This is a genomic window from Paenibacillus sp. AGC31, from assembly GCF_057334655.1.
Window position 1 is genome coordinate 57,672 of record NZ_JBHFJH010000026.1, and the last position, 98,705, is coordinate 156,376.

79 protein-coding genes, 2 rRNA genes and 1 riboswitch (1 of these 82 only partly in view) are annotated in these 98,705 nt (G+C 45.0%); of the genes, 21 read left to right on the forward strand and 60 right to left on the reverse strand.

Annotated elements, in window-relative coordinates; genetic code table 11:
- From ACE04G_RS11420 to ACE04G_RS11430, 3 genes are all read right to left on the reverse strand, one after another.
- On the reverse strand, nt 1-664 hold the 5' portion of the coding sequence (locus tag ACE04G_RS11420; protein ID WP_449003595.1) for a GNAT family N-acetyltransferase. Its footprint begins 185 nt before the window's first position; the window shows 664 of its 849 coding nt (coding positions 1-664); it begins with the start codon at nt 662-664; its stop codon lies beyond the left edge, outside the window.
- Nucleotides 665-840: 176 nt separating this feature from the next.
- A complete protein-coding gene (gene gnpA / locus ACE04G_RS11425; RefSeq protein ID WP_449003596.1) occupies nt 841-3,021 on the reverse strand; it encodes a 1,3-beta-galactosyl-N-acetylhexosamine phosphorylase in 2,181 nt (726 codons plus the stop codon).
- Nucleotides 3,022-3,034: 13 nt separating this feature from the next.
- On the reverse strand, nt 3,035-4,054 hold the full coding sequence (locus ACE04G_RS11430; RefSeq protein ID WP_237178093.1) for a glycoside hydrolase family 88/105 protein: 1,020 nt from the start codon (nt 4,052-4,054) through the stop codon (nt 3,035-3,037).
- Nucleotides 4,055-4,225: 171 nt separating this feature from the next.
- Here ACE04G_RS11430 and ACE04G_RS11435 point away from each other — a divergent pair, with 171 nt between their 5' ends.
- The 3 genes from ACE04G_RS11435 (at nt 4,226) to ACE04G_RS11445 (ending at nt 9,540) form a co-directional block, all read left to right on the forward strand.
- Nucleotides 4,226-5,173 (forward strand): helix-turn-helix domain-containing protein, encoded by a 948-nt coding sequence (locus ACE04G_RS11435; protein WP_449003597.1) that lies wholly within the window; start codon nt 4,226-4,228, stop codon nt 5,171-5,173.
- A gap of 120 nt (nt 5,174-5,293) precedes the next feature.
- Entirely contained in the window at nt 5,294-8,425 is a 3,132-nt protein-coding gene (locus ACE04G_RS11440) for an ATP-binding protein (RefSeq protein WP_449003598.1), read from the forward strand.
- The gene (locus tag ACE04G_RS11445) at nt 8,422-9,540 is read left to right on the forward strand and encodes a response regulator (RefSeq protein WP_449003599.1); all 1,119 of its coding nucleotides are present in this window, start codon (nt 8,422-8,424) and stop codon (nt 9,538-9,540) included. The genes ACE04G_RS11440 and ACE04G_RS11445 overlap by 4 nt, the downstream gene beginning before the upstream one ends.
- A gap of 171 nt (nt 9,541-9,711) precedes the next feature.
- On the opposite strand, the gene ACE04G_RS11450 is transcribed toward ACE04G_RS11445, so the two are convergent.
- Together ACE04G_RS11450 and ACE04G_RS11455 are read right to left on the reverse strand one after the other, a co-directional pair.
- On the reverse strand, nt 9,712-10,893 hold the full coding sequence (locus tag ACE04G_RS11450; RefSeq protein ID WP_036668338.1) for a DUF4317 domain-containing protein: 1,182 nt from the start codon (nt 10,891-10,893) through the stop codon (nt 9,712-9,714).
- Nucleotides 10,894-11,115: 222 nt separating this feature from the next.
- Nucleotides 11,116-11,823 carry a DNA alkylation repair protein gene (locus ACE04G_RS11455; RefSeq protein ID WP_449003600.1) on the reverse strand — a complete coding sequence of 236 codons (708 nt, stop codon included), beginning with the start codon at nt 11,821-11,823 and terminating at the stop codon, nt 11,116-11,118.
- Between the two features lie 516 nt (nt 11,824-12,339).
- Between ACE04G_RS11455 and ACE04G_RS11460 the strand changes: the two genes are divergently transcribed.
- Both ACE04G_RS11460 and ACE04G_RS11465 read left to right on the forward strand, forming a co-directional pair.
- Nucleotides 12,340-13,503 carry a glycoside hydrolase family 27 protein gene (locus ACE04G_RS11460; RefSeq protein WP_449003601.1) on the forward strand — a complete coding sequence of 388 codons (1,164 nt, stop codon included), beginning with the start codon at nt 12,340-12,342 and terminating at the stop codon, nt 13,501-13,503.
- Nucleotides 13,504-13,707, forward strand: coding sequence for a hypothetical protein (locus ACE04G_RS11465; RefSeq protein ID WP_074093540.1), 204 nt, complete (start codon nt 13,504-13,506; stop codon nt 13,705-13,707). It begins immediately after the preceding gene.
- Nucleotides 13,708-13,709: 2 nt separating this feature from the next.
- Here the strand turns inward: ACE04G_RS11465 and ACE04G_RS11470 are convergent, their stop codons facing one another.
- Nucleotides 13,710-14,519: an AraC family transcriptional regulator gene (locus ACE04G_RS11470; protein ID WP_449003602.1), complete on the reverse strand. Its 810-nt coding sequence runs from the start codon at nt 14,517-14,519 to the stop codon at nt 13,710-13,712.
- Nucleotides 14,520-14,600: 81 nt separating this feature from the next.
- On the opposite strand from ACE04G_RS11470, the gene ACE04G_RS11475 reads away from it, so the two are divergent.
- Nucleotides 14,601-16,136 carry a carboxylesterase/lipase family protein gene (locus ACE04G_RS11475; RefSeq protein ID WP_449003603.1) on the forward strand — a complete coding sequence of 512 codons (1,536 nt, stop codon included), beginning with the start codon at nt 14,601-14,603 and terminating at the stop codon, nt 16,134-16,136.
- Between the two features lie 196 nt (nt 16,137-16,332).
- Here the strand turns inward: ACE04G_RS11475 and ACE04G_RS11480 are convergent, their stop codons facing one another.
- Nucleotides 16,333-17,676 (reverse strand): sensor histidine kinase, encoded by a 1,344-nt coding sequence (locus tag ACE04G_RS11480; protein ID WP_449003604.1) that lies wholly within the window; start codon nt 17,674-17,676, stop codon nt 16,333-16,335.
- Nucleotides 17,669-18,361, reverse strand: coding sequence for a response regulator transcription factor (locus tag ACE04G_RS11485; RefSeq protein WP_076253798.1), 693 nt, complete (start codon nt 18,359-18,361; stop codon nt 17,669-17,671). Before ACE04G_RS11485 ends, ACE04G_RS11480 begins: the two co-directional genes overlap by 8 nt.
- Nucleotides 18,362-18,520: 159 nt before the next feature.
- On the opposite strand from ACE04G_RS11485, the gene ACE04G_RS11490 reads away from it, so the two are divergent.
- Together ACE04G_RS11490 and ACE04G_RS11495 are read left to right on the forward strand one after the other, a co-directional pair.
- Nucleotides 18,521-19,282: a TVP38/TMEM64 family protein gene (locus ACE04G_RS11490; protein WP_449003605.1), complete on the forward strand. Its 762-nt coding sequence runs from the start codon at nt 18,521-18,523 to the stop codon at nt 19,280-19,282.
- A 44-nt stretch (nt 19,283-19,326) separates the two neighbouring features.
- Nucleotides 19,327-19,905 (forward strand): GNAT family N-acetyltransferase, encoded by a 579-nt coding sequence (locus ACE04G_RS11495; protein WP_221818744.1) that lies wholly within the window; start codon nt 19,327-19,329, stop codon nt 19,903-19,905.
- Nucleotides 19,906-20,103: 198 nt separating this feature from the next.
- Here the strand turns inward: ACE04G_RS11495 and ACE04G_RS11500 are convergent, their stop codons facing one another.
- Both ACE04G_RS11500 and ACE04G_RS11505 read right to left on the reverse strand, forming a co-directional pair.
- Complete coding sequence (locus tag ACE04G_RS11500; protein ID WP_076253801.1) at nt 20,104-21,270, reverse strand: cobalamin-independent methionine synthase II family protein; 1,167 nt, start codon at nt 21,268-21,270, stop codon at nt 20,104-20,106.
- A gap of 170 nt (nt 21,271-21,440) precedes the next feature.
- Complete coding sequence (locus ACE04G_RS11505; RefSeq protein ID WP_221818743.1) at nt 21,441-22,010, reverse strand: SF0329 family protein; 570 nt, start codon at nt 22,008-22,010, stop codon at nt 21,441-21,443.
- Between the two features lie 252 nt (nt 22,011-22,262).
- Here ACE04G_RS11505 and ACE04G_RS11510 point away from each other — a divergent pair, with 252 nt between their 5' ends.
- Complete coding sequence (locus ACE04G_RS11510; protein WP_339306839.1) at nt 22,263-23,318, forward strand: ankyrin repeat domain-containing protein; 1,056 nt, start codon at nt 22,263-22,265, stop codon at nt 23,316-23,318.
- 98 nt (nt 23,319-23,416) lie between these two features.
- On the opposite strand, the gene ACE04G_RS11515 is transcribed toward ACE04G_RS11510, so the two are convergent.
- Nucleotides 23,417-24,391: a tRNA dihydrouridine synthase gene (locus ACE04G_RS11515; protein WP_339306837.1), complete on the reverse strand. Its 975-nt coding sequence runs from the start codon at nt 24,389-24,391 to the stop codon at nt 23,417-23,419.
- Nucleotides 24,392-24,769: 378 nt separating this feature from the next.
- Here ACE04G_RS11515 and ACE04G_RS11520 point away from each other — a divergent pair, with 378 nt between their 5' ends.
- The 3 genes from ACE04G_RS11520 (at nt 24,770) to ACE04G_RS11530 (ending at nt 28,178) form a co-directional block, all read left to right on the forward strand.
- Nucleotides 24,770-24,976, forward strand: coding sequence for a DUF2536 family protein (locus ACE04G_RS11520; protein ID WP_076329555.1), 207 nt, complete (start codon nt 24,770-24,772; stop codon nt 24,974-24,976).
- A gap of 270 nt (nt 24,977-25,246) precedes the next feature.
- Entirely contained in the window at nt 25,247-26,125 is an 879-nt protein-coding gene (locus ACE04G_RS11525; protein WP_339306835.1) for a GNAT family N-acetyltransferase, read from the forward strand.
- A gap of 286 nt (nt 26,126-26,411) precedes the next feature.
- The gene (locus ACE04G_RS11530) at nt 26,412-28,178 is read left to right on the forward strand and encodes a leucine-rich repeat domain-containing protein (protein WP_486094453.1); all 1,767 of its coding nucleotides are present in this window, start codon (nt 26,412-26,414) and stop codon (nt 28,176-28,178) included.
- 416 nt (nt 28,179-28,594) lie between these two features.
- On the opposite strand, the gene ACE04G_RS11535 is transcribed toward ACE04G_RS11530, so the two are convergent.
- From ACE04G_RS11535 to ACE04G_RS11570, 8 genes are all read right to left on the reverse strand, one after another.
- The gene (locus tag ACE04G_RS11535; RefSeq protein WP_221818737.1) at nt 28,595-29,233 is read right to left on the reverse strand and encodes a DUF6037 family protein; all 639 of its coding nucleotides are present in this window, start codon (nt 29,231-29,233) and stop codon (nt 28,595-28,597) included.
- Between the two features lie 188 nt (nt 29,234-29,421).
- A complete protein-coding gene (locus ACE04G_RS11540) occupies nt 29,422-31,269 on the reverse strand; it encodes an AIPR family protein (protein ID WP_449003608.1) in 1,848 nt (615 codons plus the stop codon).
- Between the two features lie 15 nt (nt 31,270-31,284).
- Nucleotides 31,285-32,295 carry a PD-(D/E)XK motif protein gene (locus ACE04G_RS11545; protein ID WP_221818799.1) on the reverse strand — a complete coding sequence of 337 codons (1,011 nt, stop codon included), beginning with the start codon at nt 32,293-32,295 and terminating at the stop codon, nt 31,285-31,287.
- Nucleotides 32,288-34,987: a Z1 domain-containing protein gene (locus ACE04G_RS11550; protein ID WP_221818735.1), complete on the reverse strand. Its 2,700-nt coding sequence runs from the start codon at nt 34,985-34,987 to the stop codon at nt 32,288-32,290. Before ACE04G_RS11550 ends, ACE04G_RS11545 begins: the two co-directional genes overlap by 8 nt.
- The gene (locus ACE04G_RS11555) at nt 34,971-36,455 is read right to left on the reverse strand and encodes an ATP-binding protein (RefSeq protein WP_221818734.1); all 1,485 of its coding nucleotides are present in this window, start codon (nt 36,453-36,455) and stop codon (nt 34,971-34,973) included. Before ACE04G_RS11555 ends, ACE04G_RS11550 begins: the two co-directional genes overlap by 17 nt.
- Before the next feature lie 307 nt (nt 36,456-36,762).
- Complete coding sequence (locus ACE04G_RS11560) at nt 36,763-38,478, reverse strand: DNA cytosine methyltransferase (RefSeq protein WP_221818733.1); 1,716 nt, start codon at nt 38,476-38,478, stop codon at nt 36,763-36,765.
- 455 nt (nt 38,479-38,933) lie between these two features.
- A complete protein-coding gene (gene rlmD / locus ACE04G_RS11565) occupies nt 38,934-40,544 on the reverse strand; it encodes a 23S rRNA (uracil(1939)-C(5))-methyltransferase RlmD (RefSeq protein ID WP_221818732.1) in 1,611 nt (536 codons plus the stop codon).
- 623 nt (nt 40,545-41,167) lie between these two features.
- On the reverse strand, nt 41,168-42,049 hold the full coding sequence (locus ACE04G_RS11570) for a diacylglycerol kinase (protein WP_017690659.1): 882 nt from the start codon (nt 42,047-42,049) through the stop codon (nt 41,168-41,170).
- Nucleotides 42,050-42,573: 524 nt separating this feature from the next.
- On the opposite strand from ACE04G_RS11570, the gene ACE04G_RS11575 reads away from it, so the two are divergent.
- A complete protein-coding gene (locus tag ACE04G_RS11575) occupies nt 42,574-43,290 on the forward strand; it encodes an NPP1 family protein (protein ID WP_221818731.1) in 717 nt (238 codons plus the stop codon).
- Between the two features lie 187 nt (nt 43,291-43,477).
- Here ACE04G_RS11575 and ACE04G_RS11580 read toward each other — a convergent pair whose 3' ends face one another.
- Nucleotides 43,478-43,894, reverse strand: coding sequence for a DUF4395 domain-containing protein (locus ACE04G_RS11580; RefSeq protein WP_221818730.1), 417 nt, complete (start codon nt 43,892-43,894; stop codon nt 43,478-43,480).
- Nucleotides 43,895-43,965: 71 nt separating this feature from the next.
- Nucleotides 43,966-44,892: a ketopantoate reductase family protein gene (locus tag ACE04G_RS11585; protein WP_449003609.1), complete on the reverse strand. Its 927-nt coding sequence runs from the start codon at nt 44,890-44,892 to the stop codon at nt 43,966-43,968.
- Between the two features lie 168 nt (nt 44,893-45,060).
- Between ACE04G_RS11585 and ACE04G_RS11590 the strand changes: the two genes are divergently transcribed.
- Entirely contained in the window at nt 45,061-45,630 is a 570-nt protein-coding gene (locus ACE04G_RS11590; RefSeq protein ID WP_449003610.1) for a TetR/AcrR family transcriptional regulator, read from the forward strand.
- Between the two features lie 145 nt (nt 45,631-45,775).
- Here the strand turns inward: ACE04G_RS11590 and ACE04G_RS11595 are convergent, their stop codons facing one another.
- Both ACE04G_RS11595 and ACE04G_RS11600 read right to left on the reverse strand, forming a co-directional pair.
- Nucleotides 45,776-46,561, reverse strand: coding sequence for a sirohydrochlorin chelatase (locus ACE04G_RS11595; protein ID WP_449003611.1), 786 nt, complete (start codon nt 46,559-46,561; stop codon nt 45,776-45,778).
- Between the two features lies 1 nt (nt 46,562).
- The gene (locus tag ACE04G_RS11600) at nt 46,563-46,853 is read right to left on the reverse strand and encodes a YerC/YecD family TrpR-related protein (RefSeq protein WP_017690665.1); all 291 of its coding nucleotides are present in this window, start codon (nt 46,851-46,853) and stop codon (nt 46,563-46,565) included.
- 454 nt (nt 46,854-47,307) lie between these two features.
- On the opposite strand from ACE04G_RS11600, the gene ACE04G_RS11605 reads away from it, so the two are divergent.
- Nucleotides 47,308-47,943 (forward strand): hypothetical protein, encoded by a 636-nt coding sequence (locus ACE04G_RS11605; RefSeq protein WP_486094455.1) that lies wholly within the window; start codon nt 47,308-47,310, stop codon nt 47,941-47,943.
- 133 nt (nt 47,944-48,076) lie between these two features.
- On the forward strand, nt 48,077-49,165 hold the full coding sequence (locus ACE04G_RS11610) for a DNA alkylation repair protein (protein WP_449003613.1): 1,089 nt from the start codon (nt 48,077-48,079) through the stop codon (nt 49,163-49,165).
- 393 nt (nt 49,166-49,558) lie between these two features.
- Here ACE04G_RS11610 and ACE04G_RS11615 read toward each other — a convergent pair whose 3' ends face one another.
- The 5 genes from ACE04G_RS11615 to ACE04G_RS11635 form a co-directional block, all read right to left on the reverse strand.
- The gene (locus ACE04G_RS11615) at nt 49,559-50,020 is read right to left on the reverse strand and encodes a DIP1984 family protein (RefSeq protein WP_339181898.1); all 462 of its coding nucleotides are present in this window, start codon (nt 50,018-50,020) and stop codon (nt 49,559-49,561) included.
- A gap of 128 nt (nt 50,021-50,148) precedes the next feature.
- Nucleotides 50,149-51,108, reverse strand: a complete 960-nt coding sequence (gene corA / locus ACE04G_RS11620) for a magnesium/cobalt transporter CorA (protein ID WP_036668386.1) — start codon at nt 51,106-51,108, stop codon at nt 50,149-50,151.
- Between the two features lie 349 nt (nt 51,109-51,457).
- On the reverse strand, nt 51,458-52,447 hold the full coding sequence (locus ACE04G_RS11625) for an inorganic phosphate transporter (protein WP_036668387.1): 990 nt from the start codon (nt 52,445-52,447) through the stop codon (nt 51,458-51,460).
- Between the two features lie 14 nt (nt 52,448-52,461).
- Nucleotides 52,462-53,079: a DUF47 domain-containing protein gene (locus tag ACE04G_RS11630; protein ID WP_221818723.1), complete on the reverse strand. Its 618-nt coding sequence runs from the start codon at nt 53,077-53,079 to the stop codon at nt 52,462-52,464.
- 317 nt (nt 53,080-53,396) lie between these two features.
- Nucleotides 53,397-54,473 carry a DUF3048 domain-containing protein gene (locus ACE04G_RS11635; protein ID WP_221818722.1) on the reverse strand — a complete coding sequence of 359 codons (1,077 nt, stop codon included), beginning with the start codon at nt 54,471-54,473 and terminating at the stop codon, nt 53,397-53,399.
- 340 nt (nt 54,474-54,813) lie between these two features.
- Between ACE04G_RS11635 and ACE04G_RS11640 the strand changes: the two genes are divergently transcribed.
- A complete protein-coding gene (locus tag ACE04G_RS11640; protein ID WP_036606056.1) occupies nt 54,814-55,356 on the forward strand; it encodes a DoxX family protein in 543 nt (180 codons plus the stop codon).
- A gap of 155 nt (nt 55,357-55,511) precedes the next feature.
- Nucleotides 55,512-55,724, forward strand: coding sequence for a hypothetical protein (locus ACE04G_RS11645; RefSeq protein ID WP_017690673.1), 213 nt, complete (start codon nt 55,512-55,514; stop codon nt 55,722-55,724).
- Nucleotides 55,725-55,893: 169 nt separating this feature from the next.
- Here ACE04G_RS11645 and ACE04G_RS11650 read toward each other — a convergent pair whose 3' ends face one another.
- The 3 genes from ACE04G_RS11650 to ACE04G_RS11660 form a co-directional block, all read right to left on the reverse strand.
- On the reverse strand, nt 55,894-56,679 hold the full coding sequence (locus ACE04G_RS11650; protein ID WP_017690674.1) for a DODA-type extradiol aromatic ring-opening family dioxygenase: 786 nt from the start codon (nt 56,677-56,679) through the stop codon (nt 55,894-55,896).
- A 102-nt stretch (nt 56,680-56,781) separates the two neighbouring features.
- Nucleotides 56,782-57,612: an alpha/beta hydrolase gene (locus ACE04G_RS11655; RefSeq protein ID WP_036606057.1), complete on the reverse strand. Its 831-nt coding sequence runs from the start codon at nt 57,610-57,612 to the stop codon at nt 56,782-56,784.
- A 252-nt stretch (nt 57,613-57,864) separates the two neighbouring features.
- A complete protein-coding gene (locus ACE04G_RS11660) occupies nt 57,865-58,098 on the reverse strand; it encodes a hypothetical protein (protein WP_047840502.1) in 234 nt (77 codons plus the stop codon).
- Nucleotides 58,099-58,510: 412 nt separating this feature from the next.
- On the opposite strand from ACE04G_RS11660, the gene ACE04G_RS11665 reads away from it, so the two are divergent.
- On the forward strand, nt 58,511-59,323 hold the full coding sequence (locus tag ACE04G_RS11665; protein WP_221818721.1) for a DUF1129 family protein: 813 nt from the start codon (nt 58,511-58,513) through the stop codon (nt 59,321-59,323).
- Nucleotides 59,324-59,350: 27 nt separating this feature from the next.
- Here the strand turns inward: ACE04G_RS11665 and ACE04G_RS11670 are convergent, their stop codons facing one another.
- Both ACE04G_RS11670 and ACE04G_RS11675 read right to left on the reverse strand, forming a co-directional pair.
- Nucleotides 59,351-60,256, reverse strand: coding sequence for an AraC family transcriptional regulator (locus ACE04G_RS11670; RefSeq protein WP_221818720.1), 906 nt, complete (start codon nt 60,254-60,256; stop codon nt 59,351-59,353).
- A 285-nt stretch (nt 60,257-60,541) separates the two neighbouring features.
- Nucleotides 60,542-63,700, reverse strand: a complete 3,159-nt coding sequence (locus ACE04G_RS11675; protein ID WP_339306807.1) for a stalk domain-containing protein — start codon at nt 63,698-63,700, stop codon at nt 60,542-60,544.
- A gap of 316 nt (nt 63,701-64,016) precedes the next feature.
- On the opposite strand from ACE04G_RS11675, the gene ACE04G_RS11680 reads away from it, so the two are divergent.
- Nucleotides 64,017-64,985 carry a hypothetical protein gene (locus ACE04G_RS11680; RefSeq protein ID WP_339306805.1) on the forward strand — a complete coding sequence of 323 codons (969 nt, stop codon included), beginning with the start codon at nt 64,017-64,019 and terminating at the stop codon, nt 64,983-64,985.
- Between the two features lie 151 nt (nt 64,986-65,136).
- On the opposite strand, the gene ACE04G_RS11685 is transcribed toward ACE04G_RS11680, so the two are convergent.
- The 23 genes from ACE04G_RS11685 to ACE04G_RS11795 all read right to left on the reverse strand — a co-directional run bounded on the left by ACE04G_RS11685 (nt 65,137) and on the right by ACE04G_RS11795 (nt 92,455).
- Entirely contained in the window at nt 65,137-65,724 is a 588-nt protein-coding gene (locus ACE04G_RS11685; RefSeq protein WP_339306803.1) for a GNAT family N-acetyltransferase, read from the reverse strand.
- Between the two features lie 14 nt (nt 65,725-65,738).
- On the reverse strand, nt 65,739-67,031 hold the full coding sequence (gene ilvA / locus ACE04G_RS11690) for a threonine ammonia-lyase IlvA (RefSeq protein WP_017690682.1): 1,293 nt from the start codon (nt 67,029-67,031) through the stop codon (nt 65,739-65,741).
- A 255-nt stretch (nt 67,032-67,286) separates the two neighbouring features.
- Nucleotides 67,287-68,177 (reverse strand): alpha/beta fold hydrolase, encoded by an 891-nt coding sequence (locus ACE04G_RS11695; protein WP_221818715.1) that lies wholly within the window; start codon nt 68,175-68,177, stop codon nt 67,287-67,289.
- A gap of 380 nt (nt 68,178-68,557) precedes the next feature.
- On the reverse strand, nt 68,558-69,163 hold the full coding sequence (locus ACE04G_RS11700) for an alpha/beta hydrolase (RefSeq protein WP_221818798.1): 606 nt from the start codon (nt 69,161-69,163) through the stop codon (nt 68,558-68,560).
- 14 nt (nt 69,164-69,177) lie between these two features.
- The gene (locus ACE04G_RS11705) at nt 69,178-70,128 is read right to left on the reverse strand and encodes a ring-cleaving dioxygenase (RefSeq protein WP_445252489.1); all 951 of its coding nucleotides are present in this window, start codon (nt 70,126-70,128) and stop codon (nt 69,178-69,180) included.
- 249 nt (nt 70,129-70,377) lie between these two features.
- A complete protein-coding gene (locus ACE04G_RS11710) occupies nt 70,378-71,460 on the reverse strand; it encodes a hemolysin family protein (protein WP_221818713.1) in 1,083 nt (360 codons plus the stop codon).
- A gap of 233 nt (nt 71,461-71,693) precedes the next feature.
- A complete protein-coding gene (locus tag ACE04G_RS11715) occupies nt 71,694-73,031 on the reverse strand; it encodes a hemolysin family protein (protein ID WP_339306800.1) in 1,338 nt (445 codons plus the stop codon).
- Between the two features lie 654 nt (nt 73,032-73,685).
- Nucleotides 73,686-74,951: a phosphoribosylamine--glycine ligase gene (gene purD / locus ACE04G_RS11720; protein WP_339306798.1), complete on the reverse strand. Its 1,266-nt coding sequence runs from the start codon at nt 74,949-74,951 to the stop codon at nt 73,686-73,688.
- Between the two features lie 129 nt (nt 74,952-75,080).
- Complete coding sequence (gene purH / locus ACE04G_RS11725) at nt 75,081-76,628, reverse strand: bifunctional phosphoribosylaminoimidazolecarboxamide formyltransferase/IMP cyclohydrolase (RefSeq protein WP_449003614.1); 1,548 nt, start codon at nt 76,626-76,628, stop codon at nt 75,081-75,083.
- A gap of 294 nt (nt 76,629-76,922) precedes the next feature.
- Complete coding sequence (purN, locus tag ACE04G_RS11730; protein ID WP_339181864.1) at nt 76,923-77,540, reverse strand: phosphoribosylglycinamide formyltransferase; 618 nt, start codon at nt 77,538-77,540, stop codon at nt 76,923-76,925.
- The gene (purM, locus tag ACE04G_RS11735) at nt 77,540-78,580 is read right to left on the reverse strand and encodes a phosphoribosylformylglycinamidine cyclo-ligase (protein ID WP_076329579.1); all 1,041 of its coding nucleotides are present in this window, start codon (nt 78,578-78,580) and stop codon (nt 77,540-77,542) included. Before purM ends, purN begins: the two co-directional genes overlap by 1 nt.
- 443 nt (nt 78,581-79,023) lie before the next feature.
- Complete coding sequence (gene purF, locus ACE04G_RS11740; RefSeq protein WP_449003615.1) at nt 79,024-80,502, reverse strand: amidophosphoribosyltransferase; 1,479 nt, start codon at nt 80,500-80,502, stop codon at nt 79,024-79,026.
- Nucleotides 80,487-82,730 carry a phosphoribosylformylglycinamidine synthase subunit PurL gene (gene purL, locus ACE04G_RS11745; protein WP_339306793.1) on the reverse strand — a complete coding sequence of 748 codons (2,244 nt, stop codon included), beginning with the start codon at nt 82,728-82,730 and terminating at the stop codon, nt 80,487-80,489. Before purL ends, purF begins: the two co-directional genes overlap by 16 nt.
- Nucleotides 82,708-83,397, reverse strand: coding sequence for a phosphoribosylformylglycinamidine synthase subunit PurQ (gene purQ, locus ACE04G_RS11750; protein ID WP_036606071.1), 690 nt, complete (start codon nt 83,395-83,397; stop codon nt 82,708-82,710). Before purQ ends, purL begins: the two co-directional genes overlap by 23 nt.
- A gap of 4 nt (nt 83,398-83,401) precedes the next feature.
- Nucleotides 83,402-83,647 (reverse strand): phosphoribosylformylglycinamidine synthase subunit PurS, encoded by a 246-nt coding sequence (purS, locus tag ACE04G_RS11755; RefSeq protein ID WP_017690695.1) that lies wholly within the window; start codon nt 83,645-83,647, stop codon nt 83,402-83,404.
- A gap of 572 nt (nt 83,648-84,219) precedes the next feature.
- Nucleotides 84,220-85,092 carry a phosphoribosylaminoimidazolesuccinocarboxamide synthase gene (locus ACE04G_RS11760; protein ID WP_076253839.1) on the reverse strand — a complete coding sequence of 291 codons (873 nt, stop codon included), beginning with the start codon at nt 85,090-85,092 and terminating at the stop codon, nt 84,220-84,222.
- A gap of 381 nt (nt 85,093-85,473) precedes the next feature.
- Nucleotides 85,474-86,772: an adenylosuccinate lyase gene (purB, locus tag ACE04G_RS11765; RefSeq protein WP_047840491.1), complete on the reverse strand. Its 1,299-nt coding sequence runs from the start codon at nt 86,770-86,772 to the stop codon at nt 85,474-85,476.
- Nucleotides 86,769-87,971 (reverse strand): 5-(carboxyamino)imidazole ribonucleotide synthase, encoded by a 1,203-nt coding sequence (gene purK / locus ACE04G_RS11770; protein ID WP_237178153.1) that lies wholly within the window; start codon nt 87,969-87,971, stop codon nt 86,769-86,771. The genes purB and purK overlap by 4 nt, the downstream gene beginning before the upstream one ends.
- Nucleotides 87,968-88,453 (reverse strand): 5-(carboxyamino)imidazole ribonucleotide mutase, encoded by a 486-nt coding sequence (gene purE / locus ACE04G_RS11775; RefSeq protein ID WP_017690699.1) that lies wholly within the window; start codon nt 88,451-88,453, stop codon nt 87,968-87,970. The genes purK and purE overlap by 4 nt, the downstream gene beginning before the upstream one ends.
- Nucleotides 88,454-88,647: 194 nt before the next feature.
- Nucleotides 88,648-88,749, reverse strand: a riboswitch (purine riboswitch).
- A gap of 273 nt (nt 88,750-89,022) precedes the next feature.
- Nucleotides 89,023-89,457 carry a universal stress protein gene (locus tag ACE04G_RS11780; RefSeq protein WP_076215141.1) on the reverse strand — a complete coding sequence of 145 codons (435 nt, stop codon included), beginning with the start codon at nt 89,455-89,457 and terminating at the stop codon, nt 89,023-89,025.
- Between the two features lie 180 nt (nt 89,458-89,637).
- Nucleotides 89,638-89,901 (reverse strand): DUF1294 domain-containing protein, encoded by a 264-nt coding sequence (locus ACE04G_RS11785; protein WP_017690702.1) that lies wholly within the window; start codon nt 89,899-89,901, stop codon nt 89,638-89,640.
- A 125-nt stretch (nt 89,902-90,026) separates the two neighbouring features.
- On the reverse strand, nt 90,027-90,164 hold the full coding sequence (locus ACE04G_RS11790) for a hypothetical protein (protein WP_186327993.1): 138 nt from the start codon (nt 90,162-90,164) through the stop codon (nt 90,027-90,029).
- Nucleotides 90,165-90,325: 161 nt separating this feature from the next.
- The gene (locus tag ACE04G_RS11795) at nt 90,326-92,455 is read right to left on the reverse strand and encodes a DNA topoisomerase III (protein WP_221818706.1); all 2,130 of its coding nucleotides are present in this window, start codon (nt 92,453-92,455) and stop codon (nt 90,326-90,328) included.
- Nucleotides 92,456-92,826: 371 nt separating this feature from the next.
- Here ACE04G_RS11795 and ACE04G_RS11800 point away from each other — a divergent pair, with 371 nt between their 5' ends.
- Entirely contained in the window at nt 92,827-94,761 is a 1,935-nt protein-coding gene (locus tag ACE04G_RS11800) for an amidase family protein (RefSeq protein ID WP_221818705.1), read from the forward strand.
- 172 nt (nt 94,762-94,933) lie between these two features.
- Here ACE04G_RS11800 and ACE04G_RS11805 read toward each other — a convergent pair whose 3' ends face one another.
- From ACE04G_RS11805 to ACE04G_RS11820, 4 genes are all read right to left on the reverse strand, one after another.
- Nucleotides 94,934-95,941 carry a ketoacyl-ACP synthase III gene (locus ACE04G_RS11805; RefSeq protein ID WP_221818704.1) on the reverse strand — a complete coding sequence of 336 codons (1,008 nt, stop codon included), beginning with the start codon at nt 95,939-95,941 and terminating at the stop codon, nt 94,934-94,936.
- Between the two features lie 334 nt (nt 95,942-96,275).
- Complete coding sequence (locus ACE04G_RS11810; protein WP_221818703.1) at nt 96,276-97,781, reverse strand: alpha/beta hydrolase family protein; 1,506 nt, start codon at nt 97,779-97,781, stop codon at nt 96,276-96,278.
- Nucleotides 97,782-98,057: 276 nt separating this feature from the next.
- Nucleotides 98,058-98,174: ribosomal RNA gene (gene rrf, locus ACE04G_RS11815) — 5S ribosomal RNA — on the reverse strand.
- 78 nt (nt 98,175-98,252) lie between these two features.
- Nucleotides 98,253-98,705 (reverse strand): 23S ribosomal RNA (locus ACE04G_RS11820); the annotation flags it as partial.

Below are 98,705 nucleotides of genomic sequence, written 5' to 3' on the forward strand. Positions count from 1 at the left end.
TCACTGCAAGCTGGGGAATATCACCTGTTTTTTGATCTATAATGCCATAACCAACAATGCTGTGATCCTGACGTGCTACCACATAGATAAAAGCCTCCGGTAAAGCGTAGATGGAATCTATTGAATTTTGCCAGGAGGGCTCCATATCCCAAAATTCCTTGAACTGCTCCAAATTGATTCTCTCCACACATTCCACCGTGCAGGTCGTTTGCGGTATGAATTGATCTTTTTGCAACTGGAAACATGAAAATTCCCTTTGAATTTTGAAGTTTTGTTTACTGTACAGCTGAACTGCAGATTCGTTGGATTGGATGACTTCCAGCAAATATTGCTCTACATTTTTTTCTTTTAACAGCTTTTGAATATTCAAGAGCAGATCGCTTGTAATGCCTTGCCGCCTGCAATCTTTTACAACGCCTGTACCAAGGTCATATGCAGTTGTCTTTCCATTCCAGCTTCGAAGTCCATTGATAACAAATCCGACCATTCTCTCATCCTTAAAGGCTCCCATAGATAATTCGGGGTGATACCCCCTTCGTTGAAGCATCTGTTGAAACTTCCAAAAAGGCAAATCCATTTTAACCTGGTAGTCGGAGAACGCATCCACAAACGCCTCGTGAAGTGTTGCCATGCTTATTTTGTCCAACATTTTATAACTGTACATTAGGGCACTCTCTCCTTTAAAAAGTTGAAAACAATAATATATTAGGGCTCATGATCCCTATCCTTATTTAAATATTCTACTAAATAGTGTTAACACTATACAGTAAGTTTCTTTTAAACTAATAACTAAAATAGACCGCTTCCTGGTTAAGGAATACGGTCTATTGAATCATTATTCTATGGGGATACCGATTTTGTTAAACCAATTTTGGTGATCACCGTATCATACGGGTCCAATTCCACGGTCTGTTTTCCATGCTCTGTATTGATCGTTGTGGACTGAACCTGATCGCTATTATTGATCACAACCAATATGTTGCTCTCAGGATAGTAAGCGCACTCGGTATACAAGTTATCCGTGATGTACTTTGTTTCATGGAATTCATTGCCCGCAAATCGAATCAAATTCAGAAGTAGTCTTGTATTTTCCCAGCTGAATTCGAAGGAAGGCAGATAGATCCCTTTTCCTTTTCCAAAAGCATGTGTGGACAGTGAGATCTGACCATCCGTTTCACTCACAACAGCTGCTGATCCATCAGTCAGATAAATGTTATTTTTCGGAAGTATGCTGGCCCCCTCAGGCAACAACCCATGCTCATCGTGAGTATCGTACGACCATTTTCCATGAACAACTCTGGCGCCTGTATCCTCATCCACCCCAAGCACATGAGCCATTCTGAAAAAGCTGTCGTACCCGTCCATTGCCGAAGGCTGGTTAATGCCAATAAAGGTACCACCCTCATGCACCCACTGGGTCAGAATGTCTACACATTGGTGGTCTTTCCAGTGCACTCCACCACTCCAGGCAGAACCAGCGGAACCGGCATTAATGACAACATCTACATCCTTCAATGCGCCCTGACGAATATCATCAAAATCAATAAACTGCACGTCAACAGGCACCCCGGCTAATGCCTCATTCACATGAATCAGATCATGCATATGCGTTTCATGAAAATGTCCGGACAAGGTCCACGATCTTAACTTGCCCCAGCTATGCAGAACGGCTACCTTTGTTTTGATCTGATATGGTTTTCCCTCTTGATGCAGCTCTTTCATTTCCCTGAATTCATGGGCGATCTTCTCGATATAATCCACAAAGTCCGGGTAAGGCTCCACCAGATGCAAATATCCACCTAGTCCAATCCGGTCGATCGACTCCCGCAGCAGTGCACGCCGGATATTAATCCAATATTTCTTCGCATCCAGGGTAGGGTCTCCGCCCTCCTTGAAGGTAGGAAGCCCACCTAAGCCGACTGGGAACAAGTAGGGATGCAAGCGAATCTCATGGGTATTAGCCTTAACGCCTGAGCACATTCTTGCCTCGTAACCGGAGAACACACATTTGATCATGCCGTCGAATCCAAACTCCTCAAAGCGATCATTGTACGGCTCCATGCCTACCCAGCTGTCATCATAGAAGACATACGCCAGCTTGTCATGCTTGTGGACAATATCAATCAACTTTTTACCGAATTCAATGACAAAATCATTGATAAATGCCATCCAATCCAGCTTTCGCTGATCCGCAGGCATGTGAGTGACCTGATATTTACCGCCATTTACAAAGTCCTCGGCGGAGAGTGAGTACCCATATTTTTGAGCAAACAGATCCAGCGCTCTCGAACTTACGGTAAAATCGTATGAACCCCAATCCGAGAACAGATGGCGATTCCGCTCATCACTGCCCCAGATCCAGGCGAAGTTATAAAATAGGGACGTAAAACGTACAACGGTTGTTTCCGGGTGGTTTTGGCACCACTTTTCCATCCAATCCTGCAGATAGGTTTGGGTGTCCGTATAGATCGGGTCAATCTGCATCAGATGCTCTTTGTCCCAATTATTCGTTGTATGATTGTACATGGAAATCTCTTCCCAGATCCGGTAAACCATGAAACTCACCGTGTATTTATGCCAAGGAGAAACGCCGGTAATGACAACATTGCCAGATTCCCTTTCATAATTCCACTGTCCTCTAGGTACCTGTTCCCCAGTCGTTCGGTCGTACACCTGCCAATATTTAAACGCTTCTTTGGAATCATTCACCCTGAATTGTTCAGCAAAGAAGTCCTCCATCAGATAGATGGATACATAATCTTGGACAGCGACCTTGGGATTGGTAATGAGAAAACATTGCTGCAGTTTATCCAGATTACGGGATGCCCACTCATTATGATCCCGAATAATGCAAATGGTTGAATAGATGCCGTATCCGGCATTGATAATCTCATCGGACAATTTTGTACCGTCACTGTCACGGATCACATCGGCACCCCAGCGGTTGGCAAGTTCAAGCGTCAGTGCTTCATAACCGGATTCTCCCGGTAGTGTAAAGGAGCCTTTGGTTAATTTGGACAATTGGGTTCCCTCCCTATCTCAACATATCGGACAGAAAAGCGAGTGCCAGGCCCTGACCCCAGCCCTGAATCCAGTCTTTTGGTATATTGCGATAGCCATCCCGATCCTTCATCACCGCCGTACCGCCAGATACACCAAGCACCCGTCCATCTTCGCTAATGTTGTTCAGGATGCCTTCCAATGCCTTTTGCACGTATTTGGTATGCAGTGGATTGCCATTATTGATCATGGCTGCTGCAATACCAGCGGAGGCTGACACCTCTTCATACGAATCTTCGTCATCCAGAACCGTACGCCACAAGCCATTCTCGGTCTGCACCAGCTTGAGAGCCGCCAATTGATCGCGAAGTGCACATTCTACATCCATACACTGCGGATACAAATACCAGTCGTTCAATTGCGGCTTCACCTGAGACATCGTATAGGCTCCCCAAGCATTCGCTCTGCCCCAGTAAAATCCGGACATGTGGTCCTTGTTGATATTGTTATAACCGTGATACCACAGACTGCTGCTCGGATCTTGCAGGTATTTGATATGCCAGTAATACTGATTCAGTGCATCCTGAATCATGGGTTCATCTTTTAATTTGCTACCTACGCGAAGCAGGAAAAATGCCGCCATAAACAAGGTGTCCGCCCAAGCCTGTTCCGGAAAATCATTGGAAACGGATACCGTATGCTGAAGCACATTGTCTCCAAAGCGAAGTGCATGATTCTGGAGATAATCAACCTTGCTGAGGACAATATCCCAATATTTCTGATCCCCGGTTTCTTCATATAAAGTGATGAGCACATGGCCCATGGCACATGTATTTACCGTCCAACTTGGCAGACCCAGCTCGATATATTCGTCTGCCCATTTCACCAGCCTGTCCAGAATCTCTTGGTTGCCTGTCGTTTGATAGGCTCTGGATACGCCATAATAAGCCACTCCACCGGGCCAATCCCATGTCAGATCCATATCCAGTGTTTTCTTGGTAACGTTCTCGATTACGTGTAGAATCTGTTCCCTGTCATATTTCACTTGAAGCATTGTTATTCCCCTCTCAGGGCGCACACGCCCCCAAGTGCGCCCTGAGAGGTGTCCGTCCATTTTTGTAAACGCTTTACTTATTCCATTGTACGCAGTAAAATAGTCTCATTCTAAGCATATTCATAACAAAACTGCGCAATTTCAATCATTTATACATAGGAGTCCTCGAAAATGCCCAAACCGAAGAAACCGGTCATTGAATATCGTCACTACAGCCTGCCCATTGATTTCCCCGTCCTGTTACTCAGTGGAGACCGCTGGAGAATATCCGATATCAAGAGTGAGCATCTTCATTTCCATAACCACATGGAGATTGGCATCTGTTATTCCGATGGAGGAATCATGGAGATTAAAGGAGAATCTGTGCCTTTTCGGGCAGGCGATGTCACGTTCATTCCCCGCTATCTTCCGCATACCACATACAGTTCGCCTAATAACGCCAGCCTGTGGGCCTATATCTTTTTTTCACCGGAAGAACTCTTCCGTCATTCGCTCAAAACAGCACAAACTCACATTGAACCGAATCTATGGGCGATTCAGGGAACCAATTGCATTCTGAATAAGGAACAGCATCCCAAAATTCATATGCTCGCAACTTCAATCGTTGAAGAAATGAAGCAGCAGTCCCCCTACTATCGGGAGAGCGCGTACGGCTTGTTGATGTCTCTATATATCGAACTGCTTCGCATTCATGCGAACAGCGAGCGCTTGTCATCTCAGGAACAGGAACGGGAAAGAGACCTCCAAGGTGACTTGGTCATCTCACCCGTGCTGGAGTTTATCACCAAAAACTATATGATGCCTGTGACCATCGATTACCTCGCTGAACTATGTCATCTGAGTACAACGCATTTTCGCCGCAAGTTCCATGAAATTATGGGAACCACGCCGCTCGATTTTCTGAACAGTACCCGGATTGAAGAGGCATGCAAGCGATTGAAAAGCACGGAGGCCTCCATTCTGTCCATCTCCGAGCAAGTTGGCTTCCGATCCATCTCCAGCTTTAACCGCTGCTTCGCCAAACTGATGGGAGAATCACCCAAAGCCTGGCGCAAAGGGGCTCATACAGAAGCACAGTCTGCAAAAGCGTCGATATTGGAATTTACAGGGTGGGTATGAAGGAATTTGTCGAAATGTGATTGCGCCCCCCAGAGATATTCGCTACAATGCCGATAGAATACAAGAGATTTTGTCCGAAGCTACCAAAGGATTGAACAATCTCTAAAGGAGCAGCATTTCGTGTTATTAAAAATTTCAGGCGTTGTCCTGACTGTTGTACTTGCCATTACCGTACTGCTGCTGTCAACGATCAGAGAACCACAATCTGCTGCGCTTCATGCCCGTCAAGGTGTTCTGGATCTCTCGGCCTGGAACCCTGAACAAGACGAGCGGATCAAGCTGGACGGGGAGTGGGAATTTTACTGGGAGCAATTGCTTCCTGACGAATCTGCAACATCGCATCAGGCTGGTCCAACGAAAGCACCCGACACTTATGCAACCGTTCCCGGCTCCTGGAATCGACTTAAAGTGGATGGTGAACGGCTGCCTACCCACGGATTCGCCACGTATCGACTAGTGCTGCGTAATGCACCTGTTGAAGGAACGCTGGCGATCAAAAAAATGAACATTCGTTTTGCCAGTGAAATCTACATCAATGGCAACAAGCTGCTGGAAGACGGGCATGCCGTGGCAAAATCCGCAGGTTACCGACCAGGCAACTCCCCCCAGATTGGCTTTTTCCCCTATCATGGCGGTGACATTGAGATTTTGATCCGGGTGGCTAATTATGATTACACGGACTCTGGCATTCCAGGTCCACTCTTTTTCGGCGAACAAGCAGCCATGCTGAAAAAACATCAATTCAACACAGCTATCGAATTCGGCACGCTTGCTGTACTGGGTACCATTTCGATCATATTCCTCATCAGTTACCTGGGGTCTGCACTCTACCGAAACAGGGACGATTCCCTGCTGCTGATTGGTCTAATCTGTCTGCTGTATGCACTCTATAACGGCATGATCAGCGAACGTGTGTTATCCATGGCGGGCACGGAAATTTCCTTTAGCACACTCTATAAATTAAAAGATTTCTGCTCTGTGGCATGTCTGGGTCTGTTAACCTTTTACTTCTACCGATTCAAAACAGGCATCCTGTCCGGTATGCTCACGGCGGTGATCCTGATCATCTTCGGAGCATACTTATGCATGGTCGCGTTCCTGCCTATTTCCATCTATGGGCTGGCTGCACCTTACGTCGTCGTTATGTACACGTTGATGCTGCTCTGGTTGCTGTATCAATGTGCAAAACAGTTCCTAACCAGTGAGAAGGGCGAACGGCTGTCTACTTTTCTGTGGTACGCAGCCCTCTTAAGCATCATGCTGTACTGTCTGGACATTAATCTCTTCTCGATCTCGCTCAAGGAAAACATGAATATCGGGCAGGCTTCCATTGTCCTGTTCAGCATCCTGATGCTGTTTCTGGCGGTGCTTCGGTTCTTTGAGGCCTATCGTACGGTCCGCACGCTCAAAGATCAGCTGCTCTTACTCGACAAAGTGAAGGATGACTTCCTGTCCAATACTTCGCATGAGCTCAAAACACCGCTGAACGCGATTGTTAACATCAGTGAAAGCCTACTTAAAGGCGCAGAAGGTCCCCTTACCGATGAGCAAGCGCACAATCTGGCGATCGTGACGGGAAGTGGCAGACGATTAACCTATCTGGTCGATGAATTGCTGGATTATTCGAAAATGAAACATGGCGACATCCCGCTCCACCGGTCTTCGACCGACCTGTACTCGTTTGTCGAATCGGTCATGCGTATGCACTCCTTCCTGCTTGGCGCGAAAAAGGTGGAGCTTATCAACCGCATCCCGGTGCATTTCCCGCCGATCCATGCAGACGGCAATCGACTGATTCAGATTTTGCATAATCTGATCGGCAATGCAGTTAAGTTCACGGAACGTGGCACGGTAAGTATCAAAGCTGCGATTGTGCAAGGCAAAGCGGAAATACGCATTGTGGATACCGGACGTGGTATCGGTACGGACAAGCTGGAGCATATCTTCCTGCCGTTCGAGCAGGAAGCAGACACGGGGCCAGTCGTTGCTGGAGGCACCGGTCTAGGACTGAGCATTACGCGCAAGCTGGTCGAGTTACATGGGGGAAGCATTCATGCGGAATCAGCACCCGGCATGGGTGCCACGTTCATCCTGACGTTCCCGCTGGCAGAGAAAAAAGGAGAGAAACGTTCCAACGTCATGCCGCTTACCATCGCTCCTACAGGTCCTGGTCATCGGCTACTCCGGTTCGAAGAACCAACGATTGTACAAGGGAATAAAGATGAATGGATCATCGTTGTGGATGACGACTCAGCTAATTTGCAGACGATTGTTAATCTCTTGAAGCTGGAAGGATACAGTTATGCGGTCACTTCAAGCTCCCCTTCCGTACTGGAGCTGCTGGACAAGCTACCTACTGTGCATCTCGTCATTGCTGATATCATGATGCCCGACATGTCAGGTTACGAATTGCTGGAACGGATCAGGGAGCGCTTCTCCCCTTCCGAGTTGCCTGTACTCATGCTGACGGCGAGCAATAAAGCTAATCAATTGAAGCTGGCCTTGGAGAAAGGCGCCAATGATTTTGTATCCAAGCCGTTCGAATCGGAGGAACTGCTGGCACGGATCGGCGGTTTGACTCGGATGAAAACATCCGTCCAAGCTGCGCGAGATGCGGAAATATCCTTTTTGCGGTCACAGATGAACCCACACTTTCTGTATAACGCCCTGAATGCCATTGCCGAATTGTGCGTGGATGCGCCGAATCGGGCAGAACAATTGATTTTGCAATTATCGAGTTACTTAAGACGCAGTGTGCACTTTAAACATCTGGACTCAAAAACCAGCTTGATGAACGAACTGGAGATGATCGAGGCATACGTAGCGATTGAGCAAGCCCGCTTTGGCTCAAGGTTGGAGGTCATTATCGACGTGGATGCGGACGTGAACCGGAACATGGACATTCCACCGCTCACGTTACAGCCCCTGATCGAAAATGCGATTCGGCATGGGCTGATGTCCAGCATTCGCGGTGGCCGGGTCATGTTATCTATCCGCAATCTGAATGATACGGAAACACGTTTCACCATCGAGGACAACGGAATCGGCATAACCAAGCAACGGATGGACGAAATTCGGCAATCCACAGACGGCAGTAAAGGTGTTGGCCTATGGAATATTTCCAGCCGGTTGAACCTGCTGTATGGCAGACACCTTCAGATGGAAAGTCTGGACGGCGAGGGAACGCGGATTACATTTGATCTTCCAAATCAACGTCTAAGCACAGATGGGAATGGGGGTTATGAATCATGATGAAAGTCATCATCGTGGATGATGAGGATTTGTCGCTGAAGCGACTGAATCGTATTTTGACAGAAAGCGGAGAAGTTGAGGTATCTCGTGCATTTCATGACCCGGAGGAAGCCTGTGAATATGCGGCAGAGAATAGCATCGATGCGGCATTTCTGGACATTACGATGCCTCGCATCTCGGGTATGCAACTCATTGGTGAATTGCGTAAACATCACCCTTCGCTTCCCATTGTGCTAGTGACCGGTTATGAGGAATATGCAGTGCAGGCTTTCGACAAAGAAGTGATCGATTACGTCATCAAGCCGGTCACGGCTGAGCGACTGAACCGCAGCATCAAGCGATTGCAGGAAAAGCTTCACAAGTCCGTGACAACACCTGAATTAGCGGTACCTGTACCCAAACTGAACGTTCGTCTGTTCGGTGAATTCACTGTGTTTGGCGGTGCCGGATCAGACAGTCCCATCAAGCTTAGAACGCCCAAGACGGAAGAGTTACTTGCATTCTTGCTGTATACCAAATCGACTACCCGCGATGCCTTGGCCGATACGTTGTGGAAGGACCTCAGTCCGCAGAAAGCCTGGACCAACATCAATTCCACACTGTACTATGTGCGACGTGCCATCGGTGATAACAGTGACGTGCCGATCATTCTCAAGGACAGAAACGGTATCCGTATCGACCGGGAAGCGATTAACTGTGATCTGTACGAGTTCGAGGCTTTGTTCCGGCAGATGCGTCAGGCATCGGCACATCGCCCCGAGCTCTTCGAGCGGATGGACACGTTGTATACGGGTGAACTTCTGAAAGGAAGGCATTATGAGTGGGCTTTCGCGTGGTCCAGACAGCTGGAACTGGATTTCATCATGACGATGGAAACTGCTGCCCACTATCATGCGAAGGCAGGCGAGCCGTTACGGGCGCTGTATTATTTTGAACGTATTCTCCAGATTGATTCGATTCGGGAAGATATTCATCGTGAGATCATCCTGTTGTATCTGTCGCTTGGACGAAGAACCGAAGCGCAGCGCCAGTATCTGGTACTGGAGGAATTGCTCCAAGAGGAGCTTGGCTCCAGTCCGGCAGCGGATATCAAACAACTGTTGCGACAATCATGAAACAGCAAAAAAGCCCATGCCTTGGCATACTGAACTGCTCCTATCGTAGTCTTCTAAGGTCTACTATGACAGGGAACAATTCAGTGTTGCTTTAGGCTTGGGCTTTTTGCAATAGATGGACGTTCATTCGTCCTTGCAGGATGATTTTACATCATCATTGTCTAGAATCAATTACTCATTTATAAGTTTTTCTGTATTAAGGGTAAAGCCTTCAATCACGACATCTTCGTCCACTTCAATCATGATGCAACGTCTGCCCTGATAATTCACCTGCTTCACATATCTCAGGTCTTGCGGGCTAACCGAAATCGTAGCAACCTTGGTCTCAATCTTAATAGACTTGGACGTAAACTTCGGCATAACACTTGTCGCTTTCATCTCATAGTTCTTGTTATCAACGATGGTTTCGAAGGCACGTTCTACTTTCTCCGTTGTCAGATCCTCTATACCGCTTGCGGTCAGTACACGTTCCAGATCTTTATAATCCAGCTTTGGAGGTTCTTCCTCATGGGACTCTTCGTTAATCTCGATGACTCGGTTGATCTCCTCGTATACATGTGCAATGGTGGCTGAATCGAGCTGTTCACCGGCCACTTCCTTGACGATATCTTCGAAGATCGCCCGTTCTTCCAGTGCGGTTACGGATCTTTCTCCATTCAATACATTTTCAACAAAATGTGGATCCGGGAAATTGGATTTCCCTGTACAATACAGTACACGATTCACATCGGAGTAGTTGTCCGTCACGCTAGGGTACAAGAATCCTTGCTCTGGCGTGCTTAATTTGATAATCGGATCGACAATGATGTTGTATTTGAATTCTCTCTCCACGTAATCAAACAAGAGTGTCTTCCGCTGTTTCTCCGTGGAATTCACACTGCACAGAATAAACGGATGGGCGAACACCTCATTCTTCTCGCTCTCTTCCGTAGCTTCGTTTCTAGCCTTGGTCGGCAGATAATACTGTCCACGCACGAACGTAGCTACCATATCTCGCTCAAACTTCGTGTCCACCAACATTCGATCCACGAGTAGCAACATCAGATCCTGCCATTCATCCGGATCACCTGTTACCAGAGCCTGGTGAAGCAATACCTGTGCCGGGTCCTCCGCCGCTTCCTGGAACTTCAATTCAAACAACTTCTGATCCAAATCACCTGTCAGCAATTTTTTGAAATTGCCCATGTACAGCTCCTGCTTCTCTCTGTCCACCAGTTCGAACGGGTGACGCTCCCAGTGATAGACCTCATTGGTTTCCTTCGTAATATACACGTTGAGAATATCGTAAATATTCAGTAGATCATGATCGAGTTTAAACTGCTTGCGTATATGCGCGACTTCTTTTTTATTCATATTGTATTTGGCAACTCCTTAGATATGTTTCTGGCTTTATTAGTATAAAGGATCGACAGAAAATTTGTTGACTAACTTGTAGCTTGACGGTTACTAGATTTCAGTTACCCAAGTATGTGATATTCATAACAACACAAAAAGGGAGACACTCTCTACGTTCATACGAGTACCTCCTGCATGTGTTACATCTCCTGATGTTCTAGTCTATTACAGTGATTCCCATTAACATCTTACATATTTACGCTTGAAGCCCGTCCGCCCTTTTTCCACTGCCTTTTGGATATTCTCAGAGGCATTCAGCAGCTTGCTCTTGGGCATGTCCTTGTTCACTTCGACAGGTCCCACAGCCTTGGCTGTCTCCACTGCCTGATCGTGCAACGGTTGATAGGATGTTGCAACGGTATACAGGAAGTTGTTCATCGAATATTTGGTTCGTTCCGGAGATTCGTGAATCGTCTTTTTCACCTGTTCCAGCATCTCCATCAGTTTATTCTCCGAAAACTCAGCATCCTTTCGACTGCCGAGCAACCAACAGTAACAGCTCCATCCTGCTGACATTTTCAGCTCATCTCCGCTCGCGATCCACTTATCCGAAACTTCTTGAGCAATATCCGTCTCCGCCAGCGTAACGGCAACGATGAAGTCAGAGATCATGTAAAAATAAGCAGCATCGATCCAACGGTCAAAATCTGCTTCCGTCATCGCTTGAGGATCGGCAATCACGCCAGCAAAGTACATCGCATCATAATTCCCCGTTGCATATAGTTGCTCTGCCAAAGGTTGATCCTTTTTGATCCGCTTCGCCATTGGTTTCATCGCCCCGGTTGCCACGCCAAATAATGGTTCATTCGCACCGTTGGAAATATAGATTTTTTTCGTTCGTTCTTTGCCCAGCGCCTCTAACTCCTGCATCACTTCATCTAGATTCATTTCGTGACACTCCCAATCCTATAAATTATATATCTGATCATATCAAACAGACACTTATGTTTAACGAAAAACCGATGGAAAATCGCACATTATCCAATTGGAACCCTTCTGGCATATGCATAATTGTTACGGCGGGATTACTACCTTACGTATGAGGGGTTCCCCACTGGAGTATTTTTCCTAAAAAACTGAATGCTATTCAAATTTCCCTGTTGCTCTGACAACCTGTTCGAGCATTATCATCGATCATAACATCTATACCCTTGTTTCGCACAGACCCCTGAAAAGATAGATATAACTTCTTCGCAGACGGACTTTTTTCCTTTCTTATGCTTCTACCGGCAACTTCTGAATACCTGCCGAGAGCCTGATTGGAAAGAGCTGATTCCCCCAGCACAAGCAGAGCAACATATGTCCATGTCCAAGCAACGTTAACCTATGGCAGGATACGTCACTCATCGTTTATGTTCAGTTTAGTGTTGTTAACAAAACCGAGATGAGGAAGGATGCGAGAGCATGAGCAACAATCAAGTGTTAGGCTTTGCCCCTGCCCTGGGCTGGAATTCGTGGAATACCTTTACGTGGGATATTAACGAACAATTAATTCGGGATGTCGCTGATGTGTTTGTATCGGAAGGTTATCTGGCCGCTGGTTACGAGTATATTGTCATTGATGATTGCTGGAGCCTGAAGGAACGGGATGCGAGCGGTAATCTGGTGGCTGACCCGGATAAATTCCCAAGTGGAATGAGAGCGCTTTCCGATTATATCCATAGCAAAGGACTAAAATTCGGAATGTATTCATGCGTGGGTACACATACATGTGCCGGGTATCCAGGCAGCTTCGAGCATGAATTCCAGGATGCTGCCCTTTTTGCCGAATGGGGCGTTGATTATTTGAAGTATGATTACTGCTTCAAGCCGCGCCATATCTCAGGAGAGCTGCTGTACAAACGGATGAGCCTTGCGCTCAAAAACTGCGGACGCGATATCCTGTTCTCCGCCTGCAACTGGGGAGCCGACGATGTATACGATTGGATTCGGGAATCGGGCGCTCATATGTACCGCTCCACTGGCGATATCCGTGACAATTGGGATTCAGTGAAGGAACTTGCCCTGTCTCAATTGGGAAAACAAAGCTACACTGGCTCCTTCTGCCATAACGATATGGATATGCTGATTGTTGGTATGTACGGTGGAAGCAATAATGATTATATTGGCAGCATCGGCGGATGCAACGACGTCGAATATAAAACCCACTTCTCACTCTGGTCCATGATGGGTTCACCGCTAATGATTGGATGTGACGTGCGTAAGGCTAACCAGGTTACAAAGGATATTCTCCTGAATCCTGACCTAATCGCTATCAATCAGGATGTAGAAGCACGCGGAGCTTACCGCATTAAACCAGAACCACAATGGTTTCATACAGACGATGTATTTATGCTGGTGAAGGTACTCACAGATGGTGACCTGGCTATTGGTTTCTTCAACCTGAGCGACAGCCAGCGGGAATTGTCTTTGCAATTTTGGGATATGGGTCTGCCTTACGCTGCCGGTTATGCGCTGTCCCTGTATGACTGCTGGGAACATAAAGAGCTTGGCGTATTCCGCGAACGCTTCGCTCCCGTTGTCGCAGCACATGATTGTTTAATTGTGCGTGCCAAACTGGTGAAATAAATGGCCCAACATCGCCTGTGCACCTCCTGTCAGGTTCCGCTCTCTTCAGACGATGTGGGCATCTACCTCAAATTGATCTCGCGCTCTGCCCAGCAATTTCTGTGCATCGATTGTATAGGAGTGAAGCTGAACTGTGGACGTGAGCCTATTGAGAAGCTGATCCGTTATTTCCGAGAGTCCGGGAACTGCGCCCTGTTCCGTTAACGTTATGCCTTGGTCCGGTGCAGCGTCATGTACGCGGTTGGCGTGTGTGAAGTTGCTTTCTTGAATACTTTGGAAAAATATAACGGGTCATTGTAGCCGACAGAATAGGCTACCGATTGGATCGGCAGGCCCGACGTCTTCAGCAGTTCACAGGCGCGCCCGATACGGCAGGATGTAATATACTCCAAAACAGACTTGCCGGTTGCTGCCTTAAACAGACGAAACAAATAACTGCGCTCCAGATTAACTGCTTTTACAATCTCCGTGACAGTCAATGTCGGCTTCCAGTAGTTCTGCTCGATGTACTTTCTTGCCAGCCAGACATAATCCTTGGCTTCTACCTGCGGCTCCTTCGGATAATATTCCATATAGTAGGAGAGCAACAGACGCAAACGCGCATCCGCCCGCAGTAATTCATAGGAAGATGCACCCGCGTTCCAGGCAAGGTGGAAAAAAGGCTGCAATGTCTCCGGCGATACCGTCACCACGGGTTGTACCTCTGAGAGCTGTGTCAGCCCCAGCAACCGCCCGGCATCCTCACCGCTAAATTCCACCCAGACGTACTCCCATGGATCTTGCGGGTCTGGATAATAGTAAATCTCCTTTTGCGGAAATATGATAAAGCTTTCCCCCGTAACGAGCCGAAAAACGCGGCCGCCCGTCTCCAGCGTCCCTTGGCCGCGGATAATATAGTGCAGCGCATAAACGTCACGCACGCCTGGCCCCCACTGGTGAGGGTTAGCTGGCTTGTGACCACCGCTGATAAAATACAAATTACTGGCCCTACTGCTCTCATGCCAAATCGGATTCAACCTTGATTCCCCCTTTCTAATGCCACGTTGATCAGATGTCCGGTAACGCTTACACGCTAAATCCAGAGAGGAGAATGTTGTATGCTTAGAATGGTTACGGTAGAACATGGACAAGTGCAAGGACTGCCCGCGGCGGACCCGCGGATTACCAGCTTCAAGGGAATTCCTTTTGCCGCACCTCCTGTAGGTGAGAACCGCTGGCGCGCTCCGCAGCCGCAGTCGAACTGGGAAGGTGTACTGCAAGCTTTTGATTTTGCCCCCATCTCCATGCAAGCCCCAACAGTCATCGATGATAACAATATCTATACCCGCGAATGGGCCGTTGATCCCGACCTGCCCATGGACGAGGATTGTCTGTATCTGAATGTCTGGACACCCGCCAAGCGTATGGACGAGAAGTTGCCTGTTTTTGTCTGGTATTTTGGCGGGGGCCTGCAAGTCGGCCATACGGCCGAAATGGAATTTGATGGCGAGCGAATCGCTCGTAGAGGTATTGTCGTTGTGACGATTAATTATCGACTGAATGCCTTTGGCTTCCTGTGCCATCCTGAGATTAGTGCCGAATCCCCACATGCACCCGCCAACTTTGGTCATCTCGATCAGCAAGCAGGTACCCAGTGGGTCAAACGCAACATTGCCGCCTTTGGCGGTGATCCAGACCAGATCACTATCGGCGGACAGTCGGCAGGCGGAGGAAGTGTACTCAGCCAGATGGCCTCTCCGCAAAATAAAGGCTTGTTCCAACGAGCCGTCATCATGAGCGGTATAGCTACCGAGTTGTACCCGAAGGTCCGCGTGCCTTCTGTCCGTTCCACACTAAGGGGTGCAGAGCAAGCAGGGGTTGAATTTTTCGGCTTCCTGGGCGTATCTTCCCTGGCTGAGGCGAGACAACTGGATGCTGAATATCTCCGTGACAAAGCACTCGAATACAAAAGCTTCTGGGGAACCGTCATCGACGAACAATTCTGCGCAGGCGATCCGTTTACTCGTTTTGTTCAGCAGGAGCGCGAGGCGATACCCGTAATGCTGGGGCATACGTCTTCCGAATTTTGGACCCGTCCCGCCGCAGCCAATCTGGAAGAACTGAAGCAGATGGCTGTGGAGTTGTTTGGCGAGGATGCTCCTGCCTTTTTACAGCTATGTGAGGCTGATTCCGGTCAAATCGAACATGCTCTGCAACAAGCATCGGTCCGCATGATCCAACATGCCATTCTGCTCGCCATCCGCGCGAACAGCGGTCATCCGTCTGACACGCCTCTCTACTATTATAACTTCGACGCCGAGATTCCGGGCTGGGATCAGCCAGGTACTTTTCACTCCGTTGATCTGTGGTTTTTCTTCGAAACACTTGCCAAATGCTGGCGGCCTTTCACAGGCAAGCATTATGATCTGGCTCGCCAGATGTGTAATTACTTATCCAATTTTATTGCTACAGGTGATCCAAACGGCTCGGACTCCACCGGAAAGCTGATGCCTTATTGGACTCCTTGTACTACGGAACAGCCGTATCTCATGGAATTTGGCGATCAGGCTCAATTACAGAAGGCTGAGCCCGGACCGATGCTTGCATTTCTAATTGAACAATATTTCAAGAAACAGAATCCACCTGTTGTTTAAAACATGAGGTTTGCCCTCTCGCGATATATGTAAGAGCCATGCTGTCGCATGGCTCTTTTTGTATAGTGTGAATGGTAGAGCGATGTTCTTTCGCCTATGCCTATCTAGCAAGCTTCTCCACTACAGCAGTCTAAGGTAACAAAATTAGACAGCAAGATGGATTCCACGAACACTCAGCATCATTTCAAGAGATCCGTTATATATGAGTCTGTGTTGGTTTGTTGATGATGACAGGTAGCATAATCTGTAGTGAAAAGATATCCTTTTCCTCCGACACCGTCAACGTCCCGTTATGCTGCTGGATCATTTTCTGACAACTAACGAGTCCAATTTCGTTGCTATCTTTCTTTTTGCCAACATGTTTAATCTTATTCTCCACCGCAAGAATGACCCATTGTTGCTTCAAAGAAACCTGGATATGAACGGGATGCCCTGGATCGGCGTATTTTCGAATATTTGAAAATACGTTATCCATTACGCGACGCATAGCAACCAGATTGATTTCCAGCAAAAACTCCTCATGATGTGCATCTGTCTGAACCTGCACGTCTATATCGTCCAAAACCACTAATTGCTCATCTATGAGTTGATCGATAAGCGCTCTGCCCTCATACATTTCAAATTCTACTTCCTCTTCTTCAGCGGCGGAGGATACCGTAAAATATTCGAATAGTTTGTCCGACAGCACTTTGATCTGATAGGCCTTCTCCCGGCTATTATGAATATACTGCAACAGATCCTCATGTGTCTTATATTTGTTGAGCTCTATGATATCCATATATCCTAATAGAATCGTGAGTGGCGTTCGCAAATCATGGGAAATCGCCGTGATCAATTCACGGTTGGCCATCCTGACCCTCTCCTCGCTGCCCAGCCGTTCCACAAATGATTTCCTCATCTCATCAATACTCTGGGCCAGAGATGACAGTTCATCCTTTCCCGATATCGTAATCGAATAATCCAAATTTCCACCTTCGAGTATTTTGATCTCTTGTTCAAGCACGCCAATATAAGATGTTTTCTTATTAATCATCAGTAGAAAGGAAACAATGAACACAATGGCCGCTATGAAAACACCAATAATCAGAATGAGGTTGTAATATTGATACTCATAAAAGCTAACCAAGTATATCTGGGCATCCTGATCCGCAAAATGGATGGTGGTGATAGGTATTTTTGATGGCACGAATTGAGTTAACAACTCTTCATTAATGGCAGGATCAATCTCCGTGTTGGAGGAAAATATCAATTTGTCTTTTGCAAAAATATACAGATTTAAGTAGCGCTCATGTCTTATCCAAGCAGACAATTGCTCATGATCACGGGTTGACACGTTCTGGTTATCCACAAATGCTTCGAATCGATCGAGCGCATCTTGCTGCCTGTTCTCTACAAAAGTGGATTTGCTTAAATAACTATCCAATACAGTCTCGCCAACAACTTGTAAAATAACGAGTGCACTTATGGAAATGACCAAAGAAATGATAACCGCCAGAACCAGTTTAATCTTCAGCTTTTTTCCGATTAATAATCTATTCAATTTTGTACCCCTTCCCCCAAACGGTCTTCACATATTTAGGGTTCTGCGGGTCATCCTCCAGTTTGCCTCTCAAGTTACGAATATGAACCATCACTGTGTTATTACACGTATAAAAATAGGGTTGCCCCCAAACACTCTCATATATATTTTCTGCCGAAAACACCTTTCGTCGCTTCTTAGCCAACAGCAGCAAAATCTGGTATTCAATTTCAGTTAGAGCAATCTCCTTCTCTCCAACAAACACGGTTTTTGAATCCTGATGGACGGTAAGATCCTTAACGATAATCTGGTCCTGTTCTTCGGTCTTCTCCTTGCCCCGATAAACATAATACCTCCGCAGTAAGGCCTTCACCCGCGAAACAAGTTCTGTATAGGAAAAGGGTTTGGACAAAAAGTCATCACTGCCTGAGGAAAAGGCCAATTGTTTGTCAGAGTCCTGAGTTTTCGCTGTGAGAAACAGGATCGGTGCGCTTGTTTTTTCACGAATCTCCAGACACGCCTTCAGCCCCGATTTATTGGGCATCATCATATCCAAAATAATGAGATCCGTCTCTTCGTTCACTTTATCAATCGCATCTTGACCATCTATCGCTTCAATCACTTCATAATTCTCACTCTCTAACAAAATCCTTACAATTTCACGAATTTCACTGTTATCATCAGCAATTAGAATTTTCTTGCTCATCTGATCCCTCCGTCTAATTTCAGTATAATATGCGCTATTAGCGACTACCAGCAAATACAATCGACTTAAGAATTCTTCAGAAGTTATGTAGGTATCTCTTAATAATTTCGTCTTATACTGTAAATATGTAGAAGTTATTACACAAAGGGGTCGTCAGGAATGCCACAAACTTCGAAAAAAGTAATGATTAACATATTGTTGGGTCTGTTCATCATGTTGTCCATTGGTCTACTGGTGTATTATTCTCCTGCCATTATTAGAATCATGTCTTCCATGGACAACTTCAGAGCGTATATTCACTCAACAGGCCATTGGGGTCCGGTCATGTTTATTTTATTCCAGATTCTTCAGATCGTGGTTGCACCTATTCCAGGAGAAGTGGTACAGGTCGCAGGCGGTTATATCTACGGGGTTACAATTGGGTCTTTGTATACTACAATAGGCTTGATTATAGGCTCAGCGATCGCCTTCTATTTCACCCGTTATATCGGTCGCACCTATATTTCACGACTAATAAAAAAGAAAAATAATAAGTGGATGTCGTTAATTCATGATGAGAAGAAGTTCTCCGCATTTTTATTCATCTTTTTCGTAATTCCTGGCTTACCCAAAGACATGCTTGTATTTGTCGCCGCACTTACATCGATTAGTTCGTTTAGGTTCTTCACGATCCTTATCGTCGGTCGTCTGCCATGGATCATCGCATCTACCGTTATAGGGTCCACGATTCATATGCAACAATACACAATCGCCATTATTATTTCTGTTATCGCTGTAATCGGGTTTGTACTCGGTTATATCTATAGGGAGAAATTGGTGGGATTGTTCTCCCGGTCAGACAGTACCAAAGCCAAACCCAAGGTTATACCCAGTTATAGTACTAATAGGGAGTCTCGTAAAATAAAAAGAGATACAACATGATCATAGCCAATCTATTGATATGAAAACCGGAGGTATATCATCTTATGCAAACACTTGAAACCAATCGATTAAGCCTGCGAAATTTCACCGTAACGGACGCAGCCGGACTGTTGGAATACACGGCAAATCCCAGAGTGAATTGTTTTATGGATCAAAGAATTTCCACATTGGAAGACGCGGCGGCAGCAGTCGCAAAAAGAAGCAGTGACGATTCCCACATCGCGGTCTGCCTGAAAGACAGTAACGAGTTGATCGGTGAGCTGTTTGGTATGAGGGAAGATCGGGATTCCGATACGGATAAGGATTCGAATTCAGATACGTACAGTATTGGTTGGAATTTTAATGGCAGATATGAAGGGAACGGGTACGCCAGTGAGAGCGCCAATGCTTTCATTGAGCACCTCTTTATGGAACAGGGAATAAGAAGATTGTACGCCTATGTCGAGGATGATAACTTCCGTTCTCAGAAACTGTGTGAGAAGCTGGGCATGCGCCGGGAAGGTCTTTTTTTGGAGTTCATTTCATTTGTCAAAAATGAGGACGGCACACCGAAATACGAGAATACGTATCAGTATGCTTTGTTGAAAAAGGAATGGCTGGCACAGCGTGAATCACAGAAATAAAGAATGACATACCTATGCCTCATCATTAGTTTAAAAAAGTTATAGAAATGAGAACGTACCCATGTGTACGTTCCACAACAAAAATGGCGGCTTCTCCCTGGATAGATTCCAGAGGAAAAGTCGCCGTTTCATTATCGCTCAGAACACCTATTGTTCGAGCAATGTGTTTATAAGGTCACAATACATTCAGCTTAAATCCTAGACGGTACTGCCCCAATATTGCTTTGCAATCTTCTGCCCCTGATCAATCTTCGCCCATTGCTGAGCTTCGCTTAATTCGTTACCACCATCGCAGGATGCAAATCCGCATTGGTGAGACAACAGCAGCCGATCCTTATCGATGATTTTGGAAGCTTCGTCCAGCAAACGGACAACGCGCGCTTCATCATCGAGTGTACTCGTTTTGGATGACAACAGACCCAGTACAATTTCCGTTTCAGGTCTGTCCTTGAACACTTCCAGAGCTTCAATTGAACCCGCACGATCATCATCCCACTCCAGGAAGAAACGGTCATACTTCAATTGCTTCAGGAACAGATTCGCAATTTTGGCATACGATCCACCACCCATGTTGCGGGAATCATAATTGCCGCGGCAGTTATGTGTCCACATTTTCAAGCCAAGGCTATGACCAAAGTCAATCACGGTATTATTAATATCAATGAATTCGGTAGCAAGTCCCTTTACTTCATCTTGATTAATATTTTCCCCTGTAAAAGGAGAGTTCGGGTTGTCGTCTGCAAACAGTTCCCACAAGCAATCATCGAATTGCAAAATTTTACCGCCCACTGCAGCGAATTCCTCCACGAATTCCTTATACGCGATCACAAGACCCTCTTTTAGTTCCTGTATGTTTTGATATACAGCATCCGTTCCACCAATGTTATCCGACCAGGAAAGCTCACCGAAAATATGGGAAGGAGACGGTACGCAAAGTTTCGTTTGTTGCTCGCCAGCCGTGTCTTGCAGTTGTTGGAACAATTGAATGAAATGATGGTTCTTTCCACTCAATTTATCAGTGATGCGCAGTCCAATATCTTTGCGTGTTTCATACTTCGAAGTTCCGTCCACATCTCTGAAAAAATAGCCATGATCCGCGATGTAACGCTTCACTCCGCCAAATCCCCATACAAAGTCCAGATGCCACATCGATTTGGAAAATTCGCCATCGGTAACCACGGACAAGTTATGTTCGATTTCCTTAGCGACAACTTGTTTGATTGCCTCTGTCTCACACTTCTCATATCCTTCGTAGTTTTCATAGAACGGATATTGGATATCATCATTATGTTCAATTTGCGTTTTATATTTCAGCAGCTCATCCGGCCGCAATAAACTTCCTACGATCTGGAACTTATCAGTCATGTAAAAAACCCCCTCGTTGTATACAATGATCATATCATGCTGAGAGCAGTTAGAAGGGATACTTAAAAACCATAACTGGTTATAGTTAAAAGCTATATCCACTTATTAGACAGATTTCAGTGAAACCGTCACCGACACAGTGTACCTCTATCCGTGAACGTTATTCAATTTCACACCGTACGACGACGCAGTTCATAAAAATATTGTACCGCTGGATGCTTTAATTTGACCTGCTCCGACATGTTTAGAATTCGCTTTTTGCCAACTCGTCTATCCATTAAAGCCAGAATATTAAATAAGATATCCTTGCTCTCCAGATTATACTCTATAGAAGTGGATAAATACGTCGTAGCTGCAACCGTAAAATTCGATTTACTGAGTGCGGTCTGAGCCAGCAAAAGCTCTTTGGCATGTACGGAGATTTTTCTGCTTCTTGCCATGACTTGAAGACGATCCTCGGGAATGGGTCCTTTGGAATCTTTTCGAATAACTTCAATCTCTTCATCGCTCACAGGAATCATAATCTCCGGGTCGCTCTTGATCTCCTGCTCTGTCTCATACCATCGGATTGGGGTTGTTGTATCGTTCATGTTGAGTACATTCTTTTTATCTACAGTAATATAACAATTGCCTGATTTATCAGGTGAATAGCGATAGCTGGTAGCACGGTACTCTACCCTTCCAACTAACGCAGGACTAAGAAAACTCTCCAGTTGTTGCTTCAATTTGCTCCAGGACATAAATCCTCCTATTATCAAAAGCCTACCGCACGATTTGCGGCGATCATTTCAAATATTTTTCAATCCGTCTCCAGTATCAACATTCATCTAAATTATAACATAGCAAAACAAATTGACGATGGAAGAAACCCAGTTATTGGTTTTAAATTTCCCTATGTGATAAAATTGCAGAAAATTATCTACTTACTATTAAATCGTCATAGCCTACCATTGGAACATACGTTGTTATTCACAAAGGAGAGGAAGAGTGTAATGGCTACGAAGGAAGCAACCTTACCTGCTCATATGGAAAAACTCGTTAAAGATAATGATATCGCAACCGTAAAAGAGGTTTTCGAGCAATGCGAATGGGATGCCCGCGGGGGCTACAGCAAAGGTACGACCCTCAGCTTTCGTCAAATATCGGATGAATTGGTTCGTTGGCTGGTAGCGCAAGGGGCAGATATTAATGCACGCGACAAATATCAACGCACGCCTTTACATGCCCATGCCTCACATTGGTCAGGAAATGTGCCCCTGTTCCTTGAATTAGGTGCGGATCTGGACGCTGTGGATTACCAAAATGAAACTCCGTTACATGCAGCGGTCAATGGGTATCGAACCAAAGTGGTTCAAGAGTTGGTAAACCAAGGCGCTACTATTAACGTAGAAAATAAACAGGGAAATACGCCATTAGCTAAGGGGTTAGCCAATTGCAGGAATAGCGATATAGTCAATCTGGCAGAGATTGCCGCAATTCTGCTGGATGCCGGAGCATCGGTCACCCCGGATATGAAAGAATCGGTGAAGCGGATCGGTAAGGATTTTGAATTCGTCCGTGAGAAGTTCAATAAGGACAAGGTCGATGAAGTTTCAGACGCGCTGATCAAACTGTACCAGTTATTTGATGTCGAAACGGTAGCGAATCGGATCATGCATGACGGGACTTCACCCATTCATGTAAAGGCAACCACTTGGACCAAACAGCACCAAGAGCTGTGGGAATATCTCATTCCGGCCCAAGGCCACGCTCAAACGGTGCAGGGAGAGGTCATCCGCATCACAGGACGTGTGTCCCATGAAGTATTGGATAATGGCGGTGGAAACTGGGATGCGGAGTATCGCAAGATGCTGGATGCACTGATTCGTCACCTGGGCACTGGTGCGCCACTCGCCCCGGCCCTGCTCCAAGAGGCAGCAGACTTAGTCAGCAGACTTCACAATGGATACGATTTTGATGCGCCTGCCAGATTATCCGAGTTGGCTGTGATATGGGTGCTTGCCAATCCTCAACCGGTCGCAATGGAGAAGCCTGCGTATACGCGTTAAACAGCAAAGCAAAAAAAAAGAAGCGGATGAGTTACCGCTTCTTTTTTTTGCTATTAATCTACCTGAATCATACTCCGTATCCATGATTACGCCTTACTCTACTCGGTCTGTTCATTACTTTCAAACTCATTGAGCAATTCGCGTACTTTAGAAGTGGTCTTGGCGTTCATCAAGCTGTTTCTCAGCTCACTAGCACCGCGGAAGCCACGAACATAGATTTTGAAAAAACGGGCCAGCGGGCTGAATGAACGTGGGTCAAGCTCGGAATATTGATCATGGAGATCCAAATGCAGCCTTAGCAGATCAAGCAATTCCTTACTGCTGTGTTCCTTCGGCTCCTTCTCAAAAGCAAACGGATTCTGGAAAATACCGCGTCCAATCATAATACCATCCACACCATATTGCTCCACGAGCCTGAGGCCTGTTTCACGGTCAGGAATATCCCCATTAATCGTCAGCAGTGTATTAGGCGCTATCTCATCGCGAAGTTTCTTAATCTCCGGAATCAGTTCCCAGTGAGCGTCTACTTTGCTCATTTCTTCTCTCGTTCGTAAGTGAATGGACAGATTCACGATGTCCTGTTGCAAAATATGGGTCAACCAGTCGCGCCATTCATCGACCTCAGTAAATCCAAGACGCGTTTTTACACTGACCGGCAGCCCCCCGGCTTTCGCCGCCTGAATAATCTCCGCCGCAAGGGCTGGCCGGCAGATCAATCCACTTCCTTTTCCATTCTCAGCTACATTCGCTACCGGACAGCCCATATTGATATCGATGCCTTTAAAGCCTTCCTTTGCCATACCGATACTCATCTCACGAAAGAATTCCGGTTTATCTCCCCAGATATGAGCCACAATAGGCTGTTCATCCGCTGTAAATGTCAGACGCCCGCGCACACTATGGTGCCCCTCCGGGTGACAATAACTCTCTGTATTCGCAAACTCCGTAAAAAACACATCCGGTCTGCCCGCTTCACCTACGACATGCCGAAACACAACATCCGTCACATCTTCCATCGGTGCCAGAATAAAAAATGGTCGTGGCAATTCACGCCAAAAGTTTTCCTTTGTCATCTCAAAAGCTCCTCTATACATTCCAGGACAGTCTTTGTCCTCATTAATAGTAAAACTCGTAACTCATGCATCTGATTGCTATCATTTACATGATCATTCGCATTTTCGTTGCAATTCACATTATGGTGTCCTAGCTTCTTCTTCACTTATACCATGCAAATGTAACTTTGTTCAAACAGCAGTATCTGTTATTACTTCCATTAGATCTTCAGATTAACGGAAGTTCGATGATCTCGAAATTGCCCTTTCCCGATTTTATCACGTCTTTATTAGATTTTCAGCCCGATTGCTCTTGCCGAACTGGAAAAGCTCCTCTAAAATGAAGCTCGACAGGCTTTTAACCTGCAAATCGAGATTTTAAGGAGGCCTGAATTAGATATGGAAATTTCACTGGATATGATCAAAGACAAAGTCGAATGCTTACAGGCTTATGACTTCCGTGAACTGGAACGAGCGATCGAAGAACGAATCGGAATGAACAAAGCATTAATGCTGCGTGTGAAGCAAGTTCAACATCAAGTAACGTTTGACCCTTTTCGCAACAAGATGTTATATAGTGCAATCGTGCATTTTGCCGTAAATTAATGGACCAAGATTTTAAATAGTGAAAAACAGTTCACTGACGCAATTGCATTTAAACATATCCTATAAAGCATGCAAAAAAGAAGACGCGAATTCGCTCGCGTCTCTTTCCATATCATACTCCACTTTCTCTTGTTACAACTCCTGCTTAAACAACAACAACAACAACAACTTATAAGCAGAATTGTCACCTGCAATCATATTTTACATAGTTAAATACGGGATCGTACAACTATACAAATAGTCATTTTTGAGGATTAAGGGGAGAATACCATGCAAGAATTAATATTTATGAAGAATTATAAAAACAATGAAGTACTGCGCAAGAGTTTTTTCGAGCTTGCTGTCAACACGTTTGAGATCAATTTTGAAGATTGGTATCAACAAGGATACTGGGGCGAGCGTTACATCCCTTATTCATATGTCGATGGAGACCAGGTTATTGCCAACGTTTCTGTTAACATCCTTGAGCTCATCATTCAGGGTGAGAAGAAAAAAGCGATTCAAATCGGTACGGTGATGACACATCCTGATTATCGGGGGAAAGGACTCTCTACACATTTAATGAATAAAGTTTTAGAGGAATACGAGAACAAGTACGATTACATGTACCTTTTTGCCAATGAATCGGTGCTCGATTTTTACCCCAAGTTTGGATTTAAACCCGTGGAAGAACGTCTTTTTTCAATGAATTATACGGCAAAAAAATCACCCGAGCCTGCGAATATCCGAAAACTAAATGTAACTAACGCGGAGGATTTACGTCTTATTCAAAAATTGGCATCGGAACGATTACCTGTTTCTCAGTATTTCTCCACCCATCATGCTCAAGGAATACTCATGTTTTATTGCCTGAATGTTTTTAGTGATGATATTTATTACTTGGAAAACGAAAACGTCATTGTTATTTATCAGAAAGAAGACAATCATATTGAGCTCTTCGACGTTGTTAGCTTAAACGAAATGAATATGAAAGATATCTTGGATAAGATTGCAGATGAAGATACAGAGAGAGTAACCTTTCATTTCACTCCAGATGATCAGGGTCTTGATCTAAAAAGTTCGATCACCAATGAAGGTTTATTTGTAAGAACCCATGGTGAACATATCTACCCTCTGCACGTTAAACATCCGATTACATCTATTGCTTGATGATTTAATTTAAATAAGACCTACCACCTGACCATATTAAAAAAAGATCAAAAAGGAGCAGGATTTCCCTGCTCCTTCGTTATGTGAAACTTCTTTCTCTCATCAAACGTAAATTCACAAGGTATAATGAAATCAGATGACCGTTCAGCATGATCTTATGACCATCATAATGAAGGAGGGGACATTCGTGGCGTTTATCCCGCTAAACTGCCCCAATTGCAACGGAAGAATTGAATACAAGAAGGATGAGGTTTTAAAGTGTCCCTATTGTGAGACAGAGCTTTTATTGAAGCAAAATCATGTCTATTACGTAGACCAGACCATTAATCATTACCACGGAACGCCCCCTAAAGCACCGCTGAAGCAGACTGCCTCCGTAAAGGTAATGCTGATACTGATGTTAGTCCTAACTGGCGCGATCGGTACATATTTTTATTATAGCAACAGCTCCACCTATCCAAAAACAGAAGCCAATCTGCCTGTGCGAAAGATGCCTGAAAGCGAGGTTCTGCTTTCATTTTTGCGAGATATCTTCGATAAAGGGTCCGCCTTGCCAACAGAGGAGGAATTGGCTCGTATTCGCTATTTAACCGTAGAGCATTCGGAGAATGATCAGTGGAAGTTTACATATAGCCTCTCCGATCCTTTCAGCGATGAAAAAGCCGAGAAGATCACTTATATTACTCAGGACAAGAAACTGAATAGCCAGCGGATTGATCAGCGTGATTTTGAAGCTTTTAAGGGACTGACGGCATTGGACCTGACGAATACCTATGAAATATCCCAGACGGACCAAACCACTTTGGCCCATATGCCCGGATTAAAAAGTTATGGTGGCGCTTTTAACGAATCCTTTAGTACATTTTCGGGCTACTTTGGCGACAAGTCTAAAATTACGGAGCTTACCACTCAGCTTCGCAGTAATCAGGAATTGGCCATGCTGCTGGAATTTCCTAATCTGAGTTCTTTATCCATTACCTATGTGGATGAGTCCGTAACAGATTTTCACTTGTTAAACCAATTGCCAATCAAGTCCCTGTCGCTCACCTTTGTCGATGAACTCGGATGGTTGTCGTCCATGACCGGGCTATCATCCTTGTCTATACAGTACAGTGAAACCACAGACCTGCAGCCGCTGTATGCCTTGACCCAGCTTCAGGAGCTTCAGTTGTCCTATTTAACGAACGTAAAGTCCATCGACTTTGTGCAAAATATGCCTGCTCTACAAACGCTAGATATTGAAAATGTAAACATCTCGAGCCTGGAGCGCTTGACCGGCAAAAACTCCATTACTACACTACGCCTGGCTTCTCTAAGTCAGCTTGGCTCGGTAAAGGCCATCAATAGTCTATCCTCTTTGCGGGAATTAACGTTGTCAGGCTACTACGAGAATGCAGAAGCGCTGACACTGCCTAAAGTAGAGCGAGTGGAAATTCCAAGCTCCTTTCTCCCCGGGCTAAAGGCCCCGGCTACAACCAGTCTGACGCTCCGTGGCGGAAGTGGGGAATTGAACTTGGCTGCGCTGGGGAAATTCCCGAAAATGGAGCAACTCTCGCTCTGGGAGATCGATGAAATAACCCGTCTTGCCGCCCTGGACGGCTTGTCCCGCCTAGAGACCTTAAACATTTACGACTCGTCACTGTACAAGGAGAGCGATGCCTTATTTCGTTTAAAGCAGGTCAAATCTCTGATGTGCTCCGAGTGTAGGCTGAACTTTGAACAAAAGGCGGCCGCAGAGAACAGCGTGCTTGAACATTTGACCTTAGAGCAGCCATATTTCAGCATAAACAACACCTCTGTTACTGAAGTTGATCAAATGATGCCTTACTTTGCCAAAATGTCCGCGCTGCGTTCCTTCACTATGCAAGACAGCAACTTGACTTCTCTCGAATTTATGAGTAACTGGCAGGCCATAGAAGAGCTTCATCTCGAGAACGATGCCATTTCCAATATCGAGACCCTAAGCCAGCTGCCTAATCTGCAAAAGGTATATCTATCCGGTAATTCCGTACAAAACAAATCGGTGGTTGGTACGGGTGTGCACGTATATTAATTACCGCCTGGGATAATGGGAGTTTTAGACTACTGTAGTTAATGGATGATATTGAAACAAAGACAAAAAAGGGGTTCGAGAATATATATAAATTCTCGAACCCCTTATGTTTAGCTTCTAACCAACATCGCCACCGACTCCACGGATGATGAGATGATGGAAATACAACTCTATAATAAAACATGTATCTATTCTCTTTAGGCAGCTTTAGAGGTTTTTGTGAAAGAAGCTTATATTTCGCGTTTTATCTCAGAGCAACCAGGTACTACATAAGGAGTCTGTTCCCAATGATATATTGGCAAATAAAATAAACGAAACTTGAAATGAGTTTGGTTGAAATACATGTGAATCATATGTTATCAAAACAAAATTAATAACATGGATATAAGACAAGACAATTGAGAGCGTCCTGAAAGTCATTTTTTGTTATTCGTCCAATTTGCTAAGATTGTTTCATCAGTATTCTCATCACTTTGTTTTTCTGAATAACAAAAGCTAATATTCTTTTCGTTTATAAATTTCTCATATAGGAGTGGGCGTAAGATTCTAGACTTATTATCGTTGAAATTGCTTCTTTGAGCTAAATTCCCATCAGATTTGATTCCATTTCTTCTAACTTGATAGCAATATAATTTGTTAGGATTTTCCGAGTCACTTCTACTCAATGAAGATACCATTACTTTCAATTGATCCTCATTTTTGTTATCAATAACTTCTGCAGGAATAAACCTCGAAAAATATTCCATAAATTGTTGAAGTATACTTCCAAGATTTTCACTATAACTGATTCCAAAGTACTCTCTAAGTGTTTTCGCATCAACAAATAACTTAGCAACATTTGCTTCCACTTGTAAACTAATATTCACATCAGACAATCTTAAAAACTCTAATTTAAGTAACGCGTAAGCATTCTTCTTTTTTTCATTTTCCGCAAACAACTTTACTAGTACGATAAAGTCTTCGTCATTATATCTAAAAATAAACGAGTCAATTACCCAGTCCTTAGCTTCCATATCTTTCTTTAAATACTTTAGATTTTCGAAAACGTTAGTCATATATTCATCCCTCTTATCGTTGTTCCCTCGTAAAGTAGAAAATAGCCATTGTACTCGCTAAGTTAGCGAACAGATACGTTTAATTAGCCGTTAATAACAATCAACACACTAAATATTCAGTTGTTATAATGAAGGTTTTACCTTCAGTTATTTAGTTTTCGTAGAAACTTATGTCTACGACTCCTTCATTAAACCATCCCACTTAGCACAACTGCCGATTCTTTAATAAATCCTCTCCAACAATCTTCTTTCTTTGCCCATTGTGTAACATTTTGATCACCAGCAGATTCTTTTAGATAATTTAAAGCATTATTAGCAATCGTCCGTACAACATCCTCCCACTTATTAGAAAGATCTTGTTGCCTCCATATTTCCAGTAAATTTATTTCTTTTCCGTACAAATGACTTAGCATTGCTACTGTAAAGTAAATCACGTTTGCTCTATATCCTTTTAAATTCATACTTTCAACAATTCTAGTTACGAATATATTTATAATTCTCCTAGAAATAAGTTGCTTATAGTAGTCGCTATCAACATTTAAAAAACTTTTTGTTACTTCACCTTCGTCATTTGTAACGGCACTTTGTTTCCAATATTGGCTATTCATATCCATAAAACGTTTAAAGGCTTCTTCCCCACCTTTACTAGATACATACGGATATCCTTCCCAAGACATAAAGTATTTTGCCATCTCCACTTTTGTTATTACTTTATCTGATGGGTACATTTTTTTAAAAGCAGTTTGTTCTCTTCCCTTCGAACGCCTACTAATATCAACCATATATTGGCCACGCGCTCGTTCAAAATACCATTTAGACTCTTCTTTACGATTATCTTGTGTAGGAATCCAAACGTTACGAGAATGTTTTTCGACATCTGACATAAAACGAGTATTTGCAAGTAAGTCTGATTTATTGATTTTATTTTGAGTATTAGCGTATTCTGATATTTTAGCTATCATCTCATCCTCAAGCGCGAGTTTATCCAGTTGAGGCTCATTATTCTCTCTTATTTCTGGAACATTTATAATAGTAAGTTTTGCTTGTATATAAACCCCTTCTAAATCAACATCATTTTTATAAGCTTGATGAATAGAGGCTGTAGTTTGACCACCATTTACAATTTGCCAACTTGTTAGCTTCTTAACTTCATAGAGATTAGACTCACCAATTTGTTCAATATCCCCTGCTTTTGCAACACTTGAAATACCATTATTATATGCAATAAATAGTTCGCGTTGTTGCGTATCTTTTAATGTATCTCGTATTCCTTTATTTGTGCCTCCACGTGCTTGTAAAAAGGAACGTACATTTCGTTCTACTAATTTAGGTCCCCAATCATCATATAGTTTGGCTAAGAGCTTTGCAGGAACAACCCCCACATAACACTCTATTAATCCTTTTATTGTTTTATTTGGAACATGCATCATTTGTAAGGCCTCACCATATTCCGATTCAAAATGAATATCAAACTCTTGTATACCTTGTTCAGCTTCTGACAATTTGAAAATGCGATCCATATCCCAAATATGTACATTAACTGTTTCTACACCAGGTATAGTTAAATCTATAGGCTTATTCGAAAGATAAAATTTACTTGTAATCACATAAATATTGACTTCTTCAATTTCATCTTTTTTATCTAAAATCATTCTCGTAACATCATAATATTCCATCGAACGATCGGATAAATACAGAATTCCTTCCGCATTTGTATAGAAGCGCTTCGCTTTATTCGCATATTCTTTCAATGATGTCATACTAGCAACTGGAAGTTCACCTTCTTCGAAAAATGGCTCATACTCCACTACGTACAAATTTAAAGTATTAATATCCTCCAGAAATAAATAACCATTAAGTTGAATACTCGATTCTTTTTTACCAAAATAAATAATTGCTGGTTCATCTTCGGAATTTATAAATGGTAATACTTCTTGTAAGAAAGGCGTTTGCCGACTTCCTATTACACGTCCCTTTTGTTCAACATTGTCAATAAAATCATTAAAAAAGTCTCGTTTTCTTTTAGTCTCATTCATTACTCTCATCCTTATTTATTTAAAATTGAACATATCTTCTATCGAAACCTTAAAAGTTTTACAATGTGATAAATCAATTGAATATGAGACATTAGTAACACCTATTGGTAGGTTTTCTGAAGTCAATTTAGGAAATTCTTTAGTTGCATTGTATCCTAATTCCTCGTGTACAAAAAAGTTGTTTTTATTATAATCTTCGCTTATTACTCCAATTTCAATGAGCAAATCATTAAATCTCACTGCTAAAGAAGGTGCTCGATCAATAAGCTGTTTTTCTATTGTTTCAATAATACATTGAAGAGACTTACCAATTGAATCATTAACCTCAATTTTTAATACGTATAGAAACAAAGTTTCTATTACTGGATTAAGTTCTAATTGCTTTTCATTCGAAATTTTAATTTCATCTCTTATTTTAGGTGCAACTGTTTTGATCTCAACTCCGATATTCTTACTCACAAAATCAATTCGATTTTTTAACGGACCCTTCCAATTCTCAATAATTAGAGGTGGTTCTTTCGGGAAAAATTCAAGCCATCTGTTAATGTAATAAAGCTCACCAAATAACCCCATCTCTTCTTCTATTGTCATTTTAGTATCAGATTTTCTCTTAAAGAAATTATGCCAACGATCTATAACTTCATATATTACTGTATAAAGTGGTAGCTCTTTTTCATTTAAAATATGATCCACTAAATTTTGTAGCACTCGCTCAAAAATTTCTTCACTATCCGCTACATTCTGAGAAATCACTAAAAAATTCTTATCTTTTAGTGGTCCAATTCGCGAAAAGTATTCTTGCCCTATGTTAATTCCCCTCCATTTCGGGAAAGACTTCAATTGATCCTCATCCCAATTTTCATCCGTAATATCTATATAAATACGTCGTTGAAAATTCAGTAAGTCAATCCCAATTAACACAAATGGTTTTTGAAAGTATACTGGATCTAAGCGGTAAATATCGTTTGATTCCTCATTTTTTGATTGCTCGATCAGCAACTTAAATCTTTCTGAGATATTAATCAACAAAACCATCCTTTCCAACTGTATTATTGTATATATAAACTCCTTCTTTCTTAGTTCTTTCTCTGGAATCGAGGTCTTCACCTGGAACTGTTTTTATATCTGGAAAAGAAAATGCCAGCCCTATTGGTACCAGATTTTCATTGAAATCGATATTCAATTTCTTAAAAGGTTTTACTTTTGGATGTAAGGGATAAACCAAAAGTAGCGGATTTTCGTTCATTCTTAACTTTATATTCTCCTCTTTATCTTTAGTACGATTTTCAATATCAATAAACTCTTGGTTAGCTGCAACAATAGCACCCAAGTCTACAACACCTATCCCTTTGCTTTTATCTTGATCAATACTACGAACAACCGCACTTTCAATTGATAGTTTCCCTAAGTTCACTTTCCATGGAGTAATTCCAATATTAATCGCCTTCTGTCTGTTTAATGTATCCTGTGTTATATCCACTACAGCGATATTGAATTTTTCTAAAAGGTTTTCTTTATTCATTTTACTAATATAATCTGCAATTTTTTTGCTATTAACAATTCTTGCTGATGGTATAGTTTTATATTCTCTCAAAAATTTGATAACGAGTTCACTAGGTACATCTTTAGCAATATGGTACTTTGTCATTGTATTGATCGTTTTAAATTCAAGTTTTATATTATTGATGAACTGAACTGTAGCTTCCATATTTTTTTTATAGAATTCCTTGTTTTTTTCAAAGCTACGTGTTTGTTGCATGGTACCGGTGTAGGCTATAGGGGACTCAGCTGTACCCATTTTTGCTGGACTGGTAACTGACATGGTTTTATGTGATAACATTTTAATTGCATATTCTTCCGGTGTCACACCATATTCAACAAATTTTTTGAACTCTTCTCTTAATTCACTCATGACAACGGCAAGATATTCGAAATTCTCTGCAATTTCTTCACTCGTGTAAATACGACACAAGTCCATATAGCCGGTACGAAAGCCAAACCAACGCCCCATTTGCATTAATGTGTCATACATAGAACTACCACGATAATAGTATGAAATTGTAAGACCTTCTAATGTTAAACCGCGTGATAATTTATTTCCTCCAATTGCTATAACATTCATCCCATTTTTTATGTACTTATCGTACTCAAGAGCATCTTCACTCTCCCCGTTAATTTCCATCACTTCAACCTTGCCTGTTATATCCTTAATTTGTTTATAAATTTCTTCCCAAGCAACGATATTAAATTGTTGCGATGTGTCTAAACTATTTTGAACTTCTATAAAATCATCCTCATATAATTTTTGAAGTTTATTTATATATTCGCTTTTCGAGTTATAAATCAGGTCATTTGACAGTTTTTTATAAAACTGATTAATAACACCGCACATAGAGTTTTGAACATCTGTAAATCTAGATGTATGGATCAGCATTGAATTATGGTCGTTAGTTTGACCTCTTATATTTCTAATTGCAACAGAAAGTAAAAAGGCTAGTATTGCTTCCTGCATAGATTTTGGGACTTCCGTAAATAACCCCGCATCATCTTTTGTTCTCATTTTATCTAATATGACTAAATCTTCTGAACTTAAATGCCTAATAAACATCGGTTTATTATCTTCTTTATAACCAGTGGTATTGAAATATTCATCTGGTCCACAGTAACCATCAGGTTTAGGCAGTGCGGTAACAAAATCTTTAGGATAGAGATCTTTTCCTACATCTAGGTGGTTTGCATCTGCTTTGATGAGTAAATTAGCAAATGGCGTAGCTGTATACCCCACATAAGATTTTTGATTAAACAAACTTAAAAGTTTTCTAATTAGCTCATTAATTTTGCTAGGATCATCAGTATGTTTTCCAGATGAATCAACACTAGCTTGATCTGCCTCATCATCTATGATTAATACTGGTGGTCTCATTTGTGAGAGGTTAATACTATTACTTAACAATTCAATTAGTTTAGGAAGTACATCTTTTTGTTTCTTTACAACAATTAGGATTGGCTTATCTAAATTTTTAATACCAATTGCATTATTAGTAGATATGTCATCTTGTACGGTTGTCCAGGTTTCTATTTGTATCCCACCCGTTTTAACTAATGCCACCCCTTTTTTTTCACCAGTGATCATATCAACAGCACCAACTACTTCTCTTTCCAAACGCAGTTGCGTTTGAGCACGTAAGTCGTTGTGCATACCTGCTAAAACAATAACTAATTTGTACCCTATATCGAATGCTTTATTAATTAGTCCGGTAAAGTTAGCTGTTTTTCCTGATTGAACATACCCTAAAACTAGCCCTCTCTTATCAAAGTCTTCATTGATTTTAGGATCTCCAATACTCTTTAAAATTTCATTTGTTGTTGAATCTATACTATCAACGGTAGTTTGAGACCAGTGTCTAAACTCTTTTAAGTATTTTTCATAACGAGGCCAAAAGTAAGAATAGCTAGGGTTGGTCTTTTCAAACCACGGTTCATTGTCATTACTTCTCATAGTATGAGCTCTACGAACATTTATGGTGTCATATTTTGAGTATATTTCTAAGGCTAAGCCTTCTAAATTACCTTTATCGATATTTCCGTACTTTTTAATAATTATATCCTCTGCATTTTCAATTGATTTTTGTATCGGATTATCAGAACCTAAATTTTTAAAGGTACTGTATAAGTTATCAACAATCATAAAATAATCATCTCTAACAATTTGATCCATTATCTATCACTTCTTTCTCAATTATTGTTTTAATTGTATGAATCTCTATACCTTCAAAACCAACCATCATGGAAATTGTTTCTGCTACTTTTTTACTGTCTAATTCTATACCCGTACTAAATAAAATGTCCGCGTAATCAATTATCAATTTTTTTGATTTTTCATCAATTTGCTGTCCATCTTTTTTCACCATATTTGCAGTCTTTAATAGGTTATTAGGCGAGCCTAGTTCGACTAGTTTAAGATATAAATTGATCTTCTTTCTTAAATCATGATCAGCAGCTTTAAGAACTTGAGTTAGAATGGGGTGTGTTCTATTCAAAATATAAGTACTATTAATGTCATCGGTTGAAAACTCCCAGGTATTTAAAGTCCCTTTGATTTTTTCGCCTGACCGATTAGCTTTTGTGCGATACAACATTATCTCCTGTGAAATCTGTCTATAAAATTTTGCTATCGCTTGTAGGTCTTCTTTAACTTCATCAGGAACAGAAACTGTGGATTTTTTAACATCAATTTTCCAGTCATCATCAGCTTCATTTGAAAATTCAATTTTAATTCTGACTAATTCGGAGTAGACATCCTTTGGAAACATACCAAACCAATCACCAAAACTAACCATTCTGTTTTCCCTATAAATATAGAAGCCTTGTTGGTCACGCCATCCTTTTACGCCACCTGCATATTTATAATCGGTTTGATTAAAGGTAGTGGGATGAGGTAATACATATGGAGTAACTTTAATTAGTTTTTTATTGACCCTTATACTTTGTACTTCCCCTTCAATCCGTCTTGGGTTTTCTTCTAAAAATGGACTCCATGGATGTAAGTCATTGCTGTTAATTGTAATTATTAAGCCCTTCTCTAACATAACATGAAACACCATTTCTAAATATATCTGTATACGCTTAACTTTGGAATAATAGCTTTCTTGTCTCAAGACTTTATGAGTACCGTAGCCGGAAAATCGATCTAGTTTATCTATAAAAACAATAGTTCCACTATCCCCTTGTATTTGACCAATTTGTTTTTTTATGTCACTTGGAATTGATTTATAAAGGAGCCATTCGTTCTTATCACTGACATAATCTAAATCCCAACAACGCTCAGAAACTATTCTATTTTTTTTTGTAATAACACATAAACGTTTGCCCATTGAAAATGAAGCTGTTTTCAATCCCATTCCAAAACGACCAAGCTCCTCTTTCGCTCGCTTTTCTCTGGGATCCTTTGAGCCAATCGTCATTGCTTGTTGTAATTCTGCTTCTGTCATACCAATTCCGTTATCTTCAATTTTAATAAAACCACCATTTTCTAGATCGTACTCAAACTCAATGTTAATACTGTCAGATTTTGCATCAATAGTATTATCCACAATATCAGCAATTGCAGTTTGAGCATTATAACCAATATTTCTAAGAGCTTGAATTACAGGCGCTGCAGACGGTTGTGTATTAACTGTAGACATTATTTCCACCTAACTTTTACTCTTATATTACTCTAACAAAATTATAAAGTAAAAATAGTTAACTCATACAACAGATGAATAATGTAGTCTTACTTCAGATCACCAAATTATTTCTATAGTTGCTACCATTCATTTTCTAGTTCCGACAACAATTGGCTGATTCATCTCAACAGATAAATCAATAAATATAAATGCCAAACCCCTGTTAGTGAGTATAGCTGATATCAAAAGACCCAATAGAGGACACTTTTTTCAAAGTACTCTCTATTGGGTCTCAGTTTAAGAAGAATATGCAGTTACGGTTATTTTATATATTTGGAATTTTATCCCTAGGTTTTATAATAGCAGCTAGTAGCTCTATTTCAGATATCCCTAAATATTTTAACACTTGTTCCGCAACTGCTCTCCCTAAAAGAGGGGGAACAGCATTTCCAATCTGCTGATACTGTGAGTCCTTAGTCCCCTCGAATATAAAATCATCAGGAAAAGATTGAATTCTCGCAGCTTCCCTGATACTGATAGCTCGTATTTTCTGAGGATGTATCCACATTGATTTTCTTACGTTCAATACAGTTCCAGAAGGCTTGTCATAATGAAGACGTTGATATACTGTATTCTGTGTTCTCCCTGGATTGGAATATGTTTGCTTATAAGATTCATCTAGATTATGAAAATTTTGTCCTGGTTCTAACATTTTAAATCTATCTAGTGCTGTCTGTCTTGTTTCAGTCATAATATGGTTTCTAACTGTATTCACACTGCCATTCAAGTATTCATTCAAAGGATTAGTATTCTTTAATAACGATTTCTCAAGTGGACTGTCTTCATCCATAACTGTATATGGAGTCACATCCTCAAGATCTTTAATAGCGTCTTTGACTGTGTAAAATTGATCCGGATGGTGTATAACTGGATTAGGTAGTTCAATATCTTCCCCTGCAACAAACTTACTTTTTACACCAATCAAAAACAATCTTTCTCGAAGTTGCGGCACACCAAAATTCGCCGCGTTTAGAATGAGATGATTTTCATTTAGAACATACCCTAGCTCTCTAAATTTAGCAATTAAAAAATCTAAAACACCATATGTCTGTACTTGAATATACACAATTTTATTTATAGTAACTATATCTTTAATCTCAATATTATTTGATATAATTTCATTCGTTCTCATCAAAATTCTTTGAACTTCTATTATTTCTTTTAAAAAACTGATGATTAAATCTGTATCTGATAGCTCTAGACCTTTATTTTGTATGTGTTCCCGAAGCAATCTCCATTTTTCCAAATATCTAGCGGACCATAATTCTTGATGTAGCTCTTCCCATCTAGAGAACATCCTCTCTAGTTCAATTTCCACTTTCACCAAATAGGAACTAAGGTCTTTCTCTTTTCTTCCAAGTTGTCTTAATCTTAAAAAAACATTTTTGTCCTTTAATATAAACTTAGATAGATCAGCCTTTTCTAAAATTTTCTTCTCTAGAAACAATATTAATTCTTCTGTTAATTCCGTTTCTTTCCCTATAGCAATTTTTTCTTCAATAAGGTTCAATCCTAGGTTCTCCACAAAATTTTTATCTTCTAATGAATAAAAAAATTTATGCTTAGCAGATTTCATAGATTTTACGTTCTCCATTACAAAGGCATCAGGATTTAACATTTCAATTGTTTTTACATATTCTTTTACTAACTGATTATTAGTTGAAATTAATTCAGTCTTTTGTCGGTTCGCATTTGAAAAACCTTGACATGGCGGTCCCCCAAAAACAATATCCACACGATTTCGTCCAAATTTATTACATTCATTTATTATTTGTTCTAACGAGTTGTTTTTATCGTCATTAAGACTTATAATATCATCGAAAATCTTCACACCTTTATGGTTTCTCTCATAAGTTTTCTGCGCATATTTATTATTTTCTACTGCGGCAACAATTTGTACTTGTCCTGTTTGTAAAAAACCCAAACTTAAGCCTCCAGCCCCGGAGAACAAATCAACTGCTAGAAGTTTATCATTCCTCATAATTTCTCTCTCTCCTTGCCACGAACATTCGTTCCTTATATAAGCAGCTTAACATCTCTCTAGAGAACTTTCAAGGACACACGTCTAAAATAATAAAAACTTATAAAACAAAAGATAGTTTTTACTAAGAAACTATTAAATTTAATATATCCTCTTCATTTTTAATATAGACTTTTTCCCCAACTACATTCAAAACATCTTTTCTATACAAAATATCCTAGATGAATTCATAATTCAAATCATAACTAGTCCCTTACTGTATAGTAACTTTATCAGAAGCAGTATCCAGTATCAGAGTGTAGAAACCTTCTTTCTCTTCCCGCTATAACTAGTAAGATCTCTCCTTCTTTTGGTGAAAAAAATCCCCCACTAGTCAACAGTATTCAGTTCATTTAAATGAACCTTATTTTCACTGTCTACCGTGAGGGCATAAACTCTTAAGCTTAGTTGCTTCTCTACAACTTACCCTTATATACCAACATCGCTACACTCTCCACATGCACCGTGTGTGGGAACATGTCCACCGGCGTTACCTCAACCGTCCGATATCCGCCATCCTCCAGCACACGCAAATCACGCGCCAGCGTACTTGGATTACAACTCACGTACACAACTCGCTCCGGCTTCATCTCCAGGATCGTTTCCAGCAAACGTGGGTCACAGCCCTTCCGCGGTGGATCGACGACGATAACATCAGCTTCAATACCTTGTTCTTTCCAGCGTGGAATAACGTCCTCTGAGGCTCCAACTTCGAACTTCACGTTACGCATCTCGTTCAAGAGCGCATTGCTGCGAGCATCCTCAATTGCTTCGGGCACGATCTCAACACCATACACCTGATCCGCATGTTGCGCGAGGAAAAGAGAGATCGTTCCGATGCCGCAATAGGCATCAATTACCGTCTCTTTGCCGCTCAGTCCTGCGTACTCTACCGTTTTCCCATACAGTACTTCCGTCTGCAACGGATTCACTTGATAGAACGAACGCGCCGAAATGGCAAACTGCACATCACCGATATAATCATAAATTACATCACGGCCCCACAGTACGCGGGTCTCATCGCCAAAGATGACGTTCGTCTGTTTTTTGTTCACGTTCTGGCAGATGCTCGCCACATGCGGAATCGCTTCACGGATACTGCCAATCCATTCGTCTTTGTACGGTATGTCTCGACCATTCGTAACCAGAACAAGCATCATCTCACCTGTACGGAACGCCTTCTTCACGACCACGTGACGCAACAAGCCGCGACCTGTCTCTTCGTTATAGGCACTAATTCCAAAATGACTGCCGATCTCCTTCACCTTCGCAACCACTTCATCATTATGTTCGTGCTGAATGAGACAAGTCTCCATGTCAATGATCCGGTGGCTTCCTTTAGCGTAAAATCCACCCACCAAGCCGCCCTCGGTCACGCCAATTGGCACCTGTGCCTTGTTCCGATAGCGCCATGGCTCGTCCATACCCATCGTAGGCAGTACACGAATGCCCTGCTCCGTATCTTCTGCATCCTCCACCATCACGTTCAACTTGCCAATCCGCTGCAAATTATCTACTACCAACTGGCGTTTCCACGCAAGCTGTCCGGCATAACTCATATGCTGGATCTGGCAGCCGCCGCACTGATCGTAGATTGGGCAAGGTGCGGACACACGATCCGGGCTTGCTTTCACGATCTCCAGCAGTTTGGCGTAGCCATACTGCTTCTTGGTCTTCATCACGCGCACACGCACGGTTTCACCTGGAAGCGCACCCTGCACAAAGAGCGTGTATCCATTCGCACGACCTACACCCTCACCGTCATGGTTCATGCCAATGATGTCGATGACGGTCTCTTCATTTTTACTAACGGGCAGTCCTTCGATTGGTGCAGATTCACGCGCTCTCCCCTTTGGACGAACGGCAGAAAGAGATGCGCCTTGTGGCCGCACCTCTTTTCCCTGCTGACGCGTAGATGGACGAGATGATTGACTTGGCTGACGGGACGCTGAAGCGTTCCCTTGCCCCTGAGAGGCAGCCCAATTCCGGCGGTTTTTTCCACGACCGCTACGGTTCGTATTAGACAACGTACATTCACTTCTTTCTTCTTATATAATACCCTGCCTGTACAGGCGAGGGAGAAATCTCTATTTCATTTTGTTCCCGATTCTAAAGAACCTGACACACCTTATTCACATCAAAAATAACGTTCCGAATTTCTAATGAACTTCAGAAACGTTATATAAAGTTCGGATCGTGTTTTCCGACCTTTTTCGGTCATTTTCTCCAAAATAACAATGCTGAGATTCGTTAGATTCGCAGATTCGGCGATTTCGCCACATTAAGGCTTTCTGAGTTCGTTAGCCGCCAGCCGGCACTCGACCAAACTGTTATATTCAGCACGGTGTACCACATCGCAGTACCATCGAACAAGAATAGCGCTTTTAACCTTCAATGTTCAATATTCACCTGTTCGCTGTTCACGTTCACTCAATTACCACAATGTGCCTTGCTGTAACAGCTCAACGCATGGTGACCACATGAGATTATACGCGATCCCACCGTACACAGCAACTGGAAAAACTACTTCCATCTCGCCTTACGGCAGAGCTGAATCCAACACTCCTGATCACTTGTGCGGTGCTGTGCAACGACTACTATGGCATCACTGTTTTCCCCAAGCGACCACATTCTGCGCCAAGTGCCAAGTTTAACGATACAACATCAGATGATGACGCAAATTTGTAAACGTAGCTGGCAATGTGCCACCCAACTCTCCATCGAGGTTCAATTGGACATATCCCGGTGACGTAACTTCCATATGACTCGTCTGGAAATGAACCACTTTCTTGTCGTTCAGATGCTCCCCACGCAGCGCGAGCGTTACGAGGCGGATCATATCGGCCAGATTACACTTGCGGACTCCGATCACATCGAACAGACCATCATCAATGGTTGCACCTGGAGCCAACTTCTCAAATCCCCCGACCGAATTGGTATTGGCGATGAGGAATAACATGAATTCATCATGGATTTCTTCCTGACCGTCAGCACGAATAATCAGCTCCTGTGGAGACAGACTCGCCATTTTCTCAATACCCTTCATATAATAGGCCAGTTGCCCAATCATCGTTTTCAGACGACTCGGTACCTCATAGGTCAGTTCAGTCAGTGATCCACCGCCGGCGATGTTGATAAAATATTTATCATTCGCTTTGCCCAGATCTAATGGACGAAGCTGCTGGTTAATGACCAGATCCACGTAGTCTTCCCACTGTCTCGGAATGCCTAGAGCACGCGCAAAATCATTCGTCGTTCCCAAAGGAAACACACCCAGCGGAGGACGGTTCTCCCGCTCAGCCATACCGTTAATCACTTCATACAACGTGCCATCGCCACCAGCAGCAATAATCATGTCATATCCGCGCTCAATTGCTAGTTCAGCTTCCCGGGTTGCGTCACCTTCACCCGTTGTTGCGTGACATGAAGCTTCAATACCACCTTGATCCAAACGCTGCAAAATATCAGCCAGACGTTTCTTCATTTCTTCCCGGCCTGAGGTCGGATTATATATTAAGCGAGCTTTTTTCATCTCATACGCCACCTATTCCACATTATCCATGAGTCTAAACGACCTCATATTCTTACGTTGCATCAGTCCACAAAAGGGCATATTTTTTACACAATAATGAAATTGTGTTCATTCTGCTCTAATCTTTCGTCTTACCTATATCTATGCATCAGGAATTCCGTCTCATTCCAAAGCCTTTAACTCCTATCATATCATCAAATGTAAAGATGTCCTAGCCTGTAATCCATAAGTATATTTTTTCATATAGGTACCTACTAATCCATCCATTACCCAATAAACCTCACGCACCGCTCCTGAATCTTCCCCACTACCTTTTATGTAAAATAGTCTCATTAATCAACCATTCTGCCCGCTCGGACAGGAATTAGTCTTCGATTTCGATGATCTTCATATGATTATGACATAGATATGCTACAAATTTACAAATCTTAAGATAAAAAGATAAATAACATAAACCTTTTTCCAATATAGTTTTAGTGCACCTCAACTTAGCACCATATCATACCCTTGAAGGAGAATTGTAAATGAAAAAAATCGTGTTAATGCTCATGGTTTCGCTTATGGCCTGTATTCCTTGGGTCACCGTTGTTGAAGCAGCAGAAATTAATCATGATCAGGTTGTCGGATTTCAGGAAGTCTCACCAGTCACCGTGACACAACAAGCGGCCAAGCGTTTTCAGCCGTTTTTGAAGGTCTATCATGGTTGTGTACCTTTTCCCGCAGTGGATCAACAGGGCAATACCAGCGCTGGCTTGAATACGTCCGGGTCATCGAATGGGAACTGTAGCTCAAATACAGGGCAGATCTACTCCCGCTCCGCATGGCACAATGGGGTGTGGGCTATCATGTATTCGTGGTATTTCCCCAAAGACTCCCCTTCCTCTGGACTCGGCCATCGTCATGATTGGGAAGGAATCGTCGTGTGGGTCGATAATCCGGCAGCTGCCAATCCACAAATCCTCTCCATCGCCTATTCCGGTCACGGCCAGTTTACCAAAGTTACACCGAGCAATAACAATACACAAGGTAACCATCCGTTGATTTCCTATAATAGTACATGGCCGCTAAACCATGAGCTTGGCGTTACTAATGCTGTTGGCGGAACTCAGCCTTTAATCGGATGGGATGACCTGACTCCAGCAGCCCGTAATGCGCTCAACACCACGGACTTTGGCAGTGCCAACGTGCCTATGAACGATAACAATTTCACGAACAATTTGAACAAGGCCTGGTTTAGATAAAAAAAGAAAATCCTCTTCGAGTGAACAGTTCACTTGAGGGGGATTTCATTATAATGCGATCGTATTCCGATCGCCATATAGGTCCAGCTAAAAGCTTCCCGCCAGAAAGCTCCTCGGATCATGACTCGTCTTTATCCTTACTCGAAGAATAAGTTATTCTGTCATCGTATCGCTCTTCAGCCAACCCTCAAAACCCGATTTTTCTGCCTGCACGCAGCTGTTTATACCAGAAATAGACGGTGCAGCCTACACAATAACCCAGCAGGGCCGCACTTGCAGCCGCGAGAAGCATGACGGAGAATACATACCCTGCGCCTACCCAGCCAAGCGAGAACGAGATGAGTGCCAGAGACAGGAAGAGTACAGCCAGAATATTGTTGAATCGCTGCAGCTCCACCGCCTGCGTCTCTGTCCCTTGACCAGTCAGCACGACTTTGCCAATTTGCACAAACAGATTCAATTTGCCACTGGAAACCAGCCCCACCACCTGAATGATCCACAGCAAGCCCAGAACTACCAGCGGATTAAACACAAACGAGAGTAAAACAAACAATACAATACCGACCTGATTCGCTTTCACATAGCGCATAGGTACTTCCCGCATCTGTATATCTCCTTATCCCCATTTTATTAGTTGGTTTTATTGTAGTCGGTATGCAGGGAATGAGCAATACATCATTTAAGGGGAGTAAAATCTCTTTTCAGCACGTCCCAATGGGGAGTCGGGACGCCTGTTGTCTTTTTCCAATCGGTAAATGCATTATTTAACGCCTCAATCTCTCCAAAAGAACCCGCAATCAGCTTATGAATTGGAAGCACACTATAGATCTTCAACAGAAGGTGCAACATCCGTTGATGCTTGCGAATCATTTTAGCCTGAATCTCCGGTATAATCGTTATGCCCATAGCCTCAAGCACGCTAAAGCCCTCATCCATCGCCCTAATCATATGTTGGATTTGCTTTCTGTTCCCGTCCAACTTGATCAACTCACGCTTCTCATTAAAGCTCACCGCATTAAGCATCAGAATGGGGATGATATGACTTTTCAGCCAGGCATCAATATCGCTCAGGACATTTAACTTGTATTTCACATGTTGGAAAGCTTGATCCAGCAAAGGTTTGAAGCCTATCTCACCGTCCAGACTGCCAATCACCATTTGTCCGCTCCCTCCACCGATGGATAACATGCGGTCCTTTTCACGCTTCCCTCCACTCACATGGAATCCGAATGCGACCTGTTTTCCCATCGGACTATGCTCTTCCAGATAGGTCTGCATGCTTCGTGCATCTGCGTTGTTTCCTACAATCACAATATTGCTGCTCTGATTATCTGCCAGAATAGGTAACACGGAAGGAAAATCGTTATATTTCATGACAACAAAAATCAGATCATATTGGTCATCCACCTCCAACGTTCTGGCTACCCGAACCGGATCAACTGTCGTTTTGAATTGGAAAACATGCCGGATAACGATTCCATCCTTCTCCAGCTCCTCTGCCCGCTTCCCTCTAGCCAGAATAGTGACATCATTGCCACCACGCACCAGAACTTGCGCCAGTTGACTGCCCAAAACACCTGCACCATACACTAATATCTTCATTGGATATCCCTCTATTTCATATTTTATCAATATTCGTTGCTTTATGAACATTTGTTGATAAAATAAGAGTAACAAAGCACCTACTGTGCTTCAATCGTTAAAATATCCGTTTTTGTTGAATAATCAACGAATGATACCTTATTGTTGAAAACCATCATAGGAGGGGCCATGGACAGACGAGTACTCAAGACACGAAAGGCCATAATTGATGCTTTTATGGGGTTACTGGAGGAACAGGATTTTGAGCAAATTACGATAAACGATATTGCTGATCGGGCTAATGTAAACCGAGGAACCATCTATTTGCATTACGCTGACAAGTTCGACCTGTTGGATCAATGCATTGAGACCTATTTGCAGCAGTTGTTGGATGCCTGTATGATCGAAAGCTCTACTACAACACCCGTTACGGCCAAGGATGCCCTGCTCAGAACTTTCCGTTATCTGGAACAGCATGCCTCTACCTATACCACACTTCTAACCAAAAAAGGTATTCCAGCATTCCGTAGTAAGTTGATGACATTGTTGGTCCAGGGAGTGGAGGAACAGATGGATGCCTGTGGCATCCAGGAAGGTATGAAAAAAGAGATCACCATACAGTTTCTTGCTTCCGCTGCTGTGGGCCTCCTGGAGTGGTGGATTATGAATTCCATGCCTTATCCGGCCGAGGAGATCGTTGACCAATTAATAAGTTTACTGGAGCTACATCTGCAATTGCACGCACCCATTAATGGATAGCCCAATTTCTTTCAAGTGATCTACAACAAACAAAAACCACGTCCTTCGACGTGGTTTAATTGTTTATGAAGCTATGGAGTTCAAATCAATTGATGCGACATTACTGCCGGCGATGTGATTTCACACCTATGCCAAAGCAATCACTTCAAGAAGAAGCTTTAACTTCATTACATCTCTCCAGCAAAATCTGGATTTGGCGCTCCAGCCACTGCACAAGCAATGGATGTGGCAACAGTGTCTCACCGCTGTACACATAATTCAGTTCCTGCAGCCGATCCGGAATAACCTTCCTCGTGAAATAACCGGCACTCAAAAACAGCGGCGCCACAATGACTCGGTTCCCCCGCTCTTCGCTCCAGTACTTCACTTTGTCGTACACACTCTCCGGATTCAGCAATGCATAATCTGTATGGGCTACACCACTAACTTCCTGTACACGCTCTGCAAGGGAAGAAATTCCGGCTTCCCAACGCTCGCGAAAACCATCATGAATACTACCATGGCCTACCAGCAGAATCGTTTCTTCCTCCGGTTGCTGCGACAGTAATCGGACTTTGTCCCACACCATCACGGCAATATCCGGATCGCTATCCATTGGATAACCGAAGTGAACCCGAGCCTTCACATCGAACGGTTCAAGATCTGTTTCCCGTTCCGGTGCTTCCTTCGCACCAATCGCAAATTCTATTTCATCCACATGTGTACTACCGGACGAAACGAACAGAGGTACAACCAGAATATCCGTTACGCCTTGCGCTTCCAGTCGGTCGATACCGTCCTGGATCAGGCGTCCTTCCACAAGTTCAAGAAATCCAGCTTCAACCGGCAACGGACTTGGCAGATTCAACCGGGAGATCGCGTCATCGACGGATTCCACCCAGGTCTGCTCCTGAGAACCGTGACTGATGATGAGTACACCCGGCTTCTTCATATTAACGTCCCAGGCGTTCCAGCGTCATTTTATAACCATCATTGCCGTAATTCAGGCAGCGTTTCACACGTGAAATCGTGGCTGTACTCGCGCCTGTCTCTGCTTCAATCTGGTTATACGTATTGCCTTTACCCAACATACGAGCCACTTCCAGCCGCTGGGACATGGATTGGATCTCGTTTACCGTGCAGAGGTCATCAAAGAAAACATAACACTCTTCAATATCTTTTAGAGTCAAAATAGCCTCAAATAGTTGTTCAATGCTTTTATCATTTAGCTTTTTCAGCTGCATTTCATCATCATCCCCTAGCGGTTACTGTGTACCTACATTGTACTCACCCTGAGTTGGTATTTCAAGCGTTACCGATTTCACGCACTACAGAATAAAAATACATGTTACCGCTTACAAAAGGTACTATTGTCCTCCCCTCGCGTACATCGGACGAATTTACCGCGCTATTTCCCAGTTTTCACCTGTATATATCCGATTACTTATGTAGGATTTCAATCCTCCTAAATGTTACAACTTTGTGTCTGAACTGCATTTTACTCTTCGGGAACCTGACATCATACATGCGCCCAAATCCGCAAATATCCCGTTTTCCGGGATACCCGCCTACGCCGTCTCTCCGCGAATGACATACAGTATAACAAAAGGGAGTTCCACAAGGGTCTATGATGTATATCTGTCATGCAACTCATGGAACGCAATTCCGAAATCCAACATAGAAGGAACGTGATCGTTCATGCCACAGCATTATTATCACCGCCAACCAGCACCAAGGCAGCGTCCGTCTTCTCATGCTCATAGGCAGGCGCATACTTCTGCCTATATGCCGCCCGGTGTGGTTCCACGGTCTTTGAATGAAACCCAGATCCAACCGATGTACCCTGGCGTAGAACCACACTACCCGGGCTTTGGTGAAGTCGAAGCATCTGCAATCGTACCGTATGGGCAAGGTGTGGCTGGCGGGAACTTTTATGGAGGTGCAGCTCAGGTTGTTCCCCCAGCTCCGGTAACGGCGCCTACTACTGGCAGTTCCGGCTTTTCATTAGCCAACATCGGTGAGTTAAAAGGAATGATCGACCGCTTTGGCGGTATTGATGGAATCATGAGTGGAATAGGCAAAATGCAGAAGGTTGTTGGTGGGATCCAGCAGATGGCTCCGATGATGAAACTCGTTATGGGCATTCTGCCTTTTGGAAAAGGAAAAACGAATAAAAGTGCAGCTGATGCAGACTATGAAGAATATACGCCGCCCCGGAAACGCAAAAGTAAACGCCGGAACAAAGCAACGAATGTTCCACGTCGCCGCAATACAACTCCAATCCGCCGCAAATCCAATTCCACGAAGCGCCGTCCCAAAAGTCGCAAAGGTTAAAAAAATTCAGGCACCCCCTTACAGAAGGCGGGTGCCTTAACACCGTTCATCCTTATACAAATAAAGTTTAGGAACTTACGTTCTTATTTCTGTAATTTGAGGTATACTGGATAGTAACTAAAGGAGGCGGACCATGGAACTTATCAAAGACAAATACACTCCCGCATTAATCGATCGGACCGGCGAACAGTTGCGCCAATTCTACCCGAAGCTGGATACACAGCAATTTCATGAATTGGTTTTCGCTGAAGGCTGGGAACAGTTGGAATTCAAAGCGCGCATTCGCAGAATCACATTGGCTTTGACCCAGGTACTGCCGGACAATTATGAGGAAGCATTACATATTATCGAACAAGCCGCCCCGACGATGAGAGGCGTTGAATATCTGTTTGTACCGGATTTTATTGAACTGAACGGACTTGACCCAGAGAATTACGAGTTATCCATGAAGTATCTGACCCTCTTCACACCTTATTCCAGCTCGGAGTTCGCGGTACGCCCGTTTATTGAACATTATCCAATCCAAACGATGAAACATATGATGACCTGGGCAGAGAGCAACAACGAGCACATCCGCAGACTTGCCAGTGAGGGCAGCCGGCCACGGTTGCCCTGGGGTGCCAAACTCCAGAGCTTTATCACTGATCCAACACCTGTACTTCCGATTCTCCATGCATTGAAACAGGACGAGTCCCTCTATGTTCGCAAGAGTGTCGCCAATCATCTGAATGACATCTCCAAGGACCATCCTGAACTGGTTATGGATCTGGCCACGACCTGGTATGGACAACATGTACACACAGACTGGATTGTCCGGCATGCCAGCAGGTCATTACTGAAGAAAGGACATAGTAAAGCACTAAGTCTTTTTGGTTATAACGAGCAGGATTCGATTCACATTGAGCAGCTTCAGCTTGTCCAGGATACGATTAGCATTGGCGAGGATCTTCACTTTTCGTTTGATGTCGTTAATGAGAGCGGCGAGTCACAGATGCTGCGAATTGAATATGAGATGGGTTATATGAAGGCAAACGGCAAGCAGGCTCCCAAACGATTCAAATGCTCCGATAAAATGTACCCGACAGGCAGAACCAAGGTAGCCACTAAACAATCGTTCAAAATCATTACAACAAGAAAATATTATGCTGGACTACATACACTAACGATTGTTGTGAATGGTAAAGAGGCAGCAACGACTTCTTTTGTTCTTGAAGTGGAGTAACAGGAAGACATCATAAGTTATACACAGTTCGTTTCAGCAAAAACTTATTCACATGTGGATACTTTTTTTTCAAAACTTCTAATAGAAGAATCAGAAAGGCCACCTGGCAAGCATCATCTCCCGACAGTTATTTCTGCCCGAGATCATGGCCCAGTGGCCTTCTTCATATGTAGTTCAACTGCAAATCCCCTTACCCACCCTCACCGCTATCCAAAGACCTGCATATGGTCGTAACAATTAGAAAGATACACGATACATCCATGCTGCGCATTCTTGTAACAATATTGGGCTAAATGATGATGTGGGTTAGACATGGCCCAGCGTCTACCAGGTTTCCAACTTCCCGTTGGTGGGTTATGCTCGCTTCATTTGGATAGGGTTACCGACGCAGTTTTATTCCTCGATTAAGTCTATGGTCCAGTTCTTCTCCTGAATTTTAAAATCCAGTTCCCGGTAGGATTTCGAAAGACTATCCACTTTATGTTGAATATCTGCTATGTTCACGGTTCGCTCATACTTCACTTCAGAACGACTGTACCGATCCTGGCGAATGGACGCATTCTGCAAAACTTCGTTAAACGATGCTCTTTCTTGCATGATTCCATCCCGCTCTGCAAGGGCATCTGCAAGCGTAACTCCAGCTGTGAAGTCAGTCTGTGCATTGGTCTTATTAATTTTCTTAACCAATACCGTCAGGTTCCTGATCGTATTCTCCAGGTCGATCATAAGCAACTGCGGGTCCTCTGCTGGCTGTTCACCTTCCTGAACTTTAACTACGCGTTCCAGACGTTGCTTGAGTTGAGCTATCTTCTTCTGCTCATCTGCTCGCAGTACAAGAGCCTCTGCCAATCTCATCGTATCCCATCCTTCCACAATGATATGTATGGATAATTCATTCAGAATCTATTCACATATCGTTATATTTTACCTGTGGATACACGTTATTACAAGTTCATGTTACTAACATCTGATTACACTTGTTCCTACTTAAACCAGCCCCGTTTTACAAACCAGGCCACCATGCTCCCGCCAAGCACAAACATTAACAGCAGCACCGCACCATACCCAAACTTCCATTGAAGCTCAGGCATATAGGCAAAGTTCATGCCATAAATACCCGCGATCAGTGTGAGTGGCATAAATACGGTCGTAATCACCGTGAGTGTCTTCATGATCTGATTCATCCGGTTGGAGTTCAGGGAAATATAACTGTCGCGCAGGTCAGCGGTCATCTCCCGATCAGCTTCAATCATATCCGTCAGCTTCAATAAATGGTCATAGATATCGGTAAAATAAGCCGTATGTTCACCTGTTCGCTGTACATGCTGGGAATTGACCACCCGATAGAGCAGATCCCGCATCGGTACTACCGTTCGTCTCAGCTTCAGCAATCGAGTCCGCAGATCAAACACCTGGTTCATCAAGTCTTCAACTGACTCCTGTCCACCCCGGTTCTCCAGTTCAGCCAGTTCATCCTCAATCGCAAATAAAGACGGAAAATAATGATCGACCAGCTTGTCCATCACCGTATAGGCTGCTGCCACCGGACCTCGCGCCCAGATGGTTCGTTCATGTGCATGGTGCAACAAGCGCTCCCACGCTTCATCCACTTCCTCCAATACGCCATGATGAAAAGACACTAGGAAGTTTGATCCGAGAAACAAGTCAACCTCCTCGGCTTCCAGTGTGGACGGGTTCAATGCATGGAGCACAAGAAACTGCAGATTATCATAATAATCAAGCTTAGGCCGCTGCAATACATGCAGACAGTCCTCAATAGCTAAAGGGTGAAAATGAAAATATGTATCCAGCAAACGGCTTTCCTCTTCCGTTGGCTGGTTAAAATCGGCCCATACCCAGGCGTAATCGTTCAGATCCAGCTGTGTAAGTGGTACGTTAACGGAGACTTGATGTTCTCGTGTAATGGCGAGTGTACGAATCATAAATTAGACCACGTCCTTGTCCTGTATCTTTACGTCATTGTACAACTTTAACCATAGGTACGTCTCCCACGTGTCCAAAATATCCACAGACGCATTCAAACTCGACAACAAAAAAAGCCAACCCTGTTGGCTTCTCTCATTTCCCTATCCACAGTTCCCTGTATCCACAGGAATATCTTCTTTTGGTTTATCATTCCACGGATGGCTATCCACATATCCAGCCTGTCCACACGTTCATGCACAGGCGTCTCTTGATTTTGGTTGTATATTTATCCACATATCCCGATATTCACACAGTTATGAACAGATTGTCTGGTAACTCCGAATTTGTTCGGGATAACTTCTCTTTTTAGAAAATAATCCAGTACAATAATCCTGCCAGTGCCCCAGTAATCGGAATCGTAATGAACCACGTAATAATAATACGTCCAGCAAGTCCCCATTTCACCGCAGAGAAACGTTTCGCGGAGCCCACACCCAGAATAGCTGATGTGATCGCGTGCGTTGTACTAACTGGAAGGTGAAGCAACGTTGCTGTGAAAATAACGGATGCAGCTGACAGATCCGCGGCAAAACCGTTGATCGGTTCAATTTTAAAGATTTTGGTACCCATCGTTTTGATGATTTTCCAACCACCAATGGATGTACCCAGAGCCATCGCAGTTGCTGCTGAGATTTTAACCCACAGCGGAACATCCAGATTATCCTGCACACCTGCTGCAACCAGAGCAAACGTAATAATCCCCATCGCTTTCTGTGCATCATTCGTACCATGCGTGAATGCTTGCAGTGCTGCCGTGAAAATCTGTACCGTACGGAAACCTTTGTTCACGTTATGCGGACTGCGTTTGGCAAAAATATATTTGAGAATCGTCATGACCACATAACCTATCGCAAATGCGATCAGAGGTGATAATAACAAACCACCGACGATATCAATGAATCCGCTCCATTTCACTTTATCAGATCCTGCGCCAACGAGTACGGCACCTGCAAGGGCTCCAATAAGTGCATGTGAGGATGAGGACGGAATACCGAACCACCATGTAACCAGGTTCCAGATAATCGCTGATATCAAGGTGACTATGACGACCTCTATCCCGTTATCCAGCGTGGTGGGGTCGGTCACACTCCCCCCAATCGTCTTCGCAACACCTGTGAACATCATCGCACCGACAAAGTTCATCACCGCTGCCATAAGAATAGCTCGACGTGGCGTCAGCGCTCGGGTTGAGACCGAAGTCGCAATGGCATTGGCCGTGTCGTGAAAACCGTTGATGAAGTCAAACGCCAGTGCAAGGAAGACGACTATACCTAATACCCAAATCGTTGTTTCCATTATTCTCTGGCTCCTTAAGAATTACGCATAATGATGGATTCAAGCACATTCGCTACGTCTTCACAAGCATCCGTTGTTGTCTCAAGACGCTCGTAAATTTCCTTACGCTTGATCAGTTCAATCGGATCAGACACGGTAGCGAAGAGATGTTTGATACACATGCGAAGCACTTCGTCGCCCTGGTTTTCCAGATCATTCAAACGAATGGTGTACTCACGAATAGCCAGCAATTTTTTCTGGGACAGCAGATGGATCGCCTTCTGAATTTCGTAAGCCGATTGGCGCAAAATTTCAGAGAACTGAACGATAAATTCATCCGGTTCAGTCAATTGGTACATATAGAAACGGGAAGCCGTTGCTTCGAGTCCGTCCAATACGTCATCAAGTGTTGTTGTCAGCTCCATGATGTCATCGCGTTCGATCGGCGTGATAAATGTTTTGTTGAGTTCTGTAATAATCGTATGCACGAAATCATCACATTTCGACTCGTACTTCTTCATTTCATTAGCGAAAAGAGTCACATCCTGAAGGTTGGAAACATGCTGGGAGAAATAATCCGCCGCTTGAACAACCGTATCTGCCATGTTCTCCAGTGTCTCAAAAAATATATCCTTCTTCTTCTTAAGCTTCATAGCTCTATCCCCTTTACGAGAAAAATTGCTGATAACCGATGAAACATGAAATGACAACCTTTGATATCTTATCATATTTGTTTCATGGTTTGTACAAAAGGTGTGATCCTTTTTTATATTCTTATCACATTAATCTGAAATGAATCTTAATTATTTGGAATAATGGTAAATTCAAGTCAAGATTTTACACTGCGTTTACAATTCGACATCAAAATACAGAATCGACACGATTCTACTTTTCACGATAAGGTAAGTTATAATGCCTTTTTGACAACAAAATGGATACATGTTTCATTGTTTTCTTTCATTACATCCTTTTATTGCTGCACAGCCAGCTTCACGTGACTGGAAAATTCCGGTTGATTGGGAACAATGCTGATAAAGGTTTTACCCGGCACAAGAGCAACTTCATTACCACCCTGAGCAAATCGTATAATATCCCCCTGCTTCTTCACCCACTGCCCACGAATCATCTTGCCCTTCTGAAACAACATGGCTTCCCCGCCCTGTTCCAAATTAACGGACAACCGACCTACACTATCGAGCACCTTGTGATCTGCACCTGCCACAATGATGTTCGCTGCGCCAAGTTGAGTGCCATTATCCAGATCCTGATCTTTCTTGCCATTCACCATTCTCATATATCGTCCGCTAACTTCATCATAATCATACGTCACCCGGTAACTATCCAATAAATAATGGATATCGAATTGCTTCACTGCCTCTCCTGCGGATGTCGCGCCTTCTTCGTTATAGATGTATACGGGAGACTTGAAGTCATGGCTATAACCCTTGATATCTGACCCTTCTCTCAGCTTGTCCGCAGAAGTATACAGATTATGTGGGGCTTTACGATCCGAGGAACGCCAGAAGTAAGGTCCACCATTCGAAATTTCATCCATATGCTGTTTCTGCTGCCTTTGCAAAATGGAATACGCATCCGGACTGCCTCCAGCGTGAACAAGTACCCCATCATAACTCTCGCCCAGCTCAATCAGATATGGACGTATACTGCGGACAGGTCCAACCGTCTCCGCACCGCCTTCACTCTGGAAGATGGCTATGAAACGGGTAATGCCTCCCTCAGCGAGGACTTCAAGAATGATATCGGCTGAACTAAGACCCGATTGGGGCCGAGCTGCTGGTGCATTATTAATCATTACGGCGAGTGGTCGACGCGTAATCGCTTCATCTACAGGCAGACCCGTCAGAGGTGCTGTATAAAGAGACGTGTTGGATTCCTCCACATTCTGTTCTTCTTGTACAGGGGCAAGTGTCGGTTCTGGCTGAAGTGGCATCGGGGTCGCCTCCTGGTTTTGGCAGGCAACAAGACTCAATGAGAGAATAAAGAGAGATGCAGCCGATGCTGCTTTGTTCCATTTAAAAAGCTTCAATATAGGACCTCCTGAACGATATGGCCTGGTTCTAAGTTGTGATATATGTCTCATGTAGGCAACCATTTCACGTATTTCTTTCCATTTAATCACACCCCATCCGATTTGTCTGCGCCCAGAAGGCCTTGATACAGCGTGTAATTCATATTTGAAACAGCATATCGCGAGAAAAATATGTCCTAAATGTGAACTCCTCAAACCTTACTTAAAATTTGAACTAGATTGTGATTTTAATCACAAACAAAACGACTTTTGAACTATACAATAAAGACATCAAAGGTGATCACTTAGAAAAAGAAAAAAAACAACACACACTAAATTCCATGAAGGAGTGGTTCATATGTTCAGCACAAACCAATGGCTTAGAGAAAACAAAGTAGCAATGTGGATTTTGACAGTACTTCGGGTGTATATCGGTTATGATTGGATGACTCATGGATGGAGCAAATTAACTGGCGGATTCCAAGCTGGCGGGTTCTTGGCCGGTGCGGTAGAAAAAGCAACAGGTGATCACCCGGCTGTCCAAGCTTGGTGGGCAACGTTCCTTGAGAAATTCGCAGTACCAAACGCAGGACTGTTCGACTTCGTTATCCCATTGGGTGAATTCCTTGTAGGTTTGGGTCTCATCCTCGGCTGCTTCACAACACTGGCTGCCCTGATGGCTATGGTCATGAACTTCGCGTTCCTCTTCTCGGGAACAGTAAGCACGAATGCTCAACTGGTTGTAATGGAAATCTTCCTTGTCGTTGCTGGTGCAAATGCAGGTAAAATTGGTCTGGATCACTGGGTACTGCCTTACCTTCGCGGATTGTTCACTCGTAACAACAAAGGAAATCTTCCTAAAGACACACCAACGATTAGCCCTACTCAAAAAACAGCTTAAGCAATCATTCATAGCATTCTCGGCCCTGCTCCCAATCCCCCTGGAGAGCAGGGCTTTTTACTTTTCAAAATCAGCCCGAATGCCTGACTGACTTGCCCATCCACAGAAAATCGTATTATGATGAAATAAAGTTGAACTTCAAAGGAGTACAGGATATGCCGACCCAGCGACGTCTCGAGACCGATGCGGACTTCCAGGAAGCCATGAATATGAAGTATAAGGTTCGAGTTTTTAAAGATAATCACCAGATTGACTCCGGTGGCATCATTATCCGTTTTGACAGCAACACCGTAGTGGTACAATCCAGTGTCAGTGAGCTCGCTTATCATTCGCGTACAGACTGTGAATTGTTCGAAATCCGCAAATAAAGATCTATTGCATGAATAAGTCCTTGTATTGAAAAAAGGTTACTGTAGCCCATCAAGGGTGTACAGTAACCTTCTTTTTTGTTTATATATTGTAATTGTATGCATTAATACACGTTATTCGTACGAAACTGGCTTCAAGCACCATAATCAGGCTGTTGTCTGTTCCAAGTTACACGCCGTCTCCAAACTGCCAGCAGTTCAAACTGAGCGTTCCATAAGGGTAAGACTGGAATAGACGCTTCGCTGATCGGGACATATCCGCTGTACCCATGGCGTAGAACAAAGGTGCAATGTGTTCTGTACCATACGACGGAACCGCCGTACGTGCATGAGGGGCTTTTTTCTCATATTGAAACAGTTCTCTTGTGTTCCACTGCTGCAAGCGCTCCCCGATCCAGTTATCAAACTCCACCGCCCACTCTTGCGGTTCATCCGTATTGCCCAGCAATCGCAAATTGTGAACCGTTCCACCGCTGCCAATGATTAACACATCATCATGCCGCAGCTGTTCCAGCATTCGGCCAATATCATACTGTTCCTGCGGCGTACGCAGTGAGTCTACAGATACAGCAATCACAGGAATGTTAGCCTCGGGATACATATGGAGCAACGGTACCCATACGCCATGATCCAGCCCTCGGCCTCGAATCGGCTGATGTGCCAGATTGCTGCGGGTGAACAAAGCACATATCTCGTTTGCTAAATCTGGCTGCCCAGATGCAGGGTATTCCATCGTATACATCGTAGAAGGAAATCCGTAAAAATCATGCAAGGTCTGATGTGTATCATCCATCGTCACGGACGGTTCAGGACAATCCCAATGCGCCGTAAATACGACAATGGCTTTCGGAGCCGGCAGCCTGTCTCCAAGCTGGTTCAAGAAGTGAGTGTAGTCATTGCTCTCCACCGCCAGAGCGGGAGAACCATGCGCAATGAAAAGTGCGGGTAATGTCATTGCTGCCAACCTCCAGACACGGATAGAATGCTTACTCCTCTATTTTACCCTTAAGAAGGCGCTTTTCCAAGCTGACATCCCAAACAGTTGTAATCCTGCCACTTATATCATCCAGTGCTGCCAATCCTGCTCGATCTTCTGACGTTCGCCAAGCCACTCTCTGGTACGCGTAATCAGCTGTTCCCGCTCTTTACCTGAAGAGAAGGTGTGATCGCCCTGGAAGATGATCTCCTTGTCACAGCGGCCCTCTTGGCGCATCCAGAATACCTTTTGATACAGGAATGCGTAGTCTACAGGAATAATCTCATCTGACGTGCCATGCACGACGAGTACATCTCCGCTAAACTTAACTGCTTCCTGGAATGGCTGTTGTTCAGCTAGGGACTCGAAGAACGTCGGTGTGAATTTGTATCCCAGATAATCAGCCGCACCCAGTTTCACGCCTTCATCGTATACTTCCCGTCCCGTAATCTTCACGATATCATTGAATGGATAACCCACGGAGGACCACATCACCAGGTTTTTGACACGTTTGTCACGTACTGCAGTTAGTAATGCAACGGCACCACCCAGACTATGACCAATCAGCGTAACACGCGTAGGATCTACATCACTGCAATTCACCGCGTAATCCAGCACCGATCGGGTCTGCAGCACCATGGACTCCAGTCCTTCCGCTCCGTACTCCCCACTGCTCTCTCCGCAACCGATATAATCGAAACGCAGGACCAGATAACCGTCTTCAGCCAGCTCCCGAGCAGTCTTTACAAACAAACGATCCACGCCGATCCGGCTACCAACAAAGCCGTGGCAGATGACCGCCAGAGGGACCCGTTGCTGGCTCTTCTCCTCCTTGATATCTTTCACAACCGGATAATGAATCGTGGCTGTTAATTCTTCCTGCCCATGACGGATACTGATCTGACGTTCCATACCGATTTCCCCTTTCACGCTTAGCCTGTTGAGCTTCATTTATTAAATATATATAATCCGATAAGTTTAGTGTGCATTAAGATGTTATTCATATATTATCATCCCGTAACCTTCAAGTCAACGTACGTAAGAATCCTTTCTACGTCGACTGTTATTCTACATTTTATCGGTTGATGACCGCAAAAAAATGAGCCACGCTGATAACAGCTGGCCCGGATATCATTTGGAATTCTAACAAGTGTTGCAGGATCGTTATTCGTAGCTTCTACGGAACATCTCGTGGGTCTCCACCCGCCCATTCCACTCATGCTCATGACCCGAATCACTATTGTCCCAGAAACTTCTTCCCTTCAAATTGCCATCTGTCAGTTCTTCTGCATACTCCGTATCCTCCAGGTTCTCTTCAAAGGATACAACTTCGTCCACGACTCCACGGGAGTTGCTGTTCAGTAGCAGCTTCCGCGTCAATTCTGTTTGTTTATCCATAACAAGCACACTCCAATCTTGGATTTCTGTTGGAAATGCTACTATTGTGATGGAATCGGCTGCTCTTTATGCATCCTTCACACAATCGTTAGATCTGGGAGGCGTGAGGGTATTTTTTTACATGAACAGGGGAAAATAAATGAACAAACATAGGTAGCATATGCCTCGGAATCCTTCTGCCGAAAGGAATGAATTCATGGAACATCTACTGGAATGGATTCAACATCACGGTAAACTGGTGCTGTTATGCACCTGTGTTATACTGGCCTGTGTATGGATATGGGTCCACCATGAGCAGCTTTTTTATAAGGAATAACTTTGCGAAACGAGAGCCCTTCCCGTATACTAAAATACCGTCAGGGTCTTCAGACCATTGGAAGATCAGAACGTGTGTAGACAGGGGGAGCAATCATTGGGGATTTCCTATAAGAAGCTTAAAGAAATACAGAATCGGCAAATAACCGAGATGAGTCGAATGACACCTGAACATGTGAAATTGTATGACCAGATCAGCACAATTGCGCGTCATGCGCCAGCGGACGAGAGAACACAGGAAGAGTGGATACTCTCCGCAGGAAAAGCAATCGTACAGGCTCAGCGGGATAACAAACCCGCTCGCGAGTTATACGGACCTGATCTGGAACAAGACATCCATGCACAGCTCGGGATAACAAATAAAGCACCGGAGAAGACGGCTGCCGTTGAGCTGGGTAAATCCAGCCCAACTCGTGGTAATAGTCCAACAGCTTCATCGAAAAAGAAAGCCAACGCTGTAGAACCACAGCCAACCGAGAATCCAGAGCCTGTGAAACGGACACCAAAGTGGTATGCCATGATCGCTTGGGCGGCTTTGTCTTTTGTCATGTTGATTCAAGGATGTGTGGGATTGTTCGTGGGTTGGACTGGCGGAGATACGGAGCCTTTCCAACACATTAGTCTGTTCTCTCTGATCATTGCGGCAGTTGGAGGGATCGCATTGGTGGAGATGCTTCGCCGTCTTGCTGAGCGACCGGACGATGAAGGAGCGGACAAGAACACCGTACCTAAGGTTAACCTTAAGGGAATCATCATCTACATCGTCATCGTGGTCCTTGTGCTATTTGTAGGGTATCCATTGCGTGATAAATTGCCGGTATTTGCACTGGCTCCGTGGGTGAGTGCGGTGATCGGAGTTGTGGGACTTGCAACGGTAAGGCCTTTATTTGGACAAAAGAAAACTGCATAACACGCTACACGTTATATAAGCGAGGCTTCACGAATTCGTGAGGTCTTTTTCCATTTGGAGCTGATTCCGATGTTTGATTCCTTTGCCCGGTGTCTCTCCAAACTCCCGCTTGAACATCCTGATGAAATAGTTCACTTCCATCCCAACGGTCTCTGCCGCCTCTCGAACACTTGCTCGTGGATGCTTGTCCATCCAGTCCGAAGCCTTCTTTAAACGTAATCTTTGCATATATTGATGTCCTGTCACGCCATAATGCTGGTGAAATAATCGATTGAGATGCTGAACCGAATAACCCACTGCGTCAGCAACATGCTTCAATAACAGATCGTCTTGATAGTGCGTATGCATCAATGCTACTGCTCGGATGAGTGCATCCTTGCTCGGATCAGACTCCCGATTAGAACGTGTTACAGTGCCGTCCTGTGCCATCGATGATCCATCACCGCCAATATCTACAACAGATGGAATTTTCGATTGTGCTATATCCAAAATAAGCTGGTAGATCAGGGTTGATGTGTTCCACATCTCCGTTGCTCCTCGATCCAGCCCATGCCAGAGATTGGTCATCCTTGACCAGATGATTTCAAAACCGGAGATATGGTACGGCTCGTTCTGAATCAAACCCGCGCATTGTAGCACCGATCCAGCCGATGCACCGCCAATACCGATATAACCAAGTTCTCCTTTGGATTTGGAATGAGGCACATACTCATGCGCAACCTCGGGTTCCATGATAAATAACTGCCCTGCTCCCATCGTCCATGCCCCTTTATCCGGAAGCCTGAACTGCCCTTCACCACCATGTGACAAAAACAATTGATACACCGGAAATCCATTCGGTCTATGCAGAACTTTCTCTTCCTGCGTGCCTACACAATACAGGTACAGCGGCAACCGGGAATCCGGCAGGCCGGTCAAACGAAATGCAAGCATTCCATCATTCCTTTCGGCTCATAGGCTTTACATAAGGTAAACTAATGATATTTACACTGGCCACTCCGTTTCGTGTAAATGTTTAGTTCGATCTATATCGCCTATTTACCTTTATTATCCATTATTCGTTCCTTATGTAACAATGGTCTAAGGAACCTTTTTGGCGACAAGATTTTCAAAAAGCAATTTGAAATACTAGCCAGACGATTGTCGTTCATACATAATGAAAACACCCTTTCCGGATGGAAAGGGTGTTCGAGTTTGTTTCAGTGTAAATTTTTACATTCAGCCCTGTGGAGGTGTTTGCCCCTCACTTGAGGCTGGTGGATTGGTAGAAGGCGTCGGCTCCTGTGTTGGCGTAGACTGAGCTTTATCAAGCTTGAATGTATCCGATGGGCCTGAAAGTGTATGTTTATTCGTTGGTGTATTTGCAGCAACTGAAAGAATATACACCTTGTACTCGCCTCCTTCCACCAGATTGGCTCCAGTTGAATCTATAGCTGTTTTCGTTAATGTAACTTCAACCGCTGCAGGATTTCCAATTGGGTAGCTAGTGTTAGAGCTTGCTGTAGTAATATCCAAATTATCTGTTCCTTTAACAATAAAGAGTCGGTATGCAGAAATCCCAGTTTCAGAAGTTGGTTTAGCAAAGCTAAGCTTATAACTTGCCTCGGTTACAGTACTTGTATTTTGAAGACCTGTTATAGTGGCAGTTTGAACCACATTTGCTTGTGCAAAGATATTAAACTCATTGGAAGCAGAAGACAGATTGGAAGCACGTGATGTACTGTCCGAAACGGACAAGACAAACACTCTGTACTTCTGTCCAGCTACAAGGGCACTACCATTAATATCTCGATGTCCACCGTTTAGTACTACCGGACTGCCTGCATTGTTTTTGTTAATTTCAATAAAAGAATTAATTCCAAGAGCAGAACTTGTATTGAATGCACTCACTTGGTTAGCAGGCACAATCAGGATACGATAATTGGAGATATTGGTCTCGTTAGTTGCCTTATTGAAGGTTATTGTTACATCCGAAGGCGTTCCAGACTGTCCTTGATCTTTAACGGTTGCATTCACATTACTCGCCACTGCTACAGCGGAATTTGAAGTTAATGTGATTACACTGGAGGCTGACGATAATGCATTTGCCAAAGATGTATTATTATTCACAGCCATCACGTAAACGCGATAGCCTACATCATTACGGATCAAGTCACCATCCACTGTTCTCGAACCAGATAAAGTAATCGTCTGGTTGCTTCCAGTTCTACTTACATACGTATAATTTGAGCTATTCACTGTATTGGCTACGTTCAGATTGAAGCTGCCTGCATTTGCATTTTTCACTACAAACACCCGATAATGATTCACATTTGTCTCATCTGCGGATTTAGTGAACGTCACACGCAGATCACGTCCATCTCCAGTATCCCCAATATCACTTGCAACCACATTGCTCGGAGCTGTTACAGCCGCGTTTGCCGACAATGTAATTTGGGAAGAGTAACCAGACAAAGCATTCTGACTGGAGTTTCCGTTGTTGTTCACCGACAGAACGAATACCCGATAAGCAACATTATTGCTAATGGTATAACCATTGGTATCTACCGCATAGTTTGGAAGCGTAACGGACAGGTTACCACCCGTTTTGTTCACCTGCGTATAGTTGTTTGACGCATTAGCTGCGCTTAGTGTGAAGCTGCCCACATTAGCGGAACGAACTACATATACTCGGTAGGCAGAGATTCTGGATTCATCCGCAGCTTTGTTGAAAGACACCCGCAGATCACGCCCATCACCGTAGTCACTAATATCCGCAACAGACAGGTTGCTAATAACTCCCGCGTTACCGGTCGTTGTCAGTCTCAGAGCTGTGGAGGAAGCTGACAGCGCATTGGTGTATCCATTTTGCTGATTGCCCACCGCCATCACAAAGATGCGATAATCTTGCAGATTCGTTACGTTATAACCACTTGTGTCCTTCATGGATGAAGGCAAAGTCGTTGTAATGTTGTTACCTGTTTTATTCACCGTATAGTACAGACTGGAGGACAGGTTGCTTGCCGTTGTCAGATTAAAGCTGCTGGCAACCGAGTTGCGCACCACAAAGACGCGATAATTCGCCACCTTGGACTCATCTGATGAACGGTTGAAGCTCACCTGAATATCACGACCATCTCCATAATCCGAGTTATCCTTCACCTGCGTAATTACTGGAGAGGTTGCTGTGTTCACGGACAGCGTAAGTGAAGATGTTGCTGCGGACAGCTTGCTGTCTGTTGTTGTATTAGTGCTTACCGACAAGATGTAAACTACATATGCTGTACCGCTTTTGATCAATTCGCCGGACGTATCCCGTGTCGAAGAAGTCAACTGGCTTTTCACTGCGGTACTGTTTCCTTTGTATATGATCGTGGAGTTTGCACTGGACACTTTGTTCGCTGCAGCCAGATTAAATGCAGAAGAGTCCTTCGCTTTAACAACAAAAGCACGATAATACGTAATATTCGATGTTGTGTTCGGCTGCGTGAAGTTAATCTCCAGATCGCGGCCATCGCCATAGTCACTAATATCTGCGGCACGCAGACTTGTAACCGCCTGTACTGTGGATTTCACATTATTGAGCTTCAATGCTTGGGAAGACCAGTTCAATGCATTTTTATAATTATTGCTGCTGTTTCCAACAGTCAGTACATACAGGCGATACGTTTCATTGCTGTTAAGCAAATCCCCGTTTACGTCACGCGTCTGTGCATTAAGTGTCAGTTTCGGGTTGCTGCCATTTGGTGTAACCGATGTATAGTTCGCAGAAGGTACGGCAGACGCTGCCGACTCCGTAAAGCTATTCACATCGCGAGTTTTCACCAGCATAATTCGGTAAGCAGATACAGCCTTCTCTGAAGTTGGACGTGTGAAGCTCACGGTCAGGTCACGACCATCTCCATTACTTCCAGATACCGAACCATAGATGTTCCATGCAGCATATTGTGTCTCATCCACTGGAGGCGTCGCGGTTGTCTTGATATCTACACGCTGATTACGCGAGTTCCAGAATACTTTCTCTCCAAAAGCTTCACTGACAAAACGAATTGGAACCATCGTGTTGCCCTTAATCGTGTTCGCAGGTACATCCAGCGAGATCGCTTCTCCGTTGATGTATGCCGTTTTGGAACCAAGTTTCAAAGTAACTTCCTGATCATCACGAGTTGCAACAATCGTTTTGGTTCTGTTGGTGTACGATACCTTCGCGTCCAATCCTTCAAAAATCGACCGAAGTGGAACCAGTACACGTCCACCTTTCATGACAGGTGCCTGAGCAGATGATAACTCTGCATCATTAATATATATACTGATTCTCGCAGCTGCATCCATAACCGACGTTGGAAGTGCGGACATCAGCATGGCCGATACAGCCAGCGCTGACATTACCTTCTTCACTTGTTTTCCTCCCGCTTTCCTCATGTCCCATATCCCCATTCTCGCAATTAGTTAACATCGAAATAGATTCGCTGTTCTTTTCATTAATTCCTGTATTTACCTATGCACAACTAAGACGTTCCGATCGGCTCAAAAGTTTCCAGTTGTACAAAAAATATTTTCTCAGAAGTCTTCCTCTATCTTCCACCCTCCAAAAGTTAAAAATAACAGAAGAATTTGTCACCATTCCGCAACCACATCCTGCACCAATTGGGTTAATGTATAGTGACTAGTGAACAACGCCTATCATTTTCTCAACTACGGGAGGTTCATATCTATGACATCATCGTTTCAATCCGCCAAACGTACAGGCATGCGCACCTTCATTACAGCTACCGCCATTGTCTTGCTACTCCAAACGGCTGTCGCTCCATTATCCGGAGTCGCTGCTGCCGCTTCTTCCAGTACAGATACCAAAGTCACGACGGCCAGTTCAACAACGATATATAAAACATTTCAATCCATGCTCTATAAAAAGAACGGCTTGCCTGCCGCGGATACCTATCTCGAATCTCATATCAAAAAAGTAACAAAGCATCACGCCACCCTGATGGTGCTTCAATTGGAGAATGCTCGCCTGGAGGCGCTAACAGCCATGACGGACCGCATACTCGTACCTAATGTTCAGGACAAGATGATCAAGGCCTACAAGTTGAATGATAGCTTCACCAAACTCATGGAGCGTACCCAGGACTCTGATCTGCGTGCACTGTTAAAAGAAGCCCGTGACAGCGGCTACCGCCTCGTCATGCTCGAAGGCTCCCTCTATCCCATAATGAATTATGCGGCTTTCGTGAAATATAACTCTGAAATTAAAGAAGATATCTCTAGCTACATCAGTATCATGACAAGGGAAACGAAAAACTTGCCTGCGGATGACGGTGCTCTGGTTATTGGCTATCAGGAAATTCTCCTTCGAGCACTCGGCCAGGAAAGATTCCTGGAACTGCATCCAAAATCAAATCGAGCTAAGCAGGTGCATAATCTGTTAAACAGTTATACCCTGTATACCTTTTATGGGCTGAACAATACACCGCTGTTTGATTATGACACGAACAAAATGGTTGCGAACGCCCAAAGAGGCTACAACGGCGTCTTGCAGCGTCTTGCATCCGTCGATAGTGAATTCCTCACTAAGCTGGATGCCTTTATGGGCGTGGTTAAGGAATCGAAGTATGAGAAAACGGCTGCTGTCGAGAAATGGCTGGACCAGAATGTGCCGGTCAGCGACTATGCGAATTATTGAGTTAATCCGTTCCCAGAGTTAATATCCAGGCCAAAATTCAGGCTAAATCCCAACAGATAATCACGACAAAAACCGCCACAGGATTCGCTCCTATGGCGGTTTTCTTCATGCTTCTATCATCAAAACTGACTTAACCCGTCAGCGCTCTGTACTATTGAATCGGTTTAACCATATGATTATACTCATGTCCTGCGATGACAATCACACCGTCTTTGACATATCCCTGCCGTTCATAGAGCATTAGCGCACGGCCGTTGTCCCGTTCTACAATCAGGGATACCTGCGAGTGACCCAGCTCTCTGCCCTGCTGCTCAAAAGCAGCCATCAGTGCCCGGCCGATGCCCTGCCCCTGATAAGCTTCACTTACCGAGAGAGTATCCAGATAATACTCCCCCGGACGGGTTTCTTTAACCAAAGCATACTTCTCTTCCTGGCTTCGTCCAGGTCGATCCAGAATCGGCTGGTCCAGACGATCTGCTTCTCCGCCATCATAGGCTACCAGAATCCCCGCAATCAGCCCATCCTGCTCCATCACTGTCACATGACGATAGCTAATCCGGTTGTTTTCCTGTACATAGAACGCCTGCAAAATCCGCATCGCCTTCTCATGATCCGCCTCACCCGCAAGCGCGTATGCAATGTCTCCTATCGCCTGATACAGCAAAGGAATAACCTGATCAGCATCTTCTATGCGTGCAGGTCTGATCAGAGGAGATGTTTCTTGGTGATCTAATTGCATCTTGTAATTATTCATCAGATTAACATGTTGAACAGATTTAGATTTTTGTTCAGTTCGGTATAGGCGATACCTTTGCGGTTCATGCGTTCAATGAGCGGGTGGTAGTCTTCCTTGTACATCAGCTCAATGCCCACCAAGGCAGGGCCATTTTCCTTATCATGCTTTTTCGTATATTCGAACCGGGTGATATCATCATTCTTCCCTAGAACTTCCTCCAGGAATTCACGTAAAGCTCCTGCACGCTGCGGGAAATTAACCATGAAATAATACTTCAGACCTTCATAGATCAGGGAACGTTCCTTGATCTCCTGCATCCGGTCGATATCGTTGTTCCCGCCACTAATTACGCAAACCACCGTCTTGCCCACGATTTGCTCACGATACTGCTCAAGCGCCGCAACAGCCAAGGAACCGGCAGGCTCCACAACGATCGCATTTTCATTATATAACTCCAGAATAGTTGTGCAGGCTTTGCCTTCTGGTACTTTCACAATGTCATCAAGTATACTATTGCAGATATCAAAGGTGAGATCGCCAACACGTTTCACCGCTGCGCCATCCACGAATTTATCAATATCATCCAACGTCACAACCTGTTTGCGGAACATCGCCTCACTCATGGAAGCTGCACCAAGTGGCTCAACTCCAATGATGCGTGTCTCTGGACTCACGGTCTTCATGTAGGTTCCCACGCCGGCTGCCAGCCCTCCGCCACCAATCGTCACGAATACATAGTCGGCATTCTCATCGAGACTTTCCATGATTTCCATCGCTACCGTACCATTACCTGCAATAATCTTGGGTTGATCAAAAGGATGGATAAACGTCATGCCCTGTTCGTCACATGCACGCATCGCTTCAGCATAAGCATCATCATACGTATCTCCGATCAGCACCACTTCAACGTTGCTGCCGCCAAAACGTCTCACTTGCTTCACCTTCTGGTTCGGTGTTGTACTCGGCATGAAGATTTTGCCGTTAATTCCAAGGGCATTACAGCTAAAAGCAACACCCTGAGCGTGGTTACCCGCACTTGCACAGACAATACCCTTCTCCATCTCGGCTGGTGTCAGACTGCGAATCATATTATAGGCGCCTCGAATTTTGAACGAACGCACCACTTGAAGGTCTTCCCTTTTCAGATACACATTACAGTTATATTTGGCCGACAATACAGCATCCCGCTGTAACGGCGTTCTTACAATGACCTCACGCAGCACATGATGTGCGCGTACGATATCTTCCATGCCAACACTGGCACGACCGGGACTTGTGGTTCCCGTTGGTTCTTGTTCAACTGGTTTCATGTTGTCTCCACACTCCGCTTTTATGGTCTATATAAGTTGAACTAAAGTTTTATTTACACTGACACTACGATGACAGAATAACCCTCCAATCGCTGTTATCCCCAGATTTTTTCGATTCCCTTTTCTCAAGGGAAAAATCCGGTGATAAAGGCGAACGCTTCGCTTTTTCAGGTTCTTTCTGTCCTCTCCGTTATCGTGTAAATCACTAATTCAACTTATCTAGCAATGTCGCGCACTGCTTTTCTTTGTATTGTATCACTTTTGCTCTGTTCTTGCGCCTGAGCTCACGTCATTTATCATTCGTACAATTTCATCAATAATGACCTGAGGGTCTGTATACATAACCATATGTCCCGATTGATCGGCCCCAATCCATCTCGCATTAGAGAGCTGGCTCACCGTCTGGCGATGCGCCGTGATGAGGGCAGGCCTGATTTTCCCCTCTCCCTTGCCCGGGTTCGTACCCGAGATCACGCTAACTTCCAGATTACCCAGAGCCGGAGGATGTTCCAGCAACGCTGCCATGTCATCCAGAAATGTTTTTCCTTCCGCAAGCATCGTGCTGGCTGCCCGTACAGTGAAATCCTCCTTGAGATGATCCGCTGCCACATCGTCAGGCTGAACACTTCCAGCTTTGCTGCCAAGTTTCTTATATAAGCCAGTCCGCGCCATGATTGGAATAATGAAACCATTGATGGCAAAGCTCTTTTTAGTAAGCTTGGAAAAATACATTTCGCAATGCTCGTCTGATGGATCTACCAGGATAATGCCACGTAATCGAGATAGATGTGCAGCTGCCGTAGCCCGTACAATCGGACCTCCCCAGCTATGTCCAACCAGAATGAATGGGCCCGGGCCCAGAGCTGTCAGCAGTTCCCCAAGATCCCCTGCAATACGTTCAAGGCTGCGGGGAGCCGAGTCGATATCACTTTGTCCCGCCCCTGCCCTGTCATACACAACTGCACGTGCATGCTCAGCAATGGCTGGTGCAACCAGTCCCCAGTTTGATCTGGAGGCGCCCATACCGGACTCAAACACCACCGTCAGGTCTCCTATCCCCTTGGACATATAATGTAGTTTGCGACCATCGCGGGTCTGAACAAACGCACTTGAACCAAATGTATGTGAGCTAGGGTTAGAATTCATATTCCCCTCCTGATTACGTGGATAATCATCTTTCACCGAATCTAATTGAAAATGATTATCAATTACTTTATTATAGAATAATCCATGCTTTACGACAACCATGTTGCTTCAGCAAGATACAGCCGTTCTGTCGCTTCTATCACGTTTCAACGATCATTCCCCGCCCCACCGTTCTGCTAAGCCTCCTTTTTCCTTATGGAAAAGAAAACCCGATCCATAATCGGATCGGGTAACTGTCCCTGCCACTATGCGGCTAGGCATCATATATAAAATATAAAAAAACAGCCCGATTTCAATTTCCATCAGGGCTGTTTTTAACTGCTTTAGCTTCACGATACCCAGGATTAAACATATCGCTCATTTAATAAGGAAACAACAATTTATGCCTGTGTCTTAAACCAAGTTGCCGCAGCTTCTGCTTCGGTACGAGTCAACTGATGACCTTGACGCTCCCAATGTGTGTTTACATTGGCACCTGCACCGCTCAGCAACGAAGCAAGTTCCTCCGTCTCACGTCTTAGTACAATCGGATCGTTCTCGCCCGCACCAATGAACACAGGCAGACCTTTCAGATCCGGCAGTTCCAGTCCGCGCAGCGGTACCATCGGGTGATGCAGAATTGCACCTTTGAATACATTTGCTTGATGGAAGATCAAACTTGCCGCAATGTTGGCACCGTTAGAGTAACCCAGTGCATACACGTTGGACCGATCAAAACCGTATTCCACCGCAGCTGCATCGACAAAAGATCCCAGCTCTGCCGTACGAGCAATCAGATCTTCTTCATCAAAAATGCCTTCGGCCAGGCGGCGGAAGAAACGGGGCATCCCGTTCTCCGATACATTACCCCGCACCCCAAGTATGCCAGCTCCTGGTGCGATCATCTCCGCCAGACCGATCAGATCGTTCTCGGTTCCGCCTGTACCGTGAAGTAACAGGATTGTTGGCGCATCCGGCTGAGCACCTGCTTTATAGATATGTTTCATTGTATTGGTTGTGGTCATGATTTGGACTCTCCTTTCCATTCACGTACTTCAATTCGTGGCAACAATTGTTCAATCTGCTCACGCTGTGGTTCATACCATTCAGGCAGCATCAGTTTCTCACCCATGCTCTCTGCTGGTTCATCCCGTGAAAATCCTGGAGGATCCGTAGCCAGTTCGAACAGTATACCACCCGGCTCCCGGAAATACACAGCGTTGAAGTATTGACGGTCAATGACTGGCGTTGGATGATATCCGGATTGTTCAAGATCCTGCTGAATTTGTTCATGTTCCACGTAATCTTTGGCACGCCATGCAATATGGTGGACCGTTCCGGCTCCACCAATCCCGCGCTGGATGCCTGTGGACTGAATATCGATGATCTGACCGATATCGCCGCTTGCCTGAAGACGAAGGAGTCCGTTCTCTTCACCGACTTGCTCCAGACCCAGTTTACTCACCAAGACGTCCATGGTTTTCTCAGGAACGTGGCTGAACAATACGGCTCCGCCAAATCCTTTGATGGCATGCTCCGGTGTCACACCGTTGAAAGTCCAGCTGCTTGGCTGACCACCTTCACGCTCAACCAGTTCAAGCAACAGACCGCCTTTGTCGAAGAAACGAATGTATTGCTCACCGAATCTGGTTTTATTTTCATATGGAATATCGAAGGAAGCAAGACGTTCTTTCCAGAAAGGCAGGCTTCCTACCGGAACCGCATATACGGTAACTCCAGTCTGACCGGAACCAATGACACCTCTTCTTGAATTTTGCTGTGGGAAAAAGGTAATGATTGTGCCCGGTGCACCCTGCTCATTCCCGTAATACAAGTGATACACGTCCGGTGCATCAAAGTTAATTGTTTTTTTCACCAGTCTGAGCGCCAACACACCTGCGTAAAAATCAACGTTTTTCTGCGCATCGTCAACAAAAGCTGTAATATGATGAATTCCTGAAGTTCTGAACATAATCTCCACTCCCTTGTTTTAGTTGTATCATAGGTTGTTTTTACTTCTTTTATTTATTGCTTTTCGTTATTTATCTTTAAGTTAAGATTCTTTAAATTTATATTAATCCATTGAACCTCAATATGCAAGCTTTTATTTTAAAATTAAGATTTAATACAAAAAGCAGGCCCCGATCACTCCGGGAACCTGCATATCGTTATAACGATTGATTAGGTTGGTATTCCTGTATTACTTTTGTATTACTGCTTCTTAAACCAGTTTCATTCTTTTTGGTGGATTCACCAAATCTTTATGTTCGTATTCATCCTTGATATCTCCGACAATCTCTTCAAGGATATCCTCCATCGTAACCATACCTACCGTAGCACCTGCCTCGTTTTTCACGGTTGCAATGTGTACACGGCTTTGCTGCATCTGGATCAGTACATCCTTGATTGGAGAACGCTCGGAGAAACTCGGGGTATTGTGAACAAATGTCTCCATATTGAAGTCTCTGCCCGCAGCTACACTCGTCAGCATTTCTTTGGTGTTAATAAAGCCCACAAAATGCGCCTGATCCCCATTTGCAATAACAGGGTATCGCGTGTATTCATGTCGATTCAGCGTCTCAATAATCTGATCAAGCGGCATTTCCTTATTCAACGTAACAATTTTATCACGTGGAATCATAATCTCCTGAAGCAGACGCTCATCAAAAGCAAAAATGTTTTTAAGATAGTCCAGCTCCGTCTGATTGATCTCGCCACTCTCATAACTCTTTGCCATAATCAGTTTCAGCTCTTCCTCCGAGTGAACGGTATCATGCCCGGCAGGTTTTACACCAAATATGCCAAGCAACAGACGAGCAGCTCCATTTAATGCATAAATGAACGGATTCATGATTTTACCGAACCAGTACAGTGGTGGTGCCAGCAACAACGTCATTCTCTCTGCAAACTGGATCGCCAGGGTTTTTGGTGCCAATTCACCAATAACCACGTGCAGGAACGTAATGATCGCCAGAGCGATACCGTAGGAAAGCACGGTAGACAATGCCGCCGGCACTTCCATTCGCTCAAACAGCGGATGCAGCATTTTCTCAACGGTAGGTTCACCCAAGGCTCCCAATACCAGCGCCGTGATGGTAATCCCCAATTGACATGCCGACAGATAATAATCCAGGTTGTGCGCCACTTTTTTGGCCAGTACTGCCTTTTTGTTCCCTTCCGAGATCAGTTGATCGATTCGGGACATCCGTACTTTAAGAATTGCAAATTCGGCTCCAACGAAAAAGGCTGTCAGACCTATAAATACGGCTACTAAAAATAAATTCAAGGCTATTATTCCGTCCAATGATTTCCCTCAGGTTGAGGGATTCACCTCCAAGTAAAATTTATATTAAGGTTGCACGAGTGATGTTCCGGTGACGGCTCGTTCTTCCGATCGCCATTGCCTCCAAATTTTCCTGATTGTTGTTTTCAAAGGTTTAAAATTGGTTTGCAAACGCGAACGCTACGCTTCTTCAGAATCGATTCCGTCCCCTACACTGTTACGTTGCCAAAACGCTTTAAATTCTGAGGGCAATATCACGCCAGATCGCTTGTAGCTTCCTCAACCTGCGCACCGCTCACTCGTTCCAGAAGAACTTGTTTGATGTGATAATTTTCAGTGTCCACAACGGTCCAGACATAATCACCATGTTCCACCGTGTCGCCTTTTTCCACACCTACACCCTTCTGGTATTGAATCCATCCGGCCACGGTATCCATCTCTTCATTTCCTTCAAAGCTAAGCCCGAACTGCCGCTCCACTTCATCCAAAAGTACCCTGCCGTTAATGAGATATTGATTTTCTCCGGTCTCCTGAATATCGGCCACCTCATCAGCATCGAATTCATCGCGAATCTCACCGACAAGCTCCTCCAGAATATCCTCCATTGTAATGATTCCCGAGGTACCGCCGTATTCATCCACGACCACGGCCATGTGTACACGTTCCTGCTGCATTTTTATCATCGCATCTTGGATACTTGTAACTTCTGAAACGAACGGGATCTCGCGAACGAATTCACTTAGTTGATACGATCTTGCAGCAACCATGTCAGGCAAAATCTTTTTCACATTCACGACGCCGACAATACGGTCCTTGTCCCCATCCTCGATGACAGGGTAGCGTGAATAGTTATGTTCATCCAATATAGGAATAATATCGTCATAGGTCATATCCTGACTTAATGTCACCAGTTCCGTGCGCGGGACCATGATGTCTTTGGCATCACGTTCATCGAATACAAATACATTTTCCAGATATGAAAGCTTGGTCTTGTTATTCTCGTCACCTTCATAACTCTGGTTCATAATGATTCTGATCTCGTCCTCCGAGTAAGCTTGATCATGTTCCGCAGGTTTCACACCGAATCCCCGCAGAAGAACACGTGAGGCTCCATTCAACGCCCAAATGAACGGGTACATGACTTTACCAAACCAGTATAATGATGGGGAGAGCATCAATGTCAGTTTTTCCGAAAACTGAATTGCCAGCGTTTTGGGCGCCATTTCACCTACAACCACATGCAAGAACGTGACGAGTATAAAGGCGATCGCATAAGAAGCAATCGACGAGATTGAAGCAGGTACGTCTAAATAATTGAATACCGGATATAACAATCTCTCAACCGTCGGTTTTCCGAGTGCACCCAGTCCCAGTGCGGTGACCGTAATACCGAGCTGACAGGCTGACAGATAATAATCCAGGTCCGAGACAACTTTTTTGGCGAGTACAGCCTTTTTATTGCCTTCCGCGACCAGTTGATCCACTCTTGATGTACGAATTTTGACTACAGCAAACTCTGATGCTACGAAAAATGCAGTCAATGCAATCAAGATAATAAGTAAAGCGATATTCAATATGGTAATTATGTCCAATGATTTCCCCGGTTCTCAGGGATTCACCTCCAGAGATAGTTACAGCGTGATCCGTTAACTACGTTAACCATTCATGCGCTGTTTGTCGTTCATCATGGCTTATGCCTTATATGAAATCGAATAATGATCATATTTGTATATGTCATACGGTTTGACCTTGTAAAATACAAAACAGGAATTCAAGATGAAGTCAATGACTTGCAGAAACTTCTTCATTCAAATCGGGTTACCCCTCATGCTGTCAATTGTTCCTCGCTTAACTCCACCTAGATTCGCCATTTGGACAATTTACAATATCGCCTACCCAATAGATATCCACCTCCCCTCATACGCATTCCTGTTTCCGAAAAGTATACCATGATTCCAATACAACCATCCAGTTGCACGTTATGGTTTGGCACAAGCTTACAGTTTAATGTTCACAAATTAGTCTTTATGTATGTTACGAACTTGATATAAAGATATGTTTGGTATTACCTTATAATGTGATATTCTTCACATAATTAGTATAGTCCAATTTATAAAAATACTACCCTTTACTTTAGGTCATTAAACATGTGTGTTTACATAGCATACATCTATATACGCAACAAAGAGCCCGCAGGATGCAACAACCTTACGGCGCACATCTTTACGGGCTCTCTCCTATTTATCCTACACCAATGCTTTGGCAGCAATATCCGTCCGCTGATGTTTGCCATCAAAATGGATACATTCCGCCTGTGCGTAGGCTTTGTTTCTAGCTTCTGCAATATCCGCGCCAAGGCCAACTACGCCCAGGATCCGTCCACCATTCGTGACCCAGTCTCCTGCTTCACTACGCGCTGTACCTGCGTGGAATACCACGGCATCTTGCACTTGTTCGAGACCTTCAATGACTACGCCTTTGGCATAAGGACCCGGATAACCTCCTGAAGCAAGCACCACACATACTGCGGCTTCATCGCTCCATTCAATTTCAATGTCTGCCAGCTTACCATGAACAGTTGCCCAGAAGATATCGAACAGGTCACTCTTCAATCGTGGCAAAACAACCTGTGTCTCGGGATCACCGAAACGTGCATTGAACTCAATCGTTTTGGGTTTACCATCTGGTGAAATCATCAGTCCAGCAAACAACACGCCTTGGAACGGACGCCCTTCGGATACCATGGCCTTGGCTGTTGGTTTGATGATCGTCTCTACGGCTTCTTCAATAATGGATGCAGGAATGTGTGGCAAAGGTGAATATGTACCCATACCGCCTGTGTTTGGCCCCTGATCATTATCGAATACAGGTTTGTGATCCTGTGCTGCCGCCATTGGACGAACCGTCTCCCCATCGACAAAAGCCAGAATCGACATTTCCTGTCCTGCGAGGTATTCCTCAATAATCACTTTGGCTCCTGCTTCACCAAATACTTTCTCCACCATAATACTGCGAAGTGCCTGATCAGCCTCTTCACGGGAATAAGCTACCGTCACACCTTTGCCCGCTGCCAATCCATCTGCCTTGATGACAACTGGAATCGCTTGCTCATTCAGGTAAGCCTGTGCCTGTTCGTAGTTATCGAATTTTTCATAGGCTGCGGTTGGAATGTTGTATTTGTGCAGCAGGTCCTTCATGAATGTTTTACTTCCTTCGATCTCTGCTGCATTACGACGGGGTCCGAATACTGGAATACCTGTCGAATCAAATGCATCCACGATCCCATCCGCAAGCGGATCATCCGGACCAATAACCACCAGACCCACTTTAAGCTCTACAGCAAGAGCCGTTAGTTTATCGAATTCATTTACCGCAATGGCATGACACTCAGCGAGCTGAGCAATACCTGCATTTCCCGGTGCACAGTGAATCTTGTCTACCTTTGGACTCTTTGCCAGCGCCCAGATGATGGCATGCTCCCGGCCACCGCCACCTACTACCAAAATATCCATTCGTTCTGTTCCCCCTCCGTGCATAACTGGATTTGTTACGTTATTGCGTGTTGATAAGCCTAAAAAAGAGGGGGTGTACCATAAGTCATAGATATGACTGGCGACACCCCTTATTAAACCTTTTTCGCTCTAGTGCTTGAAGTGACGAACGCCTGTGAAGACCATGGCAATTCCGTATTCATTCGCTACTTTGATGGATTCTTCATCTTTGATCGAACCACCAGGTTGAATCACTGCTGTAATTCCGGCTTTTGCTGCCAGTTCCAGCGTATCACCCATTGGGAAGAACGCATCAGATGCTAGAATAGCACCTTTTGCTTGCTCGCCAGCTTGCTCAATTGCAATTTTGGCTGCACCCACACGATTCATTTGTCCAGCGCCCACACCTACCGTCATATCATTCGCAGCAAGTACGATCGCGTTCGATTTCACATGTTTAACTACTTTCCAGCCAAACAACAGCTGTTTCAGTTCTTCTTCCGATGGCGCACGATCCGTTACCACGTTCAGCTCGCTCGCTTCAATGGAGTGCACATCGGACTGTTGCACGATCATACCGCCGTCGATGGACGTAACCACGAATTGGCTCTCCCGTTTACGAGCAGCATTCAGTTCGCCCGTTTTGAGCAAACGAATGTTTTTCTTCTTCGTCAGGATATCGAGAGCCTCTTGCGTAAAGTCAGGAGCAAGTACGATTTCCAGGAAAATCTCGCTCAATTTGCCTGCTGTATCGCTATCGATAATGCGGTTCGCTGCCACAATGCCACCAAAGATAGATGTTGGATCTGCAGCATATGCTTTGCTGTAAGCTTCATAGATACTTACGCCAATGCCCACGCCGCATGGGTTCATATGTTTAACCGCGACAACGGCCGGTTCTTCAAACTCTTTGACAATCTGCAATGCTGCGTTCGCATCGTTGATGTTATTGTAAGACAACTCTTTGCCATGCAATTGCTCGGCTGTTGTCAACGTATCTTGAGCAGCCAGCGGTTTGCGGTAGAATGCCGCCTGCTGGTGTGGATTTTCGCCATAACGCAAATCCTGGAGTTTTTCGTAAGTAACCGTCAGACGCTCTGGCAGTGGATCACCATTTACGTTGGACAGGTAGTCGGAGATGAGTGCATCGTAAGCCGCTGTATGGCGGAACACTTTTGCCGCAAGCCGTTTGCGAGTTTCGAGAGTGGTATCTCCATCGTTGCGCACTTCCTCCAGCACTTGGCTGTAATCAGATGCGTCTACAACGACACTGACAAAGGCATGGTTTTTGGCTGCCGAGCGAAGCATCGTTGGACCACCGATATCGATGTTCTCGATGGCATCTTCGTATGCCACGTCCGGTTTCGCAATAGTCTCTTGGAATGGATATAGGTTCACGACAACCAGATCGATATAGCCGAGACCGAGTTCTTCCATCTGGCGTGTGTGCTCTTCGTTATCACGCACAGCCAACAACCCACTATGAACTGCCGGATGCAATGTTTTGACACGTCCGTCCATGATTTCCGGAAATCCGGTCACATCCGAAATTCCGATGACAGGTACGCCTTCCTTCGACAACAGGCTGCTTGTACCTCCTGTCGAAATAATCTCCACACCCATTTGCGACAGCTCGCGGCAAAAGTCCACGATGCCTGTTTTATCCCATACGCTGACCAGCGCTCTTTTGATACTCACAATATGCTCCTCCTTTAATGTCCCATGGCTTCGCGTTTCCTGACGAAACACAGCCGATTTATTTCCCGAGAAATATCACAAAATGCGTACCAATATTCGACTTCTGTTATACAGTTGATAAATGGATTTTCACACTAAAACACTACGAGTCCAGAATAATCTTCCGATCGCTGTTATTCCAAGATTTTTTGAACAATTTCTAAATGGTAAAAATCCAGTAATAAAGGCGAGCGCTTCGCTTCTACAGCTTATTTCTGTCCTCTCCGTTAATGTGTGAAAAAGTTTAAAACTATATCAAACCGGTTTGTTAATAGTAACATGACGTCCGTCTAACTGAACCAGACCTTGCGCGAACCAGGAAACAACTTCAGGATATAACTGCTGTTCAGCCGCATGAATGGAATGGCTAATGGATTCAGGCGTATCTTCTGGCAAAATGGGAACCGGATGCTGGGCAATAATCGGTCCGGTATCCATGCCTCCGTCTACAAAATGCACGGTCACACCCGTAACTTTCACGCCATATTCGAGAGCCTGTCCAATCGCATCCTTACCTGCAAATGCCGGCAGCAAGGACGGATGAATGTTAATCAACCGACCTGCGTAACGATCCACCACAACCGAAGTCAACAATCTCATATATCCCGCAAGAACAACCAAGTCGATCTCTTTGGATTCAAGCACTTCCACGATCTCTGCCTCATAGGCTTCACGGGAAGCGTAATTTTTCGGAGTAAACAGGTGACAATCCACGCCTGCATCCTGTGCCCGCTGCACAACACGTGCAGCCGGTTTATCACACACGAGCAGATCTACGGATGCATTCAGCCCACCGTTTCGTACTGCATCGACCAATGACTGAAAGTTAGTCCCTTCACCCGAGGCAAATACAGCTATGCGGTAGTTCCCCATTAAACATCCGCTCCCGTGAAGGTTACTCGCGCATCTCCTTCAGTAACACGGCCAATGATGTACGCTTCTTCACCAGATGCTTTCAGTTGTTGCAGCGCTTCTGTTGCATCTGCTTCATTAACGACCAGTACAAGCCCAACACCCATGTTGAATGTGGTGAACATGTCACGGTTTGAGACAGCTCCCTTTTCCTGTAACAGGTTGAAGATCGGCAGGATCGGCCAAGAGCCGTAGTCAATATCCACATTCACGTTGCTTGGCAACATACGTGGGATATTCTCGATGAAGCCACCACCTGTAATGTGTGCCATGCCTTTTACTTTTACCTTTTCCAGCAGGGACAACAGAGGTTTAACATAGATCTTTGTAGGTTCCAGCAGGGAATCACCCAGCTTACCGCCCAGTTCCGCTACTTCATCATGCAGATCAAGTCCCGCATCTTCCAACAAAAGTCTGCGTACCAGCGAGAATCCGTTACTATGCACACCGCTGGAGGCCAATCCAATCACTGTGTCGCCAGGTGCGATGGTTGTACCGTTGATGATCTTCGCTTTGTCCACGATGCCCACCGTGAATCCGGCAATATCGTATTCGCCTTCACTGTACATGCCCGGCATCTCCGCCGTTTCGCCACCGATCAGCGCACAACCCGATTGATGACAGCCTTCAGCGATTCCCGCAACAATAGCTTCGATCTTCTCTGGAATGACTTTGTCACATGCCAGATAGTCAAGGAAGAAGAGTGGTTCTGCACCCTGTACCACAATGTCGTTCACACACATCGCTACCGCGTCGATTCCGATGGTATCGTGACGGTCCATGGCAAATGCAATTTTCAGCTTGGTACCTACGCCATCCGTACCGGATACAAGCACCGGCTCATCGTATTTATCTTTGTTCAAACCGAACAGGGCACCGAATCCACCCAGATCCGTCATCACTTCCGGACGGAAGGTACGCTTCACGTGTTTTTTCATCCGTTCAACCGCTTCATTACCTGCCGCGATATCAACGCCGGCCTTTTTATATGCTTCGGACAAGTGGAATCATCTCCTTTTTTTTCGCCCCACCTAAATCCTCCCGCCCGGGAGGACCCCATAGGACCTTGGCAGGCCCTCTGGACACCCGCCAAAAAAGCGGTGCAGAGGTGGCTGGTGTGATCTTGCTATGGTTGATTCGTGCGTGATCTCGCGGGATTGTTCGCCGATTCCGTTGGCTGCAAGCCATCGGTCGGCGAACCCCGCTCAGCTACGCTGCGGGGCAAGCCCGCTGGGCAGCTGCTTCGCTCGGCTGCCAGGCCCCTGTTGCTCCGCAAAGCGGGGCTTAAGGGCTCGGGCTTGGCCCGGGTGGCAGCTGCTTCGCCTGGCTGCCCTAGCCCCTGTTGCTCCGCAAGGCGGGGCTTAAGGGTTCGGGCTTGGCCCGGGGGCAGCTGGCTTCGCACCGCTACCTGGGCCCCTGTTGCTCCGCAAAGCGGGGCTTGGGGCTAACAGCTGCAGCCGAATTTTTCCTCGCCGCCAAAGTCGAGGCGGGTTGGGTAATCATGATCAAAACATGCGAGGCAAAGCCCGCCCTTGGGATCATCCTGATTATCTCCCTGAATCGATGCAATCAGTCCATCGGGACTGAGGAACTCCAGGGAGTCCGCATTAATTTCACGGCAAATTTCTTCCACCGACAACTGTGAAGCAATTAATTCACGGCTGTCGGGCGTATCAATGCCATAGAAACATGGGTTTTTGAACGGTGGTGATGTAATTCGCACATGGACCTCGGTAGCTCCTGCATCACGCAGCATGTTCACGATCCGACGGGAGGTTGTTCCCCGTACGATGGAGTCATCAATCATGACCACACGTTTGCCTTCCACAACGCGACGTACAGCGCTCAGCTTCATCTTCACACCCTGCTCCCGCAGTTCCTGGCTTGGCTGAATAAACGTACGTCCGGTGTATTTGTTCTTGATCATACCCATCTCGTACGGAATACCCGTTTGCTCCGCATAACCAATGGCCGCCGAGATGCTGGAATCTGGTACCCCCGTAACCAAGTCCGCATCCACAAACGACTCAATCGCCATACGGCTTCCCATCCGTTTACGAGCAGCATGCTGGTTCGTACCATTCATATCACTATCCGGACGGGCAAAATAAATATATTCCATCGCGCATAATGCCTTGCGGTGTTTGTGATGATCAAAGCGATCCTCGTGCAGACCATCTGCATCCAGCACAAGCAATTCACCCGGCTCGATATCACGAATCAACTCTGCGCCGATTGTTTCCAGTGCACAAGTCTCGGATGCAAACAGATACGCATCTCCCAGCTTACCCATCGTCAGCGGACGAAGTCCGTGCGGATCGGAAGCCACGAGCAGCTTGTCGTTGGTCATGATCAGAAACGCATAACCACCCACAATGCGCTGGAATGCCTCTTTTGCAGCCTCAACAAGCCCCTTGGAGGATCGTGCAATCAGATGCGCAATGACCTCGGTATCACTTGTTGTTTGAAAAATGGACCCGCTCTGCTCCAGCTCACGCCGGATCGTTGGTGCATTCACAATGTTTCCGTTAGTCGCTACTGCGAGATCACCATCACGGTATTTAAATACCAATGGCTGTGCGTTCGTCAGTTTACTGTCACCACTTGTTGAATAACGGACATGTCCAATGGAAATATCCCCAGTCAATGTCTGCATCAGGTCTTTGGTGAACACTTCTTTCACCAGACCCATACCGCGATGATAGTTAAACTGGCTGCCATCACTCACACACATGCCTGCACTCTCTTCGCCCCGATGTTGCAGCGCATGCAGTCCATAATAGGAGAGCGAAGCCGCGTCAGGGTGTCTGAACACCCCGAACACGCCGCATTCTTCTTTCAATTTGTCGAGTCCGTCCTTGCCGGACCCTTCATTATAATAATCGCCTGTCCACAACGGTCCTGTCGTCAGTTCATGAGACATGGAATCGCATCCTCCCAGACCTGAGCTAAACCTCCTACAGGTTCGCTCACGGCTGATGTTCCGTTCAATTCAATCGTCAGGTTACTTCCTTCTACACGTCCAATCACAGCTACAGGTACACCGCGCTCACGTACAAATGCCTCAAGTTTACCCGCTTGCTCTGGCGTAGCCGACAACAAGATACGGGATTGGCTCTCACTGAATAGGGCGTGATCTGCACGCAGTGCAGTCTCGACATTTACCTGTGCTCCTACGTTACCACTGATACAAGACTCTGCGAGTGCAACAGCCAAGCCGCCTTCAGACAAGTCATGTGCCGAGCGAACGAGACCGGATTGAATAGCTTCCAGCACCGTGCTGAGCAACGCTTTTTCCGTTTGCAAGTTCAGTTCTGGCGGACGACCTTCCGTCTGACCATGAACCGCGTATTGCAGCTCGCTGCCACCCAGTTCAGCTTTTGTTTCACCGAGGAGGATGATGACATCACCTTCGGACTTGAATGATTGTGTCGTGATATGATCCGTATCATGAACAAGACCTACCATTCCGACAACTGGCGTTGGATAGATGGAGCCTTTGGCGTTTTCGTTATACAGACTTACGTTACCACCGATGACCGGCGTATCCAGCACACGGCAAGCTTCTGCCATACCGTCTACGGCTTTCTCCATTTGCCAGAAAATATCCGGCTTCTCCGGGTTACCGAAGTTCAGGTTGTCCGTGATCGCCAGCGGCTCCGCACCGGAACATACAATGTTACGCGCTGCTTCACTCACGGCAATCCGTCCACCAACTTCAGGATCAAGGTACACATAACGTCCGTTACAGTCCGTTGTCATCGCGAGACCTTTGCGTGTGCCACGAATCGTAACTACGGCTGCATCCGAACCTGGACGAACGGCAGTACTTGTACGCACCATGTAGTCGTATTGATCATACACCCATTTTTTACTTGCTACTGTTGGGGAAGCCAGCACTTGTTTCAACGCTCCGCCGAGATCCGACACTTCGTCGTAACGAAGCGTGTCGATGGAGGCACTTTGCTCGTAGTACGCAGGTACAGAAGACGGTTTGTCATACACTGGACATTCGTCAACCAATGCCGTTACTGGCATATCTCCGACCACTTCGCCGTGGTGGATCAATTTCAGACGACCGTCATCCGTTACTTTACCAACTTTGGCACAGATTACGCCCCAACGTTCAAAGATTTCCATCGCCTGCGCCTCATCCTTCGGCTCAACAACGAATAGCATCCGTTCCTGGGACTCAGACAACATCATCTCGTAAGGCGTCATGCCTTCTTCACGCTGTGGTACCTGATCCAGATACAATTCCAGACCGTTACCCGCTTTACTTGCCATCTCTGCACTTGAACATGTCAGACCCGCAGCACCCATATCCTGAATACCGAGCACGATGCCCGTGTCGATCAATTCCAGACAGGATTCCATCACCAGTTTCTCCATAAACGGGTCACCGACCTGAACCGCTGTCCGTTGGGACTCGGATTCTTCCGTCAGTTCAACCGATGCAAAGGTTGCTCCATGAATACCATCCCGGCCAGTTGGTGGGCCCACATAGTAAACCGGGTTACCTACACCTTTAGCTACACCGCGCTGAATCTTGTCATGATCAATTAGACCCACACACATGGCGTTAACCAGTGGATTACCTTCGTAGCTCTCATCAAACATGACTTCGCCTGCAACGGTAGGAATACCGATACAGTTACCGTATCCAGCAATACCCGCTACCACATGTTCGAACAAATATTTAACGCGATCGCTCTCCAGCTTGCCGAAACGAAGGGAGTTCAACAACGCTACCGGTCTTGCGCCCATGGAGAAAATATCACGGATAATGCCGCCCACGCCTGTTGCCGCACCTTGATAAGGCTCAACCGCGGAAGGATGGTTATGGCTTTCAATTTTGAATACAACGGCCTGGTTATCACCGATATCCACGATACCGGCACCTTCACCAGGTCCCATCAGGACACGTGGTCCAGTGGTTGGGAAACGGCGCAGCAATGGCTTGGAGTTTTTATAAGCACAATGCTCGGACCACATTACACTGAACACACCAATTTCCGTGTAGTTTGGCTTGCGCCCCATGAACTCACAGATCAGCTCATACTCGCTGTCAGATACGCCCATTTGTGCGTAAAGTTTATGTTCTGCGACCTGTTCTGCTGTTGGTTCCTTAGCGGATAGCTGCTGCGTCATGCCGATCCCTCCATGCTTTCAAAATAGATGTAAACATACGTTTGCCGTCTTCCGAACCAAACAGTGAATCCACTGCACGCTCTGGATGCGGCATCATGCCGACCACGTTTCCAGCCTCGTTACAGACTCCTGCAATATCACCCAGAGAGCCGTTCGGGTTGGTACCATACGTAAATACGATCTGGTTGTTCGCTTGCAGACTCGCCAGCGTCTCCTCGTCGCAATAATAGTTGCCTTCACCGTGAGCAATCGGGATGATAATCTCTTCGCCGGGTGCATAGTCACGTGTAAATGGTGTATCTGCGTTTGCCACTTTCAATACCGTATCGTGACAACGGAATTTCAGGGAAGTGTTACGGATCAATGCACCTGGAAGCAATCCCGCTTCCGTCAGGATCTGGAATCCGTTGCAAATACCCAAAATATATTTACCTTGTTCAGCAGCTTTCGCTACCTCGTTCATTACCGGTGCAAAGCGGGAAATCGCTCCGCAACGCAAGTAGTCACCATAAGAGAAACCACCTGGAACTAAAATACAATCATAAGCCGATAGATCTGTAGCCGTGTGCCATACATAATCAACCTCTTGTCCAATCGCATCTTCCACTGCCTTGTAACAGTCGATGTCGCAGTTGGAGCCAGGGAACACAAGAACTGCAAATTTCATGAGATTAACCCTCCAATTCGTAGCGGTAATCTTCAACAACGGTGTTGGCCAGCAGCTTTTCACACATGACTTTCAATCGTTTCTCCGCTTCCGCACGATCTGTTGTATCCAGGTTCAATTCCATGACTTTACCGATCCGTACACTTTCCACTTCGTTGAATCCCATGGAATGCAGGGCTCCTTGAACAGCTACGCCTTGCGGGTCGAGTACGCTTTGCTTAATAGTGACATATACGGTTGCTTTGATCATGATCCTTATGTTCCTCCTCAGTAATGAACGGGATAAATGCTTTACGCTGTTAAAAAGGGTGACTTGGGGCGCTTGCTCCGGGGCGGATTGTTCTTCCGGTCGCTTGTTGTCCCCAGGTTTTTTGATTGTTTTGGCCCACTGTGCGGTCAAAACCCGGGGACAAAGGCGAACGCTATCGCTCCTTTAAGAACAATTCCGCCCCTACGCTAGTCCATGCGACGTTTTTTAAAGGCCTAAACCTTTTACGTTGCACGGTGTGTAATGGTCTAGTCTGACCATTACTTGGAAAGAGTGAATGGTCTTCAAGTTACTTTAGTAATCAATGAATTTAACTCTCATAATCTTTTCAGGCTTCCCTGCCTGCGGGTAGCCACCGCTCTTAAATTGCCTCATCCACCAGTTTGAACACTGGCGGAGGGAAAGATTTGAGCTAGAGAAACGAAGTGCTCGCCTTTGCAACCGGAATGTTTCCTTTTAAAAAAAGGATTCCAATCAAAACATTCCGGGGGCAACAGCGATCGAAAGCCAAACTTTCTCGTAGTCCGCTCAAACGTTAGTCTCCTCAAACGTTATTATTTCGTTAAACGATTATAAATATCGACGTATCTTGCGGTTGTTGCTTCAACTACCTCTTGTGGGAGTGGATCGGGTTTACTGTTCTTGTCCCAATCGGTTCCAGCGAGATAGGTGCGCACTGGCTCTTTATCCATGCTGTCGATCTCGATGTCCAGTTCATAGTTCTCTTTGGCCCAGAAGCGTGAAGCATCTGGAGTGAAGATTTCGTCAATCAGGATGACCTTGCCATCCACGATGCCGAACTCGAATTTGCAGTCTGCGAGAATGATGCCACGCTGATCGCAGTAATCACGGGCGAATTCGTACAGGCGCAAGCTTTTTTCCTGAAGCTCAACTGCGAGTGCGTCTCCCACCAGTTCTTTCATGCGATCCATTGGGATGTCCTCATCGTGACCAACATCATTTTTGGCTGCCGGTGTGAAAATTGGAACTTCGAGCTTGGCGTTTTTGCGAAGTCCATCAGGCAGTTTAATGCCATTCACTTCACCACTCGTCTCGTATTGTCTCCATCCCCCACCAGTGATGTATCCACGCACGACACATTCAATATCAATGCGTTCTGCTTTGCGGGTTACCATGATGCGGTCTTTGAGCAATTCAGGGTCTGTGATGAGATCACCCAGTTGATTCACATCGGTATGAACGACGTGATTCTCCATCATGTCACCCGTCAGTTCGAACCAAAAGCTGCTGAGTTTATTCAGTACGTTTCCTTTCTCGGGAACCGCCGGGTCCAGCACGTAATCAAATGCCGATATACGGTCCGTAACCACGATCAGAAAATGTTCACCCAGATCGTACAATTCACGTACTTTTCCTTTATATAACAGAGGTGCTTTAACGAGATCTGCCGCAGTGGACAGTGCCATGGGCTCACCTTCTTTCAGGAGATGTAAAGTATACGTCCAATTCCCCTTATCACGCGGGTCCACTCCGAATGCAGAACAACCTTCCGATCGCTGTTATCCCCAGATTTTTTGATTCCACTTTTGCAAAGTGAAAATCCGGGGATAAAGGCGAGCGCTTTGCCTCTTCAGGTTTTTTCTACCTTCTCCGTTCCAGCGTGAACACATAATCAACCTATACTTTTAGGGAGTAAAACTTGTTCTAAATTTGATAAAGGCGCAGCGTATGCTTCCGAAGTAGCTTTCTTTCAAAAAGCTTTTAGCTTTGCTTCTTCAGCTTATTTCTGTCCTCTGCGTTCCCTGCGAAACCATCATTCTGCGCTATAGCCTTATGGGAGTTATATATTAATCGTTCAAGCCGAGCTTTTTGAAGATGGTGTCTACGTGCTTCAGGTGCCATGACGGGTTGAATGCATCTGCGATTTCCTCTTCGTTCAGCACTTCTGTGATTTCCGGTGTGGATTTCACGATATCCTGGAACTGGCGTTGTTCTTCCCATGCTTGCATCGCACGTGGTTGAACGGTATCGTACGCTTGCTCGCGGCTGAAGCCTTTGTCGATCAGTTTTGTCATGATGCGACCGGAGAACGGTACCCCGTAGGTGCGCTCCATGTTGCGTTTCATGTTCTCAGGGAAAACCGTCAGGTTCTTCACGATGTTACCAAAACGGTTCAGCATGTAGTTCAGCAGCATCGTTGCATCCGGCAGAATGATACGTTCTACGGAAGAATGTGAGATGTCGCGCTCATGCCAGAGCGTTACGTTCTCGTATGCGGATACCATGTGTCCGCGAATAACGCGGGACAGACCTGAGATGTTTTCACTACCAATTGGGTTACGCTTGTGCGGCATTGCTGAAGATCCTTTTTGACCTTTAGCAAAAGCTTCTTCCACTTCACGGAACTCACTCTTCTGCAGTGCACGTACCTCTGTAGCAAACTTGTCCAGGGACGTTGCGATCAACGCCAGTGTAGCCATATATTCCGCATGACGGTCACGTTGTAATGTTTGGGTCGAGATCGGCGCAGGTTTCGTGCCCAGCTTCTCGCAGACAAACTCTTCAACAAACGGATCGATGTTCGCGTATGTTCCTACTGCGCCAGAGATTTTGCCGTATTGTACATTGTCTGCCGCATGACGGAAACGCTCCAGGTTCCGTTTCATCTCTTCATGCCACAATGCCATTTTCAGTCCAAATGTCGTTGGCTCAGCATGCACACCGTGCGTACGTCCCATCATTGGTGTGTGCTGATAAGCCAGTGCTTTTTCACGAAGAATTTCAATGAAATTCACGATATCCTTTTCCAGAATTTCATTCGCTTGACGCAGTACATAACCCAGAGCCGTATCCACGACATCTGTGGAAGTCAGTCCGTAGTGCACCCATTTCCGCTCCGCACCCAGACTTTCAGATACCGTACGTGTAAATGCGATAACGTCATGACGTGTTTCCTGTTCAATCTCATAGATCCGGTCGATGTCAAAAGATGCGTTCTGACGAAGCAATGCTGCTTCTTCCTTAGGAATTACACCCAGTTCAGCCCACGCCTCACATGCACAAATTTCAACTTCCAGCCACGATTGGAATTTGTTCTCTTCGGTCCAGATGGCTCTCATTTCGGGTCTGCTATAACGTTCAATCATGAATTTGTATTCCTCCAGAGGTTAGTTTGTTCAATCCATTGCAATCCTTCTTCAACATCCTGACAGAGCAGATTCACATGCCCCATCTTCCGTCCTGTTTTTGCTTCAGTTTTACCATATATGTGAAGCTTGGGAATCACACCGAGTTCTATCGCTTCTGCATCAGGTTGCCCTGTTCTGGCGATAATGCCTTCCAGATGTTCTCCAAGCACATTGACCATAACAACCGGACTCAATAACGAAGTGTCCCCGAGTGGTAATCCGCAGATCGCACGGATATGTTGTTCGAACTGAGAAGTCGCACAAGCTTCCATCGTATAGTGACCAGAATTATGCGGTCTTGGTGCCAGCTCATTGACGTACAGTCTTCCATCCGCCGCTACAAACAGTTCCACAGCCAGCAGTCCAACAGCCTTCATCGATTCTGCCACCGCTGCTGCCAGCTTTTGCGCTTCAATCTGGATATCTGCGGCAACTCTAGCCGGTACAATTGAAGCATGCAAAATGTTGTTCACATGAATGTTCTCCGCTGGCGGGAACGTTTTGATCTCCCCATTTGTACTACGCGCTACAACGACCGATATCTCGCATTCAAACTTGATGAATTGTTCCAACACCAGTTCCGCACCAGTAGCCGCAAGTTCTTCGTATGCCGCAACAGCCTGACTTGCTTCCCGGATGACCCGTTGACCTTTGCCATCGTAGCCTCCAGTCACCGTCTTCAGTACACACGGCACTCCAAGTTCGCTAACAGCAGCAAGCATTGTATCCGCACTTGTGATCTCACGATAAGGCGCGACTCTTACTCCAGCAGCTTCGATCGCACGTTTTTCACGCAACCGATGTTGTGTGGTGTACAGTAACGCACTTCCTTGTGGAACGTAAGACTCACGCTCGAGCAGCCCAGCGACTTCTGCATCCACATTTTCGAATTCATACGTAATGACATCGCATTGCCGAGCCAGTTCAAGTGCAGCTTTGGCATCGTCATAACCAGCTTCAATCTGGCGAGCAACTTGACCACAAGGTGCATCCGCAGCCGGATCAAGAGTAACGAATCGATAACCCATTGCCGTTCCTGCGAGCGTCATCATACGTCCGAGCTGTCCGCCTCCAAGAATGCCGATGGTTGTTTTCCCGGGCAACAGGACTTTTTTTAGCTCTCCTGCTATACCGGATTGGTTCCCGACTCTATTCATAGTTCTTCACTACTTTCGAGTACTTCTTGTTTGATGCGCTCTCGGCGAGCTTCAGAGCGACGTTGGACATCCGGGTCAAAAGCACCGATCATTTGAGCTGCCAGCAATCCTGCATTCGTTGCCCCTGCCTTGCCAATCGCCACAGTTGCGACGGGAATACCACCAGGCATCTGAACAATGGACAACAAGGAATCGAGACCGTTCAATGCTTTGGACTGAACCGGAACGCCAATGACCGGAAGCATCGTTTTGGCGGCAACCATACCGGGTAGATGTGCTGCCCCGCCTGCCCCTGCAATGATCACCTTGAATCCTCGATCAATTGCTTGCTCTGCGTATTCAAACATCAAATCCGGTGTACGATGGGCGGAGACCACCTTTTTCTCATACCCAATCTCCAGCTCATCCAGCACCTCGCACGCATGTTTCATCGTTTCCCAATCCGACTTGCTGCCCATAATTACAGCGACTTGCAGTGACATGAATACATCCAACTCCCGTCTGAGCTTTTTTGATTACATCTGACTATTAAGGAACTCTTATTACGTGTGAAATGAAAAAATCCGCTACCCGCGAAAACATCACATTTTCTCCGGACACCGGACTCCAAGAAATACGTATCCCTCATTTGGGCATGCCAAAAGGGGGCTTGCTGTCCGCATCTGGTTGCGTGCGACTCTCAGCCGTATCTCCTCGTAGTCCGGAAATTTACGGTTCCCGGGTAGATACTTCCGGGCCCTATTCCCGGCGTTATACGAGCAAATATCTATCAAACTATCATCGTTCATTTTTGTTATCTCTTATTACATATTTCGTTCCTACTCGACCTTATTCTTACCTGATCGACACATCTAACATTCTAACAATCCCCTACAGCTAATGTCAACTTAAAGACGAACATTTAACATATTGACAAATATAATGTTCGGGAATTGCTTCTTTAGATTCGCTTAGTCATCCATTTCATCCCATAAAAGAAAGCCGGCTCCTCTTCAATCTCTCGAAGACAACCGGCTTCCTGCTTTTTAGTGCGTACACACTTCATCCATTATTATTTTACGACCAGTACTGGAACCTGCGCATGCTGCACCACATTGTGACTGACACTACCCAGAACAAATTCCCGAATTCCACCCAGTCCGCGGCTACCAATAATAATGATATCAGAATCATTTTCTTTGGCAAAATCAAGCAATACTTCCGCAGCCGCTCCTTGAATCAAATCCACATTGGCCGTTACACCCGCAGCCTGAATTCGTTCTTTCGCTTCATCTGTCGTCTGTACTGCCAGATTGTAATAGTCATTATTAAGGGAAGGTGGCAGTGGAGCCAACCCCTCACCGATGAATACACGCGGGAAATCAAAAGCATGAATGACATCCAGCACTGCATTCGGGGACACTTTCGCTAGCTCAATCGCACGATCAAGTGCTTTATTTGAAGCTTTGGAACCATCATAAGCCACTAATATTTTGGAAAATAACATGTGAATCCCGTCCCTTCCTTTATATGTAGAGCACGCGAAGCAAGCTTCGGTCTGACATGTAATAAACTAACAGTTAAATAACAGAACCATGTAACTCCTTAAACGTTCCAGAGCCACAATGAACCATTTATAAGAACGAATTTACATATGAGACCACAGTATGAACGGTTACGCATGTGTTCATTGAATAAAGTAACCGTAGATTACCGCATTCAAGAATAACAACAATGGAATACCAATGGTGAAGCTGGGATGTTTAGTCTTATGCCTTTTCCGATACATTGCGATCCAGACTCCCAAAGCACCGCCTATAAAGGCTAATAAGAATAACGTCCGTTCGGGTGTACGGTCACGACGCTGTTGTGCACGCCTCTTATCATCGGACATCACCAGATAACCAACTACATTAATAAATAAAAACCACAATATAAGTCCGGTTTGCATATAATTCTAGCGATCCCCCTGTCCCGGGACATCTCCCTGTCTCCATTATAGTCCTCATTCGGGACATGTTCAACGCACCGGGTAGGGAACCGGAAATTGGTGTATAAACGCTAACTCACTCTGACCTAGGACTCCTGCTTGGGAATACCGTTCAGACTTGGTACTCTTTTGGCTGCTTTGGCTGGACGAACAGCGATGTTTTCTTCCCGAATGCTATCTTTGTTCTGCTGGTTATGGATCTTTTCGGGTTTGTTATGCGGCATATGGGTATCACCTCCTTGGCTTACGTTGCCTGAAAACGGAGGATCTTATACCGCATCACATGTATGATTAGGGATACGCGCAGCAATCCCTCTCCATAACGTCAGTTATTCGCAACTAGCATTACATGCGTGATGCGATCTGCGCTAACTCAGAGCTTGCTCTACTCTCCCTTTTTCTCCATAGCCGCCTTCAGCAGATCTCCAAGGTTAGAACCAATGGACTCCTGCTTCGCATATTGTTTCACCAGCTTTTGCTGATCGCGTTTGTTCACATGCTGTTTGTCCTTATCCAGCGTTTCTGTAATGCCGCAAGGCAGACATTGAACATATAACCCCGCCTTGCCTTCTTTAATTTCCATCTTTTTGTGGCACTGCGCACAACGACGATTGGAGAGTCTCTTCTCTGCCGAACGACGATACCCGCAGTCCTCGGTAGGACATACAAGAAACTTGCCGCGCTTGCCTTTCTTCTCCAACAACCGTGCGTTACAGTCCGGACAATGGCTATTGGACACATTATGCGGCTTGTACTCTGCTTTGCTGCCTTTTACCGTAGACACCAGCTCTTTTGCCATGGATCGGATACTATCCAGAAACGGCCCCGGTTTCCCTTGCCCACGAGCGATGCGTTCCAGTTCAGCTTCCCAGCGAGCAGTCAGATCCGGTGTACGAAGCTGCGGAGCAGCCAGTTCAATCAACTGTTTTCCTTTGCCAGTCGGGTGCATGCTGTTGCCTTGACGATCTATTGTATCGGAACTGACCAGCTTCTCGATAATATCCGCACGTGTAGCCGGAGTTCCGAGTCCATGCTTTTCCATCTGGGAAAGCAAAGCGGCTTCGGTATACCGTTTGGGCGGCATCGTCCGTCCACTTTTGATATGGCAACGCTGAACCGTCACGGACTGTCCTTGCTGCACATCTGGCAAAAGCGCACGCTCATGGTCTGCTGCATCATCAGCACGGTCATCGTCATCATCGCTGTAATCACCGCCGTATACTTCACGCCATCCACTTTCTTTCACCGTTGTACCTTTAACATGGAAGGAATCATTCCCCAGTTGAACCGTGATCGCAACCGAGTCGTACTTCGCTGCCGGATAGAACAGGCTGATAAAACGACGTACGATCAGATCGTACAGTTTGCGTTCCTCTGGATTCAATTGATTCAGAAGCACCGTCTGCTCCGTGGGGATAATCGCATGGTGATCCGTAACTTTGCTGTCATCCACAATACGTTTGGTGATATTCAGATTTTTGCGCAGCAAAGGACGTGCCAAAGACGCATAAGGTCCAATAGCTACACTGTCCAGCCGTTCTTTCAATGTAGCTGTCATATCGGAAGTCAGGTATCGACTGTCCGTACGTGGGTATGTCACAAGCTTGTGCTGTTCGTACAGACGTTGCAGGACATTTGATGTTTGCTTTGCAGAGAAACCATATTTCCGGTTGGCATCCCGTTGCAGTTCCGTCAGGTCATATGCCAGTGGATGTGGTTCCACTTTCTCGCTTTTCTTCACCTGGGCAATCGTGCCCTTGCGCCCATCTACCCGTTTCTTCAATTCTTGCGTTTCTTGAGGGTCAAAAATTCGTGAATCTCCTCCAGCTGCCCGCCACACAGCCTGAAAACCTCCCAAATCTGCCGTTAACGTCTCATACTCCTGTGAGCGGAAACCGTTAATTTCATTTTCCCTGTCCATAATCATACCTAATGTCGGGGTTTGTACCCGTCCAGCAGACAACTGAGCATTAAAACGAACGGTTAGCGCACGGGTCACGTTAAGTCCGATCATCCAGTCAGCTTCCGCCCGGCAACGTGCAGATTCATAGAGGCGGTCGAACTGACTGCCTGGCTTCAGCGAAGCAAATCCGTCTTTGATCGCCTTATCTGTCTGGGATGAAATCCACAGGCGTTTAAATGGTTTTTTCCACTGAGCCATCTGCATGATCCAACGAGCCAGCAATTCTCCCTCACGTGCCGCATCCGTCGCAATGACCAGTTCGCCTACATCCTGACGTTTCATCAGCTGCTGCACCGCTTTATATTGATGGTTGGTCTCTTTAAGTACTTTCAATTTCGTACGATCTGGCAGAATGGGCAGGTCCTCCAGATTCCATGTTGCATACTTTTTGTCGTAATCCTCCGGTTCAGCTAATCCAACCAGATGTCCAAGCGCCCAGGTAACGATATATTTCGGACCTTCCATATAACTTTTATGTTTATCACGCGCACCCATAACTCTGGCTATTTCGCGTGCTACAGATGGTTTTTCTGCGAGTACCAATGTCTTCACTTCATATCTCTTCCTCTCTGGTAGAACGTTATGTCTCTTTAATCCTATCTTTTCATTATATCATTTCACACTAAAGGTATGCTCTGTCATCTCTACTTCCTAAACTACTCGCATCCTGCAACCTCATGTTTAATCAACATATCGAATTCATGTTATATTTATTTACATTAAAATATGTAATAGTTTTTCTGAGTACATGTAAACAGAAGCATGAATAAGTATTAACACAGTAAAGTATTGATGTATACGTTTTTTTGGATAAATATAAACCTTGTAAGATTACCTAACATAACTATACAATGTGTCAAAAGCATAGAAACAGGATCGCTGCTAACACACATCAATGAGACACAGGAAGGGAGCGTGGATGCATGACTTATCATGGATCTGTATTGAAAAAAAATGGGGCTTTGTTACTGGCGGGAGCTGTTGTTGCCACAACTTGGGGAGGAACGGTGCCTTCGGCATCAGCCGCAACGGCAACGCCTACGAGTAAAACAACAATAGCTGCTGTATCCAAAGGAAAAGCGCCTGCTACTCCGGCCGCATTTGTTCAGGCCATGGAAGAAGCGGCTACACTTGCAGGTGTTCCTTTTACCATGGACAAGCTCTCCGGCACAACCGTACAACGTAAAGATGCTGCGGTCGCCCTGCAACAATGGCTCAAGCTGGATTCGACTACCGAATCATTCAAGGATGTCCCGGATGAAGCCACTTTCGCAGGTGCTGTTGGTGCATTGAATACCGCAGGGTTAATGAAAGGTTATACCGATTCCCTCTTCCTTCCAAACGCTGTACTTACGGAGAATGACCTATCCATACTGAAAGAACGCATTTATAACTACATAGAACCGTTTGTCTTGGAGGAAGCAACCATTATGGATCTCCAGGCCGCAATGATGCAAGGAAAACTGACATCAAAAGAACTGGTTCAGAAATATCTGGACCGCATTGAAAAATACGATGATCAAGGTGTAAGCATTAACGCTGTATTAACCCTGAACCCAGATGCACTCCAAATTGCGGAGCATTTGGATGAAGAACGTGCAGCTCAAGGTGCTCGTGGACCTCTGCATGGCGTTCCGATTCTGGTGAAAGACAATTTTGATACCAATGACATGCCGACAACCGCAGGCTGTATCTGTCTGAAAGATTCCATTCCTGCTCACGATGCTGAACAAGTGAAGAAACTCAAAGCAGCTGGCGCCATTATTTTGGGCAAAACAAACCTGCATGAATTCGCATTTGGTATCACGACATCCAGCTCATTGGGTGGACAAACACTTAACCCTTACGCCCTGGACCATTATCCAGGTGGCTCAAGCGGTGGAACAGGTGCAGCCATTGCATCTAACTTTGCTGCAGCCGGCATGGGTACAGACACTGGCGGTTCGATCCGTATCCCATCCAGCTTCAACAGCCTTGTGGGTATCCGTCCAACCATCGGACTGTCCAGCCGTGAAGGCATTATCCCATTGGCTTTGACACAGGATGTAGGCGGACCTATGGCTCGTACGGTTAGTGACGCTGCAATCATGTTGGATGCTACAGCCGGCTATGACAAAAAGGATGTCGCTACAGCCTACGCGGTTGGAAAAATTCCTTCCAGCTACACTGATTTCTTGGATGTAAACGGGTTGAAAGGTGCACGCATCGGAGTGGCCACAGAACTCATCCCAAGTACCAAAGCTGAAGAAAAAGCCGTTGCTGACGTAATCAACACAGCTGTGGAAGAACTGAAGTCACTTGGCGCTACCGCAGTTCCAATTTCCATCCCGAACTTAACTGAGATCAATAAGTACCCAAGCCTTAGTGTATATGAATTCAAGTTCCAACTGAATGACTATCTGGACTCATTGGGCGCAGATGCTCCATATCACAGTCTGTCCGAGATCATCGCTTCCGGAGAGTTCGACAAGTCTCAGGAGCAATCCATGAAAACTCGGGATGCTCGCCAAGCGTTGGAGACTACAGAGTACAAGGACATCGTTTTGAAACGTACCCAAGTGACACGTGAGTCCCTGCTGAAAGTTATGGCAGATAATAACCTGGATGCCATAATCTATCCTACATCCACACAAGCCGCTGGTGTTATTGGCGAAGGACAAAACTCTGGTGGTAACAACCGATTGAGTCCTTTCTCCGGCTTCCCGGCGATCACTGTACCTGCCGGTTTCACAACCGATGGTTTGCCAGTAGGTATGGAATTCCTGGGTCGTGCTTTTGATGAAGGAACCTTGATCAAGCTAGCTTACAGCTACGAACAAGGTACACATCACCGCCAAGTGCCTAAACTTACGCCGTAAAATATTTATGGAATTAAGCAATCCAGTTAACAAAAAAATAAATGCAATCATATCACTTTTTTGAAACGAGTTAACCCAATAAAGAGACCACCCTCTTCATGACTGCATGAAGTTTGGGTGGTCTCTTTTATATTCTCTATTTATTTTTTTGTTGCATACAGTCGTATGTTACTCATTCCTGAATCTTGTCCGGCACGCCCCATTTCAGCACCAGACCTGCGTACGTCAGACCACCGCCAAAGCCAAATAGAGCTACGCTCTGTCCTTCTTTCAATTTCCCTTCATCCACTGCAAGCTGTAAAGCAAGCGGAATGGAAGCAGCAGATGTGTTCCCACGATACTCAACACTGGTTAAAGTACGTTCCAAGGGTACCGGTCCACGTTCGCAAACAGCTTCAATCATTCTCATGTTGGCACTATGCGGGACAAACCAGTCAATCTGGTCAGGTCTTAATTCAGCTTTCGTTATCAGCTTACCCAATTGCTCTGGAATCGTCCGTACAGCCCACTTATAAATCTCTCGCCCATTCTGAACAAGGCATCCCTCACCCTGTAAAGGCACACCATTCATCTCAGAAGACAAGCCACTCTTATAGAGATGCACCCCGCCTTCTCCATGTGTACCTGATATGGCTGCCATAAAGTCACCTTCAGCACCCGATGATCTCTCCACCAAGAAGGCCCCCGCTCCGTCACCAAACAATACACAAGTCGTGCGGTCTGTGTAATCCGTAATTTTGGATAATGTCTCTGCTCCAATAATCAGTACTTTGCGGTACATTCCACTGGTCACCAGACTGTCGGCTAGCTGTAGTCCGTAGGTAAAACCTGCGCATGCAGCATTTAAATCGAGTACGCCCGTGTGTGGGATCTTAAGATTAGCCTGTACTCTGGATGCCGTACTTGGGAAAGCATATTCAGGTGTACTTGTAGCCACAAGGATCATATCTACGTCTTCTACACTTACTTGGTAACGGCGTATCATATCTTCTACAGCCTTCGTAGCCAGGTCAGATACAAATTGATCTTCAGCTGCAATTCTCCGTTCTCTCATCCCAGTACGCTGTACAATCCATTCGTCACTTGTCTCGACCAATTTCTCCAGATCAGCATTCGTTAATATTCGATCCGGTACATATGTCCCCATTGCCGTGATGGTTGCCTTTGATTGATGATTCATACCGGTAATCACCTCACTTGTTTTTTCTATTATAGCACTAAGTCTTAGTACTTGGTACTAATTTTTTTATAATCTTTACTCAATTTATACTCGGAATCCGCATTACTTTTATCCGAGTGAAGAGATGTTTCTGAACCATTACCCTATTTATGAGCTTTCTATAGACACTTTGTCCTTATATAAGGGTTACATCAGTCGAATTAAAAATTTCAGGCTAAGGTGAACCTTAATAACGGGGACGGGGAATTGACATTTCTGCTAGCTACATTTGAAGAAACGGATACAAAATCATATAAAAAACAGCTTGTCGCAATATCGACAACCTGTTCCATAATTATAATAGTGGGGTTATGAACTTCACTTCCGGAAACCGACTATCGGGTTCGTTCATTAGAATTCCGCCCTTTTCTTTCAGATACAGGTCAAAGAAATCCAGCATATAGGAATTAATAATGAAATTTGCTCTATCGGGCGCAATCTTCCCTGTAATACCTAGAATTCTAAAAATTGGAGAAATGAACTGCACGTCTGTAAAATTTAAATGCTCCGCATTATCGATATATAGAACTTGTCCCCCTGCGGCAACTGTTTTACGCATCCGATCAAGCTCCAACTTTTTGTCTTTCCTTTCTTGATCCACCCACTCTCTTGTATTACCCATACGCTCAAGTTCAACATCCGTGTAGACTCGGTGATCGATCAACATTTTTAATTTTTCGTATCCACTTTCCGAGTTTATGAACAAAATCGGCTTCCGCAGGCCCTCTTTGTCATGCAGACCATAAAGTCCTCCATCAAGGTCTATCCCAGCTTTTATTCGTGGATCGTAAGAAGCATCATAGGCCGTCGCTCCTCCAATGGAATGACCGAACACTCCGATATGACCCAGATCCACCCTCCCTTTTAGCTGACTTGGAATTTTCCCCGATTGAATCAGTTCGAATTGGTCCAGCGCAAACACCACATCGGCGGTTAACACTTTTCCCAACTCGTCACGTTTTTCTCTTTCTGTTCTGTAATCATGTTCGGGTGAAAACAAATCGCTGGTTGTATTGGTCGTGATTTGACCGTCCGGAAACTCGGTTGCAAATGTATTATAGGTGTGGTCGATCACTGCCACGATATATCCGTGACTCGCCAGATTTTCGGCTTGTGACGTGTGAAAAAACCTGGAGGAACCAAAGCCGGGATTTGCAAGAACCAATGGGTATGAGTCCTGAGCTGAAGAGACTTCAGTCGCTAAGTACGCATGACTGGATACATACTTCAGGTGTTGAAAAGTAAACCCGGGGAGGCCATAATTCTCCGCCATATAAGATAAGATTCGGGGATTAGGGATAAATGGAGTATACTTCCCAGTACCAGCTTCAGCCGGATACCATACCTGAACCATTAATTCTCTCTTGCCTGTCTCTGATTTCCCGAATGTCTCCTCCCGGTTTGGATCGACGAAATGAAAGACTTGTGTGCCTACTTTTAACTTGCCAGTTGGTGCTGGAGGGTCAAAAACCGGAAACACATAGTGGAAACAGACTGTTACGATCAGCCCAATTGCAATAAAAAGGGGACCAAGCACTCTAAGAATTCGGGAGACTGGCCACACGCCTTTCTGTGATCGAACAACTTTTATAAGAGAAAACATGAACATCAGGGGCGTAAATCCGTATAAAAATACAAGCTGAATCCTGTATCCTTCAACAAGAAAATGTATCACTAAAAGAATGATGCCGACTCCGCTTGTCAGGAGCAAAGCAGATCTCCTGATACGTTGATTGAATATAAATGGGATTGCCAACAAAAAAACACTTGAAAAGAACAACAGTATTTCAAAAAGCCTCACGACAACTCCCCCTAAAAATTAATCCCTTCGATGGATAGGATTAATATACAGGAGCAGCAAGATTGATACCTATTGATCTAGATTATAATCGCCTTACACTCTTGTAAGATTGTTATCAAGTATGTATCCAGGTTGCTGGTTAAGTGCACATCTGGATATCTGAGGTGAATTGTGTAATAAAAAAACAGCCCATAAAATCTGAGCTGTTCCTAATTTCATAGATTAAATTATACACAAATAAAAACCACCACCGAATAACATCGGCAGTGGTTCTTTGCTTGGCGGCGTCCTACTCTCCCAGGACCCTGCGGTCCAAGTACCATCGGCGCTAGAGGGCTTAACGGTCGTGTTCGGGATGGGTACGTGTGGAACCCCTCCGCCATCGCCACCAAACGCATAGCTTAGCTTACATTCAGAGATCGTTCTCTGAAAACTAGATTCGAAACGAAACATGCGATTTACAACTTGCTATTGGATAAGCCCTCGACCGATTAGTACTGGTCAGCTCCATGCATTGCTGCACTTCCACCCCCAGCCTATCTACCTCGTCGTCTTCAAGGGGTCTTACATACTGGGAAATCTCATCTTGAGGGGGGCTTCACGCTTAGATGCTTTCAGCGTTTATCCCGTCCGTACATAGCTACCCAGCGGTGCTCCTGGCGGAACAACTGGTACACCAGCGGTACGTCCATCCCGGTCCTCTCGTACTAAGGACAGCTCCTCTCAAATTTCCTACGCCCACGACAGATAGGGACCGAACTGTCTCACGACGTTCTGAACCCAGCTCGCGTACCGCTTTAATGGGCGAACAGCCCAACCCTTGGGACCTACTTCAGCCCCAGGATGCGATGAGCCGACATCGAGGTGCCAAACCTCCCCGTCGATGTGGACTCTTGGGGGAGATAAGCCTGTTATCCCCAGGGT

What these genes read in the sequence shown, in the direction of transcription:
- ACE04G_RS11430 (WP_237178093.1), bottom strand. Translation starts at nt 4,054, where the DNA reads ATGCTTCAAGTGAAATATGACAGGGAACAGATTCTACACGTAATCGAG.
- ACE04G_RS11435 (WP_449003597.1), top strand. Translation starts at nt 4,226, where the DNA reads ATGCCCAAACCGAAGAAACCGGTCATTGAATATCGTCACTACAGCCTG.
- ACE04G_RS11445 (WP_449003599.1), top strand. Translation starts at nt 8,422, where the DNA reads ATGATGAAAGTCATCATCGTGGATGATGAGGATTTGTCGCTGAAGCGA.
- ACE04G_RS11450 (WP_036668338.1), bottom strand. Translation starts at nt 10,893, where the DNA reads ATGAATAAAAAAGAAGTCGCGCATATACGCAAGCAGTTTAAACTCGAT.
- ACE04G_RS11455 (WP_449003600.1), bottom strand. Translation starts at nt 11,823, where the DNA reads ATGAATCTAGATGAAGTGATGCAGGAGTTAGAGGCGCTGGGCAAAGAA.
- ACE04G_RS11460 (WP_449003601.1), top strand. Translation starts at nt 12,340, where the DNA reads ATGAGCAACAATCAAGTGTTAGGCTTTGCCCCTGCCCTGGGCTGGAAT.
- ACE04G_RS11465 (WP_074093540.1), top strand. Translation starts at nt 13,504, where the DNA reads ATGGCCCAACATCGCCTGTGCACCTCCTGTCAGGTTCCGCTCTCTTCA.
- ACE04G_RS11475 (WP_449003603.1), top strand. Translation starts at nt 14,601, where the DNA reads ATGCTTAGAATGGTTACGGTAGAACATGGACAAGTGCAAGGACTGCCC.
- ACE04G_RS11485 (WP_076253798.1), bottom strand. Translation starts at nt 18,361, where the DNA reads ATGAGCAAGAAAATTCTAATTGCTGATGATAACAGTGAAATTCGTGAA.
- ACE04G_RS11490 (WP_449003605.1), top strand. Translation starts at nt 18,521, where the DNA reads ATGCCACAAACTTCGAAAAAAGTAATGATTAACATATTGTTGGGTCTG.
- ACE04G_RS11495 (WP_221818744.1), top strand. Translation starts at nt 19,327, where the DNA reads ATGCAAACACTTGAAACCAATCGATTAAGCCTGCGAAATTTCACCGTA.
- ACE04G_RS11500 (WP_076253801.1), bottom strand. Translation starts at nt 21,270, where the DNA reads ATGACTGATAAGTTCCAGATCGTAGGAAGTTTATTGCGGCCGGATGAG.
- ACE04G_RS11505 (WP_221818743.1), bottom strand. Translation starts at nt 22,010, where the DNA reads ATGTCCTGGAGCAAATTGAAGCAACAACTGGAGAGTTTTCTTAGTCCT.
- ACE04G_RS11510 (WP_339306839.1), top strand. Translation starts at nt 22,263, where the DNA reads ATGGCTACGAAGGAAGCAACCTTACCTGCTCATATGGAAAAACTCGTT.
- ACE04G_RS11515 (WP_339306837.1), bottom strand. Translation starts at nt 24,391, where the DNA reads ATGACAAAGGAAAACTTTTGGCGTGAATTGCCACGACCATTTTTTATT.
- ACE04G_RS11520 (WP_076329555.1), top strand. Translation starts at nt 24,770, where the DNA reads ATGGAAATTTCACTGGATATGATCAAAGACAAAGTCGAATGCTTACAG.
- ACE04G_RS11525 (WP_339306835.1), top strand. Translation starts at nt 25,247, where the DNA reads ATGCAAGAATTAATATTTATGAAGAATTATAAAAACAATGAAGTACTG.
- ACE04G_RS11535 (WP_221818737.1), bottom strand. Translation starts at nt 29,233, where the DNA reads ATGACTAACGTTTTCGAAAATCTAAAGTATTTAAAGAAAGATATGGAA.
- ACE04G_RS11540 (WP_449003608.1), bottom strand. Translation starts at nt 31,269, where the DNA reads ATGAATGAGACTAAAAGAAAACGAGACTTTTTTAATGATTTTATTGAC.
- ACE04G_RS11550 (WP_221818735.1), bottom strand. Translation starts at nt 34,987, where the DNA reads ATGGATCAAATTGTTAGAGATGATTATTTTATGATTGTTGATAACTTA.
- ACE04G_RS11555 (WP_221818734.1), bottom strand. Translation starts at nt 36,455, where the DNA reads ATGTCTACAGTTAATACACAACCGTCTGCAGCGCCTGTAATTCAAGCT.
- ACE04G_RS11560 (WP_221818733.1), bottom strand. Translation starts at nt 38,478, where the DNA reads ATGAGGAATGATAAACTTCTAGCAGTTGATTTGTTCTCCGGGGCTGGA.
- ACE04G_RS11570 (WP_017690659.1), bottom strand. Translation starts at nt 42,049, where the DNA reads ATGAAAAAAGCTCGCTTAATATATAATCCGACCTCAGGCCGGGAAGAA.
- ACE04G_RS11575 (WP_221818731.1), top strand. Translation starts at nt 42,574, where the DNA reads ATGAAAAAAATCGTGTTAATGCTCATGGTTTCGCTTATGGCCTGTATT.
- ACE04G_RS11580 (WP_221818730.1), bottom strand. Translation starts at nt 43,894, where the DNA reads ATGCGGGAAGTACCTATGCGCTATGTGAAAGCGAATCAGGTCGGTATT.
- ACE04G_RS11585 (WP_449003609.1), bottom strand. Translation starts at nt 44,892, where the DNA reads ATGAAGATATTAGTGTATGGTGCAGGTGTTTTGGGCAGTCAACTGGCG.
- ACE04G_RS11590 (WP_449003610.1), top strand. Translation starts at nt 45,061, where the DNA reads ATGGACAGACGAGTACTCAAGACACGAAAGGCCATAATTGATGCTTTT.
- ACE04G_RS11595 (WP_449003611.1), bottom strand. Translation starts at nt 46,561, where the DNA reads ATGAAGAAGCCGGGTGTACTCATCATCAGTCACGGTTCTCAGGAGCAG.
- ACE04G_RS11600 (WP_017690665.1), bottom strand. Translation starts at nt 46,853, where the DNA reads ATGCAGCTGAAAAAGCTAAATGATAAAAGCATTGAACAACTATTTGAG.
- ACE04G_RS11605 (WP_486094455.1), top strand. Translation starts at nt 47,308, where the DNA reads ATGCCACAGCATTATTATCACCGCCAACCAGCACCAAGGCAGCGTCCG.
- ACE04G_RS11610 (WP_449003613.1), top strand. Translation starts at nt 48,077, where the DNA reads ATGGAACTTATCAAAGACAAATACACTCCCGCATTAATCGATCGGACC.
- ACE04G_RS11615 (WP_339181898.1), bottom strand. Translation starts at nt 50,020, where the DNA reads ATGAGATTGGCAGAGGCTCTTGTACTGCGAGCAGATGAGCAGAAGAAG.
- corA (WP_036668386.1), bottom strand. Translation starts at nt 51,108, where the DNA reads ATGATTCGTACACTCGCCATTACACGAGAACATCAAGTCTCCGTTAAC.
- ACE04G_RS11625 (WP_036668387.1), bottom strand. Translation starts at nt 52,447, where the DNA reads ATGGAAACAACGATTTGGGTATTAGGTATAGTCGTCTTCCTTGCACTG.
- ACE04G_RS11630 (WP_221818723.1), bottom strand. Translation starts at nt 53,079, where the DNA reads ATGAAGCTTAAGAAGAAGAAGGATATATTTTTTGAGACACTGGAGAAC.
- ACE04G_RS11640 (WP_036606056.1), top strand. Translation starts at nt 54,814, where the DNA reads ATGTTCAGCACAAACCAATGGCTTAGAGAAAACAAAGTAGCAATGTGG.
- ACE04G_RS11645 (WP_017690673.1), top strand. Translation starts at nt 55,512, where the DNA reads ATGCCGACCCAGCGACGTCTCGAGACCGATGCGGACTTCCAGGAAGCC.
- ACE04G_RS11650 (WP_017690674.1), bottom strand. Translation starts at nt 56,679, where the DNA reads ATGACATTACCCGCACTTTTCATTGCGCATGGTTCTCCCGCTCTGGCG.
- ACE04G_RS11655 (WP_036606057.1), bottom strand. Translation starts at nt 57,612, where the DNA reads ATGGAACGTCAGATCAGTATCCGTCATGGGCAGGAAGAATTAACAGCC.
- ACE04G_RS11660 (WP_047840502.1), bottom strand. Translation starts at nt 58,098, where the DNA reads ATGGATAAACAAACAGAATTGACGCGGAAGCTGCTACTGAACAGCAAC.
- ACE04G_RS11670 (WP_221818720.1), bottom strand. Translation starts at nt 60,256, where the DNA reads ATGCTTGCATTTCGTTTGACCGGCCTGCCGGATTCCCGGTTGCCGCTG.
- ACE04G_RS11680 (WP_339306805.1), top strand. Translation starts at nt 64,017, where the DNA reads ATGACATCATCGTTTCAATCCGCCAAACGTACAGGCATGCGCACCTTC.
- ACE04G_RS11685 (WP_339306803.1), bottom strand. Translation starts at nt 65,724, where the DNA reads ATGCAATTAGATCACCAAGAAACATCTCCTCTGATCAGACCTGCACGC.
- ilvA (WP_017690682.1), bottom strand. Translation starts at nt 67,031, where the DNA reads ATGAAACCAGTTGAACAAGAACCAACGGGAACCACAAGTCCCGGTCGT.
- ACE04G_RS11695 (WP_221818715.1), bottom strand. Translation starts at nt 68,177, where the DNA reads ATGAATTCTAACCCTAGCTCACATACATTTGGTTCAAGTGCGTTTGTT.
- ACE04G_RS11700 (WP_221818798.1), bottom strand. Translation starts at nt 69,163, where the DNA reads ATGAAACATATCTATAAAGCAGGTGCTCAGCCGGATGCGCCAACAATC.
- ACE04G_RS11705 (WP_445252489.1), bottom strand. Translation starts at nt 70,128, where the DNA reads ATGTTCAGAACTTCAGGAATTCATCATATTACAGCTTTTGTTGACGAT.
- purD (WP_339306798.1), bottom strand. Translation starts at nt 74,951, where the DNA reads ATGGATATTTTGGTAGTAGGTGGCGGTGGCCGGGAGCATGCCATCATC.
- purN (WP_339181864.1), bottom strand. Translation starts at nt 77,540, where the DNA reads ATGGGGAACTACCGCATAGCTGTATTTGCCTCGGGTGAAGGGACTAAC.
- purF (WP_449003615.1), bottom strand. Translation starts at nt 80,502, where the DNA reads ATGTCTCATGAACTGACGACAGGACCGTTGTGGACAGGCGATTATTAT.
- purL (WP_339306793.1), bottom strand. Translation starts at nt 82,730, where the DNA reads ATGACGCAGCAGCTATCCGCTAAGGAACCAACAGCAGAACAGGTCGCA.
- purQ (WP_036606071.1), bottom strand. Translation starts at nt 83,397, where the DNA reads ATGAAATTTGCAGTTCTTGTGTTCCCTGGCTCCAACTGCGACATCGAC.
- purS (WP_017690695.1), bottom strand. Translation starts at nt 83,647, where the DNA reads ATGATCAAAGCAACCGTATATGTCACTATTAAGCAAAGCGTACTCGAC.
- ACE04G_RS11760 (WP_076253839.1), bottom strand. Translation starts at nt 85,092, where the DNA reads ATGGCACTGTCCACTGCGGCAGATCTCGTTAAAGCACCTCTGTTATAT.
- purB (WP_047840491.1), bottom strand. Translation starts at nt 86,772, where the DNA reads ATGATTGAACGTTATAGCAGACCCGAAATGAGAGCCATCTGGACCGAA.
- purK (WP_237178153.1), bottom strand. Translation starts at nt 87,971, where the DNA reads ATGAATAGAGTCGGGAACCAATCCGGTATAGCAGGAGAGCTAAAAAAA.
- purE (WP_017690699.1), bottom strand. Translation starts at nt 88,453, where the DNA reads ATGTCACTGCAAGTCGCTGTAATTATGGGCAGCAAGTCGGATTGGGAA.
- ACE04G_RS11780 (WP_076215141.1), bottom strand. Translation starts at nt 89,457, where the DNA reads ATGTTATTTTCCAAAATATTAGTGGCTTATGATGGTTCCAAAGCTTCA.
- ACE04G_RS11785 (WP_017690702.1), bottom strand. Translation starts at nt 89,901, where the DNA reads ATGCAAACCGGACTTATATTGTGGTTTTTATTTATTAATGTAGTTGGT.
- ACE04G_RS11790 (WP_186327993.1), bottom strand. Translation starts at nt 90,164, where the DNA reads ATGCCGCATAACAAACCCGAAAAGATCCATAACCAGCAGAACAAAGAT.
- ACE04G_RS11800 (WP_221818705.1), top strand. Translation starts at nt 92,827, where the DNA reads ATGACTTATCATGGATCTGTATTGAAAAAAAATGGGGCTTTGTTACTG.
- ACE04G_RS11805 (WP_221818704.1), bottom strand. Translation starts at nt 95,941, where the DNA reads ATGAATCATCAATCAAAGGCAACCATCACGGCAATGGGGACATATGTA.